Genomic DNA, 115,343 nt, shown 5'->3' on the forward strand with positions numbered 1-115,343 from the left:
CGTCACGCGCCGGGTGTGCGGATCGAGCAGCAAGGCGGCGCCGTCCGCGCTTGAGCCTGCGCGCAAGGCCGCTGGCGCGCGGCGGCGCAGCAGCGCATGCACGCGGGCCAGCATTTCACGGGGACCGACGGGCTTGCACAGATAATCGTCGGCGCCGCTTTCCAGGGCCAGCACCTTGTCCTGTTCGCTGTCGCGCGCGCTGACCATAATGATGGGCAAGTCGCACAGCACGCCGTCCTGGCGCACCTGGCGCAGCAGTGCGATGCCGGAGGCATCCGGCAGCTCCCATTCCAGCAGCAGCACGTCGGGCGGGTCGGCGGCCAGCAAGGCCAGCGCGCCGCGCGCATCCACGGCGCAGCTGACCCGGTAGCCGGCGCCTTGCAGGTTATGCACCAGCAAGGCTTGCGAGGCTGGCGCAGGATCCAGCAGCAGAATATGACGGCGCATCGATGCATCCTCCCGAAAAAAGTGGGCGGCCCTCCCTGAGAAACTAGACGGCACGACAAGTTTTTGACTATGCATCAAGCGTAAAACGGTGACTAATACAATTTAGTTTCCTGATTTATAGCTATTCCGAATAAATAGGCGAAAAAAAACACAGCGCACCGAGGGCGCGCTGTGTTCAGACGGGACAACGACTATTTATGCTGGCGTGACGAACTGGCGGCGGCGCAGGGCAAAACCGATCAGCGCCAGGCCGCCCGTGAGCATCATCCATTCCGACGCTTCCGGCACGGCCGAGATCGTCGCGATGCTGGCGTAGGTGCTGCCGGTAATGCTGGCGGGCAAGCCGCCGTTCAGCGGGGTCAGTTCGAATTGCAGCAGGTTGCCATTCGCATTGCCCAGGTAAGCCATACCCGTGTAGTCGAGCAAGCCCACGCCAAACGTCGTGCCCGCGTTGCCGGCCGTGTTCAGGAAGTCGCCGCCGAAGACGACGTTGAAACCGAACTTGCCGCCCAGGGTCACGTTGTGGAACCAGTCGTTGTAGGCGCCGCTATTGCCGAAGGTCAAGGTACCGGGCACGCTGCCGCTGACATTGCCTTCCAGCGATTCCAGCGCGCCGAACGCGCCCGAAAAATTGCTGAGCACGGCGCTGGCGCCCGGCGCGGGGCTGTTGCCGGCGATAAAGGCGAAGTCGAGGAAGCCGGCGCCGGAAAAGGCGCTCGTGTCGATTTCCACGCGATAGGCCAGCGGGTCCGCCAGAGCCACGCTGGAGCTGGCGGCCAGCACGGCGGCCAGCACGGCGCGGCGCAGGGCCGGATGGAGTTTTGTTGTCAACATGATGGTGTCCTTAGAAGTTGCCGGCGTAGATGCTGGCCGAGTAGGTGATCGTCACTTTCGACGGATTGGTGAAACTGACGGCAAACGATGCCGTCGCGCCCGGCGCCAGGCTGGCGGCGTTGACGGTGACATATGCGGCGCCCGCATGGGTGCCCGTGGCATTGGCCAGGCTGACGCCGGCCGGCAAGCCGCCGAACGCCACCTGGAACGGGCCGCTCAAGGCGCTCGTGCCCGTGTTGGTGAACGAGAACGTGCCCGTGTATTTTTGCGTCGCGCGGTTGTACGCGAGGCCCGAGCTGGCCGTCGAGACGGCGGCCGTGATGTCGCGGTAGGCGGGCTGCAAATCCAGGCTGATGACGACGGGGTCGTGATCCGAGGCGCGGTAAGGCAAGGCGTTGTACAAGTCTTGCGGCTTGGCCGAATCGATGTTGTAGTCGATCACTTCCGGCTCATCCGCATTCACATGCCATTCGGCCACGCCGGCCACTTGCGGGCTCAGCGACGCGCTGGCCAGCGCGTGGTCGAGGTAGCCGCTCTGGCCGCCGAATACATACGAATACGGCATGCCGGACGGCCGCACGAAACGCTCGAGTTCATTGACGAAGCCGGCGCCCGTGATGACCTGGATCGGGTCTTCCGCGCCATAGGAATTCAAGTCGCCGATGACCAGCACGTCAGCGTCGCCGGCAGCGGCCGCCACCTGCGGCACGAAGCTGCCCACCAGGCGCTGGGCTTGCTGCACGCGGGTGGCGTTCCAGCAGCTCTGGCTATCGTTCTGGTCCGCGTCCAGCCCGCTCGAAGGGCAGCTGCCCTTCGATTTCAGGTGGTTGACGATCAGCGAGAATTTCTCGCCATTGCTCGCAAGAAAAGTTTGCGCCATCGGTGGCCGGTTGTTGATGGCGTTGGCGTCCGACAAGGCGCCGCCCACCAGGCCAAGCTTGCCCGGCTTGTAGATCATGGCCACGCGGATGGCGTCCGTGCCCGTGGCGGCCGGTTTCGGCACCACGGCGTACGTGACGCCGCCGGTGGCCGCGTTCAGCTGGTCGACCAGGTAAGTGACGGCAATTTCGCCATTGTTCTGGATTTCCATCAAGCCCACCACATCCGCATCGATGGCTTTCAGTTCGGCCACGATCTTGTCGCGCTGGCGCTCGAATTCGGCCAGGTTGTCGGCGCCGCGGCAGTTCGACTTGGTGGTCGAGGCGCCCAAGGTGCAGCCCTGCCCCGTCTGCCCAAAGATATTGTTGCCATTCGTAAAGGTCGTAAAGAAATTCAGCACATTCGCGCTGGCCACCTTGACGTTGCCGGATGGCAGTTCTGGGCTGCCCGTGCGCGGGTTGTCGCGCGAAAACTGCGGCGTCTGCGTCGGCTGCAATTTATACGCGGCGCCGCCACCGCCGATGGCACCGAAATCGACCACGCCCGTCAGGTCGGCCACCGTGTCGCCGCTGCGCACGGTGTTGTCCTGGCCGATGTAGGGAATCGTGGGCGGCGTGACGAAAATGCCATCATCGAGCACAATCAGGTTGTTCGCATTGGCGGCGATCAAGGCTTGCGCCTCGGCGGAGCCGGCCGGATAACGGTTGGTCGGCACTTCGCGCCGGCCCGCCGACAGGGTCAACTCGCCGCGCGCGCCCAGGTAAGCGTTTTGCGACACGGTCAGGGGCTGCGTGAAACGCACCAGCATGCCTTCCACGGCGGCCAGCTTGTCGTTCGGCAAGGTCACATTCGTCGGCACGATGCCGTGGCCCGCGCTTTGCGTGAGGATGGCCGTCACGTCCTTCAATTCCGTGTAGGAATTCTTGGCGCCCGTGGGCGTGTATTCGAACACCGTGCCTGTCACGCGCACCAGTTCGCCCGGCTGCACGGTGGTGGTCGTCGCGCCCGTGTACACGAAGATGCCGTCCGACGTCGATGGATCGCCGTCGCCGGCCGCGTCCTGGATGAAGAAGCCCGTGCCCACTTTCAGGGTCACCACGCCTTCCGTCGTCTGCACGGAATTGGCGTAGGGGCTGGCCGCGCCGCTGCCCTGGATTTGCGGAATCGTGTGGCTGACGGCGGCCAGGCCTTGCACGGCGACATCCACCTTGCAGGTGGCCGTCTGCTGCTGGTCATTGCTGAAGCTGACGATGACGGGATAGTTGCCCACCGGCACGCCAGCGGCCACCAGCAGGCTGACCATGGCGCTTTCGCCCGCCACGCCGGCCGCGCTGAAGTTGGCCAGGCTGATGCCGGCCACGGCCGGCGAACTCAAGGTAGCGGCGTTCACGACGCCATCCGCGTCGGACGCGCGCAGCACGGCGCTGCCGCCATTGCCCACGGCCAAGGCCAGGCTGGCGGGGCAACTGGTGATGATCTTGTGCACGACGGGGCCGCCGCACACATTCAGCGGCGAGGCCGTATTGCGCGGCGTCACGCTGCCGGTGGCAAAATCCACGCTGTTATCGTCCGTGTCGCCGCAGCCGCCATTGGCGCGCAGAATCGCCAGGGTATTCGAGGGCGCGGGCGCCACGGCGCCTTCAAAGCCGTTGGCCGTGCCGAAGCCGACCAGGTCGATGACGGCCGCACCCGTGGGGCTGGCGCCCACCTGGGCCGTCTTGCTATTACTCAACAGTACCTTGCCCGTCGTGCCGGACATGGCCAGGGTGCCCGTCGCGTCCGGCGTCGGCAAGTCCTGCGTGCCGCCCGTGCCCTTGGCTTGCTGGACCAGCAAATACTGGCCAGGTTGCAAATCGATAGCCGGCAAGGCCGTCACGGACCAGCTCGTATTAGCGGCGGAGCCGTACTGCACGCTCCAGTTGCTCAGGTTGACGGGACTGGCGCCACGGTTGAACAGCTCGATGAAATCGTTGCGGTACACGGCGCCCGTGTTGCCGCCGCCCCCATACACCTGGCTGATGACGACATCGGATACGGCCAGGGCTGGCAAGGACAGGCTGGCCAGCACGGCGGCCATGACCGTCAGGCGCAACGGTTTACGCAGGGACGAGAGCGGGACGGACGGGACGGCAAGGTGGACATTCATGGTTTTCCTGGTCGGTAAGATGACGCCAACCCGGACAGGCGCTGGCAGGCTGTTCTTGACAAAATGATGACGAACTTATGATTTGCATACTAAACAGTGTGCATGACGAGTTGATGACATTTCATTAAGCTGAACGGAGTAATGCGCAGCGCGGATCCAGGCTGGCGGCCGCCTGCCGAAAGTATCCTTTCAACAACGCCAGGCTGTACAAAGCAAGCCAGGTCGTTATGCCGCTGTACAATATGATATAATTCAAACAAATAAGTTTAGTTCCTGACAAGGAATTGAACGGCAACACCAGACCCAGTAGTGCAGGCCCCATCCATGCCTGACCTTGAAACGCACTCCCTGCCTTGCTCGCAACAGTAGCCTGGACGGGAGCGGCAACAATCGCATGCGGACACACGCGCCCGGCGGCGCACCCTTCCATGCCTTTTGAGAGATCGATCATGCCAACACCAATTTTCACGCCAGCCTCTTCCCGTCCCTTGCTGCTGGCCGCGGCCTTGATGTTCTTCGGCGCCAGCGCCCAGGCACAAACGGCCGCGCCTGCGCAAAAGAATGAAAAGAATTGCCAGGCCAGCACGCAATCGGCGAATGGCAATACGAAAGACGCCAACCTGGACGGCACCTACAGCGCCTGCAGCCTGGCCAATGGCTTCATCGGCTCCGGCACGCGCACCAACGACGGCTCGAACAAGACGCCGGAATTTGACGGCATCGTGTCCGACCAGGAATTCCGCAATTCGTCATCGGCCGAGAATAATCACCGCCTGACCGCGCGCCAGTTGCCTGACGGTGCCGGTGCCGGCGAACCGCGCAAGGTGCGTGCCAGCGACGACCGCGACTTCAGCTTTATCACGCGCGACTTCGTGGCCGCCGAAGAAAACCGTCCTTTCGATGACGCGGCCGGCTACCGTGGTCCGGGCCGTTCGTATCAGGCCCGCAGCGGCGACACCCAGGCGCCCTTGATCGTTTCGTCGTCGCTGGGTGAAAACTTGCCCACAGGCAGCAACGGTGTCGGCGGCGGCGGTTCGGGTGGCGGCTTCACGGGCGGCAGCATCCTCCCCGTGACGCCGGAAATCCCGGCCGTGCCGGAACCGGAAACCTATGCCATGCTGCTGGCCGGACTGGGCCTCGTCGCCTTGGCGCGCCGCCGCAAAAGCAAGTAACCGTCACGCCGCACCATGAAAAAAGGCCCGCAAGGGCCTTTTTTATTGTCTGGAAAAATCCGGTTTCAGCGCCGGAAACCCGCATACGGCGCCGCCAGCGGATCGCCGATGAACAGGCCCTGGGCCGGCCACAGCACGCTGCCCCAGTACGCTTCCAGCGCCGTGGCGCCGGACAGGTAGCGGCGCAGCAGCACGGTCGGATTGGGAAACTTTTGCCAATAACTGCACGGTTCGCTGACGGTGCCATAGCTGGCCGTCGCGCCCGCCTCCAGCCAGCGCTGGCTGCTCATCTGGCTACTGCCCTGCAAGTCGCCGCCAAACGAGGTCAGGTGGTCGGCCAGGGCGCCGGGCAGGAAATGCAGGGTCTCCAGCTTGGCCACCTTGGCCTGCCCCGTCTGGTACACCATGATGTCTTGCGCCCCTTCCAGGCTGTCCGCCTTGAGGTTCTTGACGGTCAGCTTGCGCTGGCGCACGACGCCAGCGGGTGGAAAGAAACCGGCCCGGCTGTTGCGCACCGCGTCGCTGGTGGTCAAATAATAGGCGCTGGCGGCCGGCACGGAAAAGCCGCTGACGGCGCCGCGGTCCACCACGGCCTTGGCCTCTTCCACGAAATCGACAGGCAGCAGCATCGACAGGCGCAAGCCCAGCTGCGTGTAGGGTTGCGCCGCCTCGCTGTTGAAATACTTGCTGGGCTTGCCGGGATCGCACGTCTTCGCGCATTGATCCCCGTCATAACCGAGGGTGAAGGCGGCGGTGATGGCATTGCATTCGACGGCATACGGCGCGCTCCACACCATCAGCACGGCCTGGATCTCGGGTTTCAGCTGCGCATTGATGCGTTCCTTCAACTGCGCGAACTGGTCGATGCTGAGCTTGCGGGGGCGGTTGGGAATATTCACGTGCGCCACATTCGCGGCAGGAATGCCGTGCGCCTTGCGGTAGTACTCGCCCACCTCGACACTGTTGGGTTCGGCGTCGTTGATGACGATGGCCAGCTGCGACGCCTGCAAGCCGGGCGGCGCCACGGCTGCGGCAGCGGCGGCTGGCGCGTCGGCATGGGCGGCGCCGGCGGCCAGCGCCAGCGAAAGACAAAGGAAGTTGCGCAAGGGTCGGTACACCGGTAAGTGAGGGATCGGAGGCAGCCGGCCTGGGGCGCGGCTGCCCTGCGATGAGAACGCCATCAGGCGCGCTGGTAGACATCCTCCAGGCGCACGATGTCGTCTTCGCCCAGGTAGCTGCCCGACTGCACTTCGATCAGGTGCAAGGGCAGCTTGCCCGGATTTTCCAGGCGGTGCGTCATGCCGATGGGAATATACGTCGATTCGTTTTCCGTCAGCAAGGTCACCTTCTCGCCGCACGTGACTTGCGCCGTGCCGCTGACCACCACCCAGTGTTCGGCGCGGTGATGGTGCATCTGCAGGGACAGCTTGCCGCCCGGATTGACGGTGATGCGCTTGACCTGGAAGCGCTCGCCGATATCGATGCCTTCATAACTGCCCCACGGGCGGTACACCTTGCGGTGCTGCACGTGTTCGCTGCGTCCCGCCTGCTTCAGGTGGTCGACCACCTGTTTCACGCGCTGTACCTGGTCCTTGTGCGCGATCAATACCGCATCGTCCGTTTCCACCACGACCAGGTCCTGCACGCCCAGCACGGCCACCATGCGGCGCTCGGCGCGCACCAGGCAATTGCTCACGCCATCGAGATACACGTCGCCGCGCACCACGTTGCCGTTGGCGTCCCCCTGCTGCACTTCCCACAGGGCCGACCAGGAACCGACATCGCTCCAGCCTATGGCGGCCGGCAACACCACCGCATGCGCCGTATGCTCCATGACGGCATAGTCGATCGAATCGGATGGGCAGGCGGCAAAGGCCTGCTCTTGCAGGCGGCAGAAATCGAGGTCGCGGTAGCCGTCGCGCACGGCCGTTTCGCAGGCGGCCAGCATGGCGGGCTGGAATTGCCCCAGTTCGCCCAGATAGCGTTCGGCGCGGAACATGAACATGCCGCTGTTCCAGAAATAATTACCGGCAGCAAGGAACGACTGCGCCGTGGCCAGGTCCGGCTTTTCCACGAAACGCTCGACCTTGCAGCCCGCGGCGCCCGGATTGACGGGCGCGCCGCTGCGGATGTAGCCATAGCCCGTTTCCGGCGCCGTCGGCACGATGCCGAAGGTGGCCAGCGCGCCATCGGCCGCCAACAGGGCCGCCTCGGCGATCGCCTGGTGAAACGCGGCCACGTCGGTGATGACATGGTCGGCCGGCAAGACCAGCATCAGCGCCTGCGGGTCGATACCCAGCAGGAATTGCGCGGCCACGGCCACGGCCGGCGCCGTGTTGCGCCCCACGGGCTCAAGCAAGATGCCCAGCGGCGGCAAGCCGATCTCGCGCAATTGCTCGGCCACCATGAAGCGGTGCTCATTGCCGCACACCACCAGCGGCGGCATGACGTCGAAACCGGCCAGTCCGCTATCGCCGGCACGGCGGTTGGGCAGGCTGGTCACGCGCAACGCCGTTTCCTGCAACATGGTCTTGTCCGTTACCAGCGGCAACAGTTGCTTGGGCAACACGGCGCGCGACAGCGGCCATAAACGGGTGCCCGAACCGCCGGACAGGATGACTGGATAAATTTTCATGGTTTCACTTCGCAAACAGTTTATTGGGCAGCATACAGGGCCGGCGGCGTTTCGTCGCGGCGCAGGCTGCGCCGGTCGCGCGCATTGCCCCAGGCATCTTTTTCATAGTCGGAGACATGGCGCATCTGGCCGGCACGGTCGACACTATAATCCTTGAAGACGATCATTTCATCAAGCACCACGCCAGGCAGCACGCGCGTGTACTCGAACAGCACGCTGCGCACCACTTCGGCGCCGCCGCAGACGTGGCTGCCATGGCCGATCCAGGCCGGCCCGATGATGGTCGTGCCCGCTTCGATGCGGCAACCCGAACCGATGTAGACGGGGCCTTCGATGCGCGTGCCGCCGCTCCAGTCGATGCTCGTGTTCAGGCCGGCCCACACCCCATCGGCGATCTGGGTGCCAGGCACGTGCAAATGGGCCACTTTTCCCATCAACACGCTTTGCAGCACTTCCCAGTAATCCTTGATGCTGCCGATGTCGATCCAGTTGTACTGGCGTTTTTGCGCATGGAAGGGCAAGCCTTGCGCGACCAGCAGGGGAAACAGTTCCGAGCCGATATCGAAGGGCTGGCCGGCGGGAATCAGGTCCAGCACGGCCGGCTCGAACAGGTAGATGCCGGTGCTGACGCAATTGGACAGCGCATCGGCTTGCGCCGGCTTTTCCTGGAAGGCGCGCACGCGCCCGTCGGCATCGCTGACCACCACGCCATAGCTCGACACCTTGTCCCACGGCACTTCCAGGGTGATGACGGACGCCAGCGCGCCCTTGCTGCGGTGCTCGCGCAGGGCCGCTGCCAAGTCGAGGTCGATCAAGGCGTCGCCGCACAGCACGATCGTCGTATCGTCGAAAAAGCCGCCGAACTCCTGGATCTTCTTCATGCCCCCAGCCGAGCCGAGCGGTTGCGGCACGACCTCGCCCGCATCGTTCGTATAGCCTTCGAAGGAATAGCCGATGCGCACGCCGAACTGGTGGCCTTCGCCGAAATACTCCTCGATCTTTTCATGCAGGTAACTGACGTTGACCATGATGTCGGTCACGCCATGCTGCGCCAGGTGTTCCACCAGGTAAGCCATCACGGGTTTGCCCAGGATGGGGATCATCGGCTTGGGCAAATCATAGGTCAGGGGCTGCACGCGCGTGCCCTTGCCTGCTGCCAATATCATCGCTTTCATCGTCAAACTGCTCCATCAGGGTTGGGGATGGCTGGCCAGGCGGCGCACTTCAGCGGCCATCCTTGCTCAAGGTCACGGGAGCGGCGGGCGCGGCGGCGGGAAACAGGCGCGCATACGCGGCCAGCAGCTTCGGCGCTTCATATTCCCACTCCAGTTCGTTGATCACGCGATGGCGGCCAAACGCCCCCATCTGCTCGCGGCGGGCCGGGTCGTCCAGCAAGTCGACGATCTTGCGCGCCATGTCGATGGGATCGTTCTTCAATGCATACAAGGATGCCTGCTGCGCGGAAACCTTGCCCTCGACCAGATCAAACTGCACGATCGGTTTGCCCAGCGCCATGTATTCCATGATCTTGTTCATGGTCGACTTGTCGTTCATGTCGTTGGCCACGTCCGGATTCACGCACACATCGGAGGTATTGAGCATTTCCAGCAATTGCTGGTCCGGCACGCGCCCCGTAAACGTCACGTAGTCGGCAATGCCCAGGTCCTGCGCCATCTGCTTCATCTGTTCCAGCGAGGTGCCGCCGCCCACCAGGCCGAACTGCACATCGTCGCGCTTCAGGGTTTGCACGATGTATTGCGCCGCCTGCAGCAGCAGGTCGATGCCTTCCTGCGCACCCATCACGCCCACGTAGCCGACCAGGTAGGCGCGGCCCTTCTTGAGTTCCGCCACGGGCGGCAGCACGCGCAGGCGGTCCAGCTTGGGTCCGCTGCGCACCACGTAGACATCCTCGGGCTTCATGCCGCCCCGCTCGATGGCGATCTTCTTGTACGACTCGTTGGTGGCGATCGACACGTCGGCGCTCTGGAACGACCAGCGCTCGAACAGCACCATCAGCTTGTAAAAGAAATCGCGCCGGCCGAACTTGGCTTCGTACAGCTCCGGATTGATGTCATGGTGGTCAAACAGGAAACGCTTGCCCATCGTCAACTTGAAGAAGCCGCCGATGAGGAACAGCAGGTCGGGCGGATTGCAGGCGTGGATGACGTCGAAGCCGCGCGCGAAATGCACTTTCCATGCCAGGCGGAAAGTGTGGAACAGCGCCAGCGAATACTCCACCAGATAGCCCTTCGCCCCTTCCGCTTCCAGCGGCAGGTGGTAGCGGTAGATATGGATGCCGTCGATGGCTTCGTAGCGCGACTCGTAGCCCTTGCCCGTCGGGCAGATGATCGACACTTCATAACCGTTCGCATGCAGGGTGGTCGCTTCCTGCCACACGCGCCGGTCGAACGGCGACGGCAGGTTTTCCACCAGGATCAGCACCCGGCGCGGCTGTCCTGCCACGGTGTTACCAGCAGATGCCGTCATATTGCTCTCCACTTTGTTCTTTGCTGATGCGCACCAGATCGACGATATGCTGGTGCGGCTGCAGGCTGGCGGGCACGGTCTTGAATTCGGCCGCGCCATTGCCGATGACGATGGTGTCGGCAAAATCGAGCACGTCCTGCATGTTCGTCACCATCAGCTTGGAAATGTGCGGGATGTGATTGAGGATGTAATCCTGGTTGGCGCCCGTCAAGGCGGCCAGGTTGACGTTCTTGTCGTACAGCTTCAGCTCGTAGCCCTTGCCCAGCAGATACTCGATGACATCGACCAGCGGCGACTCGCGCAAGTCGTCCGTGCCGGCCTTGAACGAGAAGCCCAGGATGCCCACCTTGCGCGCACCTTTGTCGACGATCATCTTGATGCCTTTTTCCACTTGCCGCTGGTTCGATGGCAGGATAGAGTTCAGCAAGGGCAAATCGAGGTCCAGGCTGCGCGCCTTGTAGGTCAGCGCGCGCACGTCTTTCGGCAGGCAAGAACCGCCGAAGGCGAAGCCCGGCTTCATGTAGTACGGCGACAGGTTCAGCTTGGTGTCCTGGCAAAAGATTTCCATCACCTTGTGGCCATCGATGCCGACGGCCTTGCAGATGTTGCCGATTTCATTCGCGAACGCCACTTTCACGGCGTGCCAGGTGTTGTCCGTGTACTTGACCATCTCGGCCGTTTCCACGTCCGTGCGCACCAGCGGCGCATCCATCTTTTCATACAGCTGCACCAGCAGCGCGCCGGCCTTTTCGTCGGATTCGCCGATCACCGTCTTCGGCGGATTGTAGTAATCATAGACGGCCGTGCCTTCGCGCAAGAATTCCGGGTTGTTACACACGCCGAAATCAACGCCGGCCACCTTGCCCGACGCCGCTTCCAGAGTCGGGATGACGAGCGAACGCATGGAACCAGGCAGCATGGTCGAGCGCGCCACGACGACGTGGAAAGTATCCTTTTCACGGATGGCGGCGCCGATTTCCTGGCACACCTTGCGCACGTGGCTCAGGTCCAGGTTGCCATTGAGCTGCGACGGCGTGCCCACGCAGATGAGCGACATGTCCGAACCGAAGACGGCGTCGCGCACGTCGAAGGTGGCGCGCAAATGGCCGCTCTTCACGGTCGCGGCGATCATTTCGCCGATGTCTTTTTCAATGATGGGCGTGGTGCCCTGGTTGATCAGCTCCACCTTGGTCCTGTTCGGATCGACGCCGATGACTTCGTGTCCATCCGTTGCCAGGCAACCAGCCGAGACGGCCCCCACATAACCCAAACCAAATATGCTAATTTTCATGTTTTCCTCGTATTTTCTGACAGATCAGGGGTAGCCAAACTCAGGTGAAACTCCGTGCGCAAGGTGGCTGCGCCTTGCAGCCGCCCGCGCCAGACCAACACAGGCGCAGCCTGTTTTTCATCGAAGCGGTGCGAAATCCAGCCCAGCGGCGGATGGTCGCTGCCGCATACCAATTGCACGGAAGCATCCGGCAACGGCGGTAAATGCATCTCCAGTGAGAAGGCGTCGCCCGTCACGCGCAGCACCTGGCCATCCAGCTGCACGCGGCAGCGGGGATCAAAGTGCCAGAACAATTCCACCTCATGCGCGTCCTGGCATTCGAGCACGTCATCGACCACGATCAGCGCGGCGCCGGGCGCCACGCGCACGTCGCGCCGGTGCAGCACGCCATCTTTCAAGCCCAGGTAGCCGTCATGGCTGGCGCTCCAGAATTGCCCATCGGCATCGTCACGCCACGCCAGGCACTCGGCCCTGGCCTTGCGCAGCCAAAGGAAGTTGCCGCCCGACTCGGACTGGTCGCGGCCATCGATGCGCACGGTGTTGTGCGCGCTGGTGCCACGGAAATAATCGCGCCACTGCTTGTGCGTATGGTAGGCATAGGTGCCCGGATCGACCAGCACCATCTGGCCCGCCACGGACAAGGTCAGCGCCAGCGCATCGGCGTGGCCGTGCGCGGCGATGCCCAGGTAGCCCAGCGGGCCGGCATCGGCAATCAGGCGCACTTCGTCGGGCGAGCCAAAGCCGGCGCCCATCACGTAATAGCCGCCATCGGGGAAGGCGCGCGGCAAGGTATCGGGCGCAGCGTCCGGCAAGGCGTCAAACGCCTGGCTCCCCGCCTCGCCCAGCAGCCAGGCGCTTTTCTCGTCGAACGTGCGCGCCTTGGCCTTGAAGTCCGCGCGGCCGAACAGGGCCGCGCCGCTGGCCAGCAGCGACGCGTAGGGATTGGCGCCCGGTGCCTTGTCCCAGTGCGCCAGCAGCGCGTCGTCGGCGTCGCCGAGCATCGGCACCTCGCCCGCCACGTTCGTCATGGCGGCGATAAATTCCAGCATGGCTTCCAGGCGCCGCAAAAAGGCGGCCGAGCGGGGCCGGCCATTGGCGCGGCCCGCCAGCACGCACAGCAGCATTTCATCGGCCACCGTGTGCTGGTAATAAATGGCTTGCTCGCGGTTCACGCCATCGGGGCCATTCTGCTGCAGCGCCTGCGCTTCCAGCTCGCGTTCCGTCTGCGCCAGCCAGCCGGCACTTTCCGGCCAGCAAGGCCACGTGAGTGCGGCGATATGCAAGCCCGTCAATTCGCCAAACAGGTGGTTGTTGGCCGACGAGTGGCGCGAAAAGTGTCCGGCGATGAAGTGGCAATGCTGGTAGATGCTGTCGAGCCAGCGCTGCAGGAAGGCTTGCCCCTGCGCGCCCTGGAACAGGGGGCTGTTAATGCCTCCGAGCAAGTGCCACGCATGCGACCAGCTGACAAGGCGCAAGGCCAGCTCCAGCGCGCTGCTCCAGTTCGGCCCCAGCGGATACGGACATTGCTGCCACCACGATTCAAGCAAGACTTGTACACCTTGCGCATAGCGCAAGTCGCCGCCGAGACGGTAGGCCATCGCCAGGTCGGCCACGGCCAGGTGGCGGTTCGGTTCCCACAGGCATTTGATATCGCCCACCACGGTTTCGTCGCGGTAATTGAGCGTCTTGCCAAAATCCAAGGGCACGACGGTGCCCGTCTTCGGATCGCGGTTCCATTGCGGCGGGAAACCCAGCTCCGCATCGCGCAGGGCGAACACATCGAAACGGCCCGCGAGGATGCGTTCGGCCGCCGCCAGGTGCGGCGCCGTGTCGATGGGCATGCCCAGCCAGGGCGCGCCGAAACGCTGGCGCACGGCGGGCGGCGGCACCTGCGCCAGGCCGTAGCCGCGCGCCTGCAGCCGTTGCTGCAAGGCATCACGCACGCGATGCGCCACCTCGGGCGCCCCCATGGCGCGCAAACGGTTCAGTTTCCAGGACAGGTTGCTCAGCATGGACGTCTCACAGATACTGGCGGTGCCAGATTTCCAGGGTGAGCAAGCTCCACAGCAGTTTCTCGTGGTTTTGCCGTCCTGCCACGTGCTCGGCCAGCACCTGCTGCAGGGCTTGTGTATGGTAATAGTGGCGCGTGCGCGACCCGGCGCCCGTCAAGTGTTCGTACAGGTAATCCTTCATGGGGCCGCGGAACCATTCGTTGACGGGCACGCGGAAGCCCACTTTCGGCCGCTCCAAGATAGCTTGCGGCAACAGCTGCTTCATGGCTTCGCGCAAGATCCACTTGGTGGTGCGGCCGCGCACGCGGTACTCGTCCGGCAGGCTAGCCACATACGCCGCCAGTTCGTGGTCCATGAAGGGCATGCGCGCTTCCAGCGACGCGGCCATGGTCATGCGGTCGCCCCGCTCCAGCAGGTTGTCGGGCAGCCAGCTCAGCTGGTCGAAGCACAGGATGCGGCGCAAGGCGCTGTTGCCGGCGCTGCCGCAGCCCAGCGAAGGATCGCGCTGGCGCGCTGGCGCCGGCATGGCCACCAGGCGCGCGCGTTCCTGGTCGGACATCATGCCGAACCAGCGCGGCATGCGTTCGTCGAACGCTTCCAGGCCCAGGTTGACGATGGCCGTCTTGGCGCGGCGGAAACGGTATGGCAAGGCGCCGATGGCCGGCTCGATCAAGCCCCGGCGCAGCAGGCCCGGCAGCATCTGGTAGTTGCCCGCATAGCGCTCGTACACGTGCTTGGGGTAGCCGCCGAGGATTTCATCGGAACCTTCGCCCGTCAAGACCATCTTGACCGTCTTGCGCGATTCCTGCGCCAGCAGGTAGATGGGAATGTCGGATGGCTCGGCCACGGGGGCGTCGCGGAAGCGCACGAGGTCGGGCAGCAAGGCGATGACCTGGTCGACGGACACTTCCAGCTCATGGTGTTCCGTGGAAAATTGCCGCGCGATATCGGCCGCATACGCCAGCTCGCTGAAGCCGCCTTCCTTGAAACCGACGGAAAAAGTCTTCACGGGCACGCCCGCGTGGCGCGACATCAGCGCCACCACGGCCGACGAATCGATGCCGCCGGACAGGAAGGCGCCGAAGGGCACGTCGGAAATCATGCGGATGCGCACCGATTCATCGAGCTTGTCGAGGAAGGTGGCGACGGGGTCGGCCGGCAGCGGGGCCGCCAGGCGGGGCCGGCTGTCGGGCGGCGTGTAATACACGCGCTCGCGCAGCACGCCGTTTTCCCACGTGGCCGTGGAACCGGGCGCCAGCTTGCGGATGCCCTGGAACAAGGTGGCCGGGCCCGGCACGTAGCGGTAGGCGAAATAATCCCAGATGGCGGCCTCGTCCGCTTGCGGCGCCACGTCCGGCAAGGCCAGCAGCGCCTTGATTTCCGAGCCGAAAGCCAGTTTTCCCTCGTGCTGCCACAGGAACAGGGGTTTCTTGCCGAACGGGTCGCGCGCCATGAACAGGCGGTCGTTGCGCGCATCCCAGATGGCAAACGCAAACATGCCGCGGAAATGCTGCACGCATTCCTCTCCCCATTGCACGTAGGCATGCACGATGGTTTCCGTGTCGGATGCCGTGCGGAAATGATGGCCCAGCGCGATCAATTCGTCGCGCAGGGGCTGGAAATTGTAGATTTCGCCATTGAAGATGATTTGCACATCGCCCGTCTCATTGCCCAGCGGCTGGTGGCCCGTGGCGATGTCGATGATGGACAGGCGGCGGTGCAGCAAGCCCAGCTGCCAGGCGCCGTCGGCCGTGGCCGCGTTGAGCACGCCCGTGTCATCGGGACCGCGGTGCGCGATGGCGCGCCCCATGGCGTCGAGCGCCGCGGGCAAGCCTGCGACGGACGAGGGGAAAATCAAACCGGCAATACCGCACATATGGGCTCGCTTAAAAAAGGGTTCGGCTAGACTGCCGGCGGCGCCAGCAAGGCGCGGTAGACGCGGAGAAAATCCTGCGCCAGGCGCTCGACCGTATAGGCGCTTTCGATGCGCTCGCGGCAAGCTTGTCCCATGCGCTGCAACAGGGCGCGGTCGCCGTCGAGGCGCGCGATGGCGTCCGCCAGCGCCTGGGGATTGCGCCGCGGCAAGAACACGCCATGCACGCCATCCTGCATCACGTCGGCTATCGCGCCCACGGGGCATACCAGGACGGGCGTGCGTGCGGCCATGCTTTCCAGCAACGCATACGGCAAGCCTTCCTGGTGCAAGGTGGGGAAACCGAACAGGTCGGCCTGGCGCCACACGGCTTCCTTTTCGGCGCCAAAGACGGGGCCGAGAAAGCGCACCGCCTCTTGCAAGCCGAGTCCGGCGACGCGCTCGCGCAGCGCCGCTTCCTGGGGGCCGCTGCCGGCCAGCGCCAGCGTGGCTTGCACGCCTGCGGCGCGCGCCAGGCGCAGCCCTTCGAGCAAGTCGAACAGGCCCTTGCTTTCCGCCAGGCGCCCCACGTACACGAGTGACAGCGGACGCTGCGGCACGAGCGGCCTGTCGCCGGGGTCGCTGCCCGCATCGATGGCGTTGGGTATCACGTCGAGCGCCAGCGCCGGATCGAAATCGCGATAGCCCTGCAGTTCGCATTGCGCCAGCAACACCACCACATCGGCCGCGCGCAGCACGCGCCGCAGCAAACCCGTCAGCAATGGCTTGCCGTTGAAAAACACCTGCGGCAGGGCGCCGCCATGCACCTGGTACACGACGCGCTTGCCCATGGCCTTGGCCAGCAGCAGATACACGATGTCGCGCCAGTAGCTGCGCCACTCCATGGACGTGTTGATATGCACGATCTGCGGGCGCTGCTTGCGCATGGCCTGCACGAACTGCACGGGGCTCCAGGCGAAACGCAGCAGCTTGTGCAGGCGCGACTCGTTGCGGCCCTCGCTGCCGACCTGAAAGTGCACCAGCTTGTAGTCTTGCGACAAAGAACTGTGAAATAGTTGATTCAAATGGGTGGTTACCCCGCTCACCGCATTAAGTGCAGGTCCTAGCAGCATTATCGTAGTCATATTGGTATTATATGTTGTACTTTTGTAATTTAGACGCGAAGACAAATATATTTGCTGCATTGCGCTAACATCTACAACAATTTTCTTCCAGGGAACACCACCCATGGTGCATTCTGAGCGCCGTTTACGTGTTCGGCAACAACTTCTTGCCTACGCTTCCAGCCACGGGCATCAACGGTGCGCGCCGGCCAGATCCAGGTAGCGCTGCGCCAGTGCCTGCGCCAGCACGCGGTAGCTGCGCCGCGCCTCGATATAGGCGACGCCGGCCTGGGCGCGGGCGCGCGCTGCGGGCACATCGGACAAGATGGCCGCCATCGCCGCGGCCATGGCGGCCGGTTCGCTGGCCGTCAGCCAGCCTGCGCCGCTGGCCGTCAGCACTTCGGCCTGGTCCGGACTGTCATTGCCCACGGCCGGCATGCGCAAGGCCAGGTATTCGAGCAGCTTGGTGGGCGAACTGACGTCGAACAGGGCGCCACGGGGAATATACGACAGCGCGGCGTCGGCCCCGGCCAGCAGGGGCCACGCCTGGTCCGAGGGCAGCCAGCCCGTCACGCGCACGGCCCCGGCCAGGCCGGCGCGCTGCGCATAGGCAAGCAAGTCATCGACGTCGGATGGCGTATCGGAAGCGCCGATCAGCAACAGACAGGCCGCGGGGATGCGCTGGCGCACGATCAGCAAGGCATCGAGCAAGCGTTCCAGCTGGCGCGACTGGTCGAGCGTGCCCAGGTAGGCCAGCAAGGGCACCTCCTCCCAGCCCTCCGGCCGGACGGGCGCGATGGCTTGCGCCTGCAACACTTCCATGTCGACCCCCATGGGCACGGCAGTGAGGCGCTGCGCCGCGATGCCGCGCGCCTGCATCATGCGCAGCATCGCGTCGCTTTGCACGAAGACGTGATTGGCGCGCGGCAACACAATGCGGTACAACAACCATTGTTCGAGCAAACCCTTGCACAGCACCAGGCGCGCGCGCAAGGTGGGGCGCTGCGCCAGACTGCTGCGCGCCCGTTCGATGCGTCCCTCGCTGATCAGGTATGACACCCAGTAATAGAACGGTATGCCCTTCAGGCGCGCCACCAGCAAGGCGAGCAGACCCGTGGGCACCATGTCGCGCACCTGGATCGCATCGCAACCGGCGCGGCGGGCACCCGCCAGGGCGCGCAGGCAGAGCCACTGGAAAGCCAGTTCGCGCAACAGGCGGCTGCCCAGGAAACGCCCGTGGCGCACCGAACGGAAACCCTGCGCCTGCGGCGGCTGTTGCGACGGCATGCCGACGATATCGCATTCGACGCCGTGGCGCGGCAGGTACTTGCCGAACAGTACCGCGACATCGGGGCGAAACGTGGGCAGGCTTTCCGGCACCAGTTGCAAAATCTTCAGGGACATAGGCGGTTCGACGGCAAAAAAAGGTTGAGGCAGATACAATACGCCATGCGCCGAAGCATATCATGCCCTTACGAAATAATTAATTATATTGCATTAGTAGCATCAAACCAAGCTTGCACCATTGATGAGCGGCAAGCTGGCCGCAGCATGACAGGTCTCACGCTGAAACAATGTGTAAACGTCCATTTTAATGCTATTGTAATAATGCGGTCGATTGCCAATCATTAATTGTGTGACAACGAGCGCCGGAACGGCCCTGGCTGTTGTTTTAATGTGATAATGTTCATTTTTAATAAGGCGCAACAATGATCCACGTGCTGCTGTCGGAAGCGGGAACCTACCACGACATCGTCGAGCATCTGGCAGCGGGCGGCGCGCGCGTGACGCATATCGGGCCGGACGCGCAGGCGCACATGCGCAGCAAACTGTCCATCCTGGCCGCCATGCTGTCGCCGTCACTGTTGCGCACGCGCAAATTATGGTGCCAGCAAGACCGCCTGCTGGTCGTCGGCTGGCAAGCGTTGCCCGTGCTGGCGCTGATACGCCTGGGCCTGCTACCGCGCCCGCAACGGCTGCTGGTGATGGCTTGTTTCATCCATGGCACGCGGGCCCGCAACGTGATCAACCGGGCCTGGCGCCTGCTCAATTTCCCCGGACTGGAATTCATTACTTTTTCCAGCGGAGAAACGCGCAACCTGACCGACAACGTCGGCATCGCACCCTCCGCCGTGCATTTCCACCTGTGGCGCCAGCATCTCGACGGCGCCACCACGGCGTCCCAGCGGCAAGATGACGGCAGCATCTTCTCCGGCGGCTTTTCCAACCGCGATTACGACCTGCTGCTGGATGCGGCGCACGGGCTGGAAGCGCACCTGGTGATCGTGGCGTCGGCGCAAAACCAGATCCCCGCGCAAGACCCGGCGCAGACCACGGTCCATCTCGACTTGCCGGAAGCGCAGTTTGAAAAGCTGCTGGCAAGCAGCCGGGTGGTCGCCATGCCGCTGAAAAGCCAGGGCGAAGCCTGTGGCCAGAGCGTGCTGCTGCGGGTATTGCGCAATGGAAAACCGCTGATCGCCACGCGCCACGAAGCCATCGAAGCGTACCTGGGACGCGATTATGCCGGTTTCGTTGCCGCCGGCGACAGCGGCGCCATGCGCGAAGGCTTGCGCCGCGCCCTGTCCGACGACGCCTTCCGCGCAGGCTTGGCCCAGCAAGTGTCGCGCGCCTGTGCCCGGATGGAGCAGCGCGGCGGACCGGGCCAGGAAATCGAACAATTTCTGCTCGCCAATTAAAAAATCCACTGCCGCAACGACGGCAGTGGATTTTTCTTGAAGCAGCGGTCAGTTCGGCAATGTCACCACTTGCTTGCCGACCGTCAGCGTGCGGGCCGTGCCGCTCTTGCCCAGCTTGATCAGCGGCTTCTTGCAGCCGACATCGAGCACCGTGAGGAATTCGCCGCTCAGCGCTGCGGTCGACTTGATGAACACCCCATGCTCTTCATAGGTACCGGGCTGCGGCGGAGGTCCCGTACGCTTTTCGAAACGCGCACCGGTGCTGACCGGCACCACGCACACCTTGCGGCCCTGATTCGTCACCGAGATGGCGCCGCCGGCGTCGACCACGATAGGCGCATACGTATGGAAGTTCCACTCGAACACGCGCGGCGTGGCCGAGGTCACCTGGTCCTGCACCACCACGGCGTCCGTGGTGCGCAGGAACCACAGCTTGCGCAGCGCCGATGTCAGCTGGCCGCCGTAGGCCAGCGTGGCGTCGCCCGCCACATAGTCGACGGTGGCCTTGGGAGCAAAGGCGGTGATGCGGCCGTTGCGCGCCATGGTCGTTTCATAGCCGTCGACCAGCTGGCCCTGGCCATTGTCGAACGTCAAGGCATTGTGCGCCTTGGTCTGGCGGTACCAGGAACTCCACAGCGGCGAATCGTACCAGTCGTACCAGCCGCTTTCCGTCAGCAGGGGCACGCCCGCGCTGGCCAGCACAAAGCCGTTCTGGTCACCGTGGCTGTGATTGAACGAACCGTAGGGACTCGATTTGAAATACACCGAGGTGCGCTGCAGATTGCCGATGTCGCTGTGCATGGCGGCCCAGCCGATGCTGGGGTAATACGCCGAGTTGCCTGGCGGCGCGGGCGTGGCCACCGTCGCCACCGGCAACGGGTACGGCGCCTGCAAGGTGGCCAGCGAATCGTCGGTGCGGATCAGGTTCTTGTAATACCACGCCGCGGCAGGCGTGGCGAAATGCGCGGCGAAACCCTTCATCATGCGGATTTCAGGCAGCGACTCGTGCCCGTCGCCAAACACGTGGGTCTGCGAACCGGGCGGCACGAAATGCATCAGGTAATCGAGGAAGCCGCTGGCCCAGGGCTTGGTGAACAGGTCGACCTTGGTCGTGTAGGCGAGCGCCGGCCAGATCTGCAGCGCATAGTCGGCTTCATATTCGGCATACGCCGTGCCGTTGGCAAAACCGCCCTCCGGACCGCTCCACACGCTGTAGGAACTGACAAAGGCGCGGAACGAGAAATCGAACCAGTCCTTCGCCTCCGGGATATCGCCCAGGGACAGCGTTGAAATCAGCGTCAGGAAACCGATATTGCTGGCGGCGTGGGAATCGTAGGGATACTGGTCCAGGCGCCCCGTCTGCGCAGCCAGGTCGAGGTACATCGCATTGGTACGAACGCGTACCATTTCCAGCCACGCGGCGCGGCGCGGCGCATCGAGGGCGCTGCCCAGGTTGTCGACCGCCTTGATCAGGCTTTGCGCAATGGCGCGGTTGCCCTGGTCATGGTTGACAAAACTGGTACCGCCGTTCGGGCTGAGCGCGGCTTCCTGGTCGCCGCGCGCGATCGCCTCCACCAGATACTGGTTCTCGCCCGTCACGCGGTACAGCAGCGAGGCCGCTTCAAGCTGGCGGGAGCTCTGATTCGTGCGCGAAATGACGCGCGCATTCTGCGCCTCGTTGGCGGCCGTGCGCACCTTGCCTGGAGACAATGGCCACTCGGCGTCGGAGACGGGCGCGATCGCCGTCATATTACGTATCACCTCGGTGCTCAGCCAGGTCAGCACCTGGGAGCGGTCGGCGCGCTTGGCCGCGCTCCAGCTCGCAAAAAAGGTCGCATTATCCTCCAGGCCGCGCGGGCGCGGGCGCAAGACGATGGCAGCGCGCAAGGTACTGCTTTCCGGCACTTCGAACACTTTCGACGTGGCGTCGATCACAAAGGTTCGCGGGCTCGACCACTCATTGCTCGTGCTGGGACGCACGCGCCAGCTATAGGTGCCTGCCGCAAATTTCTTGGATGGCAGATACCAGTTGCGCGCCGACGTGAAGGTACTGACCACGGCGCCCGCCAATTTGACTTCAATGACATACGACGCCGGCGACAGCGGATGGCGCGACCAGGTAAAACTGGGGGGATTTTGCGGCTGGATCTGGCGGTTGTCCGGCAAGGTGCGGACGGCCAATGGGTCGGTCGCCAGGGCCCAGTCGGCCTGGGCCTGGCCGCAGGCTGAACAGACGAGCAGCAGCGCCACTTTGACCAGCGTATATTTAGCGAATTTCATAGATTACCTTCTTAACATCAACTATCGAGCAAGATACCGCCGCTGCGTGGGGCATATCATACGCCTCCTGTCGAGGCTGCTTGCGAGACACAGGACGGCCCGCCGTACAAAATCGGGCAAAAGGCGAAGACACTGCGGAAGGCACTGCGAATACCTGTAAGCATATACCTAAAGTATTCTTCCGAACATTAATATTAGTTGCAGCTCAGCTATTAATGTGCGTTTCGCGCCACATTTGCCATTTGACGGCGAGCCGGGTCGGCAGCAAACAACACAAGGCCAGGGCCACCCACCAGTGGCGCGACATGCCGCCGCCGGCGGCGCGGCGCAACCCGGCCAGCGCTTCGCCGCGGCGGCCCCGCGCCAGCGCCGCGCGCGCCACGCTGACGCGCGCATCGGACACCAGCCGCAAGGCGGAACGGCGCGCCGGATTGGCCGCCGGCCAGGCCAGGGCGCGCCGTTCCAGCCGTTCGAACGTGGGCGCCAGCACATCGGCCGACTCGATCGCGCACAGGCTGCCGGCCACCTCGACACGGTAGGCCACCAGCTGTGCCGGCGTAAACACGAGCGTCAGGCGCTCGGCCAGGCGGAACCACAGATCCTGGTCCTCGCCAGCCGACTCGCCTTCCGGGAAGCATGGTTGCAAGGGCAACAAGTCGCTGCGCCGGATGGCCACTGAATTCGTGCAGAAAAACGGTCCGCCACGGCGGCGGCGCTCGAAAAAGTCGTCGAGCAGGCGCGTCTCGCGCACGGCCGCGCCCTGGTAGCTGAGCGCTGCGGCGCGGCTGTCGGGTATGCGTTCGAAGCCGCAGGCGAAAAACGAGCCGGACGGATGGGCCCGCGCCATGCCCACCATGGTTTCCAGATACACGGGACCATACCAGTCGTCCGCATCGAGAAAACAGATCAAGTCGCCGCGCGCTTCGAGGATGCCGCGGTTACGCGCGCGCGAGACGCCGCCATTGGCCTGGCTGACGAGGCGCACGCGCGCATCGGCGCAAGCCCGCACGCGCTGCGCGCCATCGTCGCTGGAACCGTCATCGACCACCACCACTTCCCAGTCGGCATGGGTTTGCGCCAGCACCGAGGCCAGCGCCGCTTCGATATACGGCCCCTTGTTATACAGGGGCACGATGACCGAGCACAGCATCAAGCCATCCCCGGCACGCGCACCTTGCGCGCCCTCACGGCCTGCTTGTCGGCCACCGGAAAATACGCCGTCACGATAATGAGCAGCAACAAATGCGTCATCGCCTCGGCGGCAAAGCCCGTCAGCGACAGCGGCACTTCGCTGATCGAGCGGATGGCGATGAGGACGAACAAGGCCATCGACAGGCCCTGGCTGGCCCGCGCCGTGCGCGCGCACGCATACAGCAGCGCCATGGCATACAGCACCAGGCCGATGGCGCCGATGGTGCCGGCGCTGGCCAGGCTCTGGTAAAACTGGCTGTGCGCATGGGTGGCGTATGGCATGCCGATGCTGATGCGGAATGCGTCATCCCACAGCGGCAAGCCGTAGCCGAACACGGGATTCTTGTGCCACTCCTGCAACGCCACCTGCCAGATCACGTCGCGGCCCGTCAAACTGATCAAGTCGGAGCCTTCGCTGCTGGTGGCAAAGTGCGCCAGCTTGGCATCGATATTGCCAAACATCACATACAACATGCCCAGCGTACACAGCAGGATGAAGCAGAAGATGCCGACGATCGACAATTGCGGGCGGCGGTAATCGAACAGCCGCTCCTTGATCTGTTCGCGGAAACCGAAATAGGCGACGCAGGCAAAGCACAGGAAGCAGGCGATCCAGCTGGTTTTCGATTGCGCCAGCAGCAGGCTGCCCAGACCCAGGCCCCAGGCGAACAGGTTCAGCGGGCGCCAGCCATAGGGCTTGCGCCACAGGCACAGCAGGAACACCACCACCATCGGTCCCAGGCTGTTGGCGTGATTGGCCAGGCCCGTATAGCGGATGCTGAGGAAGGGAATCAGGCCGTGGTAATTCCGGTTGACGACCATGTTCGGCTTCCAGGCAAACACGGCTGCGCTGAGCACCAGGAACAGCAGGGTGGCGTTGCGCATCGAGATGACGCTCAGGTCGACCTCCTTGTGCGTCATCAGCAAGGCCGCATAGCCGGCCAGGAACATGTACAGGTATTCATGCGACACATTGGTATGGCGCCCCAGCACGGCCGGACTGACGATATTGCTGAGGAAATACACGAACAGCGCCCAGAACAGCAGCATCGGTATCGGCTGCAGCTTGTCGCGCGTAGTCAGGCGGTGCAGAATGCGCTCGCCGCAGGCAAAGATCACGAACAGGGACGTGAGCCGGCCAAACCAGGAGCTGGCCGGATGCCGCGCCAGCGCCTGCATGCCCATCTGGAGTTCATCGCCCGAGACATCGCGGTTCGACAGGATGGCCGCCACGGCGATCGACAGGAAGACCGGATAGAACACGTACGGCACCAGTCCCGTCTCGCGCTTGCTGCCCCAATGGATGCTCAAGGCGATCACGAACACCACCACCAGCGCGGCGACCACGGCAAACAGGCCAAACAGTATTTCACTCATGTAGTTCTCGCGTATCCAGTAAGTTGTCGCGCGCGCCACAGCGGGCGCGCAAATAGGAGACTACCCTGGCCGGCAGCGGCGGGCTGAAGCGGGCAAGCATGCCCACCGCTCGCGTGCCCAGCAGTTCAGGCCAGGCCAGCACGGCCAGCAGCAGGGTCAGGCCGCCGAACAGCGCGCCACCCAGGAATGCCGGCAGCGGATGGCTGCCGCCCAGGCTGCCCAGCATGGCGCCGCCCCAGCTGCCGGCGGCGGCCAGCAAGCCCATGGCCAGGCCGCGCGCGGCCAGCGGCGCCAGATCGCCCAGCCCCACCTGCAGGCGCAGGCACGCCACCGTGCCCACCACTAGCGCCCGCGCCAGCAAGGTGCCGGCGGCGATCATGGCGACCACCGCCCCGCCCTGCCCCGCCCACAGCACCAGCGCCGCGCCGGCCAGCACGATCAGCGGCAGCTGCAGCAGGCTTTCCAGGTGCTTGCCGCCCGTATTCCACAAGATCGGCGTCGACATGCCCCACGTGATGTACGCGGGCATGGCCAGCGCCAGGATGCTCAGCACGATGCCCGATTCTTGCCACACCTTGCCGTACAACACGCCGATCAAGTCCGGCGCCGTCATCGCCAGCAGCACGAACAGCGGCAGGATGATGATCCAGATGGTCGCCAGCACCGACAGATACGTGTCGCGCAGGCGCGGCAAGTCGTCCTGCAGCTTGGCGCCCGTGGCCAGGAAGGCCGGCTGCAAGGCGCTCAGGAACAGCGAGTTGGGCGTATTGGCCAGGTTGTAGCCGACCGCATACACGCCCACCGCGTGGGCATTCAGGAAGCGGCCCAGGAACACGCGGTCCATATTGTTCAGGCACCAGTTGCACAGATTCGTCACGAACACCGTCACGCCCACATTCGTCGAGCGCCGCGCGCCCTCGTACCACAGCAGCGGCTTGAGCGAGAAACGCGTGCGCGCATACGTCAGCACCAGCGCCGTGGAAGCCTGTCCCAGCCAGGCGCACACGAGGGTCCACACGCCGGCGCCCGCATACGCGAGCGGCAAGCCCACCAGCAGGTAGCCGACGATATAGCTGATCACCTGGATGATGTTGAGCCAGCGGAAATCGAGGGCGCGCCGCAGCAGGCTGCTGCCCGGCGCCGTCAGCGCATTCAGCAGGCAAGTCAGGCTCATCCAGGCGATCACGGGCGCGATGCGCGGTTCCTTGAAGTACGCGGCGATCCACGGCGCCATGAAAAACAGCAAGCTCATGGCCGCCAGGCCCGTCAGCGCCTGCCACGTCACCGTGAAGCGCACGTCTTCCTCGCTGAGCGTGCGGTTTTGCACCAGCCCCCAGGAAAAACCAAAATCGGCCAGAAAGTTGCTAAATGTCAGCACAATCAGTCCCATCGCAAACAAGCCGTAGTTTTCCGGCCCCAGCAGGCGCGCCAGCACCACTTGCGTGACCAGCTGCAGGCCAAACATGAGGACCGTGCCCATCGCCGCCCACTTGACGGCGCTGACGCTTTTCTTGTTGATGTCGCTGCTCATGATTCTCGCTGTCCGCCACGCCGTGCCGCGCCCGCCGGCGCTTTGTCATCGTTCAAGCCATGCCTCATCCGGGCGGCGCGCCGATCAGGCGGCTGCGCTGCGCCGCCGGCATGCTGGCCAGCATGCCGTTGACGAAATCGGCCTGCAAGCGGTAGGCGCGCGGCAAGTCCGTATCGATGCTCGACACGCGGAACAGCATGGCGTCGGCCACGGTGCCCGTCAGGCCATAGCGCAATTGCTCCAGGCGCTGCTGCATGCCCACCTTGCTGATCTTGTCGCCGATGGTGATCCAGTACGTGATGGGCTCGCTGCGGTTGCCATTCACGGCCAGCAAGCGCTTCACGGGCAGGCTGCCGTAGGCCGAGGCCAGCTCGCCGTATTCGTCGCGCTCGACCTGGAAACCCTGCGCCGCGTAGCACACTTCCGGCTTGTGCACGCCCATGTTGTCGCTCTGGTCGCCGCCGTACGCGATCGACAGCATCACCCGTTCGCCGTGCCCATTGATGTAGGTACGCGACAAGGTCTGGTTGTAGATCTTGTTCAGGCGTTCCTGGGTTTCCGGATCCACCTGCAGCGGCACGATGGAACTGTCGACGCGCCAGTCGCCGAACGCTTGCGGTATCGCCGCTTCCAGCGAAAAACTCGGGCGCTGGTCGGCCATCTTCACGCCCGGCGCCACGCCGTGGCTGAGGACGGCCGCGCCCAGCAGCAAGGCGCCCAGCAGCATATTCATGCGCAATGCAGCGTTCATGTCGACGCTCCCACGGTTGGCGCGCGGCCCGCCTGGCGCTTGCGCACGATCCACTGCAGCAAGCTGTCGACACTGAGGATCAGCAGCAGCGCGGAAATGAACAGCACCATGCCGGCGAAGCCGTGCAGGAAGCCCTGCCCGGCCGCGTCGCCGAAGTAATACGTGATCAGGGTCAGCACCATCACGCGGATGACATTGGCGGTAAAGGAAATCGGCACGATCAGCAGGGCCAGCACGATGTTGCGGAACGGCGAAGTATGCCGCACCAGGTTCAGGTAGAACAGGCCCAGCGCTTCAAGCGTCAGCAGGGTCTGCAAGCCGGCGCAGGCGTCGGCCACCAGCAACTGGTACTGGCCGATCTGCAGGATCACGCCATTGCGGGCGATCGGATAGCCGGCCAGGAAAAGCAGGTGTTCGGTCACATACGAAACCGCCATTTTCATCGGCATGGTCAGGGTCGTCACCAGCGGCAGCGGCAGCGGCACCATGAACAGCATGAAAAAGAAGGGAAACCACAGAATGCGCGCGGCAATCCAGCCGCGCTTGAGCAGCAGCAGCGACAGGCCGGTGCCGATCAGGGCGAGGATTTCCAGCGACAGGATATGCTGCGAACGGCCCAGCACATACAGCAGCAGCGAAACGGCCAGCAGCGGCCAGCCGGCGCGGGCCGGACGGGCGCCGGCGCTCTGCGCCAGCATCTCGGGCCATTTGCGGTAGATCAACCACAGCGACAGGGCCAGGATGATGGGACCGTGCGCCTGCTCTTCGGTGGACCAGATGCCGCGGAACAGCCCGACCAGGCTGGGCGCGAGCATGGCCAGGAAACCCAGCGCCAGCGGCAGCCAGTCCGGCACGGCGGAGCGGCCGGCCTGCGCCGGCGGCATGGCGTGGCCTGGCGCAGCCATCAAAAGTCGACCATCACGGAACCGACCACCTGGGCGCCGCTATGCGTCATTTGCTCGGCCATGGCCGCCACTTCCGCCATCGGCGTCTTGTTCTTGCGCGCCACCAGCAGCACGCCGCCCGCACGCGCCGCCACGGCCAGCGCATCGGAACCGGTGGCATACGCCGGCACGTCGTACAGCACCACGTCGTAGCGGCTTTCCAGCTGCTTGTTGAGCGTGACGAAGGAGGTACGGCTGAGCAGTTCCTGCGGATTCGGCGGCAAGGTGCCGGCGGACAGCACCGACAGCGCGACAAACGATTCCACCTTGGCGATGATATCGAGTTCGGCGCGGCCGGCCAGCACGTCGGACAGGCCCTGGCGTGTCTTCAGGTCGAAGATTTCCTGCTGGCGCGGCGCGCGCAGGTTGGCGTCGACCAGCAAGGTGTGCTCGCCCAGCTGGGAAAACACCACGGCCAGGTTGGCAGCGAACAGGCTGGCGCCGTCGCCCGGCTCCATGCCCAGCACCACCAGCGATTTGCTGCCGCGGGCGAACCAGCGCAGCATCAGCTGGCTGCGCACGGCGCGCAGGGTTTCCACTTGGTGGCTGAAAGGCTGGTAGGCGGCCACCAGTTCCTGCGGATACTTGCCGGCGCCCGGCTGCAGGTACGGATAGTCGAACTGGCGCGCCAGCACTTGCTCGATATCGGCTTCGGTGATCAGGCCCAGGCGCAAGGCCGCTTCGCCGAAGCGGATGCCCAGTTCCTTTTGCATGCGCAGCACGCGTTCGGCGTTTTCCGGCGTGATCTTGCCCGATTCGAGCAACAGGCCGCCAATGCTGGAATCGGTGCCGCGCGCCAGCGGCGCAGTGGTGTTGAGGAGGTGTGGACTTGAAGTCATGATAGGTTCCATCTCAGTTCAGGCGCAAACGGCGCGGCAGCATGCCGCGCATGCGACGCTGTTTAGGTTTCCAGTCGACCACGCCGAACACGGGAATCTGCAGCACTTCGCTCAGGTCCTGGTCGGAACGGATACGGCGGTCCAGCAATTCGGCCAGCAGCGCGATGCCGCAGCCCAGCATGAGGCCGAGGAAGATCGACAGCAGCACGTTGCGGAGAATCTTCGGGCTGTCCGGCTCGATCGGCGCCGTGGCCGGATTGAGCATGGCGATATCGGACTGCTCCGCCTGGCCTTCGATGCGCGTCTGCGACAGGCGCTGCGAAGTCACGTCGAAGGCGCGCTGGGCGCTTTCCACATCCTTGCTCAGCACGCCCATTTCATCGCGCGTCCGGTTCAGTTCCAGCACCTTGGCTTTTTGCGCCGCCAGTGCGGCGCGGATCGCGCCTTCGCGCTGCTGCAGGATCTGCGCATTGTTGCCCACGCTTTGCGAGGTGGCGCGCGTCTGCTCGGCCAGGTCGCGGCGCAGCTTGTCCACTTCGGCCTTGGCGCTCTGGTATTGCGGGTGATTGCGGTCCAGGCGCTGGCCCAGTTCGGCCAATTTGCCCTCGGCATTGCCCAGGCCCAGCTTCAGGCTCTGGATCAGCGGATTCGACGCGACGTCCGGCGATTCGGACAGGTTGCCGCCCTGCGCCATGCGCTGGCGCGAATTGGCTTCCATGGCCTGGCCCTGCGCCAGCACCAGTTGCGCCGACAGGTCGTTCAAGCGGTTCGATTCCACATCGAGGCGGTTGTCGACGCTGACGATGCCATTGTCCTGCTGGTATTTCGACAGGCGGCTTTGCGCGCGCTCAACGTTGTCGCGCAGCAATTTGGTCTGGTCATCGAAGTACGTCGTCGCCTTGCGCATCGGGTCGACCTTCAGCTGGATGCTGACCTTTTGATACTGTTCCGCAAAGGCGTTCGACACGGCCGCGACGAATTGCGGGTCGGCGCCCTTGAAGCTGACATCGACCACGCTGCTTTCGCGCGACGGCATCACTTCGAGTTTCTTCAGCAGCAAGTCGGCCAGCCAGTCGCGCACCGTGCCCTTGCCTTGCGCCGCGTCATTGAACTGGGCGATCACGGCGGGGCTGCGCGCCAGTTCCAGCTGGTCGACGACGCGCAAGGCCACGTTCTTGCTGCCGATAATATCGACTTGGGTCGCCATGTAGCCAGGCAGCAACTGCCCCGGCATGGTCATGCCCGTCAGGGGATCGACGCCCTTGTAGTTCAGCAGCAGGGTGCTGGTGGCCTTGTAGGTCTTCGGCAGCACCAGGCTGACGCCCAGCGCCAGCGCCACGGTGATCATCAAGGTCAGCAGCACAATCTTCTTGCGCGCCCGAAGGATCAGCAATAGTTGGGTGAGGTTCATTTGGAAACTTTCAATACAAAAAGGTAGGGAGCCAGTTGCTCTTAGAACAGGCTTTCCTGGACATACACGACATCGTCGACGCGCAGCAGGTCGTCATGCTTGACCGACAACACTTCCATCTGGCCTTCCGCATTGCGGCGCTTGACGCGCACGCCCCGTTCGGTGCCGCGCAAGGTCAGGCCACCGCCCACGGACAGGGCTTGCAGCACGGTCATGTTGCGTTCCAGGCGGAAAGCGCCCGGACGCTGGACTTCGCCATAGATGTAGAAGCGCGGCGCGCGTTCCACGTAGATGATGTCGTTGCCGCCCACTTCCATGTCGCCCTTCAGGTCGCCGTTGCGCACGATGTCGAGAATGTCGGCCACGTCGCGCGTGGCAGTGCCGCCGCGCTTGCGGATCACGGTGATCTGGTCGGCGCCGTCAGGACTGACGCCGCCAGCCATGGCCAGCATGTCCATCACGCTGCGCTTGCCTTCCACCGGGTAGCGGCCCGGACGGTTGACCTGGCCCAGCACGGACGCCTGCTGGCTTTGCAGGCTGGTGACGATGATGTTGACTTGCGCCTTGCGCAGGAAGCCGCCGCTCTCGAGCAAGCCGCCCAGTTTCTTTTCCGCTGCCGACGTGGACAGGCCGCCGACGGCCACCGCGCCTACCAGCGGGAAGGTGATTTCACCCGCTTCGCTCACGCGCGTCTCCAGGCCCAGGTCCGGGTTGCCGTAGACGGAGATTTTCAGCACGTCACCAGCCCCAAGGGGGACATCGGCTGCACCGGCCATGCCTGCGGCGAGGGCCAGAAAGGCCGCCATCATCCAGTTTGCGAGTCGTTTCATGATTACAGATTCCCGTTGGTAGATTGCTGATGTTTAACTACTTGTCGATAAGTCACTTATTTCAAGCCCGCCACGCCGCGCTCGTTGGCTTCATGCGCGCTGTTCGCCGGCGCCGCTGCCGCAGGTGCGCTGGCCGTAGCCGAGGCCGCAGCCGCTGCATCCTTGTTGAAATACTCGATCTTGGCGCTGGCGCGCAGACGCTTCAGTTCCGCTTCGGCCGCATCCTTGTTCTTCTTGTTGGCCAGGAATTGCTCGATTTGCGGCGCCGCCGCGTCCAGGCCCACCGGGCTGTCCTTGATATCGGCCAGCGCGATGAGCAGGCTGCGCTCGCCTTCGCGCACGATGAACAGCTGGCCCTTCGGCATCGATTGCAGCTTGCTGCTCAGTTCGGGCGCCAGGTCGGCGCTGGTGCGCGACACCTGGGTGCGGCCGAACGCGATCTTGTGCTCCTCGAGCCATTGCGCCACGTCTTCCAGCGACTTGGCGCGGTCCATGACGGCTTTGAGCTCATCGTTCAGCGCCGCCGTCGGGATGACCAGCTCGCGCAGATCGAATTGCTTGCGCTGGCTGAAGAACAGCGGATTTTTCGCGAAATACTCTTCCACTTCGGCCTTGCTCGGGCGGGTGGCCGCGCCGATGCGCTTTTGCATGTATGCCTGGGCAACGATCAGCGCCTTGGCGCGCTCGATGGCCTGCATGACTTTCGGATCGCGGTCGACCTTTTCCTTGGCCGCTTCGTTCTGCAGCAACTGGCGGTCGATCAGCGACTCGAGCAACTGCTTGCTGGCCGCGGCCTGCTGCGGCGCCTGCACGCCGGCGCGCTGCAACTCTTCATTCAACTGCAAGACGGTGATTTCTTCGCCGTTCACGCTGGCCAGCGCCTGGCCAGCCTTTTTTTCCTTGTTGCCGCAAGCGGACAGGCCAGCAGCGGCCAGCAGGACCAGGGCGGCGCACAACAAACGTGGCGCGGGGCGGGAGTGAATAAAATGATTCAAGCGTGCTCCTTCGGATGACAGGTATGACGGGGGTGGAAAATCCGGCGCAGTATAACGGGCCATGGCCAGGCTGCACTGCACGGATGCCCCGAAAAATAGTTATTCGTCAAATAATTAACAATATTGTAAACATAATACACATAATGCATGACGACAAGCAAAATATTTGCTTAAAAATCTACTAATGAGATATAAAAACAACTATTTCCACAGTCTACTTGATTGCAAAAAATTATGTATTGCGTGGTTCAGACCGACTTTAAAATCGATAGTTGGCGCGTGCCGTCCCGGACGGCTTCCCGTCAGGGTGACGCACGTCCGGCAGGGGCAAGGCCGGATACTGCTCACATCGTGAACCCTTTCCAAGAGGAAAGTAATGGCGCATGGCCGGCACGACTCGTGGCAAGGTGAGCGCGGAGTGGTCGCGTAATGCGCTGGTGCTCTATAGATGCTCCATTTTAACGCGTATTGACTCCGTGCAAAGTATATTCAAACGCTATTTTTTCCTGCGGGCAGCATACTGACGCTCAATGGGCGTTCTCGCGCGCCAGCACCACTTTGACCGTGCGCGCGATAATCCACAGATCCAGCCACAGCGACCAGTTGCGCAGGTAATCGAGGTCGAAATGGATGCGCGCCTCCATCTTGTCGAGCGTTTCCGTCTCGCCCCGCAAACCGTTGACCTGGGCCCAGCCCGTAATGCCGGGCTTGACCTTGTGGCGCAGCATGTAGCCCTTGATCAGTTTGCGGTACTGCTCGTTGTGCACGACGGCATGGGGACGCGGCCCGACGATGCTCATGCGGCCCTGCAGGACGTTGAGAAATTGCGGCAGCTCGTCGAGCGAGCTGCGGCGCAGGAAGGCGCCGACGCGCGTCACGCGCTGGTCGTTCTTGGTGGCCTGCACCACCGTGTCGCCATCTTCGCCCACCGTCATGGAGCGGAACTTGTAGACGACGATTTCCTCGCCATACAGGCCATAGCGGCGCTGGCGGAAAATCACGGGGCCTTTCGAAGTGGTCTTGACGGCGATGGCGATGACCAGCATCACCGGCAGCAGCAGGATCTGGATCATCAGCCCCAGCACGATATCGCTGCCCCGCTTGACCATGCTGTTAAAGCCCGTGAACGGCGATTCGCGGATGGCGATGACGGGCATGCCGCCCACGTTGTCGAAACGCGCCTGCATCAGGTCGAAGATATAAATATCCGGCAGGAAATACACGGAAGCCGTCGTATCTTCGAGCTCGTCGAGCATCTTGCGGATGCGCGGCTGGGCCGAAATCGGCTGGCTGATGAAGATCATCTTGATGTTGTGTTCGCGCACGTAGGAGGCGATATCATCCATGCGTCCCAGCATGGGTTCGCGCATCTTTTCCGGCCAGCGGTCGTCCGTGCGGTCATCGAAAAAGCCGTGCACGTGCATGAACAGGTTGGCATTGCGCTCGACGGTGGCGGCAAACTTCAGGCTGGCGTCGTTGGCGCCGATGATGACCACCGAGCGCACTTCGCTGTCGCCGTCCGGGCGCAGGCTGAACCTGCGCCCGGCCAGGTGCCCGGCCAGCAGCACGAAGGGCGTGAGGACAAACCAGGCCAGCACAACTTCGGTATCGAAATGATAGGCCAGGCCCGTGGCCGAGCCCAGGAAGGTGAGGATCAGCGCGACGATCGTCCAGCCGACGAGGATATCGCGCGCATACGCCAGCATGCGGCCGCTGCGCCAGGTACGGTAGGGGTCGACATGCTGGTAGACCGTCGATGAAATGAAGACAGCCAGTATCATCAGCACCAGCGTATAGCCGGTGAAGGTCGAACCCGACAACACCGTCATCAGGTACAGCAAGCCCATGATGATGATCGGGTCGAGAACGCGCTGGAAAAACGAAATCAGGGGTATATCATTGACAGTCATGTTGATCTTTAAAACTGTACGCTGCCATTGAAGGAAATGCCCTTGGCCCGGTAGCTGCCGCTATCGATGATGGCGACGCCTTCGCGCCGCTCGTGGAACACGCGCACGCCAAGCTGGATTTTCCGGTGCGGCGCATACGTCGCGCCCAGCGAAGCCGTGCGCGTGGTGTCGCGCCCGTCGCCGGGCAGCACCAGGCCGCTGACGGCCTCGAAATCGCGCCGTTCCTGGCGCAGCTGCGCATCCACGCGCACCTTCGACGTGGCCGTCCAGGTCGCGCCCAGGCTGGCGCCCGTGTTCAGGCTGCTCGTCACCAGCGAATTGTCGACGGAACCGAATTCGCGCCAGACGATGCCCGTGAAATTGACCTTGCCCAACGGCTTCCAGTACACGCTCAGCCGGCCATTCGTGCCGCTGGTATCGCGCCCGGACAGCAAGTTGTTGCGGTGGCGCACCCAGCCACCGAGGAATTCCATCTGCGTGATATCGCTGAAATCCCAGAGGACATTGGCCTTGACCTCGTCCTGGCTATAGCCGTTGCCGTACACACTGGCGTCGAACGCGCCGCGGTTCGGATACTTGCCATTCAGGTGGCGCAGCTGCACGCCGACGCGGCTATTGCTGCGCGCCAGGTAGTCGACGCCAAATTCCGTCGCGTCTTCCACCCAGTTGGAAAACGCCTGCGACGGCAGGTCATACGAGTAGCGGTCGCGCGACAGGCCGCCGCGCACGCGCCAGCTGGGGTGGAAGCGCCACGCGCCATTCACGTACTCGCGGCGCTGCGTGCGCAGATTGCGCACCGAGCTCTGGAAGTCGCTGAACGGCGTCAGGGTCTGCGAATAACTGGCGCCCACATGGCCTTCCAGGTGGTTGGCGATGTGCCATTCCAGGTCGGCCAGGTAATCCTTGCCGTCGTAGTCGAACTGGCTGAAGCGGTTGAAGCTCACCTTCGACCACTTGGCCTGGCCCGTCAGTATCTGGCGGCCGATGGGACGGTTGAACAGGAAGCCCGCCTGCAGCATCCTCGACGTATCCGAACGGGGGCCGGAAAAACCCCGCACATCGTCCGGCAGGCGCATCAGGTTGTCGTCGTACGAATAGGACGTGGCAACGAAGGGCTTGATGGTGTCGCTGATATCGGCCACGGCGGCGCCGCTGGCCAGGGTGCCCAAGAGCAACAGCGCAACCGGCAAACGTGGGCTGGCCGTGAAGGCGGCGGCAACGGCTTTTTTACGCAAGGAATTCAACATGGATTTTGTCTTTGAAAGATCACACAGTTGATAGGCAATACTACCAGTAAATCCAGTGCCCACCAGAAATAATCCAGAGGCCCAGCACGCCGTTCGTCACGCCGTGCGCGAGGATGGGCGACCACAGGGACTGGCTACGCATGTACAACAAACTATAGACCGCACCGGCCACCATGCCGGCCAGCCATAAATTATGCTCAAAGCCAAACAGCAACACGCTGATGGCAAAGGCCTTGGCGCTGGCCAGGCGCGGATCGGCCCGCAAAAAGTCCGGCTTGTCGATCCAGCGCAGCAGGAAGGAGCGCCAGAACAGCTCTTCCATCACGGGCACCACCAGCGCCGCGCCGGCGATGCGCAGCACAACCAGGCTCCACTCGATGCGGCCATCGGTGCGGGGGTCGAAACCGTCAGGCTTGCCGATGCTCATCCAGCTGGCATCGAGATTAATCCACAGCAAAAAAACAACAACACCGCCTGCCAGCGCCCCGAGAATGGCACGCGCGCCCAACGGCGTCCACCGTAATTCCGTGTAACTGCGGCGCCAGTACAACAACAAGCCCAGCACGACGCCGATCTTGACGACATACAGCCAGCGCAAGTCCTGCGCGGCGACGCCCAGGCGGCCGAGTATGTCGGCAATGGCAATGAAGGAGAGATAGGCCAGGAATGGCGCTACCCGGGGCAAGGCGGCGCGGTCAAACATGCTGCCACGCATCGGAGGAGGAGCTGCGCGCCGGACGCGGTGGTCCGGAGCGCATGTTTTTCATGACAAACATGCATCCTCCGATGTAATAAATATAATTATATAATTATATCAAGCAGAACCGTTGCCGTGGCAAATAATCCTGACTTAATTACAACAGGGTATGCAAAAAAGCATCAGCTATTCGCGCGCGCCTCGATCTGCTCCCACTTTTCCAGCGCTTCCAGCAGTTCGCCTTCAATCTCGGCCACGCGCGCATTCAGGCGCTTGCCTTCGGCTGGCGTCTTCTTGTAGAAGTCCGGATGCGACAGTTCGGCGGCCAGCACCGATTGCTCGTCTTCCAGCTTGGCGATCAGTTTCGGCAACTCTTCCAGCTCGCGCTGTTCCTTGTAGCTGAGCTTTTTCTGCTTGGCGGCCGGCGCGGCAGCCTCGACCTTCACGGCCGGCTTGCTGGCTGGCGCCGTGGCGATCGGCAAGGTGCGCACGCGCTCCCAGTCCGTGTAGCCGCCGACGAATTCGCGCCACTTGCCCTCGCCTTCGGCGACGATCACCTGTGTGACCACATTGTCGAGGAAGGTGCGGTCATGGCTGACGAGGAAGACGGTGCCCGTGTATTCTTCCAGCAACTCTTCCAGCAATTCCAGAGTATCGATATCCAGGTCATTGGTCGGTTCATCGAGCACCAGCACGTTGGCCGGCTTGGCGAACAGACGCGCCAGCAGCAAACGGTTGCGCTCGCCACCGGACAGCGACTTGACGGGCGAACGGGCACGTTCCGGCGCGAACAGGAAGTCGTTCAGGTACGTCATCACGTGACGGCGCTGGCCGTTGATCTCGACCCAGTCGCTGCCCGGCGCGATGGTTTCCATCAGGTTCGCCTCTTCGTTCAGCTGCGTGCGCATCTGGTCGAAATACGCCACTTGCAGCTTGGTACCCAGGCGGATGGTGCCCGTGTCCGACTGCTCTTCGCCGAGGATCATCTTCAGCAGGGTGGTCTTGCCGGCGCCGTTGGCGCCGATCAGGCCGACCTTGTCGCCGCGCAAGATGGTGGCGCTGAAATCCTTGACAATGACCTTGTCGCCGTAAATCTTCGAGACGTTTTCCAGGTCCGCCACGATCTTGCCCGAGCGTTCGCCGGCCGAGACGTCCAGCTTGACTTGTCCTTGCTGTTCGCGGCGCGCATTGCGCGTCAGGCGCAGCGCTTCCAGGCGGCGCACACGGCCTTCGTCGCGCACGCGGCGGGCCTTGACGCCCTTGCGTATCCACACTTCTTCCTGCGCCAGGAACTTGTCGAACTTGGCGTTTTCCACTTCTTCGATTTCCAGCTGCTCCGCCTTGCGCACTTGATACGCCGTGAAGTTGCCCGGATACGACAGCAAACGGCCGCGGTCGAGCTCGATGATGCGCGTGGCAACGTTGTCGAGGAAGGAGCGGTCATGGGTAATGAACAGCACGCTGCCCTTGAAGTCGCGCAACAAGCCTTCCAGCCACAGGATGGAGCTGAAGTCCAGATGGTTGGTGGGCTCATCGAGCAGCAGCACGTCGGGCGCCGACACCAGCGCGCGCGCCAGGGCCACGCGCTTCTGCATCCCGCCGGACAGGGTTTTCATGGCCATGTCGCCCGTCAGGTTCAGACGGTCGAGCACGGTTTCCACCTTGTTCGGCAAGCTCCATGCATCGGCCGCATCGAGTTTGACCTGGATGTCGTGCATGCGTTCCATCAGTTCGTCGTCATTGCCCTGGCCAAACTGGCCCGTCAACGCATCGTATTCCTTCAGCCACGCCTGCGATTCGCCCATGCCGGACGCGACGGCGTCGAACACGGACATTTCCGGGTCGAATTGCGGTTCCTGCTCCACATACGCGATCTTGATGCCTTGTTGCATTACCAACAAGCCATCATCGAGCTTGAACTTGCCCGAAATAACCTTCAACAGCGACGATTTACCCGTGCCGTTGCGGCCGATCAAGCCGACCCGCTCCGAGGTTTCCAGTGAAAATTCCGCGTGATCGAGCAGCGCGACGTGACCGAACGCAAGTTGCGCCGATGAAAGAGAAATGACAGCCATAATGAGTAAGAGTGCTCGGGCGCCGTCTCGCGCACACCGCGTGGTGTGCAAAACAGCCGCCGATTGGATGAATGAAGCACGCATTGTACCGATAACTCGGACTTCAATCGCCATCGACCAGTAATTACCGCCTGGATGATCACAGGCTGCCGACGCGCGTTGCGTGGAAACGTGGTGTCGCCAGCAGGAATCGAACCTGCATTTAAGTCTTAGGAGGACCTTGTACTATCCATTGTACGATGGCGACACGCGCAGCGGCATTATACAGGCTAGTTCCTGCCATTGACAGTCCGGCAGCGCGTGCGTGGGGCCGGCGCCTCAGTGCCCTGCCACCTGCCGCAATGGCGCCGGCAACGCAGGCGATGCCGAAGGCAACAAGGGCAGGATTTGCTGCGCCGCCAGATCGTGCGCCACCGGGTTCCAGTGGCCGTCCATCGGCAGGAAATCCATGCGCTCGCGCTGTTGCGCCCAATGGCGCGCGAATACCGGCTGCATGTCCACCACCTGATGGCCGTGTCGCAGGGCCGTCTGGATGAAAAATGCGCGATCGCCCGCTTTCCAGTTGGGTACCGCCTTCTGCGGCGCATACAGCATGTTCCGGTCCGCGTCGACCAGGAAGATAAAGCGCGTATCGCCAGCGCCGCCCAGCGCGCGCAATTGCGTCATGTAGTACTCGAGCGCGGCGGCGCGGCGTGCATCAGGCGCGCTGGCGGCCGGCTCCTGCGCCGCGGCAGGAGGACTGCGGCGCAATTGGCTCATCAACCAGTCAGGAAATTTCAAGTTGTAATAGATATAACGGGCCAGGGCCGAATAGGCGACCAGCCGCTTGGCCTTGGACTCGACATAGGGAACATGCACCAGCCTGATATCGTTCCCTTCGCTGACAAACATGCTGTGGCCCCGCTGCGCCGGCGCCAGGATGTCGAGCATGTCCATCGGCTCGACAAACATCACCACCGTGCGCGGATGCAGCTGCGCACGCGTATGACGGAACACTTCCAGCGCGTCGGCAAAGCCGTTGCCCGAGGCAGAGGCGGCATACACGCCGCCGCCCAAGGCTTGACTCAGCCGGCCTTGCAGGGTTTCCGGGTATTCCAGCATCAGGCTTTCGATAAAGCTGTCGCCGATGACAAGCACGGCCGCGCCATCCTTGAAATCGGGGGAGTTGGTAAAGCCCTGCCGATTCGTGCGGCCATGCCGGGCATTCGCCATGGCCCAGCCGTGCGAATACACGTAGTCCTGCTGCGGCAGATAACGGGCATACGGGCGCTGCTCGCTGCTCTGCTCCATGCGCAATCCGGACACCACCGGCATGCATTGCAGGAACGCTTCCAACGCCAGTGCCGTGACCAGCACACCCAGGCCTATCGCAAATATGGAGCGCATATGATTTGTCAGAAATTAAAATACAAGAATTCAGAAACGCCACGCGTCTCGCTAATTGCCAGCAAGACCAGGCAAAGCATCAACATGGCCCCCAGCAAGACGCTGCCCCGGCCACTGTCCAGGCGCTGCTCCGTCGACAGGCGCAAGCCTCGCCCCAGCAACTCATACACATTCGGCAGGAAGAAAACGATGGCGGCGCAAACGCCCAGCCACCACAGGCAGGAACTCAGCTGCATGATGCGGTTCACGCCCAGCATGCTTTCCTGCATGGCGGGCGTCAGCGTGCCTCCGCCCATGGCTTGCAGCACGTCCAGCGCCACCTCGAGGGAACTGGCGCGAAAAAACACCCAGGCCAGCACCACGGCAAAAAAAGTCGCCAGTGCGCCGCCGGCCCGTATCGCCAGGTTGCTGCGCTGGCCCAGCAGATGGCGCAAGGCATGGTTGACGATCAGATAAGCGCCGTGCAAGCAGCCCCAGACCACAAAGGTCCAGTTGGCGCCGTGCCACAGTCCGCCCAGCAGCATCGTGATCAGGAGGTTGCGGTAACGCAAGAACCCGCCCTTGCGGTTCCCGCCCAGGGGGATATACAGATAATCGCGCAGGAAATTGGACAGCGTGATGTGCCAGCGGCGCCAGAAATCGATGATGGAGGTCGCCTTGTATGGCGAGAGAAAGTTAATCGGCAAGATAATGCCGAACATATAGGACAAGCCATACGCCATGTCGCAATAGGCCGAAAAGTCGAAATACAGCTGGAACGTATAGGCCAGCGCACCAGCCCATGCCTCCAGCATGCTCAAATGGGCGTGATGGAGGTCGAAGACGGGTGCGACGTAGCGCGCGATGCCATCGGCCAAGATGACTTTCTTGAACAGGCCAATCGTGAAGAATGTTAGGCCGACGATCAGGCGCCCGCGGCTGAAGACATGCGATTCGGCCTGCACGAACTGCGGCATCATCTCCTTGTGATGCAGAATCGGACCGGCGATCAGGTGCGGAAAGTAGGTGACGAACAAACCATAGCTTTCTGGCTGGTAATCCTTGACCTTGCCGGCGTGGCAATCGACCAGGTAGGCGATTTGCGTGAAGGTGAAAAACGAGATGCCGATCGGCAGGGTAATCCCCAGCGGCTGGAATGTCGCCCCCGTCAGGGTGGCAATATTGCTGATAAAAAAATCAAAATACTTGAAAAACACCAGCAGCGACAAATTGAAGGCGAGTCCGAGCCACAGCCAGTGCTTTGCCTCGCGCTTGCGGCCCGTCTCTTGACGTTTCGAAACGACTCGGCCAATGCTGAAGTTACAGCAGATTGACAGCAGCAACAGCGGCAGGTAGGCGACATCCCAGTAGCTATAGAATGCAAGCGAGGCCAGCAACAGGAAAATTATGGATAGCCGCAGCGAGTATTTTGACAGGAGAAAGTATCCCAGCAACGCCAACGGCAAGAACACCAGAAAGAACGGAAATGAATTAAATAACACGGTGCAATTCCATAAAGTTGCTTATACGTAACGCGTTGGCAGCCAGCAATGGCAAGTTTATGCTTTTAACGCTGATATTTGTTTATTATTATTCTGAACATGGTGACGAGACGAACTCTTGCCCGCACAACGTGCGGGCATGCGCCGGACTGCCACGGCCAGGCGCGCCGTCGCCGTCAGCCATTCCTGCACACCATTTCCCGCCACGCTGCCGAACTCGTACCAGCGTCCTGCCTTATTTGTGACCCATGGTGGCAAACGGCGGCACGCTGAATTTCCTGCGCCGCGCGACGCCTGCACCAACCAGCAACAAGCCGGCCAGCATGAGTTGCAACATCGCGGGCTCGGGCACGGCGCTGACGCTAAATACTTGCATGGCGCCAAACGTGACGTTCGGATAGGAGCCATACGGCGCGCCATCGAGCAAGCTTGCGCCAAAGATGCCATTGACCGGGTCGATGTACGAATAGCGCGAAGAAATGCCATTGGTGCTCAGGTCCGCCGACATGCCCAGGTCGGCGCCGATGCCGAACGTGGGGCCGGCGTCGATATCATTGAAGGTTTGATACGCCCCCACCGAGTCCAGCGCATAGGTTTTCGGCGTCTGCCGGAAATACTGGCCCGACGTCAGGTTGAAGATGAAGGCCGTGCGGTCGCGGTCTTCCGGCGTCATGTTGTAGGTACCCGACGAATTCCAGCTTTGCGGGTTGTAGCCGCCCACCAGCCAGGTCTGGCCGGCGGCGTTGCTCGCCTGCATCACGGAAAACGTGCGTCCCTTGCCGTCGGCGGCCAGGTGGAAGTCGCGCGAGGTGTCGCCCGCCGACTTCGTGTAGATGGCCGTCAGCGCCAGCGGCCCTTCGCCCAGCCAGGCGGACAGCTGTGCTTCCTGCGCGCCGTTGAGCAAGGATTGCGCCGAGGCGACAGGAACGCTGCCGATGCACAGCAAGGCACCGGCGAGCAAGGTGACGGGCCGCACCGCCTTGATTTTCAGCATGATTTGTTGTTGCATCGCTCCCCCTGTATATATGCCGCGAATTTTCGGCATATCAATATAGCACAGGGTGATATATTAATTGCATTAATTTATTTCAATTGAAATGCAGTTAAGACAATAGTTTATTGTAGCCATCATGGCGGCAGCACGGCCGTCACCTCGATTTCCACCCTGGCGCGATCCTCGATCAGGCCGGCCACCTGCACGGCCGTCATGGCTGGAAAGTGCTTGCCGATCAGCTCGCGGTACGCCACGCCGATTTGCGGATACGCCGCCACATACTCCTTCTTGTCGAGCACATACCAGTTCATGCGCACGATGTGCTCGGGCAAGGCGCCCGCCTCCGCCAGCACGGCGACGATATTCTGCAAGGCCTGGCGCACCTGCCCCGCAAAATCGTCCGTATGGAACCGGCCCTGCGCATCCCAGCCTATCATGCCGCTGACGTACACCGTGCGTCCGCTGGCGGCCACGCCGTTCGCATAGCCGCGCGGCCTGGCCCATCCCGGTGGTTGCAGCACTTGCATTGCATTCTCCTGGTTATTCATACATGTCCCGCCTCGCGCAGCAATTCGCGCGCGATGATCAATTGCTGTACTTCGCTGGCGCCCTCGTAGATGCGCAAGGCGCGGATTTCACGGTACAGGCGCTCGACCGGATGATCGCTGACCACGCCCATGCCGCCGAACAGCTGCACGGCCGCGTCGATCACCTGCTGCGCCGTTTCCGTGGCCGTCAGCTTGGCCATGGCCGCTTCCTTCGTCACCTTGCGGCCCTGGTCGCGCTGCCAGGCGGCGCGGTAGGTCAGCAAGGCAGCCGCCTCGATGCCGGTGGCCATCTGCGCTAATTTTGCCTGCGTCAGCTGGAAGTCCGCCAGGGTCTGGCCGAACATCTGGCGCGCCATGGCGTGGCGCAGCGCCTCGTCAAACGCGCGCCGCGCAAAGCCCAGCGCGGCGGCGGCCACCGACGTGCGGAACACGTCCAGCGTGGCCATCGCCACCTTGAAGCCCTGCCCCGCCTCGCCCAGGCGCTGCGTGGCGGGCACGCGGCAAGCATTGAAACGCAGGCGCGCCAGCGGGTGCGGCGCGATCACCGCGATGCGCTCGGCGATTTCCAGGCCGGGATTGTCCGCGTCGACAATGAAGGCGCTGATGCCGCGCGCGCCCGGCGCCTCGCCCGTGCGGGCGAACACCACGTAAAAGTCGGCGATGCCGCCGTTCGAGATCCACGTCTTTTCGCCATCGAGCACGTAGTCGTCGCCATCGCGGCGCGCCGCGCACGCCATCGCCGCCACGTCGGAGCCGGCCTGCGGCTCGGACAGGGCAAAGGCGGCGATGCGCTTGCCGCTGGCCACGTCCGGCAAATAGCGCGCCTTGTTTTCCGCGCTGCCGAACAGGCCGATGGCGCCGGAACCGAGTCCCTGCATGGCGAAGGCGAAATCGGCCAGGCCGTTGTGGCGCGCCAGGGTTTCGCGCATCAGGCAAATGGCGCGCGTGTCGATCTTGCCATCGGTGCCCGTCGCGTATGTCAGCCAGCCGCCCTGCCCCAGTTGCGCCACCAGCGCGCGGCAGGCGGCATCGACATCGGCGCCATGGGCTTCCTGCAGGTGCCGCGCAGCCCAGGCATTGAGTTCAGACTCAAGCTCTGCATGCCGCGCTTCGAAAAACGGCCAGTCCAGGTAAGTCGTATCACGCGTGCTACTCATGTCAGTCGCCCTCGAATTGCGGTTTTTCTTTCGCCACGAAGGCGTGATAGGCGCGGTGGAAATCGTTGGTGGCCATGCAAATGGCCTGCGCCTGCGCTTCCGCCTCGATGGCTTCATCGACGCCCATGTTCCACTCCTGCTGCAGCATTTTTTTCGTCATGCCGTGCGCGAAGGTGGGGCCGCCGGCCAGGCCGGCGGCGAACAGCTGCGCCGCCTCGGCCAATTCTTCCGGCTCGACCAGGCGGTTGAGCCAGCCCCAACGTTCGGCCTCGCTTCCAGGCAAGGAGCGCCCCGTGTACAGCAATTCGGCGGCGCGGCCCTGGCCGATCACGCGCGGCAGCAAGGCGCAGGCGCCCATGTCGCAGCCGGCCAGGCCCACGCGGGTAAACAAAAAGGCCGTCTTGCTGCGCGCCGTGCCGATGCGGATATCGGAGGCCAGCGCCAGCATGGCGCCGGCGCCCGCGCAAATGCCGTCGATGGCGGCGACGATGGGTTGCGGACAGGCGCGCATGGCTTTCACCACGTCGCCCGTCATGCGGGTAAATGCCAGCAGGCCGGGCATATCGAGCTGCGTCAGGGGGCCAATGATGTCGTGCACGTCGCCGCCCGAACAGAAATTGTCGCCGCTGCCCGTGATGACCACGGCCTTGACGTCGTCCGCATGCGCCAGCGCGCGGAACAGCTCGCGCAGCTCCGCATACGAATCGAAGGTGAGCGGATTCTTGCGCTCGGGCCGGTGCAAGGTCAGGGTGGCGACGCCTGCGTCGACGGAAAACAGGAAATGCCGCGCGGCGTAGCCGGCCAGGCTGGCGCGGTTGCCTGGCAGGTCTTGCGGCTGGCCGGGGAGATGGCGCATGCTCAGTCCTTTAGGGGGGTGTTATTCAACTGCTGCTTCATGTGCGACAGCAGGTCGATCAATCGGGTTTTGTCGTCCGGCGTCACGCCGTGCAGCAGTTCGGCGATCCAGCCTTCGTGCACGCGCGCCATTTCGTCGAACGCGCGCCGGCCCGCCGGTGTCAGCTTGACGCTGTACGAGCGGCGGTCCTTCGGGTCGACCACGCGCGCCACCAGTTTTTCCTGCTCCAGCTGGTCGGTGATGCCCGTGATATTGCCGCCCGTGACCATCATGCGTTTGGACAGTTCCCCCATGCGTAAACCTTCGGGAAAGCGTTCGAGCTGCGCCATCAGGTCGAAGCGGGGCAAGGTGATGCCGAAGGTGGAGCGCAGGCGCGTGCGCACCTCGTTTTCGATCTTGACCGTGCACGAGAGCATGCGCAGCCACAGCTTGAGCGACTGGTGGTGGTCCTGCGTCAACCGGCTGGCCAGATCCAGCACGGGTTCGTCCTGCACATTGTCGGGTTCTTTATCCATGGTCTTCATTCCGTTACATGACTTCACCGCCGGCGACGGCGATCGATTGTCCATTCATGGCGGCCGACGTGGGCAGGCATAGCCACGCCACCGCATCGGCCACTTCGCGCGGCTGCACCAGCCGCTGCTGCGGATTGCTGGCCGCCAGTTCCGCGCGCGCCGCATCTTCGCCGCGCCCCGTCTTGCGCACGATATTCTGCACGGCCTGGGCCACCATGTCCGTTTCCGTGTAGCCGGGGCAGACGGCGTTGACGGTGACGCCGCGCGGCGCCACTTCCAGCGCCAGCGCGCGCGTCAGGCCAATCACGCCATGCTTGGCGGCGACGTAGGCGCTGACGTAGCGGTAGCCTTTCAAGCCCGCCGTCGACGCCACGTTGACGATGCGTCCCCAGCCCGCTTCCAGCATGCCCGGCATGGCCACCTGGCAGCAGTGGAACACACCCGTCAGGTTCACGGCCAGCATCTGCTGCCAGATGGCGGCGTCCGTCTTGCCGAAAGGCGCCGCATGCGCCTGGCCCGCGTTATTGACCAGGATGTCGATGCGGCCGAAATGCGCGGCGGCCTGCGCGAAACCCGCCTGCACGGACGCTTCCACGGCCACATCGAGCACGCAGATGGCCACCCTGCCCGCATGGCCCTCTTCTTCCAGCTGCATGCGCGCGCGCGCCAGCCGCGCGCCGTCGCGCCCGGCCAGGGTGACGCGGGCGCCCGCGTCCAGCAAGGCGCCCGCGCAGGCCAGGCCGATGCCGCTGCCGGCGCCCGTCACCAGCGCGTGCCTGTCGATTATCGCTTGCGTCTTCATGTCATCCTTCCAGCAGCCGTGCGGCTACCTGTTGCGGGGTGAGACCCGTATTGGCGACCGCCAGCTGGCGCTCGCGCTGCAGATTGCGTTCCAGCTGCTGCTGGCCCGGCCGGTACTGTTTCGGCCAGACAGCTCCGGCGCCGCTGTAGCCGATGCGCGCCGTCTCCGTCAGGGTCCAGGCCGGGTTGGCCAGGTGTGGCCGGCCCACGGCGCACAGGTCGGCGCGCCCGGCGGCGATGATGCTGTTGGCGTGGTCGGCTTCAAAAATCGAGCCGACGGCCATGCTGGCGATGCCCGCCTCGTTGCGCACGCGGTCGGCGAACGGTGCCTGGTACATGCGCCCGTACACGGGCTGTTCGAGCTTGCTGACCTGACCCGAGGAGCAGTCGATCAGGTCGGCGCCCGCCTGCTTGAACAGGTGCGCGATGACGACGGCGTCGTCGGGCGTGATGCCGCCTTCGACCCAGTCGTGGGCCGAGATGCGCACGCTCATGGGCTTATCCTGCGGCCAGGCTGCGCGCATGGCGCGAAATACGCGCAGCGGATAGCGGCAGCGGTTTTCCAGGCTGCCGCCATAGTCGTCCGTGCGGCGGTTGGTCAGCGGCGAGATAAAACTCGACAGCAGATAGCCGTGCGCGCAATGCAGCTCCAGCCAGTCGAAACCGGCGACGGCCGCCGCCAGGGTGGCGCGCACGAAATCCTGCTCGATGCGCGCCAGGTCGCTTTCCGTGGCCGCACGCGCCACCTGCGACACGCCAGCCAGGTATTGCTGCTCCGAGGCCGAGATCAGCGGCCAGTTACCCTCTTTCAAGGGCAGGTCGATGCCATCCCACATGGGCCGCGTCGAGCCTTTCGCCCCCGCGTGGCCCAGCTGCAGGGCAATCTTCGCATCGCTGTTGGCATGCACGACATCGACGATGCGGCGCCAGGCCTGCGTGTGCGCTTCGCTGTACATGCCCGGGCAGGCGGGCGTGATGCGCGCATCGGCCGAGACGCACGTCATCTCGGCAAACACGAGCCCCGCGCCACCCATGGCGCGCGCGCCCAGATGCATCAGATGGTAGTCACCTGCCACGCCATCGACGGCGCTGTATTGCGCCATCGGCGAGACGGCTATGCGGTTTTTCAGCAGCACGCTGCGCAAGCGGAAGGGTGTGAGCATGGGCGGCAAGGCCTCGTCCCGCATCGCCACGCCGGCCTGCTCGCCCGCGCGCCGCGCCAGCCATCGCTCGTAATCGGCCACGTAGGCAGGGTCGCGCAGGCGCAGGTTTTCATGCGAGATGCGCTGGCTGCGCGTGAGCATGGAATAGGCGAACTGCGGCGCTTCCATGGCGCTGTAGCGCTCGACGTTTTCAAACCACTCCATGGAATTGCGCGCCGCGCTCTGGATCTTGAGCACTTCGACGGCGCGCAACTGCTGGTAGGCGGCCAGCGCGGCAGCAGTATCCCCATGCTGGCCGAAGCAGCGCGCCAGTTCGATCGCGTCTTCCAGCGCCAGCTTGGTGCCCGAGCCGATGGAGTAATGCGCCGTGTGGGCCGCGTCGCCCATCAGCACGACGGGCACGCCATCCTGGCGGTGCACCCATTGGCGGCAGACGATGCGCGGGAAGGTGATCCACTGCGCCGAGCCGCGCAGGTGCGGCGAATTGCTCAGTAAGCCGTGGCCATCGAGTTCCTCGGCGAACAGGGCTTCGCAAAAGGCGATGCCCTCTTCCTGGCTCATGGCATCGATGCCCGCCGCGCGCCACACGTGTTCGGGCGTTTCGACGATGAAGGTCGAGGTGTCGCCGTCATACTGGTAGATATGCGCCTGGAACCAGCCGTGCGGCGTCTGGCGGAAGGCAAACGTGAAGGCCTCGAATTTCTTGCGCGTGCCCAGCCAGACGAAGCGGCAATGGCGCTGGTCGATCTCGGGCTGGTAGCTGGCCGCATAGCGCGTGCGGATACGGCTGTTCAAGCCGTCGCTGGCGATCACCAGGTCGGCGCCGTACTGGCGCGCGATGGCCTGGTCGTCCTGCACTTCCGTCTCGAACACCAGCTGCACGCCGAGTTCCTCGCAGCGCGCCTGCAGGATGTTGAGCAGGCGCTTGCGGCCGATGCCGCAAAAGCCATGGCCGCCGGAGCGCACGGTCTCGCCCTTGAAGTGGATCTCGATATCGTCCCAGTGGTTGAACGCCTGCAGGATGGCGCGCGCCGTCGGCTCGTCCGCGTTGGCCAGGTTGCCCAGGGTCTGGTCGGAAAACACGACGCCCCAGCCAAAGGTGTCGTAGGGGCGGTTGCGCTCGATGACGGTGATGCGGTGCGCGGGGTTCTGCTTTTTCATGAGCAGGCTGAAATACAGGCCGGCGGGGCCGCCGCCGATGCAGACAATATTCATGGAGTGTCCGTGCGAAGTTTGAAGCGCTGCAGCTTGCCCGTTTCCGTGCGCGGCAGGGAAGGCAGGAAATGGATGGCGCGCGGGTATTTATACGGGGCGATCTGCTGGCGCACGAAGTCCTGCAGTTCGGCCGCAAGCAGGTCGCTGGCCTGGCAGCCCTCCTTGAGCACCACGTGCGCTTCGACGATCTGGCCACGCTCGGCATCGGCGCGTCCGACCACGCCGCATTCGGCCACGGCCGGGTGGCGCAGCAGCGCCTCCTCCACTTCCGGGCCGGCGATGTTGTAGCCGGCCGAGACGATCATGTCGTCGCTGCGCGAGCGGTAATAGAAATAGCCGTCGGCATCCATCTCGAAGGTGTCGCCCGTCAGGTTCCAGCCATTCTGCACATACTCGCGCTGGCGCGGGTCGGACAGGTAGCGGCAACCGGTAGGGCCTTTCACGGCCAGGCGGCCCGTCACTCCGGGCGGCTGCGGCACGCCGGCGTCATCGACGATGCATGCCTGGTAGCCGGGGATGGCCTTGCCGATGGCGCCGCGGCGGATGCCCTCGCCCGTGGCGGAAATGAAGATGTGCAGCATCTCGGTGGCGCCGATGCCGTCCGTCATGACCAGGCCCGTCGCCGCCTGCCAGGCGTCGCGCGTGGCCAGCGGCAGCGCCTCGCCGGCCGATACGCACAAACGCAGGCTGCGCAGGTCGTGGCTGGCCGCCAGGGGCGCCATCTGACGGTAAAAGGTGGGCGCCGTGAAGCAGATGGTGGCGTGATAGGCATCAATGGCGCGCAGCAGGGCGTCGGGCGTGAGTTTTTCCAGCAGCACGGCGCATGCGCCAAAGCGCAGGGGGAACAGCAGCAAGCCACCGAGGCCGAAGGTGAACGCCAGCGGCGGCGTGCCGATGAAAATATCGTCAGCGCGCACCTGCAGCATGGAGCGGGGAAAGCAGTCGCAGATGGCCAGCAGGTCGCGGTGCATGTGCATGGTGCCTTTGGGGACGCCCGTCGTGCCCGAGGTAAAGCTGATCAGGCAGACGTCGTCGGCCGCCGTATCGCATGCGGCAAATGGCGCATCGTGGGCCGCCATGCGCTGTTCCAGTTCGGCGCCCTCGGCGCCAAAGCACAGCATGGGCGGCAGGGACGCTAACGCGTCAAGTTCCGCGCGCAAGCCTTGCGCGCACAGCACGGCGTTCACTTCCGCCTTGGCCAGGATGGTGGACAGCTCACGCGCGCGCAGCAGCGGCATGGTGGGCACGGCGATGCAGCCGGCTTTCAGCACGGCCAGCAGGCAGGCGGCCATCATGGGCGTATTCGCGCCGCGCAGCAGCACGCGGTTGCCGGGGATCAGGCGCAGGTCGCTGCGCAGCACGTGGGCGATGCGGTCGACCTGCCGCGCCAGCTGTGCATAGGTCCAGCGCTGGCCGTCGGCAAGGATGGCGGTGCGCCCGCCGCCGCCATTGGCCACGGCGGCATCGAGCAGCGCGGCGACGCAATTGAGGCGCGCCGGATACTGCAACTCGGGCAAGTCCAGGCACAGCTGCGGCCAGAGTGCGCGCGGCGGCAAATGCGTGCGCGCAAAGTCGTCCTGGGGAGATGCGGTGGTAGGCGAAGGGTCGCTGCTCATGCTCATCCTGGCTGGTAGCGGGCGCGTGCACAAGGCCCGGAAGCAGATACTTTAAACCTAAAGTATTTTCCCGGCAAGCAAAAAACAGCAGATTCAGTCGATCCCGTCCTGTTGCCGCAGCAGGCGCGCCTGCTGCGCCACGCTGCGCGCCAGCGCGGCCAGCGCCGTCTGCATCTGGTCGCCATCGAGCACCGAGGCCTGCAGCAGGGCCATCATCCCGGCTTCCGCGCCATGCAACCCCAGGGTGCGGCAACCGAGGTGCAGCCGTTCGAGCTGCTGGCGCGCCTGGGCCGGTTCGCCGCGCGCCAGCAAGGCGTCGACCTGTTCGCTGGCGGCGACTATCTGTCCCTGGAAGCCCGTCAGATACGCCAGCAGGCGTTCGCTGTCGATGCCCAGCCGCTGCAAGGTGTCGCGCGGCGCCTCGGCCGGCAAGGCCGAGACGTCGAAGCAGGCGTCGATATGCTGGCGCACCTGCTCCGGCTGGAAAGGCTTGACGATGTAGCCGGCGGCGCCGGCCTGCACGGCGTCGCGCACCGTATCCTGGTCATTGGCCGACGACACGAGCACCAGCGGCATGGCATCGAGCGCGCTGTCGGAGCGGATTTTCTGCAGCAGCTCCATGCCGGACAGGCGCGGCATGCGCAAATCGCAGAAGCACAACGACGGGCGCAAGCCGCCTTCGAGCTGCTCCCACGCCGCCGCGCCATCTTCGGCTTCCACGATATCGTGCACGCCGCAGCTGTCGATCAGATGCATCAATACCATGCGCGACACGACATCATCGTCAACCACCAGTACTTTCATTGCTTTCTCCATTGGCGGCAGCGTCTCGGTGCCTGGCCGTATTCTACCCAGTTTCGCCGCGCGCTCCATGGCCGGCATTGCCTATTTTACATTTCCTTGTCCAAAACAGCTATTTGCGCCAACAGTGCGCGCAATTGCGGCAAATGCAGGGCCACCTGCGTCCAGCGCCCGCCGTCCGCCGCTTCTTCCATTTCCGTGCACAGCATGTGCAGCTGCGTTTCATCGAGGTAGGCGGCGCTGCCCTTCAAACCGTGCAGCAGGCGCCCGGCGTTGTCCTTGTCCTGCGCCGCCAGGGCGTCGTCGAGTTCACGCAAACGCCCTTCCAGGTCGGCGACGAAGGCGACGCGGATGCGCCGTTGCAGTTCGCCGCTGCGAATGGACTGGGAAGGCGCCGCGACGGGAAGTGCCGGCGCGATGCCGAACAGGGCGTCGAGTTCGGCCTGTCCCCGCGCCGTGCCGCGCGGCGCGTTCGACGGCATGCGCGGCAACATGAAACCGCGCTGCAGCTGGCGCTCGATGGCGCGCGCCAGCAAGCCATGCAGCACCGCCTCGTCGACGGGTTTGCTGAGGAAATCATCCATGCCGACGCCAAGATAGCGGCTGCGGTCTTCTTCACTGGCGTTCGCCGTCAGGGCCACGATCATCAATTCCTGGTCGCGCACGGGCTGGTCCGGCCAGCCGCCCACGCGGATCAGGCGCGTCGCCGTGGCGCCGTCCATCTCCGGCATGCGCCCATCCATCAGGATCAGGTCATAGCGCGTATGCACGCAAGCCGCCACCGCCAGCACGCCGTTGGCGACCACGTCGACCCGGTGCCCCAGCTCTTCGAGCATGACGCGGATGATGATCTGGTTGGTGGGGAAGTCTTCCGCGCACAGCACGCGCAACTGGTGGCTGTGCGGCGCCAGCGCCACCTGCGGCACCAGCGGCGGCGCCACGCCATCGGCCAGCGGCAAGGTGAAGGCAAAGGTACTGCCCTGCCCCGGCGTGCTGGCCACCTCGATCTGGCCATCCATCAGTTCGACCAGCTGGCGGCAGATCGCCAGGCCCAGTCCCGTGCCGCCGTAGCGCCGCGTGGTGCTGGCGTCGGCCTGCTCGAATTTCTGGAACAGGCGCGCCATGGCCTCGGCATCGATGCCGATGCCGCTGTCGCTGACGGTAAAGCGGATCAGGTTGACCTTGCGTCCGCTGCTGCCGCTGGCCACGCCGGCCCGTTCGACGCTCAGGCTGACCCCACCGCGCTGGGTGAACTTGAAGGCATTGCCGACCAGGTTGACCAGCACCTGGCGCAAGCGGGTCGGGTCGCCCACCACGAAGGGCGGCAGGTCGGGCGCGAAATCGATGGCGAAACCGATGCTGCGCGCGGCCGCCTGCTCCTCGAACAGGGTGACGACCGTCTCGATCGCCGCGCCAAGCGCGAAGTCGATGTTTTCGATACTCAGCTTGCCCGCCTCGATCTTGGAAAAATCGAGCAAGTCATTGATGATCACCAGCAGCGACTGGGCGTTGGCCTGGCCGCGCAGGATCTGCTCCCGCGTGGCGTCGTGCAGCTGCTCGTCGCGCAGGGCAAAGCCCAGCATGCCGATCACGCCAGCCAGGGGCGTGCGCATCTCGTGGCTCATGTTGGCCAGGAATTCCGACTTCTGGCGCGTCGCGTCCTCGGCCTTGCGCTTGGCCTGGCGCAGACTTTCCTCGTTTTTCGTCAGGCTGCTGTTGACTTGCGCCAGCTTTTCCGACTGCGCCAGCACTTCGATTTCCTTGCTCTGCAACTCGGCCGTGCGTTCGCTGACCTGCTTTTCCAGTTCATTCTGCTGATGCCGCAGCGCGCGCACGCGCTGGCGGTACGCGCCATAGATGGCGCCCAGCAGCAGCGCCGCCATCAGGGTGCGGAACCACCAGGTTTTCCAGAACGGCGGCAGGATCGTGATGGCCAGGGTGGCGCCGCTCTCGTTCCACACGCCATCCTTGTTGGCCGCCTTGACGCGAAACACGTAGTTGCCGGCATCGAGGTTGGTATAGGTGGCAAAGCGCCGCCCCGCATCCGTCATGACCCAGTCCTGATCGAAGCCTTCGAGCCGGTAGGCGAACATATTGCGCTGGGGCGCGGCGAAATGCAGGGCCGCGAATTCCAGCGAAAAGACGCTTTCGCGGCTGGTCAGCACCAGGTTGCGCGTGTGGTCGATCGCCGCCTTGAGCACGTGCGCGAACTCGCCGCGGCCGATGGCCACCGGCTTGTTGAATATCTGCAGCTCCGTGATGGCCACCAGCGGCGGCACGCGGTTGTCGTGGATATCCTCCGGCACAAACGCCGTCATGCCGTTGAAGCCGCCGAAATACATGGTGCCATCGGCCGCGCGCAGGGCCGCGCCATCGAAGTACGAGCCTTCCACCGTACCATCGGCGCTGTCGTAATTGCGGAACAGGCCGCTGCGCACGTCGAGCCGCGTGATGCCGCTGTTCGTGCTCAGCCACAGCTGCTCGTTGTCGTCGCCGAGAATGCTGGCGACGGCGTCGTCGGCCATGCCATCCTTGCGCACGAAGCGCCGGAAGCGGATCTCGCCCTTGGCGTCGACGTCCATGCGGTTCAAGCCATTAGCCGTGCCCACCCACAGCACGCCGCGCTTGTCTTCGTGCAGGAAATGCACTTCATCGTGGCTCAGGCTATGCGGGTTTTGCGGATCGTGGCGGAAATGGCGGAAGTGGCCGCTGGCGCGGTCCAGCAAGTCCAGGCCGTGGAAGGAACCTATCCACAAGCGCCCCTTGCCGTCTTCTAGCACGGGCCGCACCATGTTGTCGGACAGGCTGTTCGGGTTGGCCGGGTCGTGGCGGTAGGTGGTAAAGCGGCGGCTGACGGGGTCGAAACGGTGCACGCCGCCCCGCGTGGAGACCCACAGCATGCCGCTGCGGTCGCTCACGATATTGCGGATCGTGTCGCTGTTCGGGTCGCCGGCGGCAAAGCGCATGGTAAAAAAACGCCCAAGGGCCGGATCGAAGCGGTGCAAGCCCGTCGAGCCGCCCACCCACAGCACGCCGTCCGGCGCCTTGTACAGGGTGGTGACCTGCTCGTCGCGCGACATGCCGGGCGAGCTGCGCAGATCGAACAGCCGCGAGCTGCCGTCGCGCGTGTCGTACAGTTTCAGGCCGCCCTTGGTGGCCAGCCACAGCTTGCCATCGCCCGCATCGGCCACGGCGCGCACCTTCTTGTCCGCCAGCGCGCCCACGTCGCCGGGGGCGCGCGCCATGCGCGAAAAGCCGCCACTGCCCAGGTCGACCCGGCTCACGCCGCTGTACCAGGAGCCGACCCAGAAGGTGCCGGCGCGGTCGCGGTACAAGGACGACAGCTGGTTGTCGGCGACGCTGAATTTGTCGCCCGTCTGGTGCCGGTATTGCAGGAAGGTGTCGCTGCCGGGCAGCCAGCGGAACAGGCCATCGGCATTGCTGCCCAGCCAGACGGTGGCGTCGACATCCTGGTACAGGCTGGCGACGCGGATGGCGGAAAAGCCATGCTTCTCGCCGAAGCGCACGCGCGCCTGCGGCGGCTGGCCGGCGCCGCCCAGGCGCCAGCGCTCGGCGCCCGCCATGGTGCCGATCCACAGGTTCTGCTGGCGGTCGATCAGCAGCGACTGGATCACGTTGTATTTCGAGCCGGGCTCCGTATCGACGGCAAAATGCTCGAAGCGCTCGCTGCCAGGCGCCAGCATGTCCAGGCCCGTTACCGTGCCGATCCACAGGCGCTGTTGCGCGTCCAGCGCCAGCGCCTTGATTTCATTGTCGCCCAGGCTGTGCGGGTTGCCCTCTTCATGGTGCCAGGTGCGGAAGGTGCCCGTGGCCGGGTCGAAATGCTGCAAGCCGTCCGAGGTGGCGATCCAGAAGCCGCGCGCGCCATCGTCGAGGATGGCGTGGATATGCCGGTTGCCGTTGCCGCGCTTGCTCTTTTCAGCCGGGACATAATGGATGAAGGTCTGGCTGGCGGCGTCGAAGCGGTCCAGGCCATTGTCGGTGCCGATCCACAGCTGGCCCTGGCTATCGACGTGCAGCTCGCCCACCCAATTGTCGGCCAGGCTGGTCTTGTCGCCCTCGATATTCTTGTAGACGACCATGCGGTAGCCATCGTAGCGGCTCAGGCCAGACTGGCTGCCGAACCACATATAGCCCTGCCGGTCCTGGGCGATGGCCAGCACCGACTCCTGCGCCAGGCCCTGGTCGACGCTGAGCTGGTCAAAACGCAGGGTGGGCGCAGGCGCCGCCGCGGCCGGGACGCCCAGCAGCAGAATTAACAGTAAAGCAACATCGCAAACACGTCGAAATACCAGCACAATCGTCCTGTCAAAAAAAACGCGAAAAACCCGCACACCGCTCCAGGGGCCGTCTCAGGAACCAAAGAACGCCAGGACATCATCCTTGCGGGCTTGCGTATCGCGCTGTCCAAGACGGATCAGCTCGTTAGTATACGTCGATTCGAACAATAAATACGATGCCAGCGCCGCGCCGCGCGCTTCGGCCGCGCCGATACCCGACAACATGGTGCGGATGGGGCGGGGCAAACTGCCGATATGCCGGCTGGCGATGGCGTCGAGCCGCTCGGACGGCGCGATGACCAGCAATTCCACGGGCCGCAAGGCCGTCTTGCCCAGCAATTCGGGCGGCAGCATCGACAGGGTCAGGTTGATGCGGTTCAGGCGCTCGATGTCGACGGCCAGGCCATCGAGGAAGATCGACGACAGCGCGTGGCCGGCAATCTGCGCCAGGCTCGGGTAGCGTGCCGCTTCGGACGCGGCGGGCGCCGGTTCCGTCATGCGCCCCGCCCCCACCACCAGCACCTTGTTCGCGCCCAGGTGGATCGCCGGCGAGATCGGCGCCAGCTGGCGCATGGAACCGTCGCCGCAATATTCGCGCTGGCCGCCCACGTACAGGGGCACGGCGGGAAAGATGAAGGGGATGGCGGCCGAGGCGAGCAAGTGCTCCACGCCGATCTGGTCCGGCAGGGCCAGGCGCTGCGTGCGCACCCAGGGCGCGATATCCTCGGCCGTCTGGTAAAACGTCATGTGGCGGCTGCCCGAGTACGACGACGCCGTCACGGCCAGCGCATGCAGCAGGCCGTCGGCCAGGGCCGCGTCCAGGCGCGGCAGGTCGAGCATGCGGTGCAGCAGGCTGACCAGCGGCGTGTTGTCGAGCAGGGAGCTGGGCGGCGACGCGTGCCACTGGCGCAGCAGCCAGCCGAACGACAGCAGCGACAGCCAGCGCGCGCCCGAGCGGATCACGCCCAGCGAATCGGCCCGGTAGACTTGCTCGACTTCGATGTGCTGCCACACGTCGAGCAGCTTTTGCACGCCTTCGCCGAAGTTATCGGCACGGCAGGCCAGCGCCGTGGCGTTGATGGCGCCGGCCGAGGTGCCGCAGATGATGTCGAACGGGTTGCGCGCCGGCGCCCAGCCCGCTTCCCACAAAATCGCCGAAATCGCCTGCAGCACGCCCACCTGGTAGGCGGCACGGGCGCCTCCTCCCGTGAGTATCAAGCCTGTTTTATTTTGCATTCCCATGCCGGCAGATTAGCAGGGTCTTGATACTTTGTGGAAAAGTTTCAATCTCCCTTGACCATGCCTTCACGGCGCGGATCGGCGCCGCCAAACCAGAAGTCCTTGCCATGCGCATTCAGCCGCATGATGCCCTGCAAGCCGGAATTCTGTTCGATCACGCGCACCTCGTGGCCCATCGCCTGCAGCGCCTCGACTTGCGCGACAGGCGCGCGGCCCTTTTCCAGCTCCGTCGGGCCATTGCGGCTGCCGAAGTTCGGCAGGCTGATGGCTTGCTGCACGTTCAAGCCCCAGTCCATGGTGCCGACCAGCACCTTGGCGACATAGTTGATGATGGACGAGCCGCCGGGCGAACCCGTCGCCAGCACCAGCTTGTGCGTGCCCTTCTCGAACACAAGGGTGGGCGACATGGCGCTGCGCGGACGCTTGCCCGCTTCGACCCGGTTGGCGATGGGGCCGTCCGCATCGCGCGAATCGAACGAGAAATCCGTCAGCTGGTTATTCAGCAAAAAGCCGTCGACCATCTGGCGCGAACCGAACGCGTCTTCCACGCTGGTGGTCATCGACAGGCCGCCCCCAAAAGCATCCACCGCCACCAGGTGCGAGGTCGACGGGCGCTGCAAGGCGTTGTCCATGCCCCACGCCACCTGCATGCCCGGCGGCGTGCCAGGCAAGGCGCGGCCCATGGATTTCTCGCCGATCAGCGAGGCGCGCTGCGCCAGATAGGTTTTATCCAGCATCGAGGCGACGCCATTGCCCGGCAGCGGCACGAAGTCCGTGTCCGCCACGTAGCGGTTGCGGTCCGCGTAAGCCAGGCGCCCCGCTTCCGAGAACAGGTGGATCGCCCGCGCGTCGAGCACGCCGTCGACGGGCGCATACGGCCGGATATCCTTCACTTCCAGCATGCCCAGCATCTGCGCGATGGCGATGCCGCCCGACGATGGCGGCGGCATGCCGCACACGGTCCAGGCCTTGTAATCGCTGCAGACGGGTTCACGCACCTTGGCGCGGTAGCCGGCGATATCCTGCGCCGTCAGCTTGCCCGGATTTGTCGGATGCGCTGCCACCTTGGCGGCGATGTCGCGCGCGATGCGGCCGTTGTAAAACGCGTCGGCGCCGCCACGGGCGATCTCGCGCAGGGTGCGCGCCAGCTGCGGGTTTTTCAGCACGTGGCCGACGGGCCAGGCCTTGCCGTCCGGGTCATAGAAATACGCGGCGGCGACAGGGTCGCGCTTCAAGGCCTGGTCCCAGTTCAGCAGGCCGTTGAGGCGCTGGCTGACGGGAAAGCCGCCGTGCGCCAGCTTGATGGCGGGGCCGAACAGGGTCGCCCACGGCAGCTTGCCGTGTTCCTTGTGCGCCAGTTCCAGCATGCGCAGCACGCCCGGCGCGCCCACGGAACGCCCGCCCACCACGCCCGTGGCGCGCGAGACGGGACTGCCGTCGGCATTCTGGAACAGGTGTTCATCGGCGCTGGCAGGCGCCGTTTCGCGTCCGTCGAACGCTTGCACGCCCTTGGCCGTGGAGTACAGCAAAAAGGCGCCGCCGCCGATACCCGACGATTGCGGCTCGACCAGGGTGAGGACCAGCTGCGTGGCGATGGCCGCGTCGATGGCGCTGCCGCCCTTTTTCAGCATCTGGTAGCCGGCATCGGCGGCCAGCGGATTGGCGGCGGCAACCATGAATTTCTGTGCCGCCCAACCCGATTTTTCCGCATACGCGGTGGCGATTTCCGGTGCCTTTTGCGGCACTTCGGCAAATGCGGGACTGGCAGCGAGGGCTCCCAGCAAGGTCAGGCTCAGCGCCAGCGGCTTCAATATGATCATGGATTCTCCGATAAAAAAAGGGCGCACAGCCAGGCAAGGCTGTACGCCCCATACGGGGGTATCCTACATCAAATGCCCGTCAAGGCACTGCCCCTTACTTGGGCTGCATGCGGATGGCGCCGTCCAGGCGGATGGTCTCGCCATTGAGCATAACGTTTTCCACGATGGCTTTCACCAGTTGCGCGTATTCGCCAGGCTTGCCCAGGCGCGAAGGGAACGGCACCATCTTGCCCAGCGCGTCCTGCACTTCGGCCGGCATGCCCAGCAACATCGGCGTTTCGAAAATGCCGGGCGCCACCGTCATGACGCGAATGCCGTTGCGCGACAGGTCGCGCGCCATCGGCAGGGTCAGGCCCACCACGGCCGCCTTCGACGACGCATACGCGGCCTGGCCGATCTGGCCATCGTAGGCCGCCACGGACGCCGTGTTGATGATGATGCCGCGCTCGCCTTCGGCCGTCGCATCCTGTTTCGCCATGGCGTCGGCCGCCAGGCGGCACATATTGAAGGTGCCCACCAGGTTGATGTTGACGACCTTCTGGAACAGGGCCAGCGGATGCGGGCCATCCTTGCCCACGGTTTTCACGGCAGGCGCCACGCCGGCGCAGTTGACCAGGCCGCGCAAGGTGCCAAGCTTCGTGGCTGCCGCCACCACGGCCAGGCCGTCCTCTTCCGACGTCACGTCGCACTGGACGAACACGCCACCGAGTTCAGCGGCCAGCGCCTGGCCCGCTTCCGTCTGCACGTCGGCCAGCACGACCTTGCCGCCGGCCGCCGTCAGCATGCGCGCCGTGGCGGCGCCCAAGCCCGATGCGCCGCCCGTGATGATGAATACATTGTCCTGAATCTGCATGAAATCTCCTGAGTGATAAGGGCCGTGTTCCCGGCGCCTGATGGTTGATACATGATGCCATCATTACGTTTACGTAAACGTAATGTCGGCGACAATTGTAGCCATTTTTATGGTCACCGAGCGAAAACTTGCAGCGCTGGCGAATGAGAAAGTTAAAAACACTGCATGAAAGCGCCATTGCGGTGACAGATGCGCCCGTTGGCATCGAGCGTGGCGTTGCCCGCGCCGTTGTAGCGCGCGCCTGCCGCATCGCGGCAACCGCCTGAATCGCATGAGCCGATGGGCTGCGGCGCGCGCGGCATCGACACGGCGGGGCTGGGCGGCAGGGGCGCGATGGGCACGACCGGTGACGCAGGCTGCGCCGGCATGCGGCCGATCACCTGTGCCACGGAACGGCGCGGCTGCACGGGCGGCGCCGGGCGGCACGGCTCCACCGCCAGCTTGCCGCTGTCGCGCGGGTCGAGCTGGCACACGGGCAAAGGCTCAGTCAAGGACTCAGCAGGCGCCGCCTGCTCCTGCGCCCGGGCATGGCCGCCAGCGAGCAGCATGGAGCACGCCAGTGCCGATATCATTTTTGCCAGCCTCTTCATGCCGCCTCCCAAGCATCCATCGCAACTTTCATTATTGGCACACGCCGCGCCAGATGCCAGCGCGGGTAACAATTTGTCACGCTTGTACCTGCCATGCGCACAGCGTAACGGTGTTTTATTTCCTTTCAGCACTTTCCTTCTTGCCAGTATGGCATTACAATAAGAACGATTCTTATTCTCATTCGCAGGATGGGAGCGCATTTTTTACTCTTTTCATTCATTCATACCCGAGCCACCCGGAAGGCAGCCAGGAAATAACAACATCCGGAAAGTTCACCATGACCAAGCGTAGTCCCGCCTTCGTAGCCCCCGTCGCCACTCCCGCCCGCCCCCTCCATTCCGCCGCCCTGCTCCTGCCCTGCCTGCTCTCGCTGGCCGTCAGCAACGCCTGGGCCGAAGGCAATGTGGCCGCCGATCCCACCATGAACACGGTAGTCGTCACGGCGTCCGGCACGGCCATCGACATCAAGGATGCGCCGGCCAGCATCAGCGTCATCACGCGCGAGGAAATCGAGCGCCAGCCCGTGTATGACTTGAATACCTTGCTGCGCCGTATCCCCGGCGTGACAGGCGGCACCGGCCCCGAAGGCGAAGCGTCGAAGATCAAGCTGCGCGGTTTGCCCGACAAATACACCCTGATCCTGGTCGACGGCAAGCGCGTGGGCAGCTCGAGCGACACGGCTTACCGTCCCGACCTGGGCCGCCAGGACTTGAACTGGATCTCGCCCGACATGATTGAGCGCATCGAAGTGGTGCGCGGACCCATGTCGTCGCTGTACGGTTCGGACGCCATGGGCGGCGTGATCAACATCATCACGCGCAAGGTGCCGGGCAAGTGGAACGGTTCGGCCACGGCCAACTACACGCAACCGCAGGAAAGCGACCGCGGCACGGCTCACCAGCTGGGCGTCAACCTGGCCGGCCCCCTGTCGGACACGGTGGGCATGCGCCTGGGCGTGAGCCAGACGCGCCAGAATCCCGATGAAAAATTCGACAAAGCCGGTGGCATCGGCGGCGAACGCAACCAGACTGTCTCGGGCCAGCTGACCTGGGCGCTGGGCAAGAAACAGAACCTGTCGCTGGACGCCAGCTATGGCAGGCAGGAAGCCAGCGGTTCGAGCACACGCGATGCGGACGGCGAGTCGCTGGTTCCCAGCTGGGGCGCCAACAAGCTGATACGCAAGAGCGTCAGCCTCGGCTACGAAGGCCGCTGGGACTTCGGCAAGACCACGGTCAACCTGTATCACAACGATTTCGACAACCAATTCGTCGGCACGGTGGCCAAATCCAAGGACAGCACGCTCGATGCCAGCCTGGAAAAACGGGTCGGCTGGGGCGGCATCGAGCAAATGCTGGTGATGGGCGGCCAGTGGAAGCACCAGGAATTGACGAACACGAACACCATCGGCACCGTACCCACCGATTACCTGGGCAACACCGTGAGCGGCGCGACCCTGTCCGGCACCACCTCGGCCCTGTTTGCGGAAGATCAATTGTTCCTGCGCGAGGACTTGACGGCCACGGCCGGCTTGCGCCTCGATCACCACAGCAAGTTCGGCAACCATTACAGTCCGCGCCTGTACCTGGTGTACCACCCTGCCCCCGCCTGGACCATCAAGGGCGGCATCTCGCAAGGCTTCCGCGCCCCGAGCCTGAAGGAAAACTCGCCAGCGGCAGCGACCAACTCGGCCGGACGCGGTTGCGGCAGCCTCAAGCCGCTGGGCTACATCAAGGGCGACTGCTACATGGCCGGCAATGCGGACTTGAAGCCGGAAACGAGCACGGCCGGCGAGATCGGCGTGGCGTGGGAACAGAATGGCTGGGATGTGGGCCTGACCTACTTCCACACGGATTTCAAGAACAAGATCGACTATGCGCCGCTGGGCTTTTACCAGCAGCGCTGGTGGACCAAGATGACGAATATCCAGAAGGCGCGCACCAGCGGCCTGGAAGCGACGGCCACCATCCCGCTGACGAAAAACCTGAACTGGCGTAACAACGTCACCTACATGGCGGAAGCGAAAAACCTGACCACGGGCGCCAACCTGCTGTCGACGCCGAAGCTGTCGTGGTACTCGGCGCTGGGCTGGCAAGTCAACGACCAGCTGTTCGGCGAAGTCTCGGCCCAGTACACGGGCAAGGAACTCGACGCCGGCAAGCTGGCCGACAAGGCCTACACCATCGTCGACACCGTCGTGTCGTACAAGGTCACGCCGCAATGGACCGTGCGTGGCGGCGTGCAAAACCTGTTCAAGAAGGGTCCGATGGCCGATGGACTGGTCGACTATTACGTGCCGGGACGGCGCATGTTTGTCGGCCTGACGTCGCGCTTCTAAGCGGCTAGTACCGGGGCGGCGGCGTATCGGGCGGCGGCGTGGCGGCATTCGCCGGCACGCTGCCCAGCATCCGCCCGGCCGCGGGCACCTTGTGGCCGCTCGCATACATGCATTTCTGATAAGAATCATCGTAGCTGCGCTGCATGCCATGCGAGGAACTGTCGGCCGCGCCCGTGCCGGCCAGCTGCGCCTGCGCGTAGCCACGGCAACTGCCGTCATCGACGCGGAATTGCTCGGGGCTCTTGCCCGTGCCGGGCAAGGCCGTGGCCGACGGCCCTTCCGGCATCACCGTGCAGGCGGCCAGCAGCAGGGGCGCCAGCAGGCCGGCACGCCCCATCAACGCTTTCGTGTTCATCTTCGCCTCCCCGTCAGCGCACGCTGGTCGGCAGCACGGCACGCCATGCCGTACTGCAATTTTTCACATAGGGATAATAGCCCTGCGGTCTCGCGCAGTAGTACCACATCTGCACCGTCGGCTCGCCGCCCTGCTCGATGTATACGGGCGGCGGCTGCACGATCAGGGTGCGCCCATATGGATAGGGATAGCCATACCACGGGTCGCCATACCAGCCCGGCCCGTAGCCATACCACCAGGGCGATCCCACCCAGACGCCCACGTGCGAACGACCATGGAAGTGGCCGTGGCCGCCGTGAAAGCCGCCATGCCGGCCTGGCGCCGCCTGGGCCACTCCCGCCGTGACCGCCAATACCAACAGCGCCGCCAGCGCGCCGCCCTTCCTGCTGATGCTGTCCATGACATCCTCCCGCCTTCATGCCCAACTGTGACGCTCATTCCATTATTGACAGAGAGCCAGCACAAGCAAAGGCGCCGTAACAATTGCTCACCTTTGATACGCCGAGGATATGGACGGCAGGAAAGTTTCATTTACGCAAAATACAAACAGCCCCGCGGCGCTGGCCACGGGGCTGCCGGGATGGCGCAGTTTATTGCGCGGGCAAGCTTTGCACGGGTGTCGCCGGCGCCAGGATGGGCGGCGCGGGCGCGTGGATGGGCGCCGGCGCCTTGACGGCCAGCCAGCCCGTGGCCGGCAGCAGCGGCACCAGCAGCAGGGCCACGATATTGATGATCTTGATCAAGGGGTTCACTGCTGGACCGGCCGTATCCTTGTACGGGTCGCCCACCGTGTCGCCCGTGACGGCTGCCTTGTGCGCGTCCGAACCCTTGCCGCCGAAATGGCCATCCTCGATGTATTTCTTCGCATTGTCCCAGGCGCCGCCGCCCGTGGTCATGGAAATGGCCACGAACAGGCCCGTGACGATCGTCCCCATCAGCAAGCCACCGAGCGCCGCAGGCCCCAGCAGCATGCCCACGACGATGGGCACCACCACGGGCAGCAGGGACGGCACGATCATTTCGCGGATGGCCGACGCCGTCAGCATGTCCACGGCCTTGTCGTATTCGGGCCGCGCCGTACCTTCCATGATGCCCTTGATGTCACGGAACTGGCGCCGCACCTCCACCACCACGGCGCCGGCCGCGCGGCCCACGGCTTCCATCGCCATGGCGCCGAACAGATACGGTATCAAGCCGCCGATGAACAGGCCGACGATGACCATGGGGTTCGACAAATCGAAGGTGATGTGCTGGCCCACGGATTCGAGCGCATGCGTGTAGTCGGCGAACAGCACCAGCGCGGCCAGCCCGGCCGAGCCGATGGCGTAGCCCTTGGTGACGGCTTTGGTCGTGTTGCCGACGGCATCCAAAGGATCGGTGATGGCGCGCACGGAGTCGGGCAAGCCCGACATTTCCGCGATGCCGCCCGCGTTATCCGTGATGGGGCCATACGCGTCGAGGGCGACGATGATGCCCGCCATCGACAGCATGGAAGTGGCCGCGATGGCGATGCCGTACAGGCCCGCCAATTGATACGAAACGAGGATGGCGACGCAGACGGCCAGCACCGGGTACGCCGTGGACTTCATCGACACGCCCAGGCCGGCGATGATGTTCGTGCCATGGCCCGTCGTCGACGCTTCGGCGATGTGGCGCACGGGCTTGAAATCCGTGCCCGTGTAGTACTCGGTGATGTACACCATCAGGCCCGTGAGGACGATGCCGACGACGGTGGCGCCCAGCATCTTGTAGCGCATGGCGTCGTCGGGCCACAGCAGCCACGTCACCACGGCAAAACCGACCAGCGACAGGCCGGCCGCCCACCACAATCCCGTGTACAGGGCCGACATGATCTTCTTGCCGGGGGCCGTCTTGACCATCGAGCAGCCGACGATGGAAGCGAGGATGGAGACGGCGCCCAGCAGCAGCGGGTAGATGATGGCCGTGCTGCTGGCCTCTGCCATCAGCAGTGCGCCCAGCAGCATGGTGGCGATCAGGGTCACGACATAGGTTTCGAACAGGTCGGCCGCCATGCCGGCGCAGTCGCCCACGTTGTCGCCCACGTTGTCGGCGATGACGGCCGGGTTGCGCGGATCGTCCTCGGGGATGCCCGCTTCGACCTTGCCCACCAGGTCCGCGCCCACGTCGGCGCCCTTGGTAAAGATGCCGCCGCCGAGCCGCGCGAAGATGGAAATGAGCGAGGCGCCGAAGGCCAGGCCGATCAGGGGCTTGATCAGGTCATGCTGCGTGAGGCCGGGCGCGCCCGTCGTCGCCAGCAGCCAGTAGAACAGGGTCACGCCCAACAGGCCCAGGCCGACGACCAGCATGCCCGTGATCGCCCCGCCCTTGAAGGCCACGTTCAGTGCCTGGTTGATGCCCAGGGTGGCCGCCTGCGCCGTGCGCACATTGGCCCGCACGGAGACATTCATGCCGATGAAGCCGCAGGCGCCCGACAGCACGGCGCCGATCAAGAAGCCCAGGGCCGTGTGCAGGCCAAGCAGCGCGTAGATGGCGATCAACAACACCACGCCGACGATGGCGATGGTGCGGTACTGGCGCGCCAGGTAGGCGGCCGCGCCCTGCTGGATGGCCAGGGCGATTTCCTGCATGCGCGCGTTGCCGGGATCCTGCCTCAGGATCCAGCTGCGCGATACCAAACCGTAAATGACTGCGACCACGCCGCAGGCTACCGCAAACCACAAGCTTGCTGCCATATCGTCCCCTTCTGTTTTTATCCGACGTCATTGCCAACAGCTGCAGACCGCACCGGGTAGGCACGCGCAGCCAGGAAAACACGACCTGCAAAAAACCTGAACTACGAAAACGATGCGGCACCGCTGGCGAAAAGCGGGCACAAAAAAAGCGGACGCTCAGGTCCGCTTTTCATAAACTGCTTATTCCGCCAGGGCGGCAAATGCGCTGTCGCGGATTTGCTCGACCGGACCGACGCCGGCGATGCGGCGGTATTTCGGTGCGCCTGGCAGGCCGGACTTGGCCCAGTCATTGTAGTAGCCCAACAAGACCTTGGTCTGGTTGTGGTACACGTCCAGGCGCTTCTTGACCGTTTCCGCCTTGTCGTCGTCGCGCTGGATCAGCGGTTCGCCGGTGATGTCGTCGACGCCGTCGACCTTGGGCGGGTTGAATTTGACGTGATACACGCGCCCCGAACCCGGGTGGCTGCGGCGGCCGTCCATGCGCTCGATGATCGAAGCGTCAGGCACGTCGATTTCCAGCACGTAGTCGACATTGATGCCGGCGTCTTTCATGGCGTCCGCTTGCGCGATAGTGCGCGGGAAGCCGTCGAACAGGTAGCCATTGGCGCAATCGGCTTCCTGCAGGCGATTCTTGACCAGGCCGATCATGATGTCGTCCGACACGAGGCCGCCCGCATCCATGACTTTTTTCGCTGCCAGGCCCAGTTCGGAGCCTTCCTTGATCGCCGCGCGCAGCATGTCGCCCGTGGAGATTTGTGGAATGTTGTATTTTTCTTTGATGAAATTAGCTTGGGTGCCCTTGCCGGCACCGGGTGCTCCTAAAAGTATCAGACGCATTGAAAAGTTCCTAAAAAACAGATTTTGGATGGTGGTATGTGTAATTTTTTTTAGATGGTGTTGCTAAGGCTATCTTTCCCTACGAAACTTACCACAAAAAATCCCCGGAACGCCAGTTTGCTATCGAATTGCTATGCCCTGATTGATCAAAGCCAGCAATTCGCGCGGCGCACGTTTCAAAATGTGGTTTTTACTGCAGGCGCACAAAATTATATTTGCACGCCTGCCGTTTTGCGGGTAGCGCTTACAGGGCGCCGTAGTGGGCTTGCACCCTGGCAAGATCTTCCGGCGTGTCGACACCGGCTGCCGGCGCGCTATCGGTCACGTGGACGGCGATGGCAACACCGTGCCACAGCACGCGCAGCTGCTCCAGCGCTTCGATGGCTTCCAGCGGCGAGGCGGACAATTGCGGATATTCTTGCAAAAACGCATTGCTGTACGCATACAGGCCGATATGCCGCAGGGGAACGTAGCCTGCAGGCAAGCTGTCTTTCGACTGCGCGAAGCCGTCGCGGTGCCAAGGGATGGTGGCGCGCGAGAAATACAAGGCGCGGCCGTTCTTGTCCAGCACGACCTTGACCACGTTCGGATTGAACGCGTCGGCCACATCATGCAGCGGATGGGCGCAGGTGGCCATGGGGACGGCGGCGCTGATCTGCGCCGCGCAGGCGGCCAGCAGGGCCGGATCGATCAACGGTTCGTCGCCCTGCAGGTTGACGACGACGGCGTCCGGCGGCAGCCCGAGCGTGCGCGCCACTTCGGCGATGCGGTCCGTGCCCGACGGATGGTCGCTGCGCGTCATGCACACTTCCACGCCATGCGCGGCGCAGGCGGCGCGGATGCTGTCATGGTCGGTGGCGACGATGACGCGCGCGGCGCCCGAGAGCAGCGCCTGCTCGGCCACGCGCACCACCATGGGTTTGCCGCCCAGGTCGGCCAGCGGCTTGCCCGGCAGGCGCGTCGAGGCCAGGCGGGCCGGGATGATGACGATGAACGCCATCGTTATTCCACTGCGTCTTGCAGGGTGCGCGCTTCGTCCGCCCACATGATGGGGATGCCATCGCGGATAGGATAGGCCAGACGGTCGGCGCGGCAAATCAGTTCCTGCGCCTTCTTATCGTGTTCAAGCGGACCCTTGCAAACAGGGCAGACCAGGATATCAAGCAGTCGAGCGTCCACGACATTTCTCCACAATTTGTTGGGCCAGCGCGCTATCGATGCGCGCACTGACGGGGACGACCCACAGTCTCGGGTCATCTTTGAGATGTTCAATTTGCGCACATTTTACTGCATCCTTCTCGGTGATCAAGATCACATCCGTGTCGAGGGCGGCAAATGGCTGGTCGAGGAAGTCGTGATGGTCGGGCAGGGGCAGTTCCGTGAAGTCCAGTCCGGCCCCGCGCAGCATGGCAAAGAAGCGCCCGGGATTGCCGATGCCGGCCGCCGCCACGATGCGCAGGCCGCTGGCCGCCAGGTCGGCAAGGGCCATGCTTTCGCCGCGGTTCAGCATGCGCTCGGCCACGCCGCCGGCCAGCCACATCTGTACCACCAGCCCGCCTTGCGGCGCGACCTGGTCCACCAGTGCCGGCGCCAGCTCGGGCGCATTGATCACCGTCACGTCGCGCCGGCGGCGCGGCGATTCGCGCAGCGGTCCTGCCGGCAGCAGCCAGCCATTGCCGGCGCCGCGGCCGTCGAACAGCACGATTTCCACGTCGCGCTGCAGGGCGTAATGCTGCAAGCCGTCGTCCGTCACCAGCACGTCGACATCCGGGTGCGCGGCCAGCAGCGCCCTGCCCGCTTGCGCGCGGTCGCGCCCCACCACCACGGGGCAGCCGCCGCGCTGGAAGATCAGCAGCGGCTCGTCGCCCACCTGCTGCGGCGTGGAGGCGGTGCTGACGGCGCGCGGCAAGCGGTCGGCGCTGCCATGGCCGCGCGAAATGACGCCCGGGCGCATGCCCGCGTCGCGCAAGGCTTGCACCAGCCAGATCGTCAACGGCGTCTTGCCCGTGCCGCCGATGAAAATGTTGCCGACGACAACGACGGGCACGGGCAGGCGCGCCGATTTCAGAAGGTTGGCCCGGTACAGGCCGCGCCTGACGCTGCTCAAGGCGCCGAACAGCAGCGACAAGGGCCACAGCGCACACGCCAGCGGACCGCGCGTCAGCCAGGCGCGGGTGAGAGTGGATTCAAGCTTGAGGGGTGGGGAAGTGGGCATGCGGTGAAGGGTAAAGGGCTGGGGTCTGACCCCAATTTTGTTGCCGGTAACGGTAGGAACTTACTTGCCGCCCGCCTGCGCCGCAAACGTCAGCTTTTCATAACCGGCCAGGCGCGCCGCTTCCATCACGTGGATGACCATCTGGTGCATGGCGAACTGGTCGGCGTTGACCACCACGACGGGCGTCTGCGCGGGCGCCTTGCCGCCATTGGCCGCCTTGGCCGCATCCTGCAAGGCGTCAGCCAGGCCGGCCACGTCGCGGAACGAGACGGGTTCGCGGTTGACCGTGTAGTTACCCTTGGCATCGATGGTGACGTCGAGCTGCTGCGGCTTGTCCTTCGCTTGCTCGGCATCGGCCGTCGGCAAGGTGATCTGCAGCTCCGTGAACTTGCTGTAGGTGGTGCTGACCATGAGGAAGATCAGGATCACCAGCAACACGTCGATGAACGGGATCAGGTTGATTTCGGGGTCTTCACGCCCCTTGCCTTTGCGGAAGTTCATTTGCGGCCACTGTGGACGATGTCGACGAACTTGACCGCTTGTTGCTCCATGTCAATGACAAAGCTGTCGACGAGGGCGCGGAAGTGGCGGTAGAAAATCAGGGCCGGCATGGCGATGGCCAGGCCAAACGCCGTGTTATACAAGGCGACGGAAATACCGTGCGACAGCGCCGCGTTCGACGCGGTGGCGCCGGGCGAGGCAAAAATCTCGATCATGCCGATCACCGTGCCGAACAGCCCCATCAGCGGCGCCAGGGTGGCGATGGTGCCCAGGGTCGTCAAGAAACGTTCCAGCGTGTGGGCCACGCCGCTGCCCGCCTCTTCGATCGATTCCTTCATCACTTCGCGCGGCGCGTCGACGTTGCGCAGGGCGGCGGCCAGCACCACGCCCAGCGGCGAGTTGCCTTCCAGCTTGGCCACCGTGTCCGGCGTGATCTTGCCGCTGCGATACACCTGCACCACTTCATCAAACAGCTTGCGGGGCAGTATCTTGACGCGGCGCAAATACAGCAGGCGCTCGATGATCAGGGCCAGGGCGACGATGGAAGCGATCAACAACAGCCAGATGGGCCAGCCAGCGGCTTGAAATATAGCGAGCAAAAGAAACTCCTGATAGAGGAAAGGCGATGAACCGCCCGAACAGCCTGTATTGTACCGAGCGCCGAAGACCGATTGTACGTCCGCGCGGGAATGGCGCAATGTAGCGCGTTGCCGCGCCGGCGGCAAGTGGCGCCCGCATGGCACTTGTCCACACGGCCCGGCGGGCGCGCGCCAAGCGCCCCCAGTTTTGCACACTTTGTGTGGATAAGATTGTGAGCAAGCATGAAGTCCAGCATGCAAGCCATTGATTTACAAGTGAATTATTGTACTGCGCAAAATACAGGCATAGCAGCTTATCGACAGGAGTCAATGTCATAAAATCAAGAATTCAAGAGTTCTGCACATTTACTGTGGACAAGATTGTGCGCAAAGCCGAGGAATTCAATTAAACCATTGATTTTAAAGGAAATTAAATCAATGAGTAAAAAAGTGGCAGCGAGCACGAAATCGACGCCAGAGTGACCGTCAAAGTTCTGCACACAATCTGTGGACAAGATTGTGTGCAAGCGCAAGGATACGCGCTAAGTACTTTGATTTATATCGTTTTTATTGCCATGCATAAAAATGTGGCAAGCGCTGAAAAGCGGGCTTTTATCGGTCCGATTGCGCTTCGAAACGGCAGTTTTCCACCGCAAAGGCAGTTTCGCACATAAAGTGTGGATAAGATTGTGAGCAAGCGGATTGACTCCATGCAAGATCATTGATTTTAAAGGAGTTTTTTTCAATGCTGAAAAATGAGGCAGTGCAACGACCTGGCCGAGTAGTGGAAAACCAGGCGAAAAAACGAAACGATTTATGCAGTTTTGCACATATTCTGTGGATAAGATTGTGAGCAAGGCCCACGATGTGATGCTATACCATTGATTTATATGGCTATTTTTATGCTGCGCAAAATTCAGGCAAGCCATGCCATGGGCATTCCAGTGGATAAATCCGGCGCCGCGCCAGAGTTCTGCACATTTTTTGTGGATAAGATTGTGCGCAAGGCCATGCATGGCATACTAAGCGCTTGATTCCTATGCTCTTTATTTCCGTGCGCAAAAATGTAGCAAGGCATTTTTATCGGTCAATGCCGGCTTGCCGGGCCATGTTTGTCCAAGGCAAAAAGTTCCGCACACTTTCTGTGGATAACTTTGTGCGTAAGTGGCAGGGGCTGTACTGATGTGCTTGATATTAAAGGTTTTTTTCCCTGTGCACGCAAATCAGGCATACGGGAATTCATCATGAAATCAAATACTTAGAAATAGAACTTGTTGTTTTGCACGATATATGACATAAGCATGACCTCGCCGATAATATGTGGACAGTTCCCTCACCTCCCCCAGCTTGATCATGACCGACACCCCGACTGACAGCGGCTTTGCCGCCCCGCCCGTGCTGACCGTCAGCGCCCTGAACCAGGCCGTCGCGCGCCTGCTCGAGCGCTCGTTTCCCCTGACCTGGATCGCCGGCGAGATTTCCAACTTCACGCGCGCCGCTTCCGGCCACTGGTATTTCACCCTGAAGGACGATGGCGCCCAGGTGCGCGCCGTGATGTTCCGCGGCCGCGCCCAGTTTGCCGGCTTCACGCCGCGCGAAGGCGACAAGGTGGAAGTGCGCGCCCTCGTCACCCTGTACGGCGCGCGCGGCGATTACCAGATCAACGTGGAAGCCATCCGCCGCGCCGGCGTGGGCGCCCTGTATGAAGCGTTCCAGCGCCTGAAGGAAAAGCTGGCCGCGCAAGGGCTGTTCGACCAGGAACGCAAGCGCGCCATCCCCATGTTCGCGCGCAGCATCGGCATCGTCACCAGCCCGCAGGCGGCCGCCCTGCGCGACGTCTTGATCGCGCTCAAGCGCCGCGCGCCGCACGTCAACATCATCCTCTACCCCACGCCAGTGCAGGGCCAGCAGGCGCCGGAAAAAATCGCGCACGCCATCCGCACGGCATCAACAAGGGCCGAGTGCGACGTGCTGCTGGTGTGCCGCGGCGGCGGCAGCATCGAGGATCTGTGGTCGTTCAACGATGAAGCCGTGGCATACGCGATCGCCGATTGCTCCATGCCCGTGATCAGCGGCGTGGGCCACGAGACGGATTTCACCATCGCCGACTTCGCGGCCGACCTGCGCGCGGCCACGCCGACGGCGGCGGCCGAACTGGCGGCCACGCCGCGCGCCGACTGGATGGCGTCCCTGCGCGCCGATGCGGCGGACCTGCGCCGCGCCATGCGCCGCAGCCTCGACGATGCGGCGCAGACCCTGGACCGCCACAGCCGCCGCCTGCTCAACCCGAAGGCGCAGCTGCAGCAGCAGCGCCTGCAGCTGCTGGCCCTGTCGACGGCCATGACGCATGCGGCGCGCGCGCCCGTGACCCAGTCGCAGTACGCACTGGAGCGCCTGCGTGCGCGCTGGGCGGCCTTGCGACCCGACGTCACGGCGCCGCGCGCGCGCCTGGTGGAAATGCAGCGGCGCGGCGGCGCGGCCATGGCGCAGCAACTGACGCAGCGGCGCCACCGCCTCGACGGCCTGGCGGCGCAGCTGGAACTGCTCAATCCCCAGCGCACCCTGGAACGGGGCTACGCCATCCTGCGCGATGAAAAAGGCGCGATCGTGCGCTCGCCGGCGCAGCTGCAGGCGCGCCAGAACGTCAACGTGCGCCTGGCCGAAGGCAGCGCGCAGATCGGCATCGCCAGCGTGCAAGCGACCTTGGAATAAAAAAGGCCGGGGAAGAACCCCGGCCCAACACCTTCCCTACTGAGTGGACTGCTACTGCGACTGCTCTTTCCCCCTACGCCATCAGAACTTCATCGACACGCGCGCGCCAAAGGTGCGCGGCGCGTTGTAGAAGGCGCCGTAGATCTGTTGTGTGGGCTGGCATGGCATGCCCACGTCCGTGCAGATTTCATTGACGTCCAGCTTGACGGCCTTGTCGGTGGCATTCTGCACGAACGCTTCCACCGTGTAGGCCTTGTTCGCCGGCTGGAAGCGCAGGCTCAGGTCCAGCGTCGTATACGCTTCCTGGCGCTTGACGCCGGCATGGCCCGGCACGTCGCCGTTGAACGCGCCCGCACCGACATACGACATGGTTTCGTAGTGCACCGAGGCGCGCGGCGTGAGCTGGCCGCCGGCGACATTGAAATCATGCTCGTACTGGACGGTCGTGGAAAACTTCGGCGCATGCTTCATGGTGCTGCCGCCCACGTTCACCAATGGCGCCGTCGAACCGCAGGACTGGCCATTCGCGCGCGCCGCATCGACGTCGCACGACATAAAATCGTCATACACGGCTTTGAGCCAGGTGGCGTTGCCCGTCAGGCGGTCGACCTTCGTTGGCCGCCAGACCCATTCCGCTTCCAGGCCCTTGACGGTGGCACCGGCCGCATTGAAGTTGGCCAGCACGCTGTTGACCACCTGCGACTCGAGCTTGTCCTTGTACTTCATCAAAAACGCGTCGAGGTTCAGGGTCAGTTCGCGGTTCAGCAAGTCCGACTTGAAACCGATTTCATAGCTGGTCAGCTTTTCCGGCTTGGTGGTGGCGCCGCCGTCGCCGATGGCCGGCGAGTGGAAGCCCGTCGTCACGGAGCCGAACAGCAAAATATCCGGGCGCAGCTTGTACTCGATGCGGCCCAGCCAAGTGGCCTGGCCGTATTTCAGGTCGGCCGTGTTGTCGCCCGGCGTATTGCCGCAGCTGGCGGCCGTGATGGCGCCGCCGGGGCCGATATTGTGCGTGTTGGCCAGGCCCGTGCCGGGCGTGACCAGCTGGCGCAGCTGGTCGGCAGTAAGGACCGTGGTGCCCAGCGGCGTGTTGGCGGGCCAGTTCGGGCAAGCCCAGTTCTTGCCGCCGATATCGAATTTATGGTCTTTCGTATAGCGCGCACCGGCCGTCAGCTTGATCTGGTCCGTCACCTGCTGGCTGACCTGGCCGAACACGGCTTTCGATTTGAGCTGGCGGTCGCCCTGGATGAAGGACATGGCCGAGGCATACTGGCCCACGGTGGGCTGCACGAAAATCACGGCGCCGTTGGCGATATCCTGCTGCACGGCCGCCTGCGAAATCTGGCTGCGGTCGATGTCGAAGCGCACCTTGTTCTTTTCATTGAACAGGAACAGGCCCGCCACCCACTGGAACGGCGCATCGTCGTCCGAGCGCGCCTGCAGCTCGTGCGAATAGCTGTCGAACTGCGCCCAGTCGGTACGGTTTTCCGACTTGAAGCCGGGGAACAGGCCCGCATCGGAATCGTTGCTGTTCTGGCGCTTGTAGCGGCTCCAGCTGCCCAGGTAAGTGAAGTCGAGCGCATCGGTCGGCTTGTAATTGAGCTTGCCCTTGTAGGTCAGGATCGACTGATCCAGGGTGCCCGGCGTGTCGATCAGGGCCGAACGCAGCTTCTCTCCCGCTTTCGGTTCGGCCGCCAGGTAGACGTTGCCCGCGCCCTGGTCGAGGAAGTAGTCGGCGATGAACGTGCCGCGCAACTGCGGCGTGAACTTCCACAGCAGGGAGGCGCGCACGCCCATCTGGTCGCCGGCGCCATACTTGGCCGTGCCCGGCATGACGTTCGAGCCGCGACGGAAGTCCACCGTGCCATCATGGCTATCCTTGATGGCGGCGATGCGCAGCGCCACGTCGTCCGAAAACGGGATATTGATCATGCCCTGCGTCTGCAGATGGCGCTTGTCACCCACGGTGATGCCGGCCGAGCCCATGAACTTGGCCGTGCTCGGCGCAGCCGACACGAGGTTGACGGCGCCGGCCGTCGAATTGCGGCCATTCAGGGTGCCCTGCGGTCCGCGCGCCACCTCCACGTGGCTCAAGTCATACATCAGCGCCGTGGCGCCCTGCGGACGCGGCGAATACACGCCGTCGACATAGAAGGCGACGGCCGGGTCGCCCAGCTCCGTGTGATTGGCCGAGCCGACGCCGCGCATGTAGACGTGCACGCCGCCCGAGTCGCCATGCTGCTCGACGACGAGGCTGGGCACCATGGTGGCCAGCGACGCCAGGTCCTTGACCTGGTTGTTTTGCAGGGTGTCCTGGTTGAAGGCGGTGACGGCCAGCGGCGTCTCCTGCACGAAGGTATTGCGGCGCGTGGCCGTGACGACGATGCGGTCCATCTGCTCGGCGGCCGGTTTTGCCGCGTCGGTGGCTGCCGCGGTGCTGGCCGCTTCCTGGGCCATGGCGGCGCCGCTGCCCAGCAAGATGAACTGGGCGAAGGTCGCATGCGCCAGGCTGAGGGCGATGGTATTGCGTTTGAGCTGTTGCATTGTTGTTGTCTCCTGTACCGCTGGTTGAATGATGATCACATAGCTCTTTGGCTACTGCTGCACATTTTTTGGGTGTCAATCTGAAGTCATGTCGCCTCCGTGCGGGGTCAATGGGTAGCCACGGCGCGCCCGGCCGTGTCGAATAGAAAGGCATGGCCTTCTTCCGGCGCGAAGCCGATGGCGCTGCCCTGCGCCAGCGCGTGGCGCGCCTCGCCATGCAGCTTGATGGCCACCGTATGGGGGCTGGCGTCCAGCGTGGCGTGGATGATTTGCGCATCGCCCAGCTGCTCGATCAGGGTGACCGTGGCGCCGTAGCCTTCATTGCGCGGCACCAGGCGCAGGTGTTCGGGGCGTATGCCGACCAGCATGCCCGCCTCGCCGCCGAGTTCGCTGGCCAGCGCGGGCATGGCGGCGCACGTCAAAAAGTTCATGCGCAGGGCGCCGATGAAGCCGGCCACGAACTGGCTGGCCGGATGGCGGTACAGCTCCAGGGGCGCACCCACCTGCTCCAGGTGGCCGCCGTGGAAGACGGCGACCCTGTCGCCGAGTGTCATGGCTTCGACCTGGTCGTGGGTGACGTAGATCATGGTGGTGCCCAGTTCCTGGTGCAGCTTGGCCAGCTCGATGCGCGTCTGCACGCGCAGCGAGGCATCGAGGTTCGACAGCGGCTCGTCGAACAGGAACACCTTCGGCTGGCGCACGATGGAGCGGCCGATGGCCACGCGCTGGCGCTCGCCGCCGGACAATGCCTTGGGTTTGCGGTCGAGCAGATGCGTGATCTGCAAAATCTCGGCCACCTTGCCGACGGCCGCGCGCACCTCGGCTTCCGGCCTGCCCGCCAGCTTCAGGGCAAAGCCCATGTTGTCGCGCGCCGTCATGTGCGGATACAGGGCGTAGCTCTGGAAGACCATGGCGATGCCCCGCTCTGCCGGTGCCACGTCATTGGCCAGCAGGTCGCCGATGCGCAGCTGGCCCGCGCTGATGTCTTCCAATCCCGCGATCATGCGCAGCAGGGTCGACTTGCCGCAACCCGATGGCCCGACGAAGACCATGAATTCGCCGTCGTGGATATCGAGGTCCAGGCCCTTGACGATTTCCGGGCCGTCGCCGTAGGTCTTGCGGATGCCGCGCAGGGAGATGGCGGCCATGTCAGTGCTCCCCGGCCAGGACGGCCGCATCGGCATGCGCGGCGCGCTGCGCGGCGATGAAATCGCGGTACCACAGGGCGCTGTCCTTGAAGCTGCGCCGCTGCGTGGCGTAATCGACGTACAGCATGCCGAAGCGCTTGGCGTAGCCCGAATTCCACTCGAAGTTGTCCATCAAACTCCAGTAGAAATAGCCACGCACGTCGATGCCCTGTGCGATCACGGCGCGCAAGGCATCCAGGTGCAGCTGCACGTATTCGATGCGCGCCTCGTCGTGGATCTTGCCGCCGACGGGCTTGTCGGCCACGGCCATGCCGTTTTCCGTGATGTAGACGGGCGGCAGCCGGTATTCGCGGTGCAGACCCACGAGCAGCTCCGTCAAGCCTTGCGGATAGGTTTCCCATCCCATGTCGTTGACGCCAAGCTTGCATTCGGGCTTGCGCGGCGGCGTCTCGGCGCTCATGAAGGCGCGCGTGTAGTAGTTCACGCCAAGGAAATCGATGGGCTGCTTGATATCCATGAAATCGTTTTCAAAGATGGATAAAGCGGAAGCGTCGGCATGTTTCAGGGCCAGGGCCGGGTAGCGGCCCTTGAAGATGGCGTCCATATACCACTGCACCGAGCGCGCATATTCCAGTTCGGCCAGCTCGCGGTCCTGGGCGCTGTCGGTGGCCGGCGTGGCCGTCCACTGATTGAGCACGATGCCCAGTTTCGCGGGCGGATTGACGGCGCGCATCGCTTGCATGGCCAGGCCGTGCGACAGCAGCAGATGGTGCGACACTTGCACGGCGGCGGCCGGGTCGGCCATGCCGGGCGCGAACTGGCCCGTGCCGTGGCCCAGCACGGCCGTGCACCACGGTTCGTTATGGGTGGCGATGCTGGCGACCTTGTGGCCGAAGCGGCGCGCCACCTCGGCCGCGTAGGCGGCAAAGTGATAGCAGGTGGCGCGATTGAGCCAGCCGCCCTCGTCCTGCAACGCTTGCGGCAAGTCCCAGTGGTACAGGGTCAGGTGCGCATCGAGGCCCTTGGCGGCCAGGGCGTCGAGCAGGCGCGCATAGAAGTCGAAGCCGGCCTCGTTCCAGGCGCCGGAACCCGTGGGCTGCACGCGCGACCAGGACATGGAAAAGCGGTAGGCGTTCACGCCCAGGTTGGCGATCAGCTCCACGTCCTCGGCATAGCGATGATAGTGGTCGCAGGCCACGTCGCCATTGCTGCCGTCGATGATCTTGCCATCCGTGTGGCTGAAGGTATCCCAGATGGACGGGCCGCGACCGTCGATGGCGGCGGCGCCCTCGATCTGGTAGGCGCTGGTGGCCACGCCCCAGGTGAAGGTGGCGGGGAAATTGCTGTCGGTGTCGTCGTTATGCATGGTGGTCATGTCAGTGTGAGTGGATTAAAGAGAGTGCTAGCCTTTGACGGCGCCCTGGGTCAAGCCCTCGATCAGGCGCTTGGAGGCAACAAAAAACATCAACAGCAACGGCAGCACGGCAATGGCGGCGCCCGTCATCAGCGCGCCCCACTCCGTGTTGTTCGGCGCCTGCATGCTGCGCAGGGCCAGCGGGATCGTGTAGTTCTCGACCGAGCGCATGACGACCAGCGGCGTGATGAAATTGTTCCACGAGTTGATGAAGGTGATCAGGCCCAGGGTGCCCATGGCGGGGCCGATCAGAGGCAGCACGACCCGCCAGTAGATGGCGAATTCACCGCAGCCGTCGATGCGCGCCGCCTCGATCAAATCCTTCGGAATCGCCGTGCCGATGTACTGGCGCATGAGGAAAATCCCCAGTGCGCCGGCCGCTCCCGGCACGTACAGGGCGCGCGGCTGGTCCAGCCATCCGAGGAAATCCATCAGCATGAAGGTGGGGATCATGTTCATGAAGGATGGGATGATCATCGACGCCATCACCAGCGTAAACAGGGGCCGCTTGAAGCGGAATTCGTACATGGCGAAGGCATAGCCGCCCAGCGAGCAAAAGAACAAAGTCAGCGCTGTGGTCATCAGGGCCACGTACAGGCTGATGCCGATATTACGCCAGAACGGCAGGCGCTCCTGCAGCAGTTCCAGGTTGTTGAGCAGGGCCGTGCCGAACCAGCGTGGCGGCGGCAGGCTGTAGATTTCGGCGCTCGTGTGCGTGGCGAAGACGAACATGAAGTAGAACGGCGCGACCATGATCAGGGCGCCGATGGCCACCATGGCGTAGGCCGTCCAGCGGGTGGTTTTCATCGGACCTCCTTGCGTTCATTGCGGCTGAAGATGCGGTTGTTGACCCAGGTGGTGCTGGCGATGATGAGGAACAGCAGCCAGGAAATGGCCGACGCCGTGCCGAAGTCGCCCGAGGAAAACGCCGTCTTGTAGACAAAGATGGCAGTCGTCATCACGGACTGGCTCACGCCGCTCGATTCGGCCACCAGCACGAAAGGTTCCTCGAACAGCTGCAGATTGCCCATGATGGTCAAGGTGACAGCCAGGTAGATCATGGGGCGCAGCTGCGGCAGGGTGATGTACCAGAATTGCTGGCGTTTCGAGGCGCCGTCGATGGTGGCCGCTTCATACAAATCCTTCGGAATCACCTGCAGCGCGGACAGGTACAGCACCAAGTTCCAGCCCAGGTAGCGCCAGAAAATGACGAAGGCGACGGCCGGCTTGATGAACAGCGAGCTGCCCAGCCAGTCGATCGACTCCGCCGGGAACAGGCCGCCGACCAGCGGCAGGCTGGCGCACCATTCGATCAATACATTGATCTGCCCATAGTCGCGCGAAAACAGGGTGTTGAACACCATGGCGATGGCCACGCTGGAGGTGATGAACGGTAAAAAGTAAATGCCGATCACCAGGTTGCGCGAGCGCTTGAAGCTGTTGTGGATGAAGGCCGCCAGCGGAATGGCCACCAGGTGCTGCGGCACGCCCGAAGCCAGCGCCAGCCAGACCGTATTGCCCAGCGAGCGCAAGAACCACGGGTCGCTCAAGGCGTACTTGTAGTTATCCAGGCCCACCCACTGCATGGCGTCCACGCCGCTGGCCGCTTCCCACTGGTTGAACGACAAATAGATGGAAAACAGCAGCGGGAACAGGCTGAAGACGGCAAACAGGATGAAGAAGGGGCTGATGAAAATGTACGGCGCCCACTTCTTCATGTTGAAGCGTTTCCTGGCGGGCCGCGCAGCAGCGGCAGCGGGCGCGCCCTCGGTACAAGGCATGGAGGTAGTCATGCTGCTCCTAGCGCCGCGCGCGGTGGGTGATCAGGGCCTTGGCGTCGGCCAGCGCCGTCTTGATATCCTTGTTTTGCGCCAGCACGCTTTCCAGCTCCATGTTGACGATATCGCGCGCCACGGCGTCGAACTTGTCGACACGGATGACGGGAATCTTCGCCGCCGTGTCGCGCGCCAGCAAGCGCGTCTTCTGGCCGCCGAAGTACGGCTGCGGCTCGTCCATCATGGGATCCGCATAGGCAGCCTTCAGGGCGGGAAACGCGCCGATTTCCTTCAGCGAGTGCAGCTGGATATCCTTGTTGACGGTCATGAACTTGATGAATTCCCAGGCCTGGGTTTTATTCGCCGCCTTTTTCGGGATGCCGTAGAAGGAGCCGCCGTACGACGCCAGCGCGCCGGCCGGCAAGTTCGCCGCGCGCCACTGGCCTTTCGAATCGGGCGCCAGCCACTTGGCCAGGTGGCCGCTGAGCCATGAACCCATCATCTGGCTGGCCACCTTGTCGCGTTTGAAGCCTTCGGCCCACTCGCCCGTCCAGGCCACGGTGCGCGCATCGATGCCGGCCACCCGCGCCGCCTTGGCCAGCTCGAACGCCTTGACGAAGCGGGGCGAATCGACCAGCACCTGGCCCTTGTCGCCAAAGTAAATGCCTTCGCCATCTTTCAAATTGGCGCGGATAACGATGTCGGCCAGGTCGCTGGCACCGGCCAGCAGATAGGTGCCGGTGGCGGCCTTGAGCTTCTTGCCGGCGGCGATGTAGGATTCCCACGATTGCGTCAGGTCGGCTTCCTTGATGCCCGCCTTGTCCATCAGGTCCTTGCGGTAGAACAAGGTGCCCGGTCCCAGGTCGGCCGGCATGGCCCCCAGGGTGCCGCGCGAACTGGTGGCCTGCACGAAGGTGAACGGTACGAACTGTGCGCGGTACTGCCCTGCCCCGTAAGGCTGCTGCAAGAGGTCTTCCATGCCCTTCGATTCGGCGAAGCTGCCGACATAGCGGAAGTCGATGGCCATCACGTCGGGCAGGCGCGCACCGGCCGCCAGCGCCGTCGTCATCGAGTTATGGTGGTCGTCGATCTGCAGGCTGACCAGCTTGACCTTCACTTGCGGGTACAGTTTTTCCCACAGGGGCAAGGCCGTCTTGACGGCGCGATCCAGGTCGGGGAACGAGGCGACGGTAATCGTGGCGGGGGCCAGCGTGGGCAACGGTGCCGCCGGCGGGACGACTGCGGGCGCGGCGGCCACGCCACAGGCCAGGGTCAGCGCTGCCAGCGGGGCGGCGCCAAGGATGCTTGACTTCATTATTTCATCTCCGATTATTGAGCGTCTTCTATCTTGAAAACGTTTTCACAACATGCGTCCATTTAACACCGCAAAGAAAATCAAGTCAACCGAAAAAGTTGTCATTTTTATTGAGGGGAGCGTCGCAAGCGGCATGCCGCGGCGCGTGTTCCCCTATGACAGAGGCGAAAATACGGGCTGCCGATAGCGCTGTTGTTTTTTGTGAAAACGTTTTCAAGGAAGGGTCGATCAGCAGGGCCGCCCAGGTGCGCCGGCATCATCCGACGTGCACGGCCCACAATCTGTCGGCTTACACCCTGCGGGCCAAGCCGCGCTGCGCCCGACCTGCTGCGCTATCAGCTATGGCCATTTATGGTAATCTTTCGATGAAAAGGTTTTCAGAGCACTGACAACCAGCCATCTTGATACCCAGGAATCACCTTGAACGATAGCGCCCACGCTGCTCCCCCTTCCACCCTGCTCGACGTGGCCCGCCAGGCCGGCGTGTCGCCCAGCACCGTCTCGCGCATCCTGAACGGCACGGCCAGAGTCTCCGACGACAAGCGCGACGCCGTGCTGGCGGCCATTGCGCAGATGAAATTCGCGCCGAACCAGATGGCGCAGGGGCTGAAAAAAGGCCGCTCGATGACCATCGGCATCGTGGTGCAGGACATTTCCAGCCCATTCTTCGACGAAAGCCTGCGCGGCGTGGACGACGGCTTGAAAGACACGGGCTACGCGTCCGTCATCGTCAGCGGGCACTGGAATGCGCAGGAAGAGGCCGACCGCATCCGTCTGCTGCTGGCGAGGAAGGTCGACGGCATCATCCTGCTGTCGGGGCGCATCTCGGACGAGAGCGTGCTCGATTTCTCGCAGCAGCGGCCCATCGTCTCGACGGGCCGCCTGCTGGCCACGAAAAGCGCCATCGGCTTCAAGCTCGACAACGAATACGGCGCCTACCTGGCCGTGCGCCACCTGGTGGAACTGGGCCACCGGCGCATCGCCTTCGTGGCCGGCCCCGCCAACAACACGGATGCGGCAGAGCGCCTGACGGGCTACCAGCGCGCGCTGCGCGAAGCGGACATACCCATCGACCCGAAGCTGATGGCGGAAGGTGATTTCCACGAGGCAAGCGGGATGCTGGCCATGAACCACCTGTTCGATACGCAGCAGCAGTTCAGCGCCGTCTTCGCCGCCAACGACCTGTCCGCCTATGGCGTGCGCCTGTGCCTGTACCGCAAGGGCATCCGCGTGCCCGACGATATCTCGCTCGTCGGCTTCGATGACTTGCCCGGCTCGTCCTACACGACGCCGCCGCTGACCACCATCCACCAGCCCCTGTACGACATCGGCCGCATCGCCACCGAAGCGCTGCTGGGGCTGATCAATGGAGAAGCCGTGCAGGCCGCCATTCCGCCTTTGGCGCTGATCGTGCGCGAGACTACGCGCCGCATCCGCTAAGGATTGCACCATGATAAACCTACTGTGCAGCCCACTCTCGGGTCGGCGTTGCTCGCTGTACTTTTTGTACAGCTGCGCTACTCAACCCGATATCGGGCTTGCTCGCTACGGTTTCTCAAGGTGCTGACGCTTCACCATACACCACTATTTTCCTGAACGAGAATCAATACGCTACCAGTATCCGCGCCGCGTGCCGGAATCTGCAGCAATGGCGCATCCGCTTTACAATAGTGGCTCGTTCAGCAAGAATGCCTGCTTCAAGCAAGCTTGGCTCAACCCTCCGGCCGCAGGCTGGAAGACTCCGAACATTCACCACAAAGGGACATCACATGGAACATACTCTGCCACCACTGCCGTATGAAATGGACGCTCTGGCGCCGCATATTTCGAAAGAAACCCTGGAATACCACTATGCCAAGCATCACCAGGCGTATGTCACCAACTTGAACAACCTGATCAAGGGTACCGAGTTCGAGAACCTGTCGCTGGAAGACATCATCAAGAAATCGTCGGGCGGCATCTTCAACAATGCAGCGCAAGTATGGAACCACACCTTCTACTGGAACGGCATGAAGCCGGCCGGCGGCGGCGCGCCTGCGGGTGCCGTGGCTGACGCGATCAACGCCAAGTGGTCGTCGTTCGACAAGTTCAAGGAAGAATTCACCAAGTCGTGCGTGGGCAACTTCGGTTCGGGCTGGACCTGGCTGGTGCAAAAAGCCGACGGCTCCGTCGACATCGTCAACACCTCGAACGCCGGCTGCCCGCTGACCACCGGCGACAAGCCGCTGCTGACCTGCGACGTGTGGGAACACGCCTACTACATCGACTACCGCAACCTGCGCGCCAAGTACGTGGAAACGTTCTGGGGCCTGGTCAACTGGGACTTCGTTGCCAAGAACTTCGCGTAAGCGCGTTCCTGACAACGTAAAACGGACGCGCTTGCGGCATGTGCCGCAGTGACCCGTCTTGAAAAGAAGCCTGTGCTTGCGAGCCGGGCTTCTTTTTTTTGCCCCTGCAGAACACGCGTGCCCGCCACGCGCTGTCAAGCGAACCAGTATGGCAATCGGAATGTTATAAGATGCGCAAGAGCTGCGCTCCTCCATGCGCCCTGTCCCCGTTTCCTTGCTGAAAGAAAAAAATGAAAAGATTCATGCTCGCCCTGCTGCTCTGCGCCTCCGGTTCCGCCTTCGCCAACTCGGCCTGCGACACGCCGCGCAACGACTTCGACGGCCTGTATTGCCTCAATAAGGTGTACCAGGAAGCGGACAAGGAACTCAACGCCAACTACAAGAAACTGAGCTCCCAACTCGATGCCGGCGGCAAGCAAAAGCTGAAAGCGGGCCAGCTGGCGTGGATCAGCGCACGCAACCAGAACTGCTCGAAACGCGAATCCTCGGGCTTCTATGTGAACCTCGATTGCGCCACCCAGACCACCATCGAACGCGCGCAATTTTTGCAGGACCGCGTGCGCGAATGCGTGAGCGCCGGCTGCCAGAACAGCAAACTGTGAGCTGAAGCTGCGCCAGCACAAACACGAGCGGGCGGTAATCACCCATACTGGCCACTCGGAGGTCTTTCCGTTTATGCCATGAGCAAACTCATCGATATTTCCCTGGATCAATGGGACGCCAGCGGCAGCCCCGCGCAGCAGGCGGCGGCGCTGCAAGCCCTCGAAGATGGGCAAGTACTGCTGCTGCCCCGCCTGGGTTTCGCCTTGCACCCGGAAGAGCATGGGCTGCTGAACGGCGCGGCGGGTAGCGCCAGCGGCGCCAAGAACATCAGCTGGGATCCCGCGCGCGGAGTACGCGGCCAGGGCGACGCCTGCGATGCGGCCCTGCTGGCGGCGCTGATGCAGCGCTACGCACGCCAGACGCGCAGCTTGCTGGCCGGCTTGCTGCCCAGCTACCAGGCGCATCTGCAGCAAGGCAAGGGCAGCTTTCGCCCCGTGGAAATCGCCGGCAGGGTAACGTCCTGGCGCAAGGACGATACGCGCCTGCATATCGACAGTTTCCCCTCCTCGCCCACGCAGGGCCGGCGCATCCTGCGCGTCTTCACCAACATCCATCCGCGCGACGCGCCCCGCGTGTGGAAACTGGGCCCGCCCTTCGAGCAGGTGGCGCAGCATTTTTTACCCGTCGCGCAGCGTCCGCAACCCGTGCTGGCGACCCTGCTGCAATGGCTGCGCATCACCAAGTCGCGGCGCACGGCCTACGATCACTACATGCTGCAGCTGCACGACGCCATGAAGGCCGACCTGGCCTACCAGGCGCAGGTGGAACAGCACACGCATGCCTTCGCGCCGGGCCAGACGTGGATCGTCTTCAGCGACGCCGTATCGCACGCGGCCCTGCGGGGACAGCATGCGCTGGAGCAAACCTGGCTGCTGCCCGTGCGTGCCATGGCCGCCCCCGACAAGTCGCCGCTGGCCATCCTCGAGCGCCAGTTGCAACGCCCGCTGGCCTAGCCTGACCAGGCACTACACCCCGGCAAAGCCAGGCTCAGGCAAACCGGCTCAGGCCGGCAAACGGGCCGCCTTGAAGCGCCGCCAAGCCTTGTGCATGCGGCCATCGCTGCCCTGCGCCTGCGCGCGCGCCGCCAGGTAGCCGCGCACGAAGGCCGCGTGCTGCCGCAACCCGTCCTGGGCGGACTGGTCAGCCTGACCAGTCTGAACATCGGGCAATTGCTGCAATAGCCGGTCGGCCACCTGTACATCGTTAAGCCAGCCCAGTTCATCCTGCAGCACCGACAGCCGCCCCACATACGGTTGCACGGCGCGCGCGGCAAACAGCGAGGCAAAAAATTCCGTCGCATAGCGCGTCTTCTTGGCCGCGATGCGCACCCGGTGGCGCTGCAGCGGTGTGGCATGCAGCAGGCGCTTGCCGCGCTTCACCAGGCGGCGCTGGTCCTTGCGCAGGGTGGCGCGGGCAAACGGCGAGACGTGCGCATCCAGGCGCCGCACCTGGCGCGCGGAACAGCTGTCGCGCCAGGCGCGCGCCTGCAGCCAGCGCTGCAAGCCCAGCATGCAAGCCGTGTAGCGCGCCGAAGTGACGGCCTGGGCCGCTTGCGCATGCTTGAGGCGCGCCTGCGCGTGCGCCGCCTCTGCCAGCGCCGCCGCATCCGCCTGCGCCTCGCCATCGAGCTGCGCCAGGGTATTGCCAGCCAACACATCCCAGTCACGCGCCTCGCCTAGCGCGCCGCCCAGCCAGTCGAGTTCAGCCTTCAAGGCCTCGGGCAACGCCAGCAGGGACTTGAACATGCCCAGCGCCGAGCGCAAACGGCGCAGGCCCACGCGCATCTGGTGCACGCTTTCCACATCCTCGCCCGCCGCCACGCCATCCTGGTTGCCGCTGACCTGCTCCAGGCAATTGCCGGCGATGGCCAGGAACACTTGCTCCACCGACATCGCCGCGTCCAGCGCCAGGGGCTGCGCCTTGACCGCCTGCAGAGGCTGTGACGCCGCGAGGCGGTAGCCACGTTCCGCCTTGCTCATGTGGCCCAGCTGCAGCGGCACGTCCTGCAGCAGGGCCAGCGCCACGTCGAACAGGCTGGCCGCTTGCCCCTGCTTCAATTCCAGTTCGATCTCGCTGACGGGCACGCTGCGGACGGCGCCATTCGCCCCATCCGCGCCGCTTTCGATGACACCCTGGTCCAGCACGCATTCGATCTCGTCGCCCTGCGGCGTGCGCAGCTGCCATACGGTGCGCTCCATGCGCGTGGTAAACACGGGCTGCAAGGCGTCGCGGACGGCGTCCTGGCGCAGCAGCGCGCGGATGGGCTGCTTGCGGCCGATGGCCGAGTCCAGCGCGGCGAGGTCCGGTTGCGGCCCGGAAACTTCGCCTTCCCATTCGTGGCGGCTGTGCAAGCCGCTGTTGACGGTGCCACCGGCCTTCAGGGTCTGCACCCAGCGCCCGTCCACCTGGCGCACGCGCAAGCCCGCCTGGTGGCGACACAGCTGCAAATCGGGCGTATCGACATAGATATCGTGCATCTGCAGCAGCTGCACCTCTCCTTGTGCCTGCTGCGCCAGCAACGGGTGCGCGCGCAGGCGCGCTACATCTTGCTGCGCCAGCAACAATTTCAATTCGATTTCCATGACCGCTCCTTGCGAGACTCCTGAACGCCCATTGTAAGGCGCGTCCGGCCACATACAAGGAGCACGCGCACCGACCTTGATTTTGCGCGAAAATAGGCGCTTCATTCAACCAGGAGATGCCATGACCTACCACGCCGCCGAGAACCGCTACGACACCATGCAATACCGCACGTGCGGGCGCAGCGGGCTGAAACTGCCGCTGTTGTCCCTGGGACTGTGGCACAACTTTGGCGACAGCAACAGCCTGGCCTCGCAGCGCGACATGCTGCGCACGGCCTTCGACCTGGGCATCACGCATTTCGACCTGGCAAACAACTACGGCCCGCCATATGGCAGCGCGGAAAGCAATTTCGGCAAGCTGCTGCGCGACGATTTCTTACCGTACCGCGATGAACTGATCATTTCCACCAAGGCAGGCTGGGACATGTGGCCAGGCCCGTACGGCCAGGGCGGCGGCTCGCGCAAGTACGTGCTGGCCAGCCTGGACCAGAGCTTGCAGCGCCTGGGCCTCGACTACGTCGACATCTTTTACTCGCACCGCTACGACGCCGACACGCCGCTGGAAGAAACCATGGGCGCGCTGGCCACCGCCGTGCAGCAGGGCAAGGCGCTGTACGTGGGCCTGTCGTCGTATTCGCCGCAAAAGACGGCCGAGGCGGCCAAACTGCTGAAAGAGTGGAAAGTGCCGTGTCTGATTCACCAGCCTGCCTACAACATGCTCAACCGCTGGATCGAGGAAGACGGCTTGCTCGATACCCTGCAGCAAGAAGGCATGGGCTGCATCACGTTCACGGCGCTGGCGCAGGGCTTGCTCAGCGACAAATACCTGGACGGCGTGCCGCAGGATGCCCGCGTCAACCGCCCCGGCGGCGGCTCGCTGCTGCAAAAACACCTGAGCGCGGAAAACCTGGCCCGCGTGCGCGCGCTGAACCAGATCGCCGGGCAGCGGGGACAAACCCTGGCGCAGATGGCGCTGGCCTGGGTGCTGCGCGATCCGCGCGTCACCTCGACCCTGATCGGTGCCAGCAGCAGCGCGCAAATCCGCGAAAACGTGGCCGCACTGCAGCAATTGTCTTTCACGGCCGACGAGCTGGCCGCCATCGACATGCAGGCGCGCGAAGGCCATATCAATCTGTGGGAAGGTCCGTCGCGGGCCGTGTAACGCAATCACGACGGCTACAAGGGCGGCGGCAGCCAGGCCAGCAACTCCTGCGCCACCTGCCGCCGCCGTTCCGGCGTGGCAAAGGCGCCCACCTCCACATGCATGCTGCCGCAGCTGATGCATATCAGCTGGCGCGGCCCCTCCGGCACGACGATATGCGTGCACCAGGGACGAAAGCTGCTGCGCTGGCGGCGGCCGGCACTCACCTGCTCGACGACCAGCACGCCGTCGCGCAGGGCCAGATGCTCGTAGTCGCGGGCATGGCGCAGGTAATACAGCAGGGAAATGGCCACCAAGACCAGTTCGGCAAATGAAAAGACGGGGATGTACCAGTAGCCGCGCAGCGCAAAGGCGGCGGCGATGGCGGTGGAAAACAGGCACAGCACACCATAGGCGCGCAGCAACTGGCGCACCGTCAAGGCACTGTGGCGCGTAAACAGCCATTGCGGCTGTTCCCGTGCAGTATCGCGTGGCATCTCGCCTCCCGCAACAGGAAGGGCGCCGGCGTCATCGCTGCAGCGGCGCGTCCTTCAGGATATGCTTGCGCCGCTCAGGCGCCCATCCGCACCAGCGCATGGCCCACGTGCTGCCACCAGTGATCGCGCGACTTGACCTGTTTCAGGCAAGACGTGTCGATTTCCGCGGGGAAGACACGATCCTGGCACACCTTCGTTTCCAGCGCGTAACGCTGATTCTCCGCCGCCGCCAGGGCCACGACGAGCCAGAACGCCAGCGCCAGCAAGACCACCAGCGAACTCCAGGCCAGGTGATTGGTGTTACTTTTTTCGCCAAAAAACTCGCGCGGCCGCGTCTCGCGGTACATCGACATCAAGTCTTTTTCTTTCTCTTCCGACATCTGCGTTTGCATCCTCTGACATCCTATCCTGTGCCGGCCGGCTGGCCATGGCGGCGCGCACGCCGCCTTGCCTGCATTTTACGCCGATGGCGCAGGAGAGGCGGTAATTCATGGGGGCAATTCGCCATCACCACCCTGCGCCGGCTGCACGGGCGCCACGCTTTCCACATGATCGACGTCAATGTCGCCGCCAGCAGGCGCCGTATTGCGCGGCTCCACGCCGGCCCGCTCGCCAGTGCCGGCCGCATCGCTGTCGTTCTCCAGCGCTTCCGCATCCTGGCCCGGCACGCCCTGCATGTCGCTGCCGCTGTCGGAACTGTCGCTGGGACCGAGCGCCCCCTTGCCATGGCCGCTGCCCAGAACGCGGTCAGGCGTGACGGGCAAATTGTCCGGATCGAGTGTGCTGCTGCTCATGGCGGCCTCCCGTTCATAAAAAACCAGCTTACTCCGCTGGCCTGACCTGCGGCGCACGCCTGCACGGCATTTCCGTGGGAAAAATGCGGCGGCGCACAACTATTTTCAGAAATTACTTCACAAATGTACTATTCATTGCTATAGTTAATTCAAGTAAGCATCTTCTCATCCAGAAACTGCTTCATCGGCGGCACGGCGCCCACCAGCGCCATGCCGCCGAACCGACCGGTACGTGGCGAGCCGGCCCATCCACCCAGCCATCATGCACATATTGGAGTTTTATCATGCAAGCCAAATCACTCATCGCAGCATTGTTTGCCATCACCGCCGCCACGTCGGCTTTCGCCCAAAGCGCCGCGCCTGCCGCTGCCAGCCAGCAACTCACGCGCGCTGACGTCACGGCCGAATACATCCGTGCCCGCAACGCCGGCGAAATCGCCACCAGCGAAGTCGACTACCCGAAAACGCCGGCCACCGCCGCCAGCAAAGTGACGCGCGAAGAAGTCATGGCCGAGTTCTACGCCGCCCGCAAGGCTGGCCTGATCCCGCAAACGGAAGCAGACTTTGACGTCGCGCAAACGACCAAGCACGTCGTGAAATAAGAAACCAGTCAGCCGGTTTCAGTCAGTCAGTAACACACCTCAGTTGCGGCGCAGCACTCGGGCCACTCCCGAAGCTCACCGCGGCGAGCTGTCAGCAACACCCCCAACACGATCTTTCCCGGAGTCCCTGCATGTCCCTGCACCGCCGTTTGCTTGCCGCCAGCCTGATCCTTGCTTTGAGCGCCTGCGCCGACATGGGCCATATCGCGCCGCAATCGGCCATGCTCGACGCCAACAAGCTGCAGGCGAGCCAGGCCATGGATGCCGCCGCCAGCGCCGCCATACAATGGCCGCGCACGCAATGGTGGCAAGACTTGCACGACCCCCAATTGAACCGCCTGATGGAGCAGGCGCTGGCCGACAGCCCCACCCTGCGCGGGGCCCAGGCGCGCGTGCGCCAGGCCGAGGCGCTGGCGGGCGCGGCGGAAGACAAGACCCGCCCGCAAGCCGACGCAGCCGTCTCCATCAACCGCGAACTGTATTCGCAGCACGGCAGCACGCCGGCGCCCCTGGCCGGCAATTACGCCTGGCGCAACCAGGCCACCGTCACGGCTTCGTACGACCTGGACCTGTGGGGCCGCAACCGCGCCGCCCTGTCGGCCGCCCTGGGCGACGTGCAGATGGCGTCGGCCGAATCGCAGATGGCCCGCCTGGCGCTGGAAACGGCGCTGGTGCGCACCTACATCCAGCTGTCGTATGAATTCCAGCTGCAGGACGTGATCGAACGCAGCCTGGCGCAGCGCGCCCGCATCCTCGACATCACGCGCCAGCGCAAGCAAGCCGGTATCGGCACCGACATTGATGTAGCGCAAATAGAAACCACTTTGCCCGCCGGCCGACGCCAGCTGGAACAGTCGGCCGAGTCGCTGGCCCTGCTGCGCAACCAGCTGGCGGCCCTGTCGGGCAAGGGTCCGGCGGCCGGTGCGGCGCTCACGCGGCCCGTGCTGCGCCTGGACCAGCCACTGGCCATTCCCGCCGCCCTGCCGGCCGACCTGATCGGCCGCCGCCCCGACATCGCCGCCCAGCGCTGGCGCGTGGAAGCGGCGGCGCAGCGCATCGACGCCGCCAAGGCCGAGTTCTACCCGAACGTCAACCTGGTGGCCTTTGCCGGCTTCCAGGCCTTCGGTTTCAGCCACTTTCTCGATGCCAACTCGGACATCCGCGGCGCCTCGCCCGCGCTGAGCCTGCCGATCTTCGCCGGCGCCCGCCTGCGCGCGCAGCTGGGCAGCCAGACGGCCGTGTACGACGGCGCCGTGGAGCAATACAACGCCACCGTCATCAACGCCATGTCGGACGTGGCCAACGCCGTCACGAAGGCCCAGTCGCTGGCCAAACAGCACCAGCTGACCGTGCAGGCGTTGGCCACGGCGCAGCGCGCGCGCGACCTGGCGGAGAAGGCCTACAAGGCGGGCATGAGCGACGCCATCAACATGCTCAACACGCAAGTGGCGCTGCTGGCGGAAGAACAGCAGCAGGCGCAAAATGGGGCGCGCGAGCTCGATCTGTACGTTTCCTTGATGAATGCACTGGGAGGCGGCATCTGAGCTTGCAATCCTGGCATTGCCCTAGCCCAACAAGATACAATCGGAACTTTATTCACACATGAAGGAATATGACATGACCGCTTTTGACGCCACCTCCAAGCGGCTGCAAAACATCCGCACGCGCATGCCAGGCTTCCCCATGGAACTGATGCGCCTGTTGCGCATGACGTACCACATTCAAAAAGGCATGAAGGATCTGACCAATGCCGCGCTGAAAAAGCACGACCTGGTCGATGCCAGCTACATGGTGCTGGCCGTGCTGTACGGCACGGACGACGAAACCTCGAACGCCTGCACCCTGGGCATGGCGTGCCATGAAAAGCCGGCCAACCTGACGCGCGTGTGCAACGACCTGGAAACGCGCGGCCTGATCCACCGCGGCACGCGCCCCGGCGACCGCCGCTCCGTGATGATTTCGCTGACCGACAAGGGCCGCGCCCTGATCGAAACGGCGCTGCCGGACGTGTACCAGGAAACCTCGGCCCTGTACGAAGGTTTCACGGACGAAGAGCTGCAAGTGCTGGACAAGCTGTACATGCGCCAGTTGCGCAACCTCAACAATCTCAACAACCAGAACTGATAGCCTATCGATGACGCCAGCCACAGCAACAAAACCTATATACGGCCCCCTGACCCGGGCGGCCCACTGGCTGGCGCTGGCGCTGCAGGACTGGCGCTCGACGGAAGGCGAACGCTGGATCTACGTCGGCAAGACCCTCATCGCCTCGTTCTGCGCGCTGTGGCTGGCCTACCGCCTGGGCCTCGATTCGCCCAGCACGGCGATGACCACCACCATCATCCTGGCCCTGCCCAGCAGCGGCATGGTGCTGGAAAAAAGCTTTTACCGCCTGTGCGGCACCCTGCTCGGTTGCACGGCCGCGCTGACCCTGATCGGCCTGTTCCCGCAGCAGCCCGTGCTGCTGTTCGCCGGCCTGGCCCTGTGGGTGGGCCTGTGCACGAGCGGCTCGGCCCTGCACCGCAACGCGCAATCGTATGTGTACGTGCTGGCCGGCTACACGGCCTGCATGATCGTGCTGCCCGCCATCGAGCAGCCGATGCAGGTGTTCGCGCTGGCCGTCACGCGCGTGGCCGAGGTCAGCCTGGGCATCATCTGCTCGGCGGCCGTGTCCAGCGTGCTGCTGCCGCGCCACCAGGGCACGCAGGTGATGCGCACGGTGCAGGCGCGCTACGGCAAATTCCTCGCCTTTTGCCAGGACGTGCTGCAGCAAAAACTCACGCCGGCGCAGGTGGAACTGACGCACCTGCAATTCGCCGCCGACGTGGCGGCGCTGGAGCTGGGCCGCTCGGCCGCCCTGTTCGAAGTCACCAGCAAAGTGAGCCACGTGCGCGCGCAAAACCGCAAGCTGCACGCCTTCAACGCCACCTTCATGACGGCGCTGACCACTTTCTATACCTTCCACCGCCTGTTCGACCGCCTGCAGCGCGACGACGAGACACAAGTCATGCAGGCTTGCGCGCCCCTGTACGCCATCGTCGCCGAAGCGCTGCAAACGACGCCGTCGCAAGACTCGCTCGACACCATGCAGCAGCACCTGCAAACGGCGCTGGGCCAGGCCCGCGCGGACATCGACGGCGCCCCCATCGCGCATGCGCAGCGCATCGATTTCGACACCGTGTGCGAGCTGCTCGAGCGCTTCGCGCGCGACATGAGCCGCTTTCATGAAGTGTATTTCAGCCTGGCGCACGATACGCCACTGGAAATCAGCACGCCGCAGGCCTACGCGCCGAAGACGCCGCCCGCGCTGGTGATCGCCAGCGGCGCGCGCGCGGCCATCAGCCTGGCCCTGCTGGCGCTGGGCGCCTACTTTCTCGCCTGGCCCTACGCCAGCACGGCGATGCTGATGGCGGCCGTGTTCTGCGCGCTGGCCTCGTCCTCGCCGCGCCCCATCCTGATGATCCGGCAAGTGCTGGCGGGCTTCTTGATCGCCATGCCGCTGTCGCTCGTGTGCGTGTACTTCGTGCTGGTGCACGGCGACGGCTTCCCCATGCTGGTACTCAGTTTTGCGCCCTTCCTTGCCGTGGGCCTGTATCTGATGACGAATCCGGCCAAGCTGGGCGTGGGCCTGGGCGTGTCGACCTTCATCACGCAGATGGCGCCGACGAATCTGATGCATGTCGACGGCGCCGCCTTCCTCAACACGGGCATGGCGCTGATCGTCGGCCTGATGCTGGCCGCCCTCGTGTTTGCCGTGCTGCTGCCCGAGCACACGATGGGCCACAAGGACCATATCGGCCGCGCCCTGTGGCGCGAAGCGCTGCATGCGTGCACGGCCCCGGCGCGGCGCGTGAAACACCGTTTCGACAACCGCGTGCGCGACTTGCTCAGCCAGCTCAATGCGGCGGCCGGCCCGGCGCCTGGCGAGGCCACGCGCGCCGTCGTGCGCCAGGCATTGACGCTGCTGGAAATCGGCCACTCGGTGATCGAATTGCGCGAACTGATCGCGACCGCCCGGCCAGGCGCCACGCTCCACGCGCTGCAGCAATGCGTCGACCACATCGCCGGCTGGCTGCGCACGCGCGGCGACACGGCACTGCAGGCGGCCCTGGCGGCCACCCTGCAGGCGGGCGCCGTGGTGCGCGCGGCGCAAAACGAAGCCGGCGTCACGCCCGAGCGCAGCGCGCGCCTGCAGACGGCGCTGGCCGACCTGCATTCGATCTACACCTCTTTACTCGACCACATGGCGCCTGGCGCCGGAGACCACCATGCCGCGTGAATTCGCCCTGTTCGGAATTCTGATTCCTACCCTGCTGCCCCTGTTCATCCTCAGCATCGGCCTGCAAACCCTGCTCGACCGCGTGCTGGGCTGGCTGGGCGTGTACCGCATGGTGTGGCACCCGTCGCTGGCGCGGCTGTGCATCTTCATCGCCATCTTCGGCGCGCTGGCCCTGTCGCTTTACAAATAGCGCTGCAAATAAAAAAAACTGTTCAACCCAATCAAGGAAAGGCTGCCGACATGGTAAGCAAACTGACCCGCTATGCAATCACCCTGCTGCTATTGGCCGCAGCCCTGTGGATAGGCAAGACGGTCTGGGACCGCTACATGGAGTCGCCGTGGACGCGCGACGGTCGCATCAAGGCTGACATCGTCAACATCAGCGCCGATGTGGCCGGCACCGTCACGGACGTGCTGGTGCGCGACAACCAGGTGGTGCAAAAAGGCGACGTGCTGTTCGTCGTCGACAAGGAACGCTATGCGAGCGCGCTGGCGCAAGCCGACGCCGTGCTGGCCGCGCAGAGGACGGAGCAAGGCCGCCGCGGCAAGGAGGCGCAGCGCCGCGCAGGCCTCGACGCCAGCATCATCTCGACGGAAAGCCGCGAAAGCGCCGCCTTTGCCGCCAGCTCGGCCTCGTCGCAAGTGCAGGCCGCCGTGGCCGCCCGCGCGCTGGCGCAATTGAACCTGGAGCGCACCACCGTGCGCGCGCCCGTCAGCGGCTACGTGACCAACCTGAACGTGCACAAGGGCGATTTCGCCGCCGTCGGCGCGGCCAAGCTGGCCGTCATCGACAGCGCCTCATATTATGTCGTCGGTTATTTCGAAGAGACCAAGCTGGGCATGCTGGCGCAGGACGACAAGGCGGAAATGAATCTGATGAGCGGCGGCACCCTGCATGGCCACATCGAGAGCATCGCGCGCGGCATCACCGACCGCGACGCCGCCACGGGCCGCGAATTGCTGGCCGACGTCAATCCCACCTTCAACTGGGTGCGCCTGGCGCAGCGCGTGCCCGTGCGCATCCACATCGACGAGCAGCCGGCAGGCCAGCTGCTGGTGGCCGGCACCACCTGCACCGTGGTGATCACGCCCCATTCCGCGCCCCACTCGGCACCGGCACAGAAACCGGCGGCCGCGCACCCGGCATGAGCCGCGGCGGCGCCGGACGCCTGGCGGAAATCGCCCTGTTCCTCGACGCCGCGGCGCTGGGCAGCTTTTCCGCGGCCGGCCGCAAGCACGGCCTGTCGCCGGCCGCCGCCAGCGCCGCCATCGCGCGCCTGGAAACGGCGCTGGGCGTCACCCTGTTCGAACGCACCACGCGCCAGCTGCGCCTGACGGACGAGGGGCTGCACTACCGCCACTACAGCGAACAGGCGCTGGACTTGCTGACGCAGGCGGAAGACGGCTTGCATGCGGGCGGCGGCGCCGTGCGCGGCGTGGTGCGCATCTCGGCGCCGTCCGACATCGGCCGCCAGCTGCTGCTGCCGATGCTCGACCACTTTGCCGCGCTGCACCCGCAGGTGCGCCATGCGCTGACCCTGACGGATGCCACGGCCAGGCTGGTGCAGGACGATATCGACCTGGCCATCCGCTACGGCGAACTGCCCGACAGCGACATGGTGGCGCGCCTGCTGCACCCGGGCCGGCGCGTCGTGTGCGTGGCGCCCGCGCTGGCCGCCAAAGTGGGCGTGCCGGCCACGCCGCGCGACCTGGCGCTGCTGCCGGCGCTCGTGCTCACGGCGGGCGACGGCGCGCCGCAGGAGTGGCGCTATCGCGAGGACGGCAAGCGCCACAGCCTGCGCCCGCAAGGCGCCTGGCACAGCAACGATGGCGAAATCATCCGCCGCTGGGCCGTGGCCGGCCATGGCTATGCCTATAAATCCCTGCTCGACATCGGCGACGACCTGCGCGCGGGGCGCTTGCACACGGTGCTCGACGATTACTTTGCCGACAGCGTCCCCCTGAACCTGCTGTACCGGCGCAGCCGCTTCCAGCCGCCGCGCGTGGCCCTGCTGGCCGACTTCCTGCTGCAGCAATTCGCCGCCCTGCCGCCGCAGCGCTAGCGGGCCACGGTCAGGGCGCCAGCACGCCCAGCTGGCGCAGCAGGGTCAGGTTGTCTTCCAGGTGCCAGTTGTCGCTGATGCGCCCCTGAGCATTCACCTGGTACAGATCAAACGCGTAAAAATCGATGGCCTGGCCCTGCCCCTGCAAGGGGCCCTGCGGCGCGGGGAAGACGCCCGTGAAGCGGCCCGTGAAATGCAGGCGCAAGGTGACACGGTCGCCCGCCACCAGCATGTCTTCGATGGCCACCTGCAAATCCGGCACGGCCGCATGAAAGACTTGCGAGGCCTGCAGCGGACCGGCCAATCCCTGCGGACGCCCGGCGGGCAAGCTGCGGTCGGTGAAATCGTCGGCCAGCGCCTGGCGCGCCAGGACAGGGTCGCCGCTCTGCCAGAACGCGGCGTAGCGGCGCGCCGCCAGCGCCACCTTGTCGGTGGCGGCGGCGCCGGACAGGTGGGCCGGCATGGGCAGATTTACGGTGGCATGGACTGGCGCGGCAGCGGCCAGCAGAGAAAGGGCCAGGATGGCGGGGGCAAGAACAGGTGCGGGCATAATGAATCCAGGTGGGTTGATCGGCGTGCCTGCTGCATAGGGCACCCCGCCATTCTGGACTTGCTTGCCCTATTTGATAATTGGCCCAGCGCTTGAATCACTTGCTTGTAGTGGTTGAAAATGAGTTGAAAATGCGCTGAAAATCAGCGGCCGCCCGCCACGTCGAGGATGCTGCCCGTCACATACGTGGCGCCCGGTCCCAGCAGGTACAGGATGGCGTCGGCGATTTCTTCCGGCTGGCCGCCCCGCTGCATGGGCACGCCGGATGCCAGGCGCGCCACCCGTCCCGGTTCGCCGCCCGACGCGTGGATGTCCGTGTAGATGATGCCGGGGCGCACGCCGTTGACGCGGATGCCCTCGGCCGCCACTTCCTTCGCCAGCCCGATGGTGAGCGTATCGACGGCGCCTTTCGAGGCCGCGTAATCGATGTATTCGCCCGGGGAGCCGAGGCGCGCGGCTGCCGACGAGACGTTCACGATGCGCCCGCCCTGCCCGCCATTGGCCGTCGACATGCGCCGCACGGCTTGCTGGCAGCACAGGAAATAACTGATCACATTGGTGCGCAGCACGCGTTCGAGGCGCTGCACGGAAATGTCGGCCAGCCGGCATTTCTGCTCCAGCACGCCCACATTGTTGACCAGCGCCGTGAGCGTGCCCAGGCGCGCGTCGACTTCGCCAAACAAGCGCTGCACGTCGGCTTCATCGCTGACGTCGGCCTGCACGGCGATGGCCTCGCCCCCGCTAGCGACGATGCGCGCGCACAGCGCCTCGGCCGCCTGCGCATCGCGCACATAGTTAACGCAAACGGCATAGCCCTGGCGCGCCGCCAGCTGCGCCGTCGCCGCACCAATGCCGCGGCTGCTACCGGTAATCAAGATCACTTCCTTCATTATCCCTCCTGAATGGTTGCGGCTTCATGATACCCGTAAGCTGCAGTCGTAAAAAAGCCCGCGCAAGGCGGGCAGTTTGTCTGTCTATTCCTTATCGTCACAACGCCGGAGAAAATCGTAGCGAGCGGCAGTGATTTGTGGCCGAGAAGCGCAACCGTACTCTGTACGGGGGCGCCGAGCCGGTGAGCATCGCCGGCCGCAAAGCGCGACGCGCAGTAGATTTTATCCGGCGTTCTATGGCCTGAAATGCGTCATGGCGTAAGTCAGGTGCTGCCACCAGTGTTCGCGCGACTGCACGGACGCCAGGCATTTCGCGTCGACCTCGTTCTTGAACGCGGGGTCCACGCACGCCTTGGTGGCCAGCGCATTGCGCTGGTTTTCCACATTGACGATGGCAATCGCCAGCCAGGCCACGAGGGCAAGAGCCAGCGCGCACAGGGTCCAGGGCAGCTGTTTCATGACGTTCTCCTGTATTACTTCTTCGCTGGCGCCGGGGCGCGCTCTTTCAGCACGCGCGCCACCAGTTCATCCATCACGCGCAGGGTCGCTGTCTGGGTCTGCGGCTCGGACTGCCCCGGACGCGACAGCTGCGCCGGCGACGTGACGAAGCGGCCATCGATGACGATGGTCGGCGCGCTGTCGATCTTGCTGGCGGTGATCAGCTGCTCATTGCGTTTCAGCTTGGTCTGCACGCCGAAGGAATTGAACATGTCCAGGTATTTCGCCTTGTCGATGCCGTTCTTCACCAGCAGGTCGAGGATGGCGTCATCGCGGTTCAGGCGGTTGCGCTCGACGTGGATGGCGCGGAAGATCTTGTCGTGGAACTGGTCCAGCTGGCCCATCGCTTCCAGGGTGGCGTAGGCGTGCGCCTGCGGATCTTTCGGGCCATTGAAGGCCAGGTGGATGCGACGGAAGGCGATCTTGTCGCCCTGCTTCTTGACCCAGTCGTGCATCAGCGGATCGAGCGCGTAGCAATGCGGGCAGGAATACATGAAGTACTCCACCACTTCCACCTTCTTGCCCGTGTCCGTGCGCACTGGCGTCGGGAGCGTGGTAAAGCCGGTATCGGCCGCCATGGCGCCGCCGGTGGCCGCCACCAGGGTGACGGCGGCAAGCAGGGGACGCAAGAAACGCAGAAAACGCATAATAATCCTTCATCATAAAGTGGTCGTGAACGGGGCGAGATTACCACTTTTTGCGCCGGGCGATGAGGCCCGGGCGGAAAAAAGCCGTGTTTATCGCCCCGGTTTGCGCCAGCTTAAGCCGTATTTAAGCCCCGCTGCGCCCGCGCCTCAAAAATGGTAGCGCGCCGACACGCGCAGCTGGCGCGCATCCTTGAGGTAAATGCTGGAGCGGCAGCCGGGCGCATCGCCGAAATGGCGGCGGTTGGCCAGGTTGCTGCCGGCCAGTTCCAGCTCCCAGGCGCCCAGCTTGCGCACATAGCGCCCGTCCACGGTGGCAAACGCGGGCACCTGCGCCAGGCAGCTGCCGGCGAAATCGGGACCATAGCGCAGCGCGCGCAGCCATTGCACGCCCACGTCGGCACTGGCGCCGCCCTGCCCCGTCCAGTACAGGCGCAGGCTGGCCAGGGTTTTCGGCACGAGGGCGATATCCGGGCCGTCATAGGCATAATCGTCGTAGCGTGCATGCACTTGCCGCAGTTGGCCGTCGAGGCGCCAGTCGCGCGCCAGCGCCATGCTGGCCTCGATGGCGATGCCGTCGCGGCGCGAGGGGTCGAGGTTGCCCGCAAAGCCCAGCTGGCCCAGGCTCTGGTCGAAGACGATCTGGTTGCTCAGGCGCTCGCTGAATACGCGCACGGAAGCGCTGCGCGCCGCGTCGCCAAAGGTGGCGCCCACTTCCATTTCGCGCCGCAACTGACCCGCCAGGGGGCGGTAGCCGGCGCGGGTATAGCCATCGTCGTCGATGCGGTAGCTGCGCGCGGCCTTGGCGTAGACGCTCAATTGCGGGCGCAATTGCAGGCTGCCCTGCAAGTCCCAGGCATTCTGGTTTTCCCAGTCGCTGCCGCCGGCGGGCAGGTCGGCCGGATCGAGCTGGAACTGCTCATGCCGCAGGCCCAGCAGCAGGCGCGGCGCATACGGGCCGCCGAAGGCCAGCTCTTCGCGCAGCAGCAGCGCGCGCGAATACTGGCGGCGCTGCCCGTCGCCATCGCGGTCCGAGCGCCGCTGCCACTGCATCAGGTCCAGACCCACTTCCGTATCCGTGCCCACGCCGCCCACCTTGCCGTAATGGCGCAGGCGGGGTGCCAGTTGCCGGCGGCGGCTGCTGTACCTCGATTCGCTGCTGCCGTCCTCGCCCGCATAGTGGGCCGTGGCGCGCTTTTCCCGCTGCGACAGTTCCACGCCCAGCTCGAAACTGCCCACATAGCGCTGCACGAAGGCGCTGGCGCGCCGCACCTCATAGCAGTACAGGTCTTCCGGACGGGCCGACAGCAAGGCCAGGAACGGCGCCTCGGGTGCGGGATAGCGGGTGTCCTGCTTCAGCTGGTCGGCGCTGAAGCCGAAGCGGCCCTGGCGCGCCTTCCATTCCGCGCCGCCGTTGAAGCCGCGCTGGTGAAACACGCTGCCATCGCGGTAATTGCCGTTGCGCAGCCCATCCATGGCCACATCGAGCGTCATGCCGTCCTGTTCGCGCGACAGGGCGCCGCGCACGCTGTGCTGGCCGCCCTGCGCCAGCTCGGCGGACACGTCGCCATGCGTGACGCCGGCCGCGCCGGCAGCCACGCCTTCCTGCGCGCACGCCGGCATGGCCAGGGCGCACAGCAGCAAGGTGCGCGTGGCGATGGTCAGGATGGGAGGGGCAGGCATCATGGCGGCAGGCTTGAGGCGTCACCGCGGCGCGGACGCGCGCTGGTGGAACGGAGGGATGGCAAAAGCGAATCATTATACGCACGGCGCACGGCGCCGCAAGCGCCAGCCCGGTGGTACTTTCCTTATGCCAATATTTTATTGGTTATTTGGCATTTTTGTAGGTATATTAAGGTGCGCCCGGCGATCCTGGGCGCAGCCGACTGCATTTAAAAATCAACAATAAGAAGTCACTGTGGGAGTCACGCATGGAAAGTCGTAGCACAACGCGCCGGGGGCCGCCAAGTCCCCGCGGCACGCGCCGCAGCATTGGTTTTTTCCCCATCTCGGGCAAGCTCAAAGCCCTTTCCATCACCGCCATGCTGCTGGCCGGCCTTGCTTTGCAGGCCGACCTGTTCGCCCAGCCGGGTCAAGGCAAGCCGGCCGGCGCGCCCGCGCCGCTGGCGCCGTCCGCCGACGGCATCGCCCTGGCGTCGCCGCATGCGTCGGCCGTCAGCACGCCCAGCGCCAGCAATGCCTGGGGCGGTGCGCGCACAGGCGCGCAAGCGACCCTGTCGGACCGCGTCGTCGATTACCAGATCGAAGCGACGCTCGATCCCGTCAAGCACACGATCGACGGCCAGCAGAAACTGCGCTGGCGCAACCGCAGCGCGCAAGCCGTCAGCAGCGTGTACCTGCACCTGTACCTGAATGCCTTCGAAGGCGAACATTCGACCTTCTTCACCGAAAAGCGCAAGCTCGACACGGGTTTCCGCTCGGGCGTCGACACGCGCGACGGCGAGTGGGGCTACATCGAACTGCGCAGCATGACGCAGAACGGCGCCAAGGCGCCCTGGCATTTCGTCCAGCCGGACAACGGCCCGGCCACCGACCGCACGGTCGTGCGCGTCGACTTGCCGCAGGCCGTCGCGCCGGGCGCCGAGACGACGCTCGACATCCGCTTCTTCGACCAGCTGCCGCGCGTCATCGCGCGCACCGGCTATTTCGGCAGCTTCCACCTGGTGGGCCAGTGGTTCCCCAAGATCGCCGTGCTGGAACTGCCCGGCGAACGGGGCGCCACCGCGCCGCGCTGGAACGCGCATGAATTCCACCTCAATTCGGAGTTCTACGCCGATTTCGGCAACTACGACGTGAAGCTGACCGTGCCCAAGGAGTACACGGTGGGCGCCACGGGCGAACTGCAGGCCGCGCCGCAGGAAAAGAACGGCATGCTCACGCATCACTATGTGCAGGGCGACGTGCACGATTTCGCCTGGACGGCAGACAAGCGCAGCGCGCAGCCGTTGACGGGCAGCTGGAGCGGCCCGGGCAGCCCGCCGGTGGCCATCAAGGTGCTGTACCCGCCCGAATACGCGTCGAACGCGGCGCCCGCGCTGCAGGCGGCGAAGGATTCGCTCACGTATTTCTCGCGCACCCTGGGCCCGTATCCGTACAAGACCCTGACGGTGGTGATTCCGCCGTTTAACGCGGCCGAAGCGGGCGGCATGGAATACCCGACCTTCATCACGGCCTCGAGCTACGCCAACCTGCAGCCGAAGACCATCCCCGAATTCGGCCTCGATTTCGTCACCATCCATGAATTCGGTCATGGCTATTTCTATGGCATCCTGGCGTCGAACGAGTTCGAGGAACCCCTCCTCGACGAAGGCTTGAACGAATACTGGGATCAGCGCATGCTGCGCGCGCGCGGCCAGGACATCCACGCCACCACGCCCCTGCTCAAGCGCCTGGGCTTCGATCCCGTCTTCAAGGTCTTCGAATTCGAGCGCATGGCCGCCCCGCGCCAGGATGCGGCCGACCCGCTGGGCCAGAACGCGTGGAACCGCCTGCAGGGCGTGGGCCCCGTCTACAGCCGCACGGCCATCACCATGCGCGACCTGGAGGCGCGCATCGGCAGCGAAGCCATGGAACGGGGCTTCAAGGCCTATTACGAACAGTGGAAATTCCGCCACCCGAGCGTGGCCGACCTGCGCGAAACGCTGGCCGAGGCGACGGGCCAGCGCCGCATCGTGGAACAGGTCTTCGCGCAGCAGGTCTATGCCAGCGCGAATATCGACGACCGCATCGGCACCTTCACCAGCGAAGAGCAGACGCCGCTGGCCGGCATGGCGGTGGTGAACGGCAAGCGCGTGGAACATACGGCCGAAGCGCTGGAAAAAGAGGAGAAAAAGGTACGCGAGGCGTGGGACAAGGCGCATCCGGACGCCAAGCCCGGCACGGGCCCGTATCCTTATCTCACCAGCGTGGTCTTGCGCCGCCGCGGCGCGCCCGTGCCGCAGGTGCTGCTGGTGAAATTCGCCGACGGCAGCTCCGAACGCGTGGTGTGGGATAACGAGCAGCTGTGGCAGCGCTACACCTGGAGCAAGCCCGTGAAGGCCGTCTCGGCCGAACTCGATCCCGACCGCGTGCACTACCTCGACGTCAACAAGCTCGATGACAGCCGCACCCTGAAAGCCGACACCTCGGCCGCGCGGCGCTGGAGCTTCGACCTTGCCGCCGTCTTCCAATACCTCCTTTCCCTGATTGCCACCGTATGAGCGCCACTTCCACGACACGGGCCAGCGGCCTGACCCTGACCACGCGCGCCGGCCGCGCCGCCCTGCAATGGCGCTTGCTGCTGCTGTGGGCGGGCCTGCTGCTGATCCCCGCCATCCTTGCCGTCATACCCCTCTGGCGCACCTTGAGCGCCAGCCTCGATAACGCCGTGCATGCGGCGGCCCTGGCGCACAAGCTCGACCTGATGACCCTGGCCGACCTGGTGGCCAACACGGGACGCAACGGCGCCGCCATCAGCCAGGCCGCCATCACCGGCGTCGTGCTGGCCCTGCTGCTGTCGCCGCTGCTGAGCGGCCTGGTGGTGACGGCCGCGCGCGCGCCTGCGCCACCCGGCTTCGGCCCCCTGCTGACGGGTGCCTTCAGCGAATACGGCCGCATGCTGCGCATGTTGCTGTGGAGCATCGTGCCGCTGGGCGTGGCGCTGGCGATCGGCGCCGGCGCGCTGAAACTGGCCGACAAGCACGCGGCAAAGGCCATCCTGGAAGCCGATGCCGACCTGGCCCGCCACCTGGCCTTGCTGCTCACGGGCTTGCTGTTCCTGCTGGCCTGCGCCACGCTCGACGCCGGCCGCGCGGCGCTGGCCGTCGACCGCCGCCGCACGTCGGCCGTCAAGGCCTGGTGGCGGGGACTGGGCATGCTGCGCCGGCGTCCGCTGGCCAGCCTGGCCATCTACCTCGTCATCACCTTGCTGGGACTGGCGCTGTATGCGCTGCTGGGCGTGGCGCGCCTGAACCTGGCCGCGCCCGGCCCGCTGGCCATCGTGGCCGGCTTGCTGGTGACGCAGCTGGCGGCGCTGGTGCTGGCGTGGATGCGCAGCGCGCGCCTGTTCGCCTTGATCGACGTCAAGCGCTCGCTCGCGTAATCACGCCCCCAGGCGCCCTTCATCGGCCAGGAAGTCGATGAAGGTGCGCACTTTCGACGACAGGTAGCGGCGGCTCGTGTACACGGCGTACACCTTGCCGCCCGCCAGCTTGAAATCGTCGAAGAGGCGCACCAGCCGCCCCGCCGCCAGGTCCGCATCCGTCTGCCACGACGGCAACAGCGCGATGCCCATGCCGTCGAGCGCGGCCGCGTGCAGCAGGCTTTCGTTATTGCATTGCAGGACGGGCGAAAACTTCACCGTCTCGCGCCTCTGTACCCCGTCGAAGGCCAGTTCATTGCCGTTCGCCAACAAGGAATAGCTGATCATGGCGTGCTGCGCCAGGTCTTGCGGCAGGTGCGGGTGGCCCGCGCGCGCCAGATAAGAGGGCGCGGCCACCAGGTGGAATTCGATGCTGCCGATGGGCCGCGCGATCAGGGTCGGCGATGGGGCCTGGCTCACGCGCAGGGCCAGGTCGAAGCCCTCTTCCACCAGGTTCACCACACGGCCGCTGAGGTCGATGTCGAAGGTCACTTCCGGAAAGCGCTCGCGGTAGGCGGCCAGGGTGCGCGTAAAGATGGCGTTGGCGAACCAGACGGGCGCGCTCAGGCGCAGCATGCCGCGCGGCACCACCGTCGTGCGGCCGACGGTGGCTTCCACCTCGTCGAGATTGTCGAGCATGTCGCGGCACTGTTCGAAATACACCTTGCCGATTTCCGTCAGGCTCAGGTGGCGGCTGCTGCGGTTCAGCAGGCGCGCGCCCAGGTGGCGCTCCAGGTGCATCACATGCTTGCTGACCATGGCCGGCGACAGGTCCAGGCGCTCGCTGGCGCGCACAAAACTGTCCAGCTCCACCACGGCGCGAAACACGCGCATGCTGCGCAAGGTATCCATGACGACCCAATCATCAACAAAATGGAAATGATATATCAATAATAGCGATCTTGATCAACTGACTGCGCATGACTATCATGGTTCCATCGTTAGCCATTCCCACCAGGAGCCGCCATGCAAGAGCACACCTTCCCCACCTACTTCCTGTCGCACGGCGGCGGCCCGTGGCCGTTCATGAAAGACCAGTTCGGCGGCCGCTACGACGTGCTGGAAGCGTCGCTGCAGGCTATCCCGCGCCAGGTCGGCGCGCGTCCCAAGGCCGTGCTGGTCGTCACGGCGCACTGGGAAGGGCCGCAATTTCTCGTTTCGGCCAGCCCCCGTCCGGGCATGATCTACGATTATTCGGGCTTTCCGCCGCATACGTACCAGATCCAGTACCCGGCACCGGGCGCGCCGGAACTGGCGGCGCAGGTGAAACAGTTGCTCGACGCGGCTGGCCATCCGGCGCGCCTGGACCACGAGCGGGGTTTCGACCACGGCACCTTCAGCGCCCTGTTCCCCATCTACCCGCAGGCGGACATGCCGCTGGTGCAGCTGTCGCTGAAACACGGCTACGACCCGCTCACGCACGTCGAGGTGGGCCGCGCGCTGGCCAGCCTGCGCCGCCAGGGCGTGCTGATACTCGGTAGCGGCCTCAGTTATCACAACCTGCGCCAGTTCGGCCAGGCGGGCGCCGTCGCCTCGCACCAGTTCGACGCCTGGCTGCGCCAGGCCATGGCCTTGCCGCCGCAGCAGCGTCTGGAACAATTGCTGGCCTGGGACCAGGCGCCGGGCGCGCGCCAGGCCCATCCGCAGGAAGACCATCTGCTGCCGCTGATGGTGGCGCTGGGCGCGGCCGAGCAGGAAGCGGCGCACGTCGTGTACCACGAGGAGGATTTCTTTGGCGCGCTGGCCGTCACCAGCTTCAAATTCGGCTAATCGGCCAGCGCATGAAAAAAGCGCCGCGACATTGCTGTCGCGGCGCTTTTTGCATGATGAAGCGGTAACTTACGTGCCGCGCTTGCCGCGCGCCGCATTCCTGGCCTTCTCGGCCGCGATTTCCGCCGCCTTGGCCGCTTTTTCCGCCATCTCGGCCGCGTGCTGGGCCAGCAGGGCCGCGCGCGTGTCCGGCGTTTCCAGCGAAATGCGTCCCAGGATGCCGCTGCGGTAGTCGAGCAGCAGGGTATGCGAGGCTTTCTCGAAATCGTAGTCGCCGCCCTTGATGCGGAAGCCGCGCTTGGCGGCGATGCCCTCGACCACGCCGATGGCGTCGACTTCATCGACCTTGGTGCCGTAGCGGGCCGCCAGCAAGTCCGGGTAGCGCTTGAGCAATTCCTCGGCCAGGAACACGGCCACTTCCTCTTCGATCAGCGCGTTCGAGCCGATGGCATGGCTGGCCGCCAGCATCAGGCCGTCGCTGGGGATGGCGATCTTCGGCCACAGCATGCCGGGCGTATCGACCAAAATCGTGTTCTTGTCCAGGTACAACTTTTGCTGCATCTTGGTGACGGCCGGCTCGTCGCCCACCTTGGCCACGCGCTTTTTCAGCAGCGCGTTCATCAGGGTCGACTTGCCCACGTTGGGGATGCCCATGATCATGATGCGCAGCGGCTTCGTCGGCACGCCGCGGTGCGGCGCCAGCGATTTCGCCAGTTCCGGGATGCGCGCCACGTCGCCCGGCTTCTTGGTCGTCATCGCATATGCCGTCACGCCTTCCTGGGCATTGAAATAGGCCACCCAGGCGGCGGTGGCGGCAGGATCGGCCAGGTCGGTCTTGTTGAGGATTTTCAGGCAAGGGCGCTGGCGGAACAGGCGCAACTCGTCCACCATGGGATTGCAGCTGGCTGCCGGCAGGCGCGCGTCCACCACTTCAATCACCAGATCGGTGTTTTCCATGGTCTCGGCCGCTTTCTTGCGGGCCGCGTTCATGTGTCCTGGGTACCATTGTATCGCCATGCTCTTGCTTTCAAAATCGTTCGGTCAATCCGCTATTTTACGTGGTTGCCGCCACGACGTCCCATTTTCCGCCGCCAACGCCAGCCGTGCGACACGAACGAGACAATTGGTGATAATTTGGCAGTTACATGAATGATAAGATTCGCAGTCCGTCCAGCCTGGACGGTTTCCCATCGCAAGCTTAACCTGGCACGCAATCCATGCACTTTCCCCGCTTTTGCCTCCTCGCCTCCCTTTATGCCAGCCTGCTGCCCGCCATGGCCCAGGAACAAGCGGCGGCGCCGGGCGACGCGGCAAGCCAGGAAATGCAGCAGATTGTCGACGTGCAAAGCACGCGCGATCCCGACCTGCGCCCCTACCGCACCATGCTCAAGGGACTCGATGCGTATGCCGACCACCAGCGCCTGGCGCCGGGCGCGCCGCTGCGCTTCATGCTGATTCCCGCCACGCCGCAGGCCAGGCTCGATGGCGTGACACTGCACCTGTCCGCCGACAACCTGTCGATCCCCGTGCCGCTGGCGGCGGACGGCGGCTTCACCTTGTCGCGCGACAAGACTGCCTACGATGCGAATGCCGACCTGGTCAGCAACAAGAAGCGCGACACCCTGCGCTGGCGCGCCGACATCCATACGCCGGGCCTGCCCCAGAACGTGCGCCGCCTGGGCGACTTGCGCCTGGAATGCGAAATCCGCTGGGCCGTCGAGCAGGATGAGTTGTCCTTTGTCCGGCGCAACCTGTTCCGCCTGGCAGGCGGGCCGTGCCACTCGTCGCTGATCCACGTGCCGTTTCCCGTGGTGCGCAAGCTGCTTGCCGTGCAGGCGCGCTCGGGCGAGCGCACGCTGGACATCCGCGTCACGCAAGACCGGCAACGCTTCGTGCCGCCGCTGCATGACCTGAACTGGGACGACAATACCCTGCTGACCCTGACCTACGCCGACGACGGAAAAATGGCGGGAGCCGCCCCGGCAGCGCCCTCGCAGGCAGCACAGCACCAGTAAGGCGCCGCCCGCGCAGCCAGGTCAAATATTTCCACATGGATTCTTATATTTACTGAAAGAAATAAAGAAGTATGTTCTAATATCGCCTCTTAAATGAAAAGCAATTATTTTCCAGGCTGGCTAGCGCCGGGTGCAGGGAGATAGGCGATAGGGATGGCTCGATATGGTGATGGAACACACTGGCAAGGCGCCAGCGGCACACGTGGAATGCGAACGTGGCAGCGCGCGCCCGGCCAAGGCGGCGGCCAAGCGCGTGCCGCGCAATGGCAGCCTGTTGCAGTGGAAGAAGGAATGCCGGCAATTGCAGGGGCAAGTGGCGCAGCTGGAAGAGCGCCTGAAGCGCCAGAGCGCCGACAGCTATGGCTTGCAAGTGCTGTATGACCAATTGGTCAATGAAATCAAGCACCACCGCGACATGTTGCAGCTCAACAGTTTTGACGCGGATAAATCATCGCTCGTCTACACGCAAGCCTGGCGCCGCTTCATGGCTGGCGACGCGCTCGACTACCAGACGCACCGCCACACGAATTCCCGCAGCCGCCCCAGCCTGCTGTAGTTCAAGCTCCCCCTTACAGCTCCGCCAGCGCCTTCACGTGCGCGGCCACGCTGCGGCCCAGCGACGACAGGTTGTAGCCCCCTTCGAGGCAGCTGACGATGCGGCCCTTGCCATACTGATTGGCCACGGCCATCATTTGCTGCGTCATCCACGTGTAGTCGGCTTCCACCAGGCCCATGCCGCCCACGTCGTCTTCGCGGTGGGCGTCGAAACCGGCGGAAATGAAAATCATCTGCGGCTGCTGCCGGTGCAGCGCGGGCAGCCAGTGGTCGAGCACCAGCTGGCGCACGGCGTCGCCTTTCGATCGGGCCGGCACGGGCACGTTGACGCGCGTGTCCGTGTACGATTCCACGTCGCTGTACGGATAGAACGGGTGCTGGAAAAAGCTGACCATCAGGATGCGCGGATCGTGCGCCACGGATTCGGCCGTGCCATTTCCATGATGTACGTCAAAGTCGACGATGGCGACCCGTTCGAGCCCGCGCACGTCGAGCGCATGCTTGGCGGCGATGGCGACGTTATTGAACAGGCAAAAACCCATGGGCTCGCTGGGCCGCGCATGGTGGCCGGGCGGGCGGATCGCGCAAAAGGCGTTGCTGATCTCGCCGTCGATGACGGCGTCCGTGGCTGCCACGGCCGAGCCAGCGGCGGCCAGCGCCGCGTCGTAGCTGTGCGCGTTGAGCAGGGTGTCGCCGTCGAGCGGGTAATAGTCGCCTGCGGGCGGCACGTTGTCGCGCACGAGGCCGATGGCCGTGGCGCTGTGGTTGCGCTCGATATCGGACAATTGCGCGCGCACGCCGTCGCGGTGCTCGACCAGGTCGCTGATGTGCGCCAGGATCAATTGATCGTTGATGGCCTGCAAGCGGGCCGGCGATTCGGGATGCCAGTCGCCCATTTCGTGGCGCTGGCAATCGGGATGGGTATAAATGGCTGTGCTCATGCGCTGTACTGGTTACCTCTGTCTCTGCTCTCTATCCATACCGGGAACGCATGCCGGAATCACTGCAGAGCATTCCTGCCTGCCTGGCCCGTTCTCGCATAAAATCACTGGCTGGTCTGTGCCGCCCTTGCCGCCTTTGCTGTCACGCTAATCTACCACGAGCGCGCAAGCGGCGGGCGGCGCGGTTTGACCTGGCCAAAGCGATTGTAAATTAAATAATCCGTCTTACTGTGATAGAAATAGCATGTTTTCGAAAATACACCAGGCCGCACAGCAGATCGGCGAAGTTCTCGTCGGCAAACAGTTACAGATCCGCCAGACCCTCGCCTGCGTGCTGGCCGGCGGCCACCTGCTGATCGAGGACGTGCCCGGCGTGGGCAAGACGACCCTGGCGCATGCGCTGGCCATCTCGCTGGGCCTGCAATGGAAGCGCCAGCAATTTACCAGCGACCTGCTGCCCGCCGACGTGGCCGGCATGAGCGTGTATGACCGGGGCAGTGGCAGTTTCATCTTTCATCCAGGCCCCCTGTTTACCCAGGTGCTGCTGGCCGACGAGATCAACCGCGCCACGCCAAAGACGCAATCGGGCTTGCTGGAAGCGATGGAAGAGCGGCAAGTGACGCTCGATGGCGTCACGCGCGCGCTGCCGCAGCCGTTTTTCGTCATCGCCACGCAAAACTGCGCGCACCAGCTGGGCACCTTCCCCCTGCCCGAATCGCAGCTCGACCGTTTTCTCATGTGCGTCACCCTGGGCTACCCCGATGCGGCCGCCGAACGGGAGCTGCTGCTGGGCGCCGACCGCCGCGCCATGCTGCAAACCTTGCCGGCCGTCATGAACGCGGAAGAATTGCTGCAGGCGCAAGCAGGCCTGCGCGCCATCCACGCCTCACCTGCCGTCGTCGACTACGTGCTGTCCCTCGTGCATGCCACCCGCGTGCCGGGCGTGTTTGCCGATGGCCTGAGCCCGCGCGCCGCGCTGGCCTTGCTGCAGGCGGCGCGCGCCTGGGCCGCCCTGGCCGGACGCGACCACGTCACGCCCGACGATGTGCAAGCCGTACTCATTCCCGTCTGCGCCCACCGCCTGCACGCCGCGCAAGGGGTCACGGACAGCCGCATGCTGCTGCAGCAATTGCTGCTGGCGACACCCGTCTGACAGCCGTGCGCCTGCGCACCATCCGCTGGCTGCCGGCGCGCCCCTGGCTGGGCGCGCAGCGCGTGCACATCCGTCCCTCGCGCGCGGGCCTGGCCTTTGCCGCGCTGCTGCTGGCGCTGTGGATCGCCGCCGTCAACTACCGCCTGGGCCTGGGCTACGCGCTGACCTGTTTCGCGGCCGCCTGCGCCATCGCCGACATGCTGTTTGCCAGCCGTAACCTGGCGGGCCTGGCGTTGGCCGCCACGCCGGACAATCCCGTGTTCGCGGGCAGCCAAGCCACGTTCACCTTGCGCCTGATCAACCGCAGCACGCGTCCGCGCCATGCGATCCACCTGGCCATGCGCGATTCGGCGGCGGCGCCCGGCCCGGTCGACATCGCCGCCCACGGGGAAACGGCCGTCACCATCGTCGTTGCGGCGCGGCAACGTGGATGGGTGATTGCCCCGCCGGTGCGCCTGTCCGGCAGTTTCCCGCTGGGCCTGTTTATCGCCTGGTGCCATTGGCAGCCCGAGGCGCGCGTGCTCGTGTATCCGCAGCCCGAGCACAACGCGCCGCCGCTGCCCTTGCCGGCCGGCACAGTACAGCAGACACGGCAGAAAGCACGGCCACGCACGTCCGATGGCGCCCTGGAACTGGCAGTGGAACTGGCGGGCGTGCGCGCCTACCAAGCGGGCGACCCGCTGCGGCGCCTGGCCTGGCGCCAGATCGCCCGCCATGACGGCGAGCATTTATTCAGCAAGCAATTCCAGCCAGCCGCCGACGCGCCAACGGGAGACGCCCCTGACAGCATCGCGCTCGAGCACGCCGCCCTGCACGCGCTGGCGCCGGAAGCGCGATTGTCGCGCCTGGCCGCCTGGGTGCTGCAGGCGGAACGCACGGGCCTGCCATACGGCTTGCGCCTGGGCACGCTGACCATGGCGCCGGCCCTGGGCGCCCACCAGCGCGACGCCTGCCTGCGCGCGCTGGCCCTGCACGATTTGCCACAGGACGAGGCCATGCCATGAGGCAATGGCTAGCCAACTTGCCGCGCGACAAGGCCGACATCCTGCTGCTGTTGCTGGCCGCCGCCATGGTGCTGGCGCCGCACGCGCTGCACCTGCCTGTGTGGCTGTCGGCCGCCGCCGCCGCGCCCCTGCTGTGGCGCGCCTTCATCACCGTGCGGGGCCGGCGCCAGCCGCGGCTGGCCGTGCTCGCGCCGCTGGCCTTGCTCGGCATCGCCGCCGTCTATGTCAGCTACGGCACTGTGCTGGGACGCGATGCGGGCGTAGCCATGCTGGCCTTGCTGCTGGCCTTGAAATCGCTGGAAATGCATGGCCGGCGCGACATCTTCGTGTTTGTCTTCCTCAGTTTTTTCCTCCTGCTGGCAAACTTCTTTCATGCGCAAGGCATCGTCAGCGCCGCCTGGATGCTGGCTACCGTCATCGTCCTGCTGGCCGGCCTGCTGTCATCCCAGTATGGCGCCGTGCAACCACGGCTGGCGCACAGGCTGGGCTTGCTGGGGCGCATGCTGGCGCTGGCCCTCCCCCTGTCAGCCGTGATGTTTCTTGCCGTGCCACGCGTCGACGGCCCCCTGTGGGGCGCGGCACCAGAAGGCACGCAGGCGCGCACGGGCTTGTCTGACAGCATGCAGCCTGGCGCCATCGCTTCGCTGGCCCTGTCAAGCGAACCCGTCCTCACAGCCCGTTTCAGCACGCCGCTCCCGCCGCAAGACCAGCTGTATTGGCGCGGCGTGGTGCTGGGCGACTTCGACGGCGCCACCTGGACGCGCAGGGGCGCCGGCCAGCGCACGCCTGCCAGCGACAGCCGGATAGACATCGCCCTGGAAGGCCAGCCCAGCCAGTACGAAGTGACGTTGCAAGCGAGCGGCCAGCGGCGCATCTTCGCGCTCGACGTGCCGCGCAGCATCGAACGCTTGCCCGGCAATCCGTACGTCGTGTCGTCCGCGCTGGAAGTGCTGACCATACAGCCCATTACTTCGACCGTACGTTACCGCGTCAGTTCCCAGCCCCGCTACCGCTTGCAGGCCAGCCTGACTTTTGCCCAACAGCAGCCCTGGCTGGCATTGCCTGCCGGCAGCAATCCGCGCAGCGTGGCCTGGGCCCGCGCATTGCGCGGCCATGGCGCGCAGGCGCTGGCGCCCGCCGACGCCATCACCGCCGTGCTCGAACACTTCCGCCGCGCACCCTTCCGCTACACCCTGCAGCCGCCGCTGCTGGGCAAGCATGGCGTCGACGACTTCCTGTTTGCCACGCAAGCGGGCTTTTGCGAACATTACGCGGGCAGCTTTGTCGTGCTGATGCGCTCCATGGGCATTCCCGCGCGCGTCGTCACCGGTTACCAGGGCGGCCTGCATGGCGCGACGGACAACAGCCTGAGCGTGCGCCAGTCCGACGCCCATGCGTGGAGCGAAGTGTGGCTGGCGGGCCAAGGCTGGGTGCGCGTCGATCCCACCAGCGCCGTCGCGCCCCTGCGCACGGAGCGCAACCTCGATGCCGCCCTGCCGCCGGCCCCGTCGCCGCTGACGGCATGGCGCGCCTTGGCCGGCCTCGACGGCGGCGCGCACGCAGCGCTTGCCGCGTGGCGCCAGCAATGGCAGCAAGCCGAGCAAGCTTGGAGCAGCTGGGTGCTCGACACCACGCCGCAACGCCGGCGCGCCATGCTCGATGGCTTGAAAAACGTGCCGGCAAAGAAGCTGGCAGTCGCTTGCGCCGTGCTGGCCCTGCTGTCAGCCTTGGCCGGCGCACTGGTCTGGTGGCGGCAGGCGCGACAAGGCGATCCGCTCGACGCCCTGTACGCGCAGTTTTGCCAGCGGCAGGCGCGGCGCGGCTACAGCCGTGCGCCGCATGAAGGCCCGCACGGTTATGCTGCCAGATTGGCCGCAGGCAAGGCCACACAAGAAGCGCACGCCGCCATCGCACAGTTTCTGGCAATCTATGCCGCGATGAAGTATGGTAATGCCAACCCAGACGAACAACTCCGCGCGCGGCGCAGCTTGCGCCGCCTGTTAACCCAATGCCGATGAGACGCTCCTTGTTACCGATCAAAACCTCCGCCCTGTCCCTGCTCCTCTCCCTTCCCCTGTGCCTGTCCACCGCGCACGCTGGCGAAAACAGCAATATTTCCGACGCCGACCGCGCCCGCGCCGTGCGCGCGGCCAAGGCCCAGCCCGTCAAGAAGGTTGCCGGCAAGCCGGCGGCGAAGAAAGCACCGGCGAAATTCGACTTCGAGGGCGAATTTGTCGACTATGCCAACTGGAAAGAAGTACGCGCCTTCCTCGACGACATGTCCGCCAAGCATGGTTTTAACCGCGCCGAACTCGATACCCTGATCGGCAAGGTGCGCTATGTCGAATCGACCGTGCAACTGATGAAGCCGGCCCCGCCGGGCAAGCCGAAGAACTGGCAAGCGTACAGCGCCCGCTTCATCGAGCCGGTGCGCATCAATGCGGGCGTGAAATTCTGGGAAGAAAACGCGGAAGCGCTGGCGCGCGCCGAACGCGAGTATGGCGTGCCGGCCGAAATCATCGTCGGCATCATCGGCGTGGAAACGGTGTACGGACGCAACACGGGCCGCTTCCGCGTGCTCGACGCGCTGACCACCCTGGCGTTTTCCTATCCGGAAAGCCCGACCCGCGCCGCGCGCATGGAGTTTTTCAAGGGAGAACTGGAAAACGCGCTGCTGTATGCGCGCAAGGATGGCATCGATCCCTTGACCCTGCTCGGCTCGTATGCAGGCGCCATCGGCTTGCCCCAGTTCATGCCTAGCAGCATCATGAAATATGCGGTGGACTTCGATGGCGATAGTCACATCGACCTGCGCAATTCCACGGCCGACGCCATCGGCAGCGTCGCGCATTTCCTCGTCGAGCACGGCTGGCGGCGCGACGATCCCGTCATCAGCACCTATCCCGTCACCGTCTCTGCCAGCCGCGCCTGGGAAAAATTCATCGGCCAGGGCTTGCAAGCCAAGTACCGGCTGGCGGAATTGCAGGAGGCCGGCGTGAGCGCCGCCCCGTCCACGCCGCAAAACATGTTGTTCGGCCTGATCGATCTGCAAAATGGTTCAGAAGCAACTGAGTATCACTTGGCAACCAATAACTTCTTTGCTATAACTCAGTACAACAGAAGTTATTTTTATGCCATGTCAGTGATCGACTTGGGCAAGGCCATCAGTCAAGTGCGCGCACGCTAACTGAAAGTCGGTGTAAAGTTATAATATTACTTGTAAGAAAGCGTAAGGGATGTTGAAGCGACCAGAAAACAAGTCTATGGTAGGGCCGATAACATGTGCCAGCCTTGCTCGCCAGCCTTTGTGCGGCACGGAATACGGAAATGGTTTTATACTTAACTTTTGTCAAAGTACAATTTTTGTTCTATCATAGAGCATAATAAAGAATAAATAGGTGTTGCAACAAGACAACACCTATTTTGTACAAAGCAAGATTACTGGGCTTTCCGGCCTGAAATTGAATCCTGTTGTACAATTGTGTATATATTACGAAAAACTGTATCCCGGATCGTACCGTGTGTGAATTCGTTCCTTTTAGTAAAGAATGAACATGAACGCAGCAAGAGCGAGCTCCGAGTGTTTTTTACTTTGCAGTGCAACTACAGAAGGAACAATAACATCATGACAAACCAAGTCGGCATTGATATGAACAGCGATTCGGACTCCGACGATCTGCTTCAATACAACCCAAACAGATTGCTCGATACCCTGATCGAAAACCTGCGCCTGAAAAACGACGCAGCCCTGTCCCGCGCGCTGGAAGTAGCGCCACCAGTCATCAGCAAAATCCGCCACCACCGCCTGCCGGTCGGCGCATCGCTGCTGATCCGCATGCACGAAGTCAGCGACCTGAGCATCCGCGACCTGCGTTACCTGATGGGTGACCGCCGCAACAAATTCCGCATCAGCGACAAGCAATTCAAGCCAAAAGAAGGCGAAACGCCACAAGGCTGATCCTGCCAGTTGCGCAGGTTTTCCCTCCCCGCCATGGGGAGGGGGTATTTCCAGCAGTTCTCAGGCCGTTCTGGCCGATATTATTTTCCCGTATCAACTATCAAGCAGGAAACACGCCGGTCGACAGATAGCGGTCGCCACGGTCGCAGACGACGAACACGATCGTCGCGTTTTCCACCGTTTGCGAGATGCGCAGCGCGATTTCGCACGCGCCGGCAGCCGAGATGCCGCAGAACAAGCCCTCTTCCGCCGCCAGGCTGCGCGCCATGCGTTCGGCCACGCCCTGGCTCACGTATTCCACCTGGTCCACGCGCGACTTGTCATAGATTTTCGGCAAGTACGCTTCCGGCCACTTGCGGATGCCGGGAATCTGCGAACCTTCCTCGGGCTGGGCGCCGATGATCTGGATGGCGGGATTCTGCTCCTTCAAATAGCGCGACACGCCCATGATGGTGCCCGTCGTGCCCATGGCGCTGACGAAATGCGTGACCTGGCCATTGGTATCGCGCCAGATTTCCGGCCCCGTGCTTTCATAGTGGGCGCGCGAATTGTCTTCGTTGGCGAACTGGTCGAGGATCACGCCGCGGCCATCCTTCTGCATCTGCTCGGCCAGGTCGCGCGCATATTCCATGCCGCCCGTCTTCGGCGTCAACAGGATGTCGGCGCCGTAGGCGGCCATGCTCTGGCGGCGCTCCACGCTGAGATTGTCCGGCATCAGGAGCAGCATCTTGTAGCCGCGCAAGGCGGCGGCCATGGCCAGCGCGATGCCCGTATTGCCGCTGGTCGCCTCGATCAGGGTATCGCCCGGCTTGATGACGCCGCGCTCTTCAGCGCGCTTGAGCATGGACATGGCGGCGCGATCCTTCACGGAGCCGGCCGGATTATTGCCCTCCAGCTTGCCAAGGATGACGTTGTTGCGCGCAAGCGCATCGGCACCCGGCAAGCGCGTCAGCTGCACCAGCGGGGTATTGCCTATCGTATCTTCAAGTGTCTTGTAAGCCATCGTGTCTGTTTGAGTAGATTCAACAAAGACCCATTCTAATATGAGATGCTGGGTGGCGTATCGCTCATCGGCGCCTGCATCCGGGCCTGCGTGCGCGTCCGGCTGCGCCGCCGCATCCCGCACGGCGCCTGCCGCGCTGCCGTTTCCGGGCGTGTACAAGGGCGATTGCGGCAGGCGCGCGCCGCATGCGCTAGACTCGCCACTGTTAGTTATTTTTGTTATTTGCTTATTCAGCCTCCGAACGGACTCGCCATGGCCAGCAACACACCCGAATTCATTCCCGAAACGACGCAGGACGATCCCGTCCAGTTTGCCACGCTCGACTTGCAGGGCCGCAGCCACCAGATCTCGCCCGTCTTCACCGCGCTCGAACTGCAGCGCTTGCAGCGCTATGGCACGCGGCGGCGTTTTGCCGATGGCGATACGCTGTTCGAGGCGGGCAGCAGCAGCTTCGGCATGCTGGTGATATTGTCCGGGCGGGTCAGCATCAAGCGTCATGAGGTGCTGGGGCAGGCGTCGCAGCTGCGCGAAGTGGGCGTCGGCCACTTCATTGCCGAAGTGGCGCAATTGTCCGGCCGCCCCACCCTCGTCAACGGCAGCGCCGTGGGCGCCGTGGAATTGCTCGACATCAGCTCGGAATCCTTGCGCGCGCTGATCGTGGCCGAGGCGGAGATGGGCGAACGCATCGTGCGCGCCCTGATCCTGCGCCGCGTGGCGCTGATCGAATCCAACTCGGGCGGCCCCGTGCTGGTGGGGCCGCGCGGCAACGGCAATCTGTTCCACCTGCAAAGTTTTCTGTCTAGCAATGGCCATCCGCACACGGTGCTCGATCCGGCCACGGATGCGGCCGCCACCGCGCTGGCCGGGCGCTACCAGCCCA

99 protein-coding genes and 1 tRNA gene (2 of these 100 running past the window's edge) are annotated in these 115,343 nt (G+C 64.2%); 27 read left to right on the forward strand and 73 right to left on the reverse strand.

The features are described 5' to 3' along the window. The 4 genes from O3298_RS24295 to O3298_RS24310 form a co-directional block, all read right to left on the reverse strand. Positions 1 to 447, reverse strand: the 5' portion of a protein-coding gene (locus O3298_RS24295; protein ID WP_305060732.1) for a winged helix-turn-helix domain-containing protein. 264 nt of this gene lie to the left of the window's left edge; the window shows 447 of its 711 coding nt (coding positions 1–447); the start codon lies at positions 445 to 447; its stop codon lies off the left edge, out of view. 195 nt (positions 448 to 642) lie between these two features. Then, positions 643 to 1,281 (reverse strand): NF038129 family PEP-CTERM protein, encoded by a 639-nt coding sequence (locus O3298_RS24300; protein ID WP_305060733.1) that lies wholly within the window; start codon positions 1,279 to 1,281, stop codon positions 643 to 645. 10 nt (positions 1,282 to 1,291) lie between these two features. After that, entirely contained in the window at positions 1,292 to 4,306 is a 3,015-nt protein-coding gene (locus O3298_RS24305) for an ExeM/NucH family extracellular endonuclease (RefSeq protein ID WP_305060734.1), read from the reverse strand. A 124-nt stretch (positions 4,307 to 4,430) separates the two neighbouring features. After that, the gene (locus O3298_RS24310; protein ID WP_305060735.1) at positions 4,431 to 4,757 is read right to left on the reverse strand and encodes a hypothetical protein; all 327 of its coding nucleotides are present in this window, start codon (positions 4,755 to 4,757) and stop codon (positions 4,431 to 4,433) included. On the opposite strand from O3298_RS24310, the gene O3298_RS24315 reads away from it, so the two are divergent. Then, positions 4,756 to 5,478, forward strand: a complete 723-nt coding sequence (locus tag O3298_RS24315) for a PEP-CTERM sorting domain-containing protein (protein ID WP_251350025.1) — start codon at positions 4,756 to 4,758, stop codon at positions 5,476 to 5,478. The two genes, O3298_RS24310 and O3298_RS24315, sit on opposite strands and share 2 nt — an antisense overlap. A gap of 65 nt (positions 5,479 to 5,543) precedes the next feature. On the opposite strand, the gene O3298_RS24320 is transcribed toward O3298_RS24315, so the two are convergent. The 9 genes from O3298_RS24320 to O3298_RS24360 form a co-directional block, all read right to left on the reverse strand. After that, positions 5,544 to 6,584, reverse strand: a complete 1,041-nt coding sequence (locus O3298_RS24320; protein WP_257218703.1) for a TIGR03790 family protein — start codon at positions 6,582 to 6,584, stop codon at positions 5,544 to 5,546. A 74-nt stretch (positions 6,585 to 6,658) separates the two neighbouring features. Then, entirely contained in the window at positions 6,659 to 8,113 is a 1,455-nt protein-coding gene (locus O3298_RS24325) for a mannose-1-phosphate guanylyltransferase/mannose-6-phosphate isomerase (RefSeq protein ID WP_289913517.1), read from the reverse strand. 20 nt (positions 8,114 to 8,133) lie between these two features. Continuing rightward, entirely contained in the window at positions 8,134 to 9,288 is a 1,155-nt protein-coding gene (locus tag O3298_RS24330) for an NDP-sugar synthase (RefSeq protein ID WP_289918400.1), read from the reverse strand. Between the two features lie 49 nt (positions 9,289 to 9,337). Further along, positions 9,338 to 10,600 (reverse strand): glycosyltransferase family 4 protein, encoded by a 1,263-nt coding sequence (locus O3298_RS24335; RefSeq protein ID WP_099665071.1) that lies wholly within the window; start codon positions 10,598 to 10,600, stop codon positions 9,338 to 9,340. Next, on the reverse strand, positions 10,581 to 11,891 hold the full coding sequence (locus O3298_RS24340; protein WP_077400992.1) for a nucleotide sugar dehydrogenase: 1,311 nt from the start codon (positions 11,889 to 11,891) through the stop codon (positions 10,581 to 10,583). Before O3298_RS24340 ends, O3298_RS24335 begins: the two co-directional genes overlap by 20 nt. Beyond that, positions 11,888 to 13,903, reverse strand: a complete 2,016-nt coding sequence (locus O3298_RS24345) for an alginate lyase family protein (RefSeq protein WP_289913515.1) — start codon at positions 13,901 to 13,903, stop codon at positions 11,888 to 11,890. The genes O3298_RS24340 and O3298_RS24345 overlap by 4 nt, the downstream gene beginning before the upstream one ends. Before the next feature lie 7 nt (positions 13,904 to 13,910). Next, positions 13,911 to 15,779 (reverse strand): asparagine synthase (glutamine-hydrolyzing), encoded by a 1,869-nt coding sequence (gene asnB / locus O3298_RS24350; RefSeq protein ID WP_305060736.1) that lies wholly within the window; start codon positions 15,777 to 15,779, stop codon positions 13,911 to 13,913. Between the two features lie 26 nt (positions 15,780 to 15,805). Then, the gene (locus O3298_RS24355; RefSeq protein ID WP_305060737.1) at positions 15,806 to 16,840 is read right to left on the reverse strand and encodes a glycosyltransferase family 4 protein; all 1,035 of its coding nucleotides are present in this window, start codon (positions 16,838 to 16,840) and stop codon (positions 15,806 to 15,808) included. Between the two features lie 231 nt (positions 16,841 to 17,071). Further along, the gene (locus O3298_RS24360; RefSeq protein WP_305060738.1) at positions 17,072 to 18,283 is read right to left on the reverse strand and encodes a glycosyltransferase; all 1,212 of its coding nucleotides are present in this window, start codon (positions 18,281 to 18,283) and stop codon (positions 17,072 to 17,074) included. A gap of 305 nt (positions 18,284 to 18,588) precedes the next feature. Here O3298_RS24360 and O3298_RS24365 point away from each other — a divergent pair, with 305 nt between their 5' ends. Continuing rightward, entirely contained in the window at positions 18,589 to 19,575 is a 987-nt protein-coding gene (locus O3298_RS24365; RefSeq protein ID WP_305060739.1) for a glycosyltransferase, read from the forward strand. 48 nt (positions 19,576 to 19,623) lie between these two features. Here O3298_RS24365 and O3298_RS24370 read toward each other — a convergent pair whose 3' ends face one another. The 31 genes from O3298_RS24370 to O3298_RS24520 form a co-directional block, all read right to left on the reverse strand. Then, positions 19,624 to 21,855 (reverse strand): heparinase II/III family protein, encoded by a 2,232-nt coding sequence (locus tag O3298_RS24370; protein ID WP_305060740.1) that lies wholly within the window; start codon positions 21,853 to 21,855, stop codon positions 19,624 to 19,626. A 205-nt stretch (positions 21,856 to 22,060) separates the two neighbouring features. Next, positions 22,061 to 23,005, reverse strand: coding sequence for a glycosyltransferase family A protein (locus O3298_RS24375; protein ID WP_305060741.1), 945 nt, complete (start codon positions 23,003 to 23,005; stop codon positions 22,061 to 22,063). Further along, positions 23,005 to 24,423, reverse strand: coding sequence for an O-antigen ligase (locus O3298_RS24380; RefSeq protein ID WP_099665077.1), 1,419 nt, complete (start codon positions 24,421 to 24,423; stop codon positions 23,005 to 23,007). The genes O3298_RS24375 and O3298_RS24380 overlap by 1 nt, the downstream gene beginning before the upstream one ends. Next, positions 24,416 to 25,954 (reverse strand): lipopolysaccharide biosynthesis protein, encoded by a 1,539-nt coding sequence (locus tag O3298_RS24385; RefSeq protein WP_289906151.1) that lies wholly within the window; start codon positions 25,952 to 25,954, stop codon positions 24,416 to 24,418. The genes O3298_RS24380 and O3298_RS24385 overlap by 8 nt, the downstream gene beginning before the upstream one ends. A gap of 64 nt (positions 25,955 to 26,018) precedes the next feature. Beyond that, positions 26,019 to 26,705, reverse strand: a complete 687-nt coding sequence (gene epsI, locus O3298_RS24390) for an exosortase-associated protein EpsI, B-type (RefSeq protein ID WP_305060742.1) — start codon at positions 26,703 to 26,705, stop codon at positions 26,019 to 26,021. Then, positions 26,702 to 27,610 carry an exosortase B gene (xrtB, locus tag O3298_RS24395; protein WP_251350013.1) on the reverse strand — a complete coding sequence of 303 codons (909 nt, stop codon included), beginning with the start codon at positions 27,608 to 27,610 and terminating at the stop codon, positions 26,702 to 26,704. Before xrtB ends, epsI begins: the two co-directional genes overlap by 4 nt. Next, on the reverse strand, positions 27,610 to 28,488 hold the full coding sequence (gene epsG, locus O3298_RS24400) for a chain length determinant protein tyrosine kinase EpsG (RefSeq protein ID WP_077409017.1): 879 nt from the start codon (positions 28,486 to 28,488) through the stop codon (positions 27,610 to 27,612). Before epsG ends, xrtB begins: the two co-directional genes overlap by 1 nt. A gap of 13 nt (positions 28,489 to 28,501) precedes the next feature. Then, positions 28,502 to 29,899: a chain length determinant protein EpsF gene (gene epsF / locus O3298_RS24405; RefSeq protein ID WP_077400960.1), complete on the reverse strand. Its 1,398-nt coding sequence runs from the start codon at positions 29,897 to 29,899 to the stop codon at positions 28,502 to 28,504. A gap of 41 nt (positions 29,900 to 29,940) precedes the next feature. After that, entirely contained in the window at positions 29,941 to 30,729 is a 789-nt protein-coding gene (gene epsE, locus O3298_RS24410) for a polysaccharide export protein EpsE (RefSeq protein WP_077400957.1), read from the reverse strand. Positions 30,730 to 30,785: 56 nt separating this feature from the next. Further along, a complete protein-coding gene (locus O3298_RS24415; RefSeq protein ID WP_257218705.1) occupies positions 30,786 to 31,724 on the reverse strand; it encodes an EpsD family peptidyl-prolyl cis-trans isomerase in 939 nt (312 codons plus the stop codon). Positions 31,725 to 32,251: 527 nt separating this feature from the next. Further along, the gene (locus O3298_RS24420; RefSeq protein ID WP_099665081.1) at positions 32,252 to 33,634 is read right to left on the reverse strand and encodes an undecaprenyl-phosphate glucose phosphotransferase; all 1,383 of its coding nucleotides are present in this window, start codon (positions 33,632 to 33,634) and stop codon (positions 32,252 to 32,254) included. An 8-nt stretch (positions 33,635 to 33,642) separates the two neighbouring features. Then, entirely contained in the window at positions 33,643 to 34,881 is a 1,239-nt protein-coding gene (gene epsL, locus O3298_RS24425) for an XrtB/PEP-CTERM-associated polysaccharide biosynthesis outer membrane protein EpsL (protein WP_305056774.1), read from the reverse strand. A 40-nt stretch (positions 34,882 to 34,921) separates the two neighbouring features. Further along, positions 34,922 to 35,584 (reverse strand): CAAX prenyl protease-related protein, encoded by a 663-nt coding sequence (locus tag O3298_RS24430; protein ID WP_289906155.1) that lies wholly within the window; start codon positions 35,582 to 35,584, stop codon positions 34,922 to 34,924. 176 nt (positions 35,585 to 35,760) lie between these two features. Then, positions 35,761 to 37,653 carry an ATP-binding cassette domain-containing protein gene (locus O3298_RS24435; protein ID WP_077400945.1) on the reverse strand — a complete coding sequence of 631 codons (1,893 nt, stop codon included), beginning with the start codon at positions 37,651 to 37,653 and terminating at the stop codon, positions 35,761 to 35,763. 172 nt (positions 37,654 to 37,825) lie between these two features. Beyond that, positions 37,826 to 37,900 (reverse strand) — tRNA-Arg (locus tag O3298_RS24440). A 71-nt stretch (positions 37,901 to 37,971) separates the two neighbouring features. Continuing rightward, on the reverse strand, positions 37,972 to 39,039 hold the full coding sequence (locus tag O3298_RS24445; protein ID WP_305060743.1) for a hypothetical protein: 1,068 nt from the start codon (positions 39,037 to 39,039) through the stop codon (positions 37,972 to 37,974). A gap of 8 nt (positions 39,040 to 39,047) precedes the next feature. Next, complete coding sequence (locus O3298_RS24450) at positions 39,048 to 40,415, reverse strand: MBOAT family protein (protein ID WP_354669673.1); 1,368 nt, start codon at positions 40,413 to 40,415, stop codon at positions 39,048 to 39,050. Positions 40,416 to 40,755: 340 nt separating this feature from the next. Further along, positions 40,756 to 41,529, reverse strand: coding sequence for a PEP_CTERM-anchored TLD domain-containing protein (locus O3298_RS24455; protein WP_305054474.1), 774 nt, complete (start codon positions 41,527 to 41,529; stop codon positions 40,756 to 40,758). Positions 41,530 to 41,648: 119 nt separating this feature from the next. Beyond that, positions 41,649 to 42,041, reverse strand: coding sequence for a RidA family protein (locus tag O3298_RS24460; protein WP_099665086.1), 393 nt, complete (start codon positions 42,039 to 42,041; stop codon positions 41,649 to 41,651). A 17-nt stretch (positions 42,042 to 42,058) separates the two neighbouring features. Continuing rightward, positions 42,059 to 43,219: an acyl-CoA dehydrogenase family protein gene (locus O3298_RS24465; protein WP_305060744.1), complete on the reverse strand. Its 1,161-nt coding sequence runs from the start codon at positions 43,217 to 43,219 to the stop codon at positions 42,059 to 42,061. Between the two features lies 1 nt (position 43,220). Continuing rightward, positions 43,221 to 44,075, reverse strand: a complete 855-nt coding sequence (locus O3298_RS24470; protein WP_305060745.1) for an enoyl-CoA hydratase family protein — start codon at positions 44,073 to 44,075, stop codon at positions 43,221 to 43,223. 2 nt (positions 44,076 to 44,077) lie between these two features. Then, the gene (locus tag O3298_RS24475) at positions 44,078 to 44,590 is read right to left on the reverse strand and encodes a MarR family winged helix-turn-helix transcriptional regulator (RefSeq protein ID WP_305060746.1); all 513 of its coding nucleotides are present in this window, start codon (positions 44,588 to 44,590) and stop codon (positions 44,078 to 44,080) included. Between the two features lie 13 nt (positions 44,591 to 44,603). After that, a complete protein-coding gene (locus O3298_RS24480) occupies positions 44,604 to 45,392 on the reverse strand; it encodes an SDR family NAD(P)-dependent oxidoreductase (protein WP_305060747.1) in 789 nt (262 codons plus the stop codon). Between the two features lies 1 nt (position 45,393). Next, positions 45,394 to 47,769 (reverse strand): bifunctional salicylyl-CoA 5-hydroxylase/oxidoreductase, encoded by a 2,376-nt coding sequence (locus O3298_RS24485; protein ID WP_305060748.1) that lies wholly within the window; start codon positions 47,767 to 47,769, stop codon positions 45,394 to 45,396. Beyond that, positions 47,766 to 49,385: an AMP-binding protein gene (locus tag O3298_RS24490; protein ID WP_305060749.1), complete on the reverse strand. Its 1,620-nt coding sequence runs from the start codon at positions 49,383 to 49,385 to the stop codon at positions 47,766 to 47,768. Before O3298_RS24490 ends, O3298_RS24485 begins: the two co-directional genes overlap by 4 nt. Before the next feature lie 93 nt (positions 49,386 to 49,478). Further along, positions 49,479 to 50,189: a response regulator gene (locus O3298_RS24495; RefSeq protein ID WP_077400918.1), complete on the reverse strand. Its 711-nt coding sequence runs from the start codon at positions 50,187 to 50,189 to the stop codon at positions 49,479 to 49,481. An 86-nt stretch (positions 50,190 to 50,275) separates the two neighbouring features. Then, on the reverse strand, positions 50,276 to 54,505 hold the full coding sequence (locus O3298_RS24500; RefSeq protein WP_305060750.1) for a two-component regulator propeller domain-containing protein: 4,230 nt from the start codon (positions 54,503 to 54,505) through the stop codon (positions 50,276 to 50,278). A gap of 54 nt (positions 54,506 to 54,559) precedes the next feature. Beyond that, the gene (locus tag O3298_RS24505) at positions 54,560 to 55,729 is read right to left on the reverse strand and encodes a patatin-like phospholipase family protein (RefSeq protein ID WP_034751717.1); all 1,170 of its coding nucleotides are present in this window, start codon (positions 55,727 to 55,729) and stop codon (positions 54,560 to 54,562) included. Between the two features lie 41 nt (positions 55,730 to 55,770). Continuing rightward, the gene (gene ggt, locus O3298_RS24510) at positions 55,771 to 57,546 is read right to left on the reverse strand and encodes a gamma-glutamyltransferase (RefSeq protein ID WP_289906167.1); all 1,776 of its coding nucleotides are present in this window, start codon (positions 57,544 to 57,546) and stop codon (positions 55,771 to 55,773) included. Between the two features lie 94 nt (positions 57,547 to 57,640). Beyond that, positions 57,641 to 58,399 carry a 3-hydroxyacyl-CoA dehydrogenase gene (locus O3298_RS24515; protein ID WP_099665094.1) on the reverse strand — a complete coding sequence of 253 codons (759 nt, stop codon included), beginning with the start codon at positions 58,397 to 58,399 and terminating at the stop codon, positions 57,641 to 57,643. Positions 58,400 to 58,551: 152 nt separating this feature from the next. After that, on the reverse strand, positions 58,552 to 58,947 hold the full coding sequence (locus O3298_RS24520; protein WP_289918356.1) for a hypothetical protein: 396 nt from the start codon (positions 58,945 to 58,947) through the stop codon (positions 58,552 to 58,554). Between the two features lie 320 nt (positions 58,948 to 59,267). On the opposite strand from O3298_RS24520, the gene O3298_RS24525 reads away from it, so the two are divergent. Next, positions 59,268 to 61,325 carry a TonB-dependent receptor domain-containing protein gene (locus O3298_RS24525; protein WP_305060751.1) on the forward strand — a complete coding sequence of 686 codons (2,058 nt, stop codon included), beginning with the start codon at positions 59,268 to 59,270 and terminating at the stop codon, positions 61,323 to 61,325. A gap of 4 nt (positions 61,326 to 61,329) precedes the next feature. Here O3298_RS24525 and O3298_RS24530 read toward each other — a convergent pair whose 3' ends face one another. The 10 genes from O3298_RS24530 to O3298_RS24575 form a co-directional block, all read right to left on the reverse strand. Continuing rightward, complete coding sequence (locus tag O3298_RS24530) at positions 61,330 to 61,680, reverse strand: glycine zipper family protein (RefSeq protein ID WP_289900020.1); 351 nt, start codon at positions 61,678 to 61,680, stop codon at positions 61,330 to 61,332. Positions 61,681 to 61,693: 13 nt separating this feature from the next. Continuing rightward, the gene (locus O3298_RS24535) at positions 61,694 to 62,080 is read right to left on the reverse strand and encodes a hypothetical protein (RefSeq protein ID WP_289900019.1); all 387 of its coding nucleotides are present in this window, start codon (positions 62,078 to 62,080) and stop codon (positions 61,694 to 61,696) included. A 190-nt stretch (positions 62,081 to 62,270) separates the two neighbouring features. Then, positions 62,271 to 64,394 carry a sodium-translocating pyrophosphatase gene (locus tag O3298_RS24540; RefSeq protein ID WP_289918351.1) on the reverse strand — a complete coding sequence of 708 codons (2,124 nt, stop codon included), beginning with the start codon at positions 64,392 to 64,394 and terminating at the stop codon, positions 62,271 to 62,273. Positions 64,395 to 64,574: 180 nt separating this feature from the next. Then, positions 64,575 to 65,231: an adenylate kinase gene (gene adk / locus O3298_RS24545; protein WP_077400901.1), complete on the reverse strand. Its 657-nt coding sequence runs from the start codon at positions 65,229 to 65,231 to the stop codon at positions 64,575 to 64,577. A gap of 244 nt (positions 65,232 to 65,475) precedes the next feature. Beyond that, positions 65,476 to 66,231 (reverse strand): 3-deoxy-manno-octulosonate cytidylyltransferase, encoded by a 756-nt coding sequence (kdsB, locus tag O3298_RS24550; RefSeq protein ID WP_305060752.1) that lies wholly within the window; start codon positions 66,229 to 66,231, stop codon positions 65,476 to 65,478. A 2-nt stretch (positions 66,232 to 66,233) separates the two neighbouring features. Further along, positions 66,234 to 66,410, reverse strand: coding sequence for a Trm112 family protein (locus O3298_RS24555; RefSeq protein WP_010395789.1), 177 nt, complete (start codon positions 66,408 to 66,410; stop codon positions 66,234 to 66,236). Continuing rightward, a complete protein-coding gene (lpxK, locus tag O3298_RS24560) occupies positions 66,391 to 67,446 on the reverse strand; it encodes a tetraacyldisaccharide 4'-kinase (protein ID WP_305060753.1) in 1,056 nt (351 codons plus the stop codon). Before lpxK ends, O3298_RS24555 begins: the two co-directional genes overlap by 20 nt. A gap of 60 nt (positions 67,447 to 67,506) precedes the next feature. After that, complete coding sequence (locus O3298_RS24565) at positions 67,507 to 67,947, reverse strand: biopolymer transporter ExbD (RefSeq protein ID WP_035825768.1); 441 nt, start codon at positions 67,945 to 67,947, stop codon at positions 67,507 to 67,509. After that, on the reverse strand, positions 67,944 to 68,546 hold the full coding sequence (locus O3298_RS24570) for a MotA/TolQ/ExbB proton channel family protein (RefSeq protein ID WP_289906176.1): 603 nt from the start codon (positions 68,544 to 68,546) through the stop codon (positions 67,944 to 67,946). Before O3298_RS24570 ends, O3298_RS24565 begins: the two co-directional genes overlap by 4 nt. 521 nt (positions 68,547 to 69,067) lie before the next feature. Beyond that, on the reverse strand, positions 69,068 to 69,541 hold the full coding sequence (locus O3298_RS24575; RefSeq protein ID WP_305056790.1) for a hypothetical protein: 474 nt from the start codon (positions 69,539 to 69,541) through the stop codon (positions 69,068 to 69,070). A 337-nt stretch (positions 69,542 to 69,878) separates the two neighbouring features. Between O3298_RS24575 and xseA the strand changes: the two genes are divergently transcribed. Further along, a complete protein-coding gene (xseA, locus tag O3298_RS24580; protein WP_305060754.1) occupies positions 69,879 to 71,237 on the forward strand; it encodes an exodeoxyribonuclease VII large subunit in 1,359 nt (452 codons plus the stop codon). A gap of 81 nt (positions 71,238 to 71,318) precedes the next feature. On the opposite strand, the gene O3298_RS24585 is transcribed toward xseA, so the two are convergent. The 6 genes from O3298_RS24585 to O3298_RS24610 form a co-directional block, all read right to left on the reverse strand. Next, complete coding sequence (locus O3298_RS24585) at positions 71,319 to 73,781, reverse strand: TonB-dependent receptor (RefSeq protein WP_305060755.1); 2,463 nt, start codon at positions 73,779 to 73,781, stop codon at positions 71,319 to 71,321. Between the two features lie 107 nt (positions 73,782 to 73,888). Next, positions 73,889 to 74,929 carry an ABC transporter ATP-binding protein gene (locus O3298_RS24590; protein ID WP_305060756.1) on the reverse strand — a complete coding sequence of 347 codons (1,041 nt, stop codon included), beginning with the start codon at positions 74,927 to 74,929 and terminating at the stop codon, positions 73,889 to 73,891. A gap of 1 nt (position 74,930) precedes the next feature. Beyond that, complete coding sequence (locus tag O3298_RS24595; RefSeq protein WP_305060757.1) at positions 74,931 to 76,304, reverse strand: GH1 family beta-glucosidase; 1,374 nt, start codon at positions 76,302 to 76,304, stop codon at positions 74,931 to 74,933. 27 nt (positions 76,305 to 76,331) lie between these two features. Then, positions 76,332 to 77,150 carry a carbohydrate ABC transporter permease gene (locus O3298_RS24600; protein WP_034751746.1) on the reverse strand — a complete coding sequence of 273 codons (819 nt, stop codon included), beginning with the start codon at positions 77,148 to 77,150 and terminating at the stop codon, positions 76,332 to 76,334. Next, the gene (locus O3298_RS24605) at positions 77,147 to 78,136 is read right to left on the reverse strand and encodes a carbohydrate ABC transporter permease (RefSeq protein ID WP_305060758.1); all 990 of its coding nucleotides are present in this window, start codon (positions 78,134 to 78,136) and stop codon (positions 77,147 to 77,149) included. The genes O3298_RS24600 and O3298_RS24605 overlap by 4 nt, the downstream gene beginning before the upstream one ends. Before the next feature lie 7 nt (positions 78,137 to 78,143). After that, positions 78,144 to 79,433: an extracellular solute-binding protein gene (locus O3298_RS24610; RefSeq protein WP_305060759.1), complete on the reverse strand. Its 1,290-nt coding sequence runs from the start codon at positions 79,431 to 79,433 to the stop codon at positions 78,144 to 78,146. A 420-nt stretch (positions 79,434 to 79,853) separates the two neighbouring features. Here O3298_RS24610 and O3298_RS24615 point away from each other — a divergent pair, with 420 nt between their 5' ends. The 4 genes from O3298_RS24615 to O3298_RS24630 all read left to right on the forward strand — a co-directional run bounded on the left by O3298_RS24615 (position 79,854) and on the right by O3298_RS24630 (position 83,337). Then, positions 79,854 to 80,873: a LacI family DNA-binding transcriptional regulator gene (locus O3298_RS24615; protein ID WP_305060760.1), complete on the forward strand. Its 1,020-nt coding sequence runs from the start codon at positions 79,854 to 79,856 to the stop codon at positions 80,871 to 80,873. Positions 80,874 to 81,202: 329 nt separating this feature from the next. Continuing rightward, positions 81,203 to 81,781 (forward strand): superoxide dismutase, encoded by a 579-nt coding sequence (locus O3298_RS24620; protein ID WP_099665109.1) that lies wholly within the window; start codon positions 81,203 to 81,205, stop codon positions 81,779 to 81,781. A gap of 230 nt (positions 81,782 to 82,011) precedes the next feature. Further along, positions 82,012 to 82,383 carry a lysozyme inhibitor LprI family protein gene (locus O3298_RS24625; protein ID WP_289918337.1) on the forward strand — a complete coding sequence of 124 codons (372 nt, stop codon included), beginning with the start codon at positions 82,012 to 82,014 and terminating at the stop codon, positions 82,381 to 82,383. 78 nt (positions 82,384 to 82,461) lie between these two features. Then, on the forward strand, positions 82,462 to 83,337 hold the full coding sequence (locus tag O3298_RS24630) for a Kdo hydroxylase family protein (RefSeq protein WP_305060761.1): 876 nt from the start codon (positions 82,462 to 82,464) through the stop codon (positions 83,335 to 83,337). A gap of 48 nt (positions 83,338 to 83,385) precedes the next feature. On the opposite strand, the gene O3298_RS24635 is transcribed toward O3298_RS24630, so the two are convergent. After that, entirely contained in the window at positions 83,386 to 84,966 is a 1,581-nt protein-coding gene (locus O3298_RS24635; protein ID WP_180278608.1) for a CYTH and CHAD domain-containing protein, read from the reverse strand. 121 nt (positions 84,967 to 85,087) lie between these two features. Between O3298_RS24635 and mgrA the strand changes: the two genes are divergently transcribed. Then, positions 85,088 to 86,128: an L-glyceraldehyde 3-phosphate reductase gene (gene mgrA, locus O3298_RS24640; RefSeq protein WP_305060762.1), complete on the forward strand. Its 1,041-nt coding sequence runs from the start codon at positions 85,088 to 85,090 to the stop codon at positions 86,126 to 86,128. Positions 86,129 to 86,142: 14 nt separating this feature from the next. Here mgrA and O3298_RS24645 read toward each other — a convergent pair whose 3' ends face one another. The 3 genes from O3298_RS24645 to O3298_RS24655 form a co-directional block, all read right to left on the reverse strand. Continuing rightward, positions 86,143 to 86,604, reverse strand: a complete 462-nt coding sequence (locus tag O3298_RS24645; protein ID WP_305060763.1) for a DUF2244 domain-containing protein — start codon at positions 86,602 to 86,604, stop codon at positions 86,143 to 86,145. Between the two features lie 74 nt (positions 86,605 to 86,678). Continuing rightward, the gene (locus O3298_RS24650) at positions 86,679 to 86,996 is read right to left on the reverse strand and encodes a hypothetical protein (protein ID WP_077400845.1); all 318 of its coding nucleotides are present in this window, start codon (positions 86,994 to 86,996) and stop codon (positions 86,679 to 86,681) included. A gap of 96 nt (positions 86,997 to 87,092) precedes the next feature. After that, the gene (locus O3298_RS24655; RefSeq protein WP_099665118.1) at positions 87,093 to 87,398 is read right to left on the reverse strand and encodes a hypothetical protein; all 306 of its coding nucleotides are present in this window, start codon (positions 87,396 to 87,398) and stop codon (positions 87,093 to 87,095) included. 284 nt (positions 87,399 to 87,682) lie between these two features. Between O3298_RS24655 and O3298_RS24660 the strand changes: the two genes are divergently transcribed. From O3298_RS24660 to O3298_RS24690, 7 genes are all read left to right on the forward strand, one after another. Further along, a complete protein-coding gene (locus tag O3298_RS24660) occupies positions 87,683 to 88,000 on the forward strand; it encodes a DUF4148 domain-containing protein (RefSeq protein WP_180278609.1) in 318 nt (105 codons plus the stop codon). A 131-nt stretch (positions 88,001 to 88,131) separates the two neighbouring features. After that, positions 88,132 to 89,544, forward strand: a complete 1,413-nt coding sequence (locus O3298_RS24665) for an efflux transporter outer membrane subunit (RefSeq protein WP_305060764.1) — start codon at positions 88,132 to 88,134, stop codon at positions 89,542 to 89,544. A 73-nt stretch (positions 89,545 to 89,617) separates the two neighbouring features. Next, positions 89,618 to 90,124: a MarR family winged helix-turn-helix transcriptional regulator gene (locus tag O3298_RS24670; protein ID WP_034782299.1), complete on the forward strand. Its 507-nt coding sequence runs from the start codon at positions 89,618 to 89,620 to the stop codon at positions 90,122 to 90,124. A gap of 10 nt (positions 90,125 to 90,134) precedes the next feature. Continuing rightward, the gene (locus tag O3298_RS24675; protein ID WP_305060765.1) at positions 90,135 to 92,279 is read left to right on the forward strand and encodes an FUSC family protein; all 2,145 of its coding nucleotides are present in this window, start codon (positions 90,135 to 90,137) and stop codon (positions 92,277 to 92,279) included. Then, on the forward strand, positions 92,269 to 92,469 hold the full coding sequence (locus tag O3298_RS24680; RefSeq protein WP_070224633.1) for a DUF1656 domain-containing protein: 201 nt from the start codon (positions 92,269 to 92,271) through the stop codon (positions 92,467 to 92,469). Before O3298_RS24675 ends, O3298_RS24680 begins: the two co-directional genes overlap by 11 nt. 50 nt (positions 92,470 to 92,519) lie before the next feature. Further along, entirely contained in the window at positions 92,520 to 93,428 is a 909-nt protein-coding gene (locus O3298_RS24685) for an efflux RND transporter periplasmic adaptor subunit (protein WP_305060766.1), read from the forward strand. Next, on the forward strand, positions 93,425 to 94,342 hold the full coding sequence (locus O3298_RS24690) for a LysR substrate-binding domain-containing protein (protein WP_305060767.1): 918 nt from the start codon (positions 93,425 to 93,427) through the stop codon (positions 94,340 to 94,342). The genes O3298_RS24685 and O3298_RS24690 overlap by 4 nt, the downstream gene beginning before the upstream one ends. Before the next feature lie 10 nt (positions 94,343 to 94,352). Here the strand turns inward: O3298_RS24690 and O3298_RS24695 are convergent, their stop codons facing one another. The 5 genes from O3298_RS24695 to O3298_RS24715 form a co-directional block, all read right to left on the reverse strand. Further along, the gene (locus O3298_RS24695) at positions 94,353 to 94,892 is read right to left on the reverse strand and encodes an ester cyclase (RefSeq protein WP_305060768.1); all 540 of its coding nucleotides are present in this window, start codon (positions 94,890 to 94,892) and stop codon (positions 94,353 to 94,355) included. Positions 94,893 to 95,035: 143 nt separating this feature from the next. Beyond that, complete coding sequence (locus tag O3298_RS24700; protein ID WP_305060769.1) at positions 95,036 to 95,782, reverse strand: SDR family oxidoreductase; 747 nt, start codon at positions 95,780 to 95,782, stop codon at positions 95,036 to 95,038. Between the two features lie 234 nt (positions 95,783 to 96,016). Beyond that, positions 96,017 to 96,241: a hypothetical protein gene (locus tag O3298_RS24705; protein ID WP_305060770.1), complete on the reverse strand. Its 225-nt coding sequence runs from the start codon at positions 96,239 to 96,241 to the stop codon at positions 96,017 to 96,019. 14 nt (positions 96,242 to 96,255) lie between these two features. Continuing rightward, positions 96,256 to 96,927: a thiol:disulfide interchange protein DsbA/DsbL gene (locus O3298_RS24710; protein WP_034782052.1), complete on the reverse strand. Its 672-nt coding sequence runs from the start codon at positions 96,925 to 96,927 to the stop codon at positions 96,256 to 96,258. A 147-nt stretch (positions 96,928 to 97,074) separates the two neighbouring features. Next, positions 97,075 to 98,610: a TonB-dependent receptor gene (locus O3298_RS24715; RefSeq protein ID WP_305060771.1), complete on the reverse strand. Its 1,536-nt coding sequence runs from the start codon at positions 98,608 to 98,610 to the stop codon at positions 97,075 to 97,077. Between the two features lie 245 nt (positions 98,611 to 98,855). Between O3298_RS24715 and O3298_RS24720 the strand changes: the two genes are divergently transcribed. After that, the gene (locus tag O3298_RS24720; RefSeq protein ID WP_305060772.1) at positions 98,856 to 101,144 is read left to right on the forward strand and encodes a M1 family metallopeptidase; all 2,289 of its coding nucleotides are present in this window, start codon (positions 98,856 to 98,858) and stop codon (positions 101,142 to 101,144) included. Then, positions 101,141 to 102,025, forward strand: a complete 885-nt coding sequence (locus O3298_RS24725; protein ID WP_305060773.1) for a hypothetical protein — start codon at positions 101,141 to 101,143, stop codon at positions 102,023 to 102,025. Before O3298_RS24720 ends, O3298_RS24725 begins: the two co-directional genes overlap by 4 nt. Here O3298_RS24725 and O3298_RS24730 read toward each other — a convergent pair whose 3' ends face one another. Beyond that, positions 102,026 to 102,916, reverse strand: a complete 891-nt coding sequence (locus O3298_RS24730) for a LysR family transcriptional regulator (protein WP_305060774.1) — start codon at positions 102,914 to 102,916, stop codon at positions 102,026 to 102,028. A gap of 114 nt (positions 102,917 to 103,030) precedes the next feature. On the opposite strand from O3298_RS24730, the gene O3298_RS24735 reads away from it, so the two are divergent. Continuing rightward, the gene (locus O3298_RS24735) at positions 103,031 to 103,834 is read left to right on the forward strand and encodes a class III extradiol ring-cleavage dioxygenase (protein ID WP_305060775.1); all 804 of its coding nucleotides are present in this window, start codon (positions 103,031 to 103,033) and stop codon (positions 103,832 to 103,834) included. 69 nt (positions 103,835 to 103,903) lie between these two features. Here the strand turns inward: O3298_RS24735 and ylqF are convergent, their stop codons facing one another. After that, positions 103,904 to 104,824, reverse strand: coding sequence for a ribosome biogenesis GTPase YlqF (ylqF, locus tag O3298_RS24740; RefSeq protein WP_071324898.1), 921 nt, complete (start codon positions 104,822 to 104,824; stop codon positions 103,904 to 103,906). Positions 104,825 to 105,051: 227 nt separating this feature from the next. Between ylqF and O3298_RS24745 the strand changes: the two genes are divergently transcribed. Continuing rightward, positions 105,052 to 105,849, forward strand: coding sequence for a hypothetical protein (locus O3298_RS24745; protein ID WP_305060776.1), 798 nt, complete (start codon positions 105,052 to 105,054; stop codon positions 105,847 to 105,849). 169 nt (positions 105,850 to 106,018) lie between these two features. After that, a complete protein-coding gene (locus tag O3298_RS24750) occupies positions 106,019 to 106,405 on the forward strand; it encodes a hypothetical protein (protein ID WP_305054437.1) in 387 nt (128 codons plus the stop codon). A 13-nt stretch (positions 106,406 to 106,418) separates the two neighbouring features. Here O3298_RS24750 and O3298_RS24755 read toward each other — a convergent pair whose 3' ends face one another. Continuing rightward, positions 106,419 to 107,345, reverse strand: a complete 927-nt coding sequence (locus tag O3298_RS24755; protein WP_289918318.1) for a histone deacetylase family protein — start codon at positions 107,343 to 107,345, stop codon at positions 106,419 to 106,421. Positions 107,346 to 107,589: 244 nt separating this feature from the next. On the opposite strand from O3298_RS24755, the gene O3298_RS24760 reads away from it, so the two are divergent. The 5 genes from O3298_RS24760 (at position 107,590) to O3298_RS24780 (ending at position 113,460) form a co-directional block, all read left to right on the forward strand. Beyond that, positions 107,590 to 108,498, forward strand: coding sequence for a MoxR family ATPase (locus O3298_RS24760; RefSeq protein ID WP_251349961.1), 909 nt, complete (start codon positions 107,590 to 107,592; stop codon positions 108,496 to 108,498). A gap of 5 nt (positions 108,499 to 108,503) precedes the next feature. Continuing rightward, a complete protein-coding gene (locus tag O3298_RS24765) occupies positions 108,504 to 109,502 on the forward strand; it encodes a DUF58 domain-containing protein (RefSeq protein ID WP_305060777.1) in 999 nt (332 codons plus the stop codon). After that, a complete protein-coding gene (locus O3298_RS24770) occupies positions 109,499 to 111,520 on the forward strand; it encodes a DUF3488 and transglutaminase-like domain-containing protein (RefSeq protein WP_305060778.1) in 2,022 nt (673 codons plus the stop codon). Before O3298_RS24765 ends, O3298_RS24770 begins: the two co-directional genes overlap by 4 nt. Beyond that, positions 111,511 to 112,689 (forward strand): lytic murein transglycosylase B, encoded by a 1,179-nt coding sequence (mltB, locus tag O3298_RS24775; protein WP_369811629.1) that lies wholly within the window; start codon positions 111,511 to 111,513, stop codon positions 112,687 to 112,689. Before O3298_RS24770 ends, mltB begins: the two co-directional genes overlap by 10 nt. 438 nt (positions 112,690 to 113,127) lie before the next feature. Then, positions 113,128 to 113,460 carry a hypothetical protein gene (locus O3298_RS24780; RefSeq protein WP_034751784.1) on the forward strand — a complete coding sequence of 111 codons (333 nt, stop codon included), beginning with the start codon at positions 113,128 to 113,130 and terminating at the stop codon, positions 113,458 to 113,460. Positions 113,461 to 113,560: 100 nt separating this feature from the next. On the opposite strand, the gene cysM is transcribed toward O3298_RS24780, so the two are convergent. Beyond that, the gene (cysM, locus tag O3298_RS24785) at positions 113,561 to 114,463 is read right to left on the reverse strand and encodes a cysteine synthase CysM (protein WP_035825682.1); all 903 of its coding nucleotides are present in this window, start codon (positions 114,461 to 114,463) and stop codon (positions 113,561 to 113,563) included. Positions 114,464 to 114,715: 252 nt separating this feature from the next. Here cysM and O3298_RS24790 point away from each other — a divergent pair, with 252 nt between their 5' ends. Continuing rightward, positions 114,716 to 115,343, forward strand: the start of a protein-coding gene (locus O3298_RS24790) for an FAD-dependent oxidoreductase (protein WP_305060779.1). It continues 1,142 nt past the right edge of the window; 628 of the gene's 1,770 nt are visible here — the first part of the coding sequence; it begins with the start codon at positions 114,716 to 114,718; its stop codon lies beyond the right edge, outside the window.

The organism is Janthinobacterium sp. SUN137, from assembly GCF_030587265.1.
Lineage (GTDB): Bacteria > Pseudomonadota > Gammaproteobacteria > Burkholderiales > Burkholderiaceae_D > Janthinobacterium > Janthinobacterium kumbetense.

Coding starts and splice junctions, on each gene's coding strand:
- O3298_RS24300 (WP_305060733.1), bottom strand. CDS start 1,281: ATGTTGACAACAAAACTCCATCCGGCCCTGCGCCGCGCCGTGCTGGCC.
- O3298_RS24305 (WP_305060734.1), bottom strand. CDS start 4,306: ATGAATGTCCACCTTGCCGTCCCGTCCGTCCCGCTCTCGTCCCTGCGT.
- O3298_RS24315 (WP_251350025.1), top strand. CDS start 4,756: ATGCCAACACCAATTTTCACGCCAGCCTCTTCCCGTCCCTTGCTGCTG.
- O3298_RS24310 (WP_305060735.1), bottom strand. CDS start 4,757: ATGATCGATCTCTCAAAAGGCATGGAAGGGTGCGCCGCCGGGCGCGTG.
- O3298_RS24325 (WP_289913517.1), bottom strand. CDS start 8,113: ATGAAAATTTATCCAGTCATCCTGTCCGGCGGTTCGGGCACCCGTTTA.
- O3298_RS24330 (WP_289918400.1), bottom strand. CDS start 9,288: ATGAAAGCGATGATATTGGCAGCAGGCAAGGGCACGCGCGTGCAGCCC.
- O3298_RS24335 (WP_099665071.1), bottom strand. CDS start 10,600: ATGACGGCATCTGCTGGTAACACCGTGGCAGGACAGCCGCGCCGGGTG.
- O3298_RS24340 (WP_077400992.1), bottom strand. CDS start 11,891: ATGAAAATTAGCATATTTGGTTTGGGTTATGTGGGGGCCGTCTCGGCT.
- O3298_RS24345 (WP_289913515.1), bottom strand. CDS start 13,903: ATGCTGAGCAACCTGTCCTGGAAACTGAACCGTTTGCGCGCCATGGGG.
- asnB (WP_305060736.1), bottom strand. CDS start 15,779: ATGTGCGGTATTGCCGGTTTGATTTTCCCCTCGTCCGTCGCAGGCTTG.
- O3298_RS24360 (WP_305060738.1), bottom strand. CDS start 18,283: ATGTCCCTGAAGATTTTGCAACTGGTGCCGGAAAGCCTGCCCACGTTT.
- O3298_RS24365 (WP_305060739.1), top strand. CDS start 18,589: ATGATCCACGTGCTGCTGTCGGAAGCGGGAACCTACCACGACATCGTC.
- O3298_RS24370 (WP_305060740.1), bottom strand. CDS start 21,855: ATGAAATTCGCTAAATATACGCTGGTCAAAGTGGCGCTGCTGCTCGTC.
- O3298_RS24375 (WP_305060741.1), bottom strand. CDS start 23,005: ATGCTGTGCTCGGTCATCGTGCCCCTGTATAACAAGGGGCCGTATATC.
- O3298_RS24380 (WP_099665077.1), bottom strand. CDS start 24,423: ATGAGTGAAATACTGTTTGGCCTGTTTGCCGTGGTCGCCGCGCTGGTG.
- O3298_RS24385 (WP_289906151.1), bottom strand. CDS start 25,954: ATGAGCAGCGACATCAACAAGAAAAGCGTCAGCGCCGTCAAGTGGGCG.
- epsI (WP_305060742.1), bottom strand. CDS start 26,705: ATGAACGCTGCATTGCGCATGAATATGCTGCTGGGCGCCTTGCTGCTG.
- xrtB (WP_251350013.1), bottom strand. CDS start 27,610: ATGGCTGCGCCAGGCCACGCCATGCCGCCGGCGCAGGCCGGCCGCTCC.
- epsG (WP_077409017.1), bottom strand. CDS start 28,488: ATGACTTCAAGTCCACACCTCCTCAACACCACTGCGCCGCTGGCGCGC.
- epsF (WP_077400960.1), bottom strand. CDS start 29,899: ATGAACCTCACCCAACTATTGCTGATCCTTCGGGCGCGCAAGAAGATT.
- epsE (WP_077400957.1), bottom strand. CDS start 30,729: ATGAAACGACTCGCAAACTGGATGATGGCGGCCTTTCTGGCCCTCGCC.
- O3298_RS24420 (WP_099665081.1), bottom strand. CDS start 33,634: ATGACTGTCAATGATATACCCCTGATTTCGTTTTTCCAGCGCGTTCTC.
- epsL (WP_305056774.1), bottom strand. CDS start 34,881: ATGTTGAATTCCTTGCGTAAAAAAGCCGTTGCCGCCGCCTTCACGGCC.
- O3298_RS24430 (WP_289906155.1), bottom strand. CDS start 35,584: ATGTTTGACCGCGCCGCCTTGCCCCGGGTAGCGCCATTCCTGGCCTAT.
- O3298_RS24435 (WP_077400945.1), bottom strand. CDS start 37,653: ATGGCTGTCATTTCTCTTTCATCGGCGCAACTTGCGTTCGGTCACGTC.
- O3298_RS24445 (WP_305060743.1), bottom strand. CDS start 39,039: ATGCGCTCCATATTTGCGATAGGCCTGGGTGTGCTGGTCACGGCACTG.
- O3298_RS24455 (WP_305054474.1), bottom strand. CDS start 41,529: ATGCAACAACAAATCATGCTGAAAATCAAGGCGGTGCGGCCCGTCACC.
- O3298_RS24460 (WP_099665086.1), bottom strand. CDS start 42,041: ATGCAAGTGCTGCAACCACCGGGATGGGCCAGGCCGCGCGGCTATGCG.
- O3298_RS24465 (WP_305060744.1), bottom strand. CDS start 43,219: ATGAGTAGCACGCGTGATACGACTTACCTGGACTGGCCGTTTTTCGAA.
- O3298_RS24470 (WP_305060745.1), bottom strand. CDS start 44,075: ATGCGCCATCTCCCCGGCCAGCCGCAAGACCTGCCAGGCAACCGCGCC.
- O3298_RS24475 (WP_305060746.1), bottom strand. CDS start 44,590: ATGGATAAAGAACCCGACAATGTGCAGGACGAACCCGTGCTGGATCTG.
- O3298_RS24480 (WP_305060747.1), bottom strand. CDS start 45,392: ATGAAGACGCAAGCGATAATCGACAGGCACGCGCTGGTGACGGGCGCC.
- O3298_RS24485 (WP_305060748.1), bottom strand. CDS start 47,769: ATGAATATTGTCTGCATCGGCGGCGGCCCCGCCGGCCTGTATTTCAGC.
- O3298_RS24490 (WP_305060749.1), bottom strand. CDS start 49,385: ATGAGCAGCGACCCTTCGCCTACCACCGCATCTCCCCAGGACGACTTT.
- O3298_RS24495 (WP_077400918.1), bottom strand. CDS start 50,189: ATGAAAGTACTGGTGGTTGACGATGATGTCGTGTCGCGCATGGTATTG.
- O3298_RS24505 (WP_034751717.1), bottom strand. CDS start 55,729: ATGGGAATGCAAAATAAAACAGGCTTGATACTCACGGGAGGAGGCGCC.
- ggt (WP_289906167.1), bottom strand. CDS start 57,546: ATGATCATATTGAAGCCGCTGGCGCTGAGCCTGACCTTGCTGGGAGCC.
- O3298_RS24515 (WP_099665094.1), bottom strand. CDS start 58,399: ATGCAGATTCAGGACAATGTATTCATCATCACGGGCGGCGCATCGGGC.
- O3298_RS24520 (WP_289918356.1), bottom strand. CDS start 58,947: ATGCTGCTCGCTGGCGGCCATGCCCGGGCGCAGGAGCAGGCGGCGCCT.
- O3298_RS24525 (WP_305060751.1), top strand. CDS start 59,268: ATGACCAAGCGTAGTCCCGCCTTCGTAGCCCCCGTCGCCACTCCCGCC.
- O3298_RS24530 (WP_289900020.1), bottom strand. CDS start 61,680: ATGAACACGAAAGCGTTGATGGGGCGTGCCGGCCTGCTGGCGCCCCTG.
- O3298_RS24535 (WP_289900019.1), bottom strand. CDS start 62,080: ATGGACAGCATCAGCAGGAAGGGCGGCGCGCTGGCGGCGCTGTTGGTA.
- O3298_RS24540 (WP_289918351.1), bottom strand. CDS start 64,394: ATGGCAGCAAGCTTGTGGTTTGCGGTAGCCTGCGGCGTGGTCGCAGTC.
- adk (WP_077400901.1), bottom strand. CDS start 65,231: ATGCGTCTGATACTTTTAGGAGCACCCGGTGCCGGCAAGGGCACCCAA.
- kdsB (WP_305060752.1), bottom strand. CDS start 66,231: ATGGCGTTCATCGTCATCATCCCGGCCCGCCTGGCCTCGACGCGCCTG.
- lpxK (WP_305060753.1), bottom strand. CDS start 67,446: ATGCCCACTTCCCCACCCCTCAAGCTTGAATCCACTCTCACCCGCGCC.
- O3298_RS24565 (WP_035825768.1), bottom strand. CDS start 67,947: ATGAACTTCCGCAAAGGCAAGGGGCGTGAAGACCCCGAAATCAACCTG.
- O3298_RS24575 (WP_305056790.1), bottom strand. CDS start 69,541: ATGCATGGCCTTGCGCACAATCTTATCCACAAAAAATGTGCAGAACTC.
- xseA (WP_305060754.1), top strand. CDS start 69,879: ATGACCGACACCCCGACTGACAGCGGCTTTGCCGCCCCGCCCGTGCTG.
- O3298_RS24585 (WP_305060755.1), bottom strand. CDS start 73,781: ATGCAACAGCTCAAACGCAATACCATCGCCCTCAGCCTGGCGCATGCG.
- O3298_RS24590 (WP_305060756.1), bottom strand. CDS start 74,929: ATGGCCGCCATCTCCCTGCGCGGCATCCGCAAGACCTACGGCGACGGC.
- O3298_RS24595 (WP_305060757.1), bottom strand. CDS start 76,304: ATGACCACCATGCATAACGACGACACCGACAGCAATTTCCCCGCCACC.
- O3298_RS24600 (WP_034751746.1), bottom strand. CDS start 77,150: ATGAAAACCACCCGCTGGACGGCCTACGCCATGGTGGCCATCGGCGCC.
- O3298_RS24605 (WP_305060758.1), bottom strand. CDS start 78,136: ATGACTACCTCCATGCCTTGTACCGAGGGCGCGCCCGCTGCCGCTGCT.
- O3298_RS24610 (WP_305060759.1), bottom strand. CDS start 79,433: ATGAAGTCAAGCATCCTTGGCGCCGCCCCGCTGGCAGCGCTGACCCTG.
- O3298_RS24620 (WP_099665109.1), top strand. CDS start 81,203: ATGGAACATACTCTGCCACCACTGCCGTATGAAATGGACGCTCTGGCG.
- O3298_RS24625 (WP_289918337.1), top strand. CDS start 82,012: ATGAAAAGATTCATGCTCGCCCTGCTGCTCTGCGCCTCCGGTTCCGCC.
- O3298_RS24630 (WP_305060761.1), top strand. CDS start 82,462: ATGAGCAAACTCATCGATATTTCCCTGGATCAATGGGACGCCAGCGGC.
- O3298_RS24635 (WP_180278608.1), bottom strand. CDS start 84,966: ATGGAAATCGAATTGAAATTGTTGCTGGCGCAGCAAGATGTAGCGCGC.
- mgrA (WP_305060762.1), top strand. CDS start 85,088: ATGACCTACCACGCCGCCGAGAACCGCTACGACACCATGCAATACCGC.
- O3298_RS24645 (WP_305060763.1), bottom strand. CDS start 86,604: ATGCCACGCGATACTGCACGGGAACAGCCGCAATGGCTGTTTACGCGC.
- O3298_RS24650 (WP_077400845.1), bottom strand. CDS start 86,996: ATGCAAACGCAGATGTCGGAAGAGAAAGAAAAAGACTTGATGTCGATG.
- O3298_RS24655 (WP_099665118.1), bottom strand. CDS start 87,398: ATGAGCAGCAGCACACTCGATCCGGACAATTTGCCCGTCACGCCTGAC.
- O3298_RS24660 (WP_180278609.1), top strand. CDS start 87,683: ATGCAAGCCAAATCACTCATCGCAGCATTGTTTGCCATCACCGCCGCC.
- O3298_RS24665 (WP_305060764.1), top strand. CDS start 88,132: ATGTCCCTGCACCGCCGTTTGCTTGCCGCCAGCCTGATCCTTGCTTTG.
- O3298_RS24670 (WP_034782299.1), top strand. CDS start 89,618: ATGACCGCTTTTGACGCCACCTCCAAGCGGCTGCAAAACATCCGCACG.
- O3298_RS24675 (WP_305060765.1), top strand. CDS start 90,135: ATGACGCCAGCCACAGCAACAAAACCTATATACGGCCCCCTGACCCGG.
- O3298_RS24680 (WP_070224633.1), top strand. CDS start 92,269: ATGCCGCGTGAATTCGCCCTGTTCGGAATTCTGATTCCTACCCTGCTG.
- O3298_RS24685 (WP_305060766.1), top strand. CDS start 92,520: ATGGTAAGCAAACTGACCCGCTATGCAATCACCCTGCTGCTATTGGCC.
- O3298_RS24690 (WP_305060767.1), top strand. CDS start 93,425: ATGAGCCGCGGCGGCGCCGGACGCCTGGCGGAAATCGCCCTGTTCCTC.
- O3298_RS24695 (WP_305060768.1), bottom strand. CDS start 94,892: ATGCCCGCACCTGTTCTTGCCCCCGCCATCCTGGCCCTTTCTCTGCTG.
- O3298_RS24700 (WP_305060769.1), bottom strand. CDS start 95,782: ATGAAGGAAGTGATCTTGATTACCGGTAGCAGCCGCGGCATTGGTGCG.
- O3298_RS24705 (WP_305060770.1), bottom strand. CDS start 96,241: ATGAAACAGCTGCCCTGGACCCTGTGCGCGCTGGCTCTTGCCCTCGTG.
- O3298_RS24710 (WP_034782052.1), bottom strand. CDS start 96,927: ATGCGTTTTCTGCGTTTCTTGCGTCCCCTGCTTGCCGCCGTCACCCTG.
- O3298_RS24715 (WP_305060771.1), bottom strand. CDS start 98,610: ATGATGCCTGCCCCTCCCATCCTGACCATCGCCACGCGCACCTTGCTG.
- O3298_RS24720 (WP_305060772.1), top strand. CDS start 98,856: ATGGAAAGTCGTAGCACAACGCGCCGGGGGCCGCCAAGTCCCCGCGGC.
- O3298_RS24725 (WP_305060773.1), top strand. CDS start 101,141: ATGAGCGCCACTTCCACGACACGGGCCAGCGGCCTGACCCTGACCACG.
- O3298_RS24730 (WP_305060774.1), bottom strand. CDS start 102,916: ATGGATACCTTGCGCAGCATGCGCGTGTTTCGCGCCGTGGTGGAGCTG.
- O3298_RS24735 (WP_305060775.1), top strand. CDS start 103,031: ATGCAAGAGCACACCTTCCCCACCTACTTCCTGTCGCACGGCGGCGGC.
- ylqF (WP_071324898.1), bottom strand. CDS start 104,824: ATGAACGCGGCCCGCAAGAAAGCGGCCGAGACCATGGAAAACACCGAT.
- O3298_RS24745 (WP_305060776.1), top strand. CDS start 105,052: ATGCACTTTCCCCGCTTTTGCCTCCTCGCCTCCCTTTATGCCAGCCTG.
- O3298_RS24750 (WP_305054437.1), top strand. CDS start 106,019: ATGGAACACACTGGCAAGGCGCCAGCGGCACACGTGGAATGCGAACGT.
- O3298_RS24755 (WP_289918318.1), bottom strand. CDS start 107,345: ATGAGCACAGCCATTTATACCCATCCCGATTGCCAGCGCCACGAAATG.
- O3298_RS24760 (WP_251349961.1), top strand. CDS start 107,590: ATGTTTTCGAAAATACACCAGGCCGCACAGCAGATCGGCGAAGTTCTC.
- O3298_RS24770 (WP_305060778.1), top strand. CDS start 109,499: ATGAGGCAATGGCTAGCCAACTTGCCGCGCGACAAGGCCGACATCCTG.
- mltB (WP_369811629.1), top strand. CDS start 111,511: ATGCCGATGAGACGCTCCTTGTTACCGATCAAAACCTCCGCCCTGTCC.
- O3298_RS24780 (WP_034751784.1), top strand. CDS start 113,128: ATGACAAACCAAGTCGGCATTGATATGAACAGCGATTCGGACTCCGAC.
- cysM (WP_035825682.1), bottom strand. CDS start 114,463: ATGGCTTACAAGACACTTGAAGATACGATAGGCAATACCCCGCTGGTG.